Origin of the sequence: Lentzea sp. NPDC058450 (assembly GCF_042721395.1) — a bacterium.
Lineage (GTDB): Bacteria > Actinomycetota > Actinomycetes > Mycobacteriales > Pseudonocardiaceae > Lentzea.
Genome location: NZ_JBHXLO010000042.1, coordinates 1 through 81,677, shown reverse-complemented (window position 1 = coordinate 81,677; position 81,677 = coordinate 1). Strand labels below are relative to the sequence as shown.

The 81,677-nt window shown below is 70.0% G+C and carries 75 protein-coding genes and 2 pseudogenes; 41 read left to right on the top strand and 36 right to left on the bottom strand.

Annotated features, from left to right (window positions below):
• Nucleotides 1–82 precede the first annotated feature (82 nt).
• The gene (locus ACFWNN_RS41010) at nucleotides 83–973 is read left to right on the top strand and encodes a pyridoxal phosphate-dependent decarboxylase family protein (protein ID WP_382445380.1); all 891 of its coding nucleotides are present in this window, start codon (nucleotides 83–85) and stop codon (nucleotides 971–973) included.
• On the opposite strand, the gene ACFWNN_RS41005 is transcribed toward ACFWNN_RS41010, so the two are convergent.
• The gene (locus ACFWNN_RS41005; RefSeq protein WP_382445377.1) at nucleotides 954–1,970 is read right to left on the bottom strand and encodes a LacI family DNA-binding transcriptional regulator; all 1,017 of its coding nucleotides are present in this window, start codon (nucleotides 1,968–1,970) and stop codon (nucleotides 954–956) included. The genes ACFWNN_RS41010 and ACFWNN_RS41005 overlap by 20 nt on opposite strands.
• 51 nt (nucleotides 1,971–2,021) lie before the next feature.
• Between ACFWNN_RS41005 and ACFWNN_RS41000 the strand changes: the two genes are divergently transcribed.
• Nucleotides 2,022–4,844: a BTAD domain-containing putative transcriptional regulator gene (locus ACFWNN_RS41000; RefSeq protein WP_382445376.1), complete on the top strand. Its 2,823-nt coding sequence runs from the start codon at nucleotides 2,022–2,024 to the stop codon at nucleotides 4,842–4,844.
• Here the strand turns inward: ACFWNN_RS41000 and ACFWNN_RS40995 are convergent.
• Together ACFWNN_RS40995 and ACFWNN_RS40990 are read right to left on the bottom strand one after the other, a co-directional pair.
• Complete coding sequence (locus tag ACFWNN_RS40995; protein WP_382445375.1) at nucleotides 4,830–5,303, bottom strand: hypothetical protein; 474 nt, start codon at nucleotides 5,301–5,303, stop codon at nucleotides 4,830–4,832. The genes ACFWNN_RS41000 and ACFWNN_RS40995 overlap by 15 nt on opposite strands.
• A 49-nt stretch (nucleotides 5,304–5,352) precedes the next feature.
• On the bottom strand, nucleotides 5,353–6,813 hold the full coding sequence (locus ACFWNN_RS40990; protein ID WP_382445374.1) for a sigma-70 family RNA polymerase sigma factor: 1,461 nt from the start codon (nucleotides 6,811–6,813) through the stop codon (nucleotides 5,353–5,355).
• A 446-nt stretch (nucleotides 6,814–7,259) separates the two neighbouring features.
• Between ACFWNN_RS40990 and ACFWNN_RS40985 the strand changes: the two genes are divergently transcribed.
• Entirely contained in the window at nucleotides 7,260–7,556 is a 297-nt protein-coding gene (locus tag ACFWNN_RS40985) for a YiaA/YiaB family inner membrane protein (protein WP_382445373.1), read from the top strand.
• On the opposite strand, the gene ACFWNN_RS40980 is transcribed toward ACFWNN_RS40985, so the two are convergent.
• A complete protein-coding gene (locus tag ACFWNN_RS40980) occupies nucleotides 7,553–8,767 on the bottom strand; it encodes a sensor histidine kinase (protein ID WP_382445372.1) in 1,215 nt (404 codons plus the stop codon). The two genes, ACFWNN_RS40985 and ACFWNN_RS40980, sit on opposite strands and share 4 nt — an antisense overlap.
• Nucleotides 8,764–9,465: a response regulator transcription factor gene (locus ACFWNN_RS40975; RefSeq protein WP_382445379.1), complete on the bottom strand. Its 702-nt coding sequence runs from the start codon at nucleotides 9,463–9,465 to the stop codon at nucleotides 8,764–8,766. The genes ACFWNN_RS40980 and ACFWNN_RS40975 overlap by 4 nt, the downstream gene beginning before the upstream one ends.
• A 116-nt stretch (nucleotides 9,466–9,581) precedes the next feature.
• Here ACFWNN_RS40975 and ACFWNN_RS40970 point away from each other — a divergent pair, with 116 nt between their 5' ends.
• Genes ACFWNN_RS40970 through ACFWNN_RS40955 form a run of 4 tightly spaced genes read left to right on the top strand, consistent with a single transcriptional unit; the run spans nucleotide 9,582 to nucleotide 14,247 of the window.
• Nucleotides 9,582–10,772 carry an ABC transporter ATP-binding protein gene (locus ACFWNN_RS40970; protein ID WP_382445371.1) on the top strand — a complete coding sequence of 397 codons (1,191 nt, stop codon included), beginning with the start codon at nucleotides 9,582–9,584 and terminating at the stop codon, nucleotides 10,770–10,772.
• 6 nt (nucleotides 10,773–10,778) lie between these two features.
• Nucleotides 10,779–12,053, top strand: a complete 1,275-nt coding sequence (locus tag ACFWNN_RS40965; RefSeq protein WP_382445370.1) for an ABC transporter substrate-binding protein — start codon at nucleotides 10,779–10,781, stop codon at nucleotides 12,051–12,053.
• On the top strand, nucleotides 12,050–13,345 hold the full coding sequence (locus tag ACFWNN_RS40960) for an ABC transporter permease subunit (protein WP_382445369.1): 1,296 nt from the start codon (nucleotides 12,050–12,052) through the stop codon (nucleotides 13,343–13,345). Before ACFWNN_RS40965 ends, ACFWNN_RS40960 begins: the two co-directional genes overlap by 4 nt.
• Nucleotides 13,342–14,247 carry a carbohydrate ABC transporter permease gene (locus tag ACFWNN_RS40955; RefSeq protein ID WP_382445368.1) on the top strand — a complete coding sequence of 302 codons (906 nt, stop codon included), beginning with the start codon at nucleotides 13,342–13,344 and terminating at the stop codon, nucleotides 14,245–14,247. Before ACFWNN_RS40960 ends, ACFWNN_RS40955 begins: the two co-directional genes overlap by 4 nt.
• Here ACFWNN_RS40955 and ACFWNN_RS40950 read toward each other — a convergent pair.
• Nucleotides 14,237–14,761, bottom strand: coding sequence for a DinB family protein (locus tag ACFWNN_RS40950; RefSeq protein ID WP_382445367.1), 525 nt, complete (start codon nucleotides 14,759–14,761; stop codon nucleotides 14,237–14,239). The genes ACFWNN_RS40955 and ACFWNN_RS40950 overlap by 11 nt on opposite strands.
• A 12-nt stretch (nucleotides 14,762–14,773) precedes the next feature.
• Entirely contained in the window at nucleotides 14,774–15,169 is a 396-nt protein-coding gene (locus ACFWNN_RS40945) for a hypothetical protein (protein WP_382445366.1), read from the bottom strand.
• Nucleotides 15,170–15,398: 229 nt separating this feature from the next.
• Here ACFWNN_RS40945 and ACFWNN_RS40940 point away from each other — a divergent pair, with 229 nt between their 5' ends.
• Both ACFWNN_RS40940 and ACFWNN_RS40935 read left to right on the top strand, forming a co-directional pair.
• Nucleotides 15,399–15,770: a hypothetical protein gene (locus ACFWNN_RS40940; protein ID WP_382445365.1), complete on the top strand. Its 372-nt coding sequence runs from the start codon at nucleotides 15,399–15,401 to the stop codon at nucleotides 15,768–15,770.
• Between the two features lie 5 nt (nucleotides 15,771–15,775).
• Nucleotides 15,776–16,246: a roadblock/LC7 domain-containing protein gene (locus ACFWNN_RS40935; protein WP_382445364.1), complete on the top strand. Its 471-nt coding sequence runs from the start codon at nucleotides 15,776–15,778 to the stop codon at nucleotides 16,244–16,246.
• Nucleotides 16,247–16,294: 48 nt separating this feature from the next.
• On the opposite strand, the gene ACFWNN_RS40930 is transcribed toward ACFWNN_RS40935, so the two are convergent.
• Nucleotides 16,295–17,644: a glutamate decarboxylase gene (locus ACFWNN_RS40930; RefSeq protein WP_382445378.1), complete on the bottom strand. Its 1,350-nt coding sequence runs from the start codon at nucleotides 17,642–17,644 to the stop codon at nucleotides 16,295–16,297.
• A 109-nt stretch (nucleotides 17,645–17,753) separates the two neighbouring features.
• The gene (locus ACFWNN_RS40925) at nucleotides 17,754–18,785 is read right to left on the bottom strand and encodes an NAD(P)-dependent alcohol dehydrogenase (protein ID WP_382445363.1); all 1,032 of its coding nucleotides are present in this window, start codon (nucleotides 18,783–18,785) and stop codon (nucleotides 17,754–17,756) included.
• A gap of 94 nt (nucleotides 18,786–18,879) precedes the next feature.
• On the opposite strand from ACFWNN_RS40925, the gene ACFWNN_RS40920 reads away from it, so the two are divergent.
• The 4 genes from ACFWNN_RS40920 (at nucleotide 18,880) to ACFWNN_RS40905 (ending at nucleotide 23,527) form a co-directional block, all read left to right on the top strand.
• Nucleotides 18,880–19,464 carry a TetR family transcriptional regulator gene (locus tag ACFWNN_RS40920; RefSeq protein ID WP_382445362.1) on the top strand — a complete coding sequence of 195 codons (585 nt, stop codon included), beginning with the start codon at nucleotides 18,880–18,882 and terminating at the stop codon, nucleotides 19,462–19,464.
• A gap of 177 nt (nucleotides 19,465–19,641) precedes the next feature.
• Nucleotides 19,642–21,531 (top strand): DUF1996 domain-containing protein, encoded by a 1,890-nt coding sequence (locus ACFWNN_RS40915; protein ID WP_382445361.1) that lies wholly within the window; start codon nucleotides 19,642–19,644, stop codon nucleotides 21,529–21,531.
• A gap of 74 nt (nucleotides 21,532–21,605) precedes the next feature.
• Complete coding sequence (locus ACFWNN_RS40910; protein WP_382445360.1) at nucleotides 21,606–22,832, top strand: sensor histidine kinase; 1,227 nt, start codon at nucleotides 21,606–21,608, stop codon at nucleotides 22,830–22,832.
• Nucleotides 22,829–23,527 (top strand): response regulator, encoded by a 699-nt coding sequence (locus ACFWNN_RS40905; protein ID WP_382445359.1) that lies wholly within the window; start codon nucleotides 22,829–22,831, stop codon nucleotides 23,525–23,527. The genes ACFWNN_RS40910 and ACFWNN_RS40905 overlap by 4 nt, the downstream gene beginning before the upstream one ends.
• On the opposite strand, the gene ACFWNN_RS40900 is transcribed toward ACFWNN_RS40905, so the two are convergent.
• On the bottom strand, nucleotides 23,464–24,411 hold the full coding sequence (locus ACFWNN_RS40900) for a type II CAAX prenyl endopeptidase Rce1 family protein (protein WP_382445358.1): 948 nt from the start codon (nucleotides 24,409–24,411) through the stop codon (nucleotides 23,464–23,466). The genes ACFWNN_RS40905 and ACFWNN_RS40900 overlap by 64 nt on opposite strands.
• Before the next feature lie 441 nt (nucleotides 24,412–24,852).
• Here ACFWNN_RS40900 and ACFWNN_RS40895 point away from each other — a divergent pair, with 441 nt between their 5' ends.
• Nucleotides 24,853–25,458, top strand: coding sequence for a hypothetical protein (locus tag ACFWNN_RS40895; RefSeq protein WP_382445357.1), 606 nt, complete (start codon nucleotides 24,853–24,855; stop codon nucleotides 25,456–25,458).
• Between the two features lie 53 nt (nucleotides 25,459–25,511).
• Here the strand turns inward: ACFWNN_RS40895 and ACFWNN_RS40890 are convergent, their stop codons facing one another.
• A complete protein-coding gene (locus tag ACFWNN_RS40890) occupies nucleotides 25,512–26,288 on the bottom strand; it encodes an ANTAR domain-containing protein (RefSeq protein ID WP_382445356.1) in 777 nt (258 codons plus the stop codon).
• A 96-nt stretch (nucleotides 26,289–26,384) separates the two neighbouring features.
• Nucleotides 26,385–27,645: pseudogene (locus ACFWNN_RS40885) on the bottom strand (extracellular solute-binding protein).
• Between the two features lie 350 nt (nucleotides 27,646–27,995).
• Here ACFWNN_RS40885 and ACFWNN_RS40880 point away from each other — a divergent pair.
• The 3 genes from ACFWNN_RS40880 (at nucleotide 27,996) to ACFWNN_RS40870 (ending at nucleotide 30,300) form a co-directional block, all read left to right on the top strand.
• Nucleotides 27,996–28,352 carry a hypothetical protein gene (locus ACFWNN_RS40880; protein ID WP_382445355.1) on the top strand — a complete coding sequence of 119 codons (357 nt, stop codon included), beginning with the start codon at nucleotides 27,996–27,998 and terminating at the stop codon, nucleotides 28,350–28,352.
• Nucleotides 28,353–28,437: 85 nt separating this feature from the next.
• Nucleotides 28,438–29,520 (top strand): hypothetical protein, encoded by a 1,083-nt coding sequence (locus ACFWNN_RS40875; RefSeq protein WP_382445354.1) that lies wholly within the window; start codon nucleotides 28,438–28,440, stop codon nucleotides 29,518–29,520.
• 171 nt (nucleotides 29,521–29,691) lie between these two features.
• A complete protein-coding gene (locus ACFWNN_RS40870; protein WP_382445353.1) occupies nucleotides 29,692–30,300 on the top strand; it encodes a hypothetical protein in 609 nt (202 codons plus the stop codon).
• Nucleotides 30,301–30,408: 108 nt separating this feature from the next.
• Here ACFWNN_RS40870 and ACFWNN_RS40865 read toward each other — a convergent pair whose 3' ends face one another.
• Nucleotides 30,409–31,329, bottom strand: coding sequence for a DUF1295 domain-containing protein (locus ACFWNN_RS40865; RefSeq protein ID WP_382445352.1), 921 nt, complete (start codon nucleotides 31,327–31,329; stop codon nucleotides 30,409–30,411).
• A 61-nt stretch (nucleotides 31,330–31,390) separates the two neighbouring features.
• Between ACFWNN_RS40865 and ACFWNN_RS40860 the strand changes: the two genes are divergently transcribed.
• The 3 genes from ACFWNN_RS40860 to ACFWNN_RS40850 are packed head-to-tail and all read left to right on the top strand — an operon-like array spanning nucleotide 31,391 to nucleotide 35,005.
• On the top strand, nucleotides 31,391–31,966 hold the full coding sequence (locus ACFWNN_RS40860; RefSeq protein ID WP_382445351.1) for a QsdR family transcriptional regulator: 576 nt from the start codon (nucleotides 31,391–31,393) through the stop codon (nucleotides 31,964–31,966).
• 22 nt (nucleotides 31,967–31,988) lie between these two features.
• Nucleotides 31,989–32,759, top strand: a complete 771-nt coding sequence (locus ACFWNN_RS40855) for a TetR/AcrR family transcriptional regulator (protein WP_382445350.1) — start codon at nucleotides 31,989–31,991, stop codon at nucleotides 32,757–32,759.
• An 11-nt stretch (nucleotides 32,760–32,770) separates the two neighbouring features.
• On the top strand, nucleotides 32,771–35,005 hold the full coding sequence (locus ACFWNN_RS40850; protein WP_382445349.1) for a molybdopterin-dependent oxidoreductase: 2,235 nt from the start codon (nucleotides 32,771–32,773) through the stop codon (nucleotides 35,003–35,005).
• On the opposite strand, the gene ACFWNN_RS40845 is transcribed toward ACFWNN_RS40850, so the two are convergent.
• Nucleotides 34,992–35,897, bottom strand: coding sequence for a MerR family transcriptional regulator (locus ACFWNN_RS40845; RefSeq protein ID WP_382445348.1), 906 nt, complete (start codon nucleotides 35,895–35,897; stop codon nucleotides 34,992–34,994). The genes ACFWNN_RS40850 and ACFWNN_RS40845 overlap by 14 nt on opposite strands.
• A gap of 46 nt (nucleotides 35,898–35,943) precedes the next feature.
• Nucleotides 35,944–36,318, bottom strand: a complete 375-nt coding sequence (locus ACFWNN_RS40840; protein ID WP_382445347.1) for a MerR family transcriptional regulator — start codon at nucleotides 36,316–36,318, stop codon at nucleotides 35,944–35,946.
• Nucleotides 36,319–36,374: 56 nt separating this feature from the next.
• Here ACFWNN_RS40840 and ACFWNN_RS40835 point away from each other — a divergent pair, with 56 nt between their 5' ends.
• The 3 genes from ACFWNN_RS40835 (at nucleotide 36,375) to ACFWNN_RS40825 (ending at nucleotide 43,483) form a co-directional block, all read left to right on the top strand.
• Complete coding sequence (locus ACFWNN_RS40835) at nucleotides 36,375–37,178, top strand: MBL fold metallo-hydrolase (RefSeq protein WP_382445346.1); 804 nt, start codon at nucleotides 36,375–36,377, stop codon at nucleotides 37,176–37,178.
• Nucleotides 37,179–37,250: 72 nt separating this feature from the next.
• Nucleotides 37,251–38,624 (top strand): esterase/lipase family protein, encoded by a 1,374-nt coding sequence (locus ACFWNN_RS40830; RefSeq protein ID WP_382445345.1) that lies wholly within the window; start codon nucleotides 37,251–37,253, stop codon nucleotides 38,622–38,624.
• Between the two features lie 2 nt (nucleotides 38,625–38,626).
• Nucleotides 38,627–43,483 carry a hypothetical protein gene (locus ACFWNN_RS40825; protein ID WP_382445344.1) on the top strand — a complete coding sequence of 1,619 codons (4,857 nt, stop codon included), beginning with the start codon at nucleotides 38,627–38,629 and terminating at the stop codon, nucleotides 43,481–43,483.
• Between the two features lies 1 nt (nucleotide 43,484).
• On the opposite strand, the gene ACFWNN_RS40820 is transcribed toward ACFWNN_RS40825, so the two are convergent.
• Entirely contained in the window at nucleotides 43,485–45,815 is a 2,331-nt protein-coding gene (locus ACFWNN_RS40820) for an ATP-binding protein (RefSeq protein ID WP_382445343.1), read from the bottom strand.
• Between the two features lie 144 nt (nucleotides 45,816–45,959).
• Here ACFWNN_RS40820 and ACFWNN_RS40815 point away from each other — a divergent pair, with 144 nt between their 5' ends.
• Entirely contained in the window at nucleotides 45,960–47,126 is a 1,167-nt protein-coding gene (locus tag ACFWNN_RS40815; RefSeq protein ID WP_382445342.1) for a glycosyltransferase 87 family protein, read from the top strand.
• On the opposite strand, the gene ACFWNN_RS40810 is transcribed toward ACFWNN_RS40815, so the two are convergent.
• Together ACFWNN_RS40810 and ACFWNN_RS40805 are read right to left on the bottom strand one after the other, a co-directional pair.
• Nucleotides 47,053–47,571, bottom strand: coding sequence for a DUF4232 domain-containing protein (locus ACFWNN_RS40810; RefSeq protein ID WP_382445341.1), 519 nt, complete (start codon nucleotides 47,569–47,571; stop codon nucleotides 47,053–47,055). The two genes, ACFWNN_RS40815 and ACFWNN_RS40810, sit on opposite strands and share 74 nt — an antisense overlap.
• Before the next feature lie 17 nt (nucleotides 47,572–47,588).
• The gene (locus tag ACFWNN_RS40805; RefSeq protein WP_382445340.1) at nucleotides 47,589–48,473 is read right to left on the bottom strand and encodes a trypsin-like serine peptidase; all 885 of its coding nucleotides are present in this window, start codon (nucleotides 48,471–48,473) and stop codon (nucleotides 47,589–47,591) included.
• A gap of 94 nt (nucleotides 48,474–48,567) precedes the next feature.
• Here ACFWNN_RS40805 and ACFWNN_RS40800 point away from each other — a divergent pair, with 94 nt between their 5' ends.
• A complete protein-coding gene (locus ACFWNN_RS40800; protein ID WP_382445339.1) occupies nucleotides 48,568–49,701 on the top strand; it encodes a glycosyltransferase 87 family protein in 1,134 nt (377 codons plus the stop codon).
• Here ACFWNN_RS40800 and ACFWNN_RS40795 read toward each other — a convergent pair.
• Both ACFWNN_RS40795 and ACFWNN_RS40790 read right to left on the bottom strand, forming a co-directional pair.
• Nucleotides 49,667–50,731, bottom strand: a complete 1,065-nt coding sequence (locus ACFWNN_RS40795) for a GTP-binding protein (RefSeq protein WP_382445338.1) — start codon at nucleotides 50,729–50,731, stop codon at nucleotides 49,667–49,669. The two genes, ACFWNN_RS40800 and ACFWNN_RS40795, sit on opposite strands and share 35 nt — an antisense overlap.
• Complete coding sequence (locus tag ACFWNN_RS40790) at nucleotides 50,731–51,738, bottom strand: GTP-binding protein (protein WP_382445337.1); 1,008 nt, start codon at nucleotides 51,736–51,738, stop codon at nucleotides 50,731–50,733. The genes ACFWNN_RS40795 and ACFWNN_RS40790 overlap by 1 nt, the downstream gene beginning before the upstream one ends.
• Nucleotides 51,739–51,810: 72 nt before the next feature.
• Between ACFWNN_RS40790 and ACFWNN_RS40785 the strand changes: the two genes are divergently transcribed.
• From ACFWNN_RS40785 to ACFWNN_RS40775, 3 genes are read left to right on the top strand one after another with little or no spacing between them, the layout of a single operon-like run.
• Nucleotides 51,811–52,428 (top strand): DsbA family protein, encoded by a 618-nt coding sequence (locus ACFWNN_RS40785; protein WP_382445336.1) that lies wholly within the window; start codon nucleotides 51,811–51,813, stop codon nucleotides 52,426–52,428.
• Between the two features lies 1 nt (nucleotide 52,429).
• On the top strand, nucleotides 52,430–52,771 hold the full coding sequence (locus ACFWNN_RS40780; protein WP_382445335.1) for an STAS domain-containing protein: 342 nt from the start codon (nucleotides 52,430–52,432) through the stop codon (nucleotides 52,769–52,771).
• Between the two features lie 16 nt (nucleotides 52,772–52,787).
• A complete protein-coding gene (locus ACFWNN_RS40775) occupies nucleotides 52,788–53,429 on the top strand; it encodes a DUF1345 domain-containing protein (protein ID WP_382445334.1) in 642 nt (213 codons plus the stop codon).
• On the opposite strand, the gene ACFWNN_RS40770 is transcribed toward ACFWNN_RS40775, so the two are convergent.
• Entirely contained in the window at nucleotides 53,423–53,860 is a 438-nt protein-coding gene (locus ACFWNN_RS40770; protein ID WP_382445333.1) for a helix-turn-helix domain-containing protein, read from the bottom strand. The genes ACFWNN_RS40775 and ACFWNN_RS40770 overlap by 7 nt on opposite strands.
• Before the next feature lie 70 nt (nucleotides 53,861–53,930).
• Between ACFWNN_RS40770 and ACFWNN_RS40765 the strand changes: the two genes are divergently transcribed.
• Genes ACFWNN_RS40765 through ACFWNN_RS40755 form a run of 3 tightly spaced genes read left to right on the top strand, consistent with a single transcriptional unit; the run spans nucleotide 53,931 to nucleotide 55,865 of the window.
• Nucleotides 53,931–55,133 (top strand): MFS transporter, encoded by a 1,203-nt coding sequence (locus ACFWNN_RS40765; protein WP_382445332.1) that lies wholly within the window; start codon nucleotides 53,931–53,933, stop codon nucleotides 55,131–55,133.
• The gene (locus ACFWNN_RS40760) at nucleotides 55,117–55,605 is read left to right on the top strand and encodes a hypothetical protein (RefSeq protein ID WP_382445331.1); all 489 of its coding nucleotides are present in this window, start codon (nucleotides 55,117–55,119) and stop codon (nucleotides 55,603–55,605) included. Before ACFWNN_RS40765 ends, ACFWNN_RS40760 begins: the two co-directional genes overlap by 17 nt.
• 5 nt (nucleotides 55,606–55,610) lie before the next feature.
• A complete protein-coding gene (locus ACFWNN_RS40755) occupies nucleotides 55,611–55,865 on the top strand; it encodes a Smr/MutS family protein (RefSeq protein WP_382445330.1) in 255 nt (84 codons plus the stop codon).
• Nucleotides 55,866–55,868: 3 nt separating this feature from the next.
• Here the strand turns inward: ACFWNN_RS40755 and ACFWNN_RS40750 are convergent, their stop codons facing one another.
• The 4 genes from ACFWNN_RS40750 to ACFWNN_RS40735 all read right to left on the bottom strand — a co-directional run bounded on the left by ACFWNN_RS40750 (nucleotide 55,869) and on the right by ACFWNN_RS40735 (nucleotide 60,131).
• Nucleotides 55,869–56,636 (bottom strand): MHYT domain-containing protein, encoded by a 768-nt coding sequence (locus tag ACFWNN_RS40750; protein ID WP_382445329.1) that lies wholly within the window; start codon nucleotides 56,634–56,636, stop codon nucleotides 55,869–55,871.
• 112 nt (nucleotides 56,637–56,748) lie between these two features.
• Nucleotides 56,749–57,762: a B12-binding domain-containing protein gene (locus ACFWNN_RS40745; protein WP_382445328.1), complete on the bottom strand. Its 1,014-nt coding sequence runs from the start codon at nucleotides 57,760–57,762 to the stop codon at nucleotides 56,749–56,751.
• Nucleotides 57,762–59,144 (bottom strand): PP2C family protein-serine/threonine phosphatase, encoded by a 1,383-nt coding sequence (locus ACFWNN_RS40740; RefSeq protein WP_382445327.1) that lies wholly within the window; start codon nucleotides 59,142–59,144, stop codon nucleotides 57,762–57,764. The genes ACFWNN_RS40745 and ACFWNN_RS40740 overlap by 1 nt, the downstream gene beginning before the upstream one ends.
• 144 nt (nucleotides 59,145–59,288) lie before the next feature.
• Nucleotides 59,289–60,131, bottom strand: coding sequence for a PhzF family phenazine biosynthesis protein (locus ACFWNN_RS40735; protein WP_382445326.1), 843 nt, complete (start codon nucleotides 60,129–60,131; stop codon nucleotides 59,289–59,291).
• A 128-nt stretch (nucleotides 60,132–60,259) separates the two neighbouring features.
• Here ACFWNN_RS40735 and ACFWNN_RS40730 point away from each other — a divergent pair, with 128 nt between their 5' ends.
• Nucleotides 60,260–61,480 carry a PHB depolymerase family esterase gene (locus tag ACFWNN_RS40730; RefSeq protein WP_382445325.1) on the top strand — a complete coding sequence of 407 codons (1,221 nt, stop codon included), beginning with the start codon at nucleotides 60,260–60,262 and terminating at the stop codon, nucleotides 61,478–61,480.
• 7 nt (nucleotides 61,481–61,487) lie between these two features.
• Here ACFWNN_RS40730 and ACFWNN_RS40725 read toward each other — a convergent pair whose 3' ends face one another.
• Both ACFWNN_RS40725 and ACFWNN_RS40720 read right to left on the bottom strand, forming a co-directional pair.
• Nucleotides 61,488–62,873, bottom strand: coding sequence for an FAD-dependent oxidoreductase (locus ACFWNN_RS40725; protein ID WP_382445324.1), 1,386 nt, complete (start codon nucleotides 62,871–62,873; stop codon nucleotides 61,488–61,490).
• Between the two features lie 86 nt (nucleotides 62,874–62,959).
• Nucleotides 62,960–63,817: a helix-turn-helix transcriptional regulator gene (locus ACFWNN_RS40720; RefSeq protein WP_382445323.1), complete on the bottom strand. Its 858-nt coding sequence runs from the start codon at nucleotides 63,815–63,817 to the stop codon at nucleotides 62,960–62,962.
• Between the two features lie 86 nt (nucleotides 63,818–63,903).
• Here ACFWNN_RS40720 and ACFWNN_RS40715 point away from each other — a divergent pair, with 86 nt between their 5' ends.
• Nucleotides 63,904–64,668 (top strand): SDR family NAD(P)-dependent oxidoreductase, encoded by a 765-nt coding sequence (locus ACFWNN_RS40715; protein WP_382445322.1) that lies wholly within the window; start codon nucleotides 63,904–63,906, stop codon nucleotides 64,666–64,668.
• On the opposite strand, the gene ACFWNN_RS40710 is transcribed toward ACFWNN_RS40715, so the two are convergent.
• The 4 genes from ACFWNN_RS40710 to ACFWNN_RS40695 form a co-directional block, all read right to left on the bottom strand.
• The gene (locus tag ACFWNN_RS40710; RefSeq protein ID WP_382445321.1) at nucleotides 64,669–65,667 is read right to left on the bottom strand and encodes an ABC transporter substrate-binding protein; all 999 of its coding nucleotides are present in this window, start codon (nucleotides 65,665–65,667) and stop codon (nucleotides 64,669–64,671) included.
• Nucleotides 65,668–65,906: 239 nt separating this feature from the next.
• Nucleotides 65,907–66,653 carry an SDR family oxidoreductase gene (locus ACFWNN_RS40705; RefSeq protein WP_382445320.1) on the bottom strand — a complete coding sequence of 249 codons (747 nt, stop codon included), beginning with the start codon at nucleotides 66,651–66,653 and terminating at the stop codon, nucleotides 65,907–65,909.
• Between the two features lie 21 nt (nucleotides 66,654–66,674).
• The gene (locus ACFWNN_RS40700; protein WP_382445319.1) at nucleotides 66,675–67,394 is read right to left on the bottom strand and encodes an SDR family NAD(P)-dependent oxidoreductase; all 720 of its coding nucleotides are present in this window, start codon (nucleotides 67,392–67,394) and stop codon (nucleotides 66,675–66,677) included.
• A gap of 15 nt (nucleotides 67,395–67,409) precedes the next feature.
• On the bottom strand, nucleotides 67,410–68,246 hold the full coding sequence (locus ACFWNN_RS40695) for an SDR family oxidoreductase (RefSeq protein WP_382445318.1): 837 nt from the start codon (nucleotides 68,244–68,246) through the stop codon (nucleotides 67,410–67,412).
• A 107-nt stretch (nucleotides 68,247–68,353) separates the two neighbouring features.
• Between ACFWNN_RS40695 and ACFWNN_RS40690 the strand changes: the two genes are divergently transcribed.
• Complete coding sequence (locus ACFWNN_RS40690) at nucleotides 68,354–68,920, top strand: TetR family transcriptional regulator (RefSeq protein WP_382445317.1); 567 nt, start codon at nucleotides 68,354–68,356, stop codon at nucleotides 68,918–68,920.
• 4 nt (nucleotides 68,921–68,924) lie between these two features.
• Here the strand turns inward: ACFWNN_RS40690 and ACFWNN_RS40685 are convergent, their stop codons facing one another.
• Genes ACFWNN_RS40685 through ACFWNN_RS40675 form a run of 3 tightly spaced genes read right to left on the bottom strand, consistent with a single transcriptional unit; the run spans nucleotide 68,925 to nucleotide 71,072 of the window.
• Nucleotides 68,925–69,545: a TetR/AcrR family transcriptional regulator gene (locus ACFWNN_RS40685; RefSeq protein WP_382445316.1), complete on the bottom strand. Its 621-nt coding sequence runs from the start codon at nucleotides 69,543–69,545 to the stop codon at nucleotides 68,925–68,927.
• 43 nt (nucleotides 69,546–69,588) lie between these two features.
• Nucleotides 69,589–70,818 (bottom strand): FAD-dependent oxidoreductase, encoded by a 1,230-nt coding sequence (locus tag ACFWNN_RS40680; RefSeq protein ID WP_382445315.1) that lies wholly within the window; start codon nucleotides 70,816–70,818, stop codon nucleotides 69,589–69,591.
• A complete protein-coding gene (locus ACFWNN_RS40675; RefSeq protein WP_382445314.1) occupies nucleotides 70,815–71,072 on the bottom strand; it encodes a hypothetical protein in 258 nt (85 codons plus the stop codon). The genes ACFWNN_RS40680 and ACFWNN_RS40675 overlap by 4 nt, the downstream gene beginning before the upstream one ends.
• 338 nt (nucleotides 71,073–71,410) lie before the next feature.
• Between ACFWNN_RS40675 and ACFWNN_RS40670 the strand changes: the two are divergent.
• A pseudogene (locus ACFWNN_RS40670) lies at nucleotides 71,411–72,544 on the top strand (MFS transporter); the annotation flags it as partial.
• Nucleotides 72,545–72,635: 91 nt separating this feature from the next.
• The gene (locus ACFWNN_RS40665) at nucleotides 72,636–73,916 is read left to right on the top strand and encodes a glycosyltransferase (RefSeq protein ID WP_382445313.1); all 1,281 of its coding nucleotides are present in this window, start codon (nucleotides 72,636–72,638) and stop codon (nucleotides 73,914–73,916) included.
• On the opposite strand, the gene ACFWNN_RS40660 is transcribed toward ACFWNN_RS40665, so the two are convergent.
• The gene (locus tag ACFWNN_RS40660; protein WP_382445312.1) at nucleotides 73,903–74,718 is read right to left on the bottom strand and encodes a LysR family transcriptional regulator; all 816 of its coding nucleotides are present in this window, start codon (nucleotides 74,716–74,718) and stop codon (nucleotides 73,903–73,905) included. The two genes, ACFWNN_RS40665 and ACFWNN_RS40660, sit on opposite strands and share 14 nt — an antisense overlap.
• A gap of 248 nt (nucleotides 74,719–74,966) precedes the next feature.
• Here ACFWNN_RS40660 and ACFWNN_RS40655 point away from each other — a divergent pair, with 248 nt between their 5' ends.
• Nucleotides 74,967–75,704 (top strand): hypothetical protein, encoded by a 738-nt coding sequence (locus ACFWNN_RS40655; protein WP_382445311.1) that lies wholly within the window; start codon nucleotides 74,967–74,969, stop codon nucleotides 75,702–75,704.
• Between the two features lie 239 nt (nucleotides 75,705–75,943).
• Here the strand turns inward: ACFWNN_RS40655 and ACFWNN_RS40650 are convergent, their stop codons facing one another.
• The gene (locus ACFWNN_RS40650; protein ID WP_382445310.1) at nucleotides 75,944–76,849 is read right to left on the bottom strand and encodes a nuclear transport factor 2 family protein; all 906 of its coding nucleotides are present in this window, start codon (nucleotides 76,847–76,849) and stop codon (nucleotides 75,944–75,946) included.
• Between the two features lie 88 nt (nucleotides 76,850–76,937).
• Between ACFWNN_RS40650 and ACFWNN_RS40645 the strand changes: the two genes are divergently transcribed.
• From ACFWNN_RS40645 to ACFWNN_RS40630, 4 genes are all read left to right on the top strand, one after another.
• On the top strand, nucleotides 76,938–77,819 hold the full coding sequence (locus tag ACFWNN_RS40645; protein WP_382445309.1) for an AraC family transcriptional regulator N-terminal domain-containing protein: 882 nt from the start codon (nucleotides 76,938–76,940) through the stop codon (nucleotides 77,817–77,819).
• 161 nt (nucleotides 77,820–77,980) lie between these two features.
• The gene (locus ACFWNN_RS40640; RefSeq protein WP_382445308.1) at nucleotides 77,981–78,493 is read left to right on the top strand and encodes a 2Fe-2S iron-sulfur cluster-binding protein; all 513 of its coding nucleotides are present in this window, start codon (nucleotides 77,981–77,983) and stop codon (nucleotides 78,491–78,493) included.
• On the top strand, nucleotides 78,490–79,485 hold the full coding sequence (locus ACFWNN_RS40635) for an FAD binding domain-containing protein (protein WP_382445307.1): 996 nt from the start codon (nucleotides 78,490–78,492) through the stop codon (nucleotides 79,483–79,485). The genes ACFWNN_RS40640 and ACFWNN_RS40635 overlap by 4 nt, the downstream gene beginning before the upstream one ends.
• Nucleotides 79,482–81,623: a xanthine dehydrogenase family protein molybdopterin-binding subunit gene (locus tag ACFWNN_RS40630; RefSeq protein ID WP_382445306.1), complete on the top strand. Its 2,142-nt coding sequence runs from the start codon at nucleotides 79,482–79,484 to the stop codon at nucleotides 81,621–81,623. The genes ACFWNN_RS40635 and ACFWNN_RS40630 overlap by 4 nt, the downstream gene beginning before the upstream one ends.
• The last annotated feature ends 54 nt before the right edge of the window (nucleotides 81,624–81,677 follow it).

The following is an 81,677-nucleotide window of genomic DNA, read 5'->3' as shown; positions in this document are numbered from 1 at the left end:
GAGCACTACAACACTCAACGCCGCCACAGCGCACTCGGAGGCCACCCACCCATCACCCGATTGCAACCAACCTGATGGCCAAATACACCTAGGCGCCCACGACCCCAACGGCACGATCTACGTCACGGCACACACGCACCACTGCGTTGCGAAAGCCGCTCACATCACGGGTTTCCCGGCCGAACGCATCCGCGTCGTCCCCACCGGCACGGACCTGCGCATGGACGTCGCCCAAGCGCGAACCATGATCACCGAGGACCGCGCGCACGGCCTGCGCCCGTTCCTGATCGTCGGCACGGCGGGCGCCACCAGCACCGGCGTCGTCGATCCACTGGACGACATCGCCACCCTCGCCGAAGAGGAATCCCTGTGGTTCCACGCGGACGGCGCGTACGGCGGCGCCTTCCAGCTCACCGACCGCGGCCGCACGACCCTGAACGGCATCACCAGGGCCGACTCGATCGCCTGGGACCCGCACAAGAGCCTCTTCCTCCCGTACGGCACCGGCGTCCTGCTGGTCCGGAACGAGGCACGGCTGCGCGCCGCCCACGTGGCCGACGGCGACTACCTCCAGGACCTCGACCACGGCACCGGCCTGCCCGACTACGCCGACCTCGGCCCCGAGCTCACCCGCGAGTTCCGCGGCCTGCGCGTCTGGCTCCCGCTGCACCTGCACGGCGTCGCCGCGTTCCGCGAAGCCCTCGACGAGAAGCACGACCTCGCGAACCACCTCCGCGCCGAACTGGCGAAGATCGACGGAATCGAGGTGCTCAGGTCCGACCTCACCGTCGTCGTGTTCCGCAGCGCCGACAGCGAACGGTTGCTCAAGGACATCAACGGTTCCGGCCGGTTCTTCGTGTCGAGCACGCGGCTCGACGGACAGTTCACGCTCAGGATGTGCGTGCTCAGCCACCGCACCCACCGCGAGCACGTGGACGAGGTGATCGACCTCGTCAGGCGCTGGCGCGTGTGATCAGCGTCGTCGGCAGCAGCAGGGACGGCGGGAGGCCGGTCTCTCCCGCCAGCTCGGCGAGCAGCCGCCACGTCATCGTGCGCCCGAGCTCCTCGACGTCCTGCCGGATCGTCGTCAACGGCGGTGTGGCGGTCGCCGCGAACACCGAGTCGTCGAACCCGACCACCGCGACGTCCTCCGGCACACGGCGTCCCTGCGCGTGCAGCACCTGCAACGCGCCGAGCGCCATGATGTCCGCGGCCACGAACACGGCGTCGAGGTCAGGAGCCTTGCGCAGCAACGCTTCCATGGCCCGTGCGCCGCTCTCCGGCGTGAAGTCGCCGTGCGCGACCAGGCCGGTCGGCAGCTTCGCCTCGCTCAGCCCGCGCTTGAACCCGCTCAGCCGGTCCGCCCCGACGGCCATGTCCTTCGGCCCGGCGACGGTCGCGATCCGCTTGCGCCCCAACGAGGCCAGGTGCCGGGCGGCTTCCAGCGCGCCGGTGAAGTTGTCGGCGTCCACGAACGGGACGGTCGTCCCCAGCGGGCGCCCGCCGGACACCACGGGCAACCCGATCTCGGCCAGCATCGGCACCAGCGGGTCCTCGCCGTGCAGGCTCACCAGCAACGCGCCGTCCACGTGCCCGCTGCTCAGGTACGCCACCAGGTCGCCCACGTCGGCGGGCTGCGACATCATCAGCAGCAACTGGATGTGCCGCCCGGCCAGCTCGGCGTGGACTCCGCGCAGCACTCCGGCGAAGAACGGGTCGGACAACACCCGGCCGGTGGGTTCGGAGACGACCAGCGCGATGGCGTTGGCGCGGTTGCCGGCCAGGGCGCGCGCGGCCTGGTTGGGGGAGTAGCCGAGCTCGGCGATCGCGGCGTGCACGGCCTCGCGGGCCTTGGCGCTCACGTACTGCTCGTCGTTGATGACGCGCGAGACGGTCGACTTCGACACCCCGGCGACCCGCGCGACCTCTTCGATCCGGGGGCCGGGACGTCGCTTCGCCGTCTCGGTCATGCGCTCATCTTAGGCTGCCTGGCCGGACCATGATCTGTTCAGGGCCATGTCGTGTTCTCCCTCCTCGCGGCGGGGCCGGCCAAGTCTGCAAGATCGTGTGCACAAATCGCGCACAGCGAGTCCCGGTTCTGGCACCATGCGCACCGAGGAGGGCTAGTGCGGTATCGGCTTCTTGGGCCGCTGCAGATCTGGCGTGGGGGCGTGGAACTGCGGCTGGGCGGGCCCCGGCAAAGGGCACTGCTGGCAGCGTTGGCACTGCATGCCAACGAGACGGTCAGTTTTGAACATCTGAGCGAAGCGGTGTGGGAATCTCCACCCGCAGCTCCTGAGTCGAACATCCGGACGTACGTCGCGGCACTGCGCAAGCTCGTGCTGGACGACCTCGTCACCGTCCCGGGCGGGTACCGGCTCAAGGTGCCGGACGCCGAGGTGGACGTCGAGGTCTTCCAACGCGAGTGCGCGGCCGGCGACGAGGCGTTGAAGCAAGGAGAACACGCACAAGCGGTCACTCATTACGGTGAGGCGCTCGCACTGTGGCGCGGCCCGGCGCTGGACGGGCTCACGGTCGGGCCGCGGCTCGAAGCCGAGCTCACGCTTTTGCAGGAACGCCGGCTCACGGTCGCCGAGCAGCACGCGCGTCTCTCGATCGAACTGGGCCAGGGCGAACGGCTGATCGGCGAGCTGCGCAGGCTCACCACGCAGTTCCCGCTGCGCGAACAGCTGTGGTTGCAGCTCATGCACGCGCTGCACCGCGCGAACCGGCCGGCCGAGGCGCTGCGGACGTTCGAGGACGTCCGGGTGCTGCTCGCCGACCAGCTCGGCACCGATCCCGGCAGCGAGCTGCGCGAACTGCACGCGAAGCTGCTCAGGGGCGACGAGCCGCGACCGGCGCTGAACACGCTGCCCCGTGACGTCGCGGACTTCACCGGCCGCACCGCCGAGATCGAACGGCTGACCAGGGCGGTCACCGGCAAGGCGGCGGTCGTGATCTCCGCGATCGACGGCATGCCGGGCGTGGGAAAGACGACGTTGGCCGTCCACTTGGCACACCGGCTGGAGTACCCGGACGGTCAGCTGTTCGTGGACCTGCACGCGCACACGGCGGGTCGTGCGCCCGTGGAACCGACAGACGCGCTCGACGTGCTGTTGCGCGCGCTCGGCCTGGAAGAGATCCCGGTCGGTCTGGACGAACGCGCCGCCATGTGGCGTGGCGAGCTGTCGCGCAGACGGTTGCTCGTCGTGCTCGACAACGCGGTGAGCGCCGACCAGGTGCGTCCGCTGCTGCCGGGCGTGCCGGGGTCGTTGGTGCTCGTCACGTCCCGTGCGCGCCTCACGGAACTCGAAGGCACGTCAACGCTCACGCTCGACGTGCTGTCCGAAGAAGAAGCGCTGCAACTCTTCGCCACGATCGTGGGCGACGAACGCGGCACCGACGACGCGGCCCGGCAAGTGGTGGAGCTGTGCGGACGCCTGCCGCTCGCGGTGAGGCTGGCCGCCGGACGGCTCCGCAGCCGTCCCACGTGGACGACCGCCCACCTCGCGACGCGGCTGCGCGAGGGACGATTATCCGAGCTGGACGCGGTCTTCGCGTTGTCGTTCGGCCAGCTCCCCGCCGCGCACCAGCGGTTGTTCTGCCTGCTGGGCCTGCATCACGGCACGGACCTCGACGTCCACCAGGCCGCGGCGCTCGGCGACCTGGGCGTGCTGGAGTGCGACGGCATGCTCGAAGATCTCGTCGACGTGCACCTGCTGGAAGCCACCACGGTCGGCCGCTACCGGATGCACGACCTGCTCCGGCAGTACGCGCAGTCCAAGGTGCACACCACGCGGGAGCCGCTGACCAGGCTGCTCGACCACTTCCTGGACACGGCGAACCAGGCGACCAGGCTCATGTCGCCCGCCGCGCGCAAGTACGAGGTCGACATCGGCTACCGGCCTGACGGGCGGCTGGTGCTGCGCGACTACGACCACGCCGTCGACTGGCTGGAGACCGAACGCCAGACGCTCGTCGCCGCCGTCGCACTCTCACTCGACGGTGACTGGCGCACGCACACGTGGCAGCTCGCGCGCGCGTTGACGTTCTTCACCATGGTGCGCGGCCACACGCGTGACTGGGCCACCATCAACGAACTCGCGTTGGAAGCGGCCAAGGACGAACCGGTCGCGCTCGCGATCACCACCAAGAACTACGCGATGGTGTTCTGGCAGACCGCCCAGTACCCGAAGGCGATCCACTACAACGAGCGCGCGATCGAGATGCTCCGCGAGCTCGGCGACCTCCAGGGCGTCGCGGGCACGCTGAACAACCTGTCGCTGGTCTACCGCACGCTCGAACGGCATTCCGAGGCCGCCGAGCTGCTCGAACAGGCCATCACGGTGGCGCGTCAACTCGGCGACCGGCACCTCGAGTCGCAGGCGATGAGCAACGTCAGCAACATCTACAGCGCGCTCGGCCGGTACGACGAGGCGTTGCAGGCGTGCACGTCGGCGCTCGCGCTCATGCGGGAGATGGGCAGCCGCCGCGACGAGGCCGACACCCAAAGCGCGCTGGGCATGATCCTGCACGCGATGGGCAGGCACGCCGAGGCGTTGGACGCGCTCGAATCCGCGCTCACGGCCGTGCGGGCGATCGGTGACGTCACGACGGAAACGGTGGTGCTCAACTACCTCGGCGAGGTGCTGACCGCCGCCGGACGCCCGGACGAGGCCGTGACCCGGCTGCACGAGGCGCTCGAACTCGCCGAACGGATCGACGACCGGCGGGAGGCCGCGAACGCGCACAAGCACCTCGCCCAGGCCGTCGCCGATCCGGCGAAAGCCCAGGAACACCAACGGGAAGCGGATGAGCGGTTCGCCGCGCTAGGCGCCGACTGACCGCGGCCCCGGCCTGCCGCCGGGCAGGACCGCCCCGCGCGGCAACCCGTCCCGCAGCAACGGCAACAGCCGCGGATGCTTGCTCATGAGCACCGCGGCTGTGCCGTTGCGCTGCTGGATCCGGCGGCAGAAGTGCGGCGCGAGCGGCACCCCGAGGTAGGCGTCAGCGCGTGGCCCGTAGACGACGGACGTGCCGAGCCCGCACCACGCCGCCGCGACGGCCTGACCGGCGGCCCAGAGGAACCCCTCGACGTACACCCCGCCGTTGTGCCGCCCTGCCTCGCTGAAGGCGTCGCTGAACGTCACCTGCGGCTGCACCCGCGTCCGGTCGTCGGCGGTCCACCAAGTGCCGGCGTCGAGCACCAGCCCCTCGACGCTCGCGTGCGCCCACTCCGAGTCGTCCACGAGCGTGCGGAACGGGGCCTCCAGCTCCGTCAGCGCCGCCGTGAGCTCGTCCACCCGTCCATGGTGCGACGTGTCCGCCGATCCCGCTGTCCGAAGTGGACTCTCAGGCGGACGCCTGGGCGATCGTGATCGAGACGCTCACCCGCACGCCGCCCGCGACCGCCGTGATGACGCCGTCGCCCGCCTTGTTGCCCGCCTGCAGCCGCGCCCGGAACGTGATCGACTGGCCCTGCGCGAGCGGCTGCCCGCCCTCGCACGAGACGCTGCCCTTGCCCGCCGGGCAGCCGACCATGCCGACCGACATCTTGCCCGGGCCGACCGTCTTGATCTTGTCCGGCATGGTCAGCGTCAACGTTGGCACGGTGGCGTCACCCGGCCCGTTGTTGGTGATGACGATGTTCATCTCGTTCGGAGGACCGTCTGTGGTCATCGAGATGGTGCCGGGCCCCGACCCGGACAGCACGCCCGACTGCACCAGCGGGCCCTGCGTGGTCGTCGTGGGCTCGTCGGGACCGGTGGGGTCCTCGCCGCCCGGATCGGCGGACCCGGCGGAAGTGCCCGTCGGCGCCGCTCCCGAGCTCCGCGACGTGCCGGGCTGGCCGGGCTGACCGGGCTGACCGGTCTGCGCGGCGCCGTCCGACGCGCTCGTGCCGCCGACCACCGGTGCCGCGCCCTGGATCGTGGTGTCGCCGGAGCCCGGCACGCTGTCCGAGCTCACCACGCCGGAGGCCGCGACCACGACGACCGCCGCGGCCGAGGCGGCGACGCCCAGCCACGACGTCAGGCTGATGCCGACGGCCGCACCCTTGCCCGCGGCCGTCGCGGCGGCGATGTACCCGGCCGTTCCGGTGCCGAGCACGATCGGCGCGACCAGGCCGCGCAACGCGCCGTTGACGTCGGACAGCTCGCTGGCGAGCTTGCGGCACTCCGCGCACGTGTCCATGTGCTCGTCGATGGAGATCGCTTCGCGTCCCTTGATGCCACCGCGGGTCCACGAGCCGAGCTTCTTCACCGTCGCCTTGCAGTTCTCCGCCGGCTCCTGGTTGACGTGAGCCTGCAGGAACGCCTTGCGCAGCCCCTCGCGCGCACGGAACGCCATCGCGGACACGCCGTTGGGGGTCAACCCGAGCAACGGCGCGATGTCGCCGGGCGACTGCCCCTCGATCGCCGTGTGCCACAGGACGGTCTGCCACCGCTCCGGCAGCGTCGCGAACGCCGTGGCCGCCAGCGTCTGGTCGAGGTTCTCCAGCGCCACGTCGCGGAACGGCACGCTGGTCGCCTTGGTGGCGCCGGGCACCTCCTCGACGTCACCGGCGAGTTCGAGGCGCTTCTCCTTGCGGGTGCGGTCGTACGCCGCGTGCCGCACCGCGGTGAGCAGGTACGGCCGGAACGACGCCCCCGGGCCACCGCCTCCGCGCAACGCGGCGAGCACCTTGGCGAACGCCTCCGCGACGAGGTCGTCGGCGTCCGAGGACGACGAGGACAGCTGCATCGCCAGGATGTTCGCCGAGCGCACGTGCCGTTCGTAGAGCTTGCCGTACTCCTCGACTCTGCCGTCTCTCACGGCGTCGATCAGGTCGGCATCCGACGGCGGTCGTCCACGCTGCCCGATCAAAGAAAGTCCTCTTAACGTGATGCCCTGTGGTGATACGCGGACCCTATCGAGTTGTCTCAACACGAACAATCCACGCATCCGGCCCCGATGCATTAAAAGGCGTTCGGGGCATGGGCAAATGCGGACGAACACAGGCCGGATGGCCCTAGTGGTTGCGTGCTCAAGCAGGCGTCGCCCAGGCGTGGACTCGCCTGGTCACCATGAATGCGGAACGTCACCTTCGTTCGCAAAACTAATCGAACCACAGGTCATTTTTTGATAACGCCGCAAAAGGAGCAGGTGGCGTTAGGGCAAAAGCATCAGTGGTCGTTCCGTAATGTGAACGGCGTAACCGTGACCACGACATGAGTAGCCGTACTCATGACAGCGGCGCGGAGACCCAGGACTCTCGGATCATGACTGCTCCCGCACCCACGCACACGCCGACGACCGCCGCGTTCTACGTGCAGGCGGTCCTCTCGTTCGGGCTCTCGCTGACCGCCGTCGGCATCGGAGTCGTGTTCCTGCCCGTCGACGGCTGGGTCCGCGCGTTCCTCGGCATCGCCATGCTCTACACCGTGACCTCGGCGTTCACCCTGGCCAAGGTGCTGCGGGACCGGCAGGAGGACACCTACATCACGAGCCGCGTCGACCGCGCCAGACTCGACAAGCTGCTGACCGAGCACGACCCGTACAAGCTGGACGTCGCCTAACGGTGCCCGTGCCACAGCCGCCACGCGCGCGGGCTCTCCGGTTCGTGGTGGCTGTTGGCCTCGCCGAACCGCAACCGCACGCGCGCGCCGCCCAGCCGTCCGCGCTCCAGGTGGATCGTGCCGCCGGTGGCCTCCGCGGCCGCCCGCGCGATGTCGAGGCCGAGACCCGTCGACCCGCCTCCGCTGCTGCCGCGGTGCAACGCCGAGGACGGGTCGGCCAGGCCGGTGCCGCCGTCCTCGACCACCAGCGTCACCCACCCGGCGTGTCGCACGACCGACACGCCGACCGACGCGGCGGGCGGAGTGTGCCGGAAGACGTTTTCCAGCAGCGTGTCCACCACCGCGCCCAGCGCGTCGGGCGAGAGCGGTACCCAGCACGGTTCGCCGACGTCGATCTCGCACACCCTGCCCTGGTCGGCGGCGTGGGCGGACCAGAACGCCATCCTGGTCTCGACGACCGACGCCACGTCGCACTTGCCCGCCACCTCGACCATGGTCGGTTGCAGCGACTGGATGATCCGGTCGACGTCGTGGCCCAGCGTGCTGACGGCGCTGCGGATCCGGTCGGCCACCGCACCTGACCCGACGGCGTCCGCGTCCAGCCGCAGGGCCGCCAGCGGGGTGCGCAGCCGGTGCGAGACGTCCGCGATCATCTCGCGCTCCTTGGCGAGCAGCAGCGAGGTGCGCGACGACGCCTCGTCGATCGACTCGGCCAGCTCCTCCAGCTCACGCGGCCCGCGCAGGCGCACCCGCCGTCCGACCGACGACTTCAGGTCCCGCAACGCGTGCAGCACCGGCGTGAAGGTCCGATGTCCCCACCACACCGCGCCCGCCAGCGCCGCGGCGGCGAGGCCGATCACCAGCAACACCACGAGGAACGGGAACTCGACGGCGGCCGGTACCACCGAAACCACCGCCCCGCCAACGGAAGCCGCCGGCTCGCCACCACCCGCGCCGAGCCGGGTGCCGTCCGCCAGCACCACGGACAACCTGCCCTCGGAACCGGCGGTGGTGCGCGCGATCGTTCCGCGCACGGCGTCGGCGTTGGACGACACGGCCAGCACCCCGGCGACCACGGCCGCGTCGCGCCGATCCGCCTCGGCCGCGGTGTCCGAGGCGTGCGAGTAGGTCAGAAACCCTGCGGTGAGCACGAAAACGACCGCGACCAGCCCGGCGCCGAGCAGCAGCGCACGGGTGATGACAGCCCTCATTCCGGCGCCGCCAGCTTGAAGCCGACGCCCCGGACCGTGTGCAGATAACGCGGGTGCGCCGCCGTCTCGCCGAGCTTGCGCCGCAACCACGACGCGTGCACGTCGATCGTCTTGTCGTCACCTGCGTACGCGGTGCCCCACACGGCCTGGATCAGCTCACGGCGGGAGACGACGCGCGCCGGCCGTTGCGCGAGATAGGCGAGCAGGTCGAACTCCCGCCTGCTCAGCGCGAGCACGGCGTCGCCGAGCGTGGCCGCCCGCTGGGCGAGGTCGATGCGCAGCTCACCGAGTTCCAGGACCACCGACGGCGTGGACGGGCCGTGGGTGCGGCGCAGCAGGGCGTTCATCCGCGCGGCCAGGTGCTCGGCCGAGAACGGCTTGACGATGTAGTCGTCCGCGCCCGCGTTCAACGTGCTGACGACCGACGTCTCAGCGCCCCGTGCCGTCGCCACGATCACCGGCACGTTGCTCACCCCGCGCAGCATCCGCAGCGCCGCCACGCCGTCGAGGTCGGGCAGCCCAAGATCGAGGATCACCAGGTCGAGGTCGGAGGTGCCGGCCTCCCGCAACGCCGCGACCGCCGTGCTGACGGCCAGCACGACGTGCCCGAGGTCGGTCAGCGCGTGCACGAGCGCTGCCTGGACCACCGGGTCGTCCTCGACGACGAGCACCTTCGACATAGCACGCAGGGTAAGCAGCGAACGAGTTGTTTGGGAGGCTTGGCGCGAGCTTATCGAGATCGTGTTTCGTCCTTGAACGTCATTCAGGACGTCCCGGCCTACGGTCTGCGAACACACCGGACCAGGGAGTTGGCGTGGCAGAAGTCGTTCTGACGGGGCTGGGCAAGGCCTACGGTGACGGCACCAGGGCGGTCACCGATCTCAACCTGGAGATCCGCGACGGCGAGTTCCTGGTGCTCGTGGGCCCGTCCGGCTGCGGCAAGACGACGGCGCTGCGGATGATCGCGGGCCTCGAGCAGATCACCGAGGGCACGATCCACATCGGCGAGCAGGTCGTGAACGACGTGCCGTCCCGTGACCGCGACGTGGCGATGGTGTTCCAGTCGTACGCGCTCTACCCGCACCTCAACGTGTACGACAACATCGCGTTCGGCCTCACGCTGCGCAAGCTCCCCAAGGCCGAGATCGACCACCGGGTGCGCGAGGTCGCGGCCGTGCTCGAACTGACCGAGCACCTGGACCGCAAGCCGCGCAACCTCTCCGGCGGGCAACGGCAGCGCGTCGCGATGGGCCGGGCGATCGTGCGCGCGCCCCAGGCGTTCCTGATGGACGAACCTCTGTCCAATCTGGACGCCAAGCTGCGCGTGCAGATGCGCGCCCAGATCGCCCGCATCCAACGCGAGATCGGCGTGACCACGGTCTACGTCACGCACGACCAGACCGAGGCCATGACCCTGGGCGACCGCGTGGCGGTGATGCGCCGCGGGGTGTTGCAACAGGTCGGGCCGCCCCAGGAGCTCTACGACCGGCCGGTCAACCTGTTCGTCGCCGGGTTCATCGGCTCGCCGGGCATGAACCTGTTGTCCGCGCGGCTCAGCGAGGACGCCGACGGCCGGTTCTGGGTCTCGCTCGACTCCGACGCGTTGCTGCTGCCGGAGTCCGTTCCGCGGCAACGCCCTCGGTTGAAGCAGTACGTCGGCCGCGACGTCGTGGTCGGCATCCGCCCGGAGGACATGGAGGACACGGCGCTCGCCGACGCGCGGGAAGGCGAGATCCTGCATTCGGTCGCCGACCTGGTCGAGGCCATGGGCTCCGACGTCCTCGTGCACTTCCCGGTCGACGTCCCGCCGGTCGTCACCGACGACACCCGCGAGCTCGCGCAGGACGCCGGCACCGACGACCTGCCGGGCGGCAGGGGAACCGTGCTGGTCGGCCGGTTCAGCCCGCGCACCCGCATCTACGAAGGACAACCCGTCGCCGCCTGGGTGGACACGTCCCGGCTGCACTTCTTCGACCCGGCCACCGGGTCCTCGATCTGGAAGTAGGCTTCAATGTCGAAGCAGTGGATCGCGTTGGTCGCGCTGGCCGCCGCCGCGTGCTCCGGGGGTGCGACCGGGGCGAGCGAGGACCTCGCAGGCCAGACCGTCGAGGTCTTCGGGCCGTGGACCGGGGACGAGCAGAAGAGCTTCGAGCAGGTGCTCCAGGCGTTCGGCGACAGGACGGGCGCCGAGGTGAAGTACACACCCGCCGGTGACGAGCTGCCGACCTTGGTGCAGACCAGAGTCTCCGGCGGCACACCACCGAACGTCGCGCTCGTCGCCCAGCCCGGTCTGGTCGCCCAGTTCGCGAAGGCCGGGTCGCTCAAGCCGTTGAGCGCGGACGTCGAGAAGGCCGTCATCGAGCACAACGCGTCGGTGTGGAAGCAGCTCGGCAGCGTCGAGGGCAAGCTGTACGGCTTCACCTTCAAGGCCGCCAACAAGTCCGCGTTCTGGTACAGCGAGAAGGCGTTCCGGCAGGTCGGGGCCACGCCACCGGAGACCTGGGACGACCTGATCAAGGTCAGCAAGGCCATCTCCGAAACGGGCCTCGCGCCGGTGTCGATCGGCGGCGCGGACGGCTGGACGCTCACCGACTGGTTCGAGAACGTCTACCTGCGCACCGCGGGACCGGACAACTACGACAAGCTCGCGAAGCACGAGATCCCGTGGACCGACCCGACCGTGAGGAAGGCCCTGGAGGAACTGGCGAAGCTCTGGGGCGACCCGACGCTGATCGCGAGCGGCGCGCTGCAGACCGAGTTCTCGAAGTCCGTGATCAACGTCTTCGGCGAGCCGTCCACGGCGGCGATGGTCTTCGAGGCGGACTTCGTCGCGAGCGTGATCACCATCTACACCAGGGCGAAGGTCGGTGAGGACGCGAAGTTCTTCCCGTTCCCGTCGGTCGCGGGCAGCGAGGACGCCGTGGTCGCCGGCGGTGACATGGCGGTGCAGTTCAAGGACGACAGGGCGACGACCGAGCTGATGAAGTTCCTGGCGTCACCTGAGTCCGGCAAGATCTGGGCTGAGCTCGGCGGGTTCCTCTCGCCCAACAGGAACATCCCGGAGACCTCCTACCCCGACGCCGTGACGCAGGACCTCGCACAGCGGATCGTCGACGCGGGCGACAACGTCCGGTTCGACATGTCCGACCTGGCGCCGGCCGCGTTCGGCGGCACGAAGGGCGCGGGGGAGTGGAAGGACCTGCAGGACTTCCTGGCCGACCCGAAGAACGTCGACGGCATCATGACGCGCCTGGAAGCCAACGCGGCGAAGGCCTACACCAAATGAGGCTCCCCGCGAACGTGGACGCCGCGCCGGGCCGCTCGCCACGGCAGGCGATCCCGTTCCTGCTCCCCGCACTGGTGGTGCTCGCCGCGCTGGTGCTGTACCCGCTGGTGTTCTCGTTGATCCGCAGCTTCTTCGACGCCAGCGGTGACGAGTTCGTCGGCGTCCGCAACTACGTCGACACGTTCACCGACACCCGGACGCTGATGGCGTTCCGCAACAACGTGATCTGGGTGGTCGTCGCCCCGGCGGCGGTCACCGGGCTCGGCCTGATCCTCGCCGTGCTGACCGAACGGATCCGGTGGGCGACGGCGTTCCGGCTGGTGCTGTTCATGCCGATGGCGATCTCGTTGTTCGCGTCGGGCGTCATCTTCCGGCTGGTGTACGCGCAGGAGCCGGAGGAGGGCGTCGTGAACGCGGCGATCGTCGGCGTGCACGACATCTTCAGCCCGGCCTCGCAGTACCCCGGTGCGCGGCCGCGAGACGGTTACGCCGCAACGGATGCCGGGTTCGCGTCGATCCGGCCCGCGCGGGCGGGCGAGACGATCTCGGTGCCGCTCGTCGGGTATCCGCCGCAGGACGTGTCGGAGAAGGCGTTGCCGGCGTCGGTGCCGGCCGCGGGCCCCGGTGAGCTGAGGGGCGTGCTGTGGCTCGACGTGTCGCTGGGCGGCAAGGCGGGCACGGTCGACCCGACCGAACGCGGCCTGCCGGGCGTCGCCGTGGAGGCCGTGCGGGACGGAAAGGTCGTGGGGCGCACGACGAGCGGGGACGACGGCAGGTTCACGTTCCCCGACCTGGGCCCGGAGGAGGTGACGGTGCGGCTGGCGAAGGAGAACTTCTCGCTGCCGTTCCGCGGGCTGACCTGGCTCGGGCCGTCGCTGATCACCCCGGTGATCATCTCGTCCTGGATCTGGATCATGACGGGCTTCGCGATCACGTTCATCGCGGCGGGGCTCTCGGCGATCCCCCGGGACGCGCTGGAGGCCGCGCGGGTCGACGGCGCGACGGAGTGGCAGGTGTTCCGGCGGGTGACGATTCCCTTGCTGTCACCTGTTCTGCTGGTGGTGTTCGTGACGTTGGTGATCAACGTGTTGAAGATCTTCGAGCTGGTGTTCGTCATCGCGCCGGGATCGGTGCAGGGCGAGGCGAACGTGCTGGCGTTGCAGATGTGGCAGGTGTCGTTCGGCACCGGCGGCGACCAGGGGGCGGGCAGCGCGCTCGCGGTGATCCTGTTCCTGCTGGTGGCTCCGGCGATGCTGTTCAACATCCGCCGATTCCGACGGGAGCGGTCGTGACTGCTGTGGCCGACGAGGTCCGCATCGACGTGCCGGTGTCCGGCACGCCCCGGCGCGGTGTGCTGACACGAGTGGTCTCCCGGCTGGGCAACGGGTTCGTGCAGGTCGTGCTGGCGCTGGTGGCGGTGTTCTGGCTGGTGCCGGTGTTCGGCCTGCTGATGGCGTCGCTGCGGGACGAGTCGGCGAACACCGCGAGCGGCTGGTGGACCGTGTTCACCAAGCCGGCCGAGCTGACCCTGGCGAACTACGCCGAGCTGGTGGCGGACCGGGACGTGTGGCAGTCGTTCCTCAACACGTTCTACATCGCCGTGCCCGCAACGGTTCTGGTCGTGGTGATGGCGTCGCTGGCGTCGTACGCGCTGGCGTGGATCGAGTTCCCCGGCCGGGAGGCGGTCACGGTCGTCGTGGTCGGGTTGCTCGTGATGCCGATCCAGGTCGCGCTGATCCCGGTGGCGAAGCTGTTCGGCGCTCTCGGTCTGTTCGGCACGATCGCGGGCGTGGTGCTGTTCCACGTCGCGTTCGGCCTGCCGTTCGCCATCTTCCTGCTGCGCAACTTCTTCGCCGGCATCCCGCGCGACCTGATCGAGGCCGCGCGGATGGACGGCGCGACGGAGTGGGTGATCTTCCAGCGGGTGATCCTGCCGGTGGCCAAGCCGGCGATCGCGTCGCTGACGATCTTCCAGTTCCTCTGGGTGTGGAACGACCTGCTGGTGGCGCTGGTGTTCGCGGACCAGGACTCGGCGCCGATCACCGTGGCGCTGCGGGCGCAGCTCCGCCAGTTCGGCACCAACATCGACATGCTGTCGACCGGCGCGTTCCTGTCGATGGTCGTGCCGCTGGCGGTGTTCCTGGTGTTCCAGAAGTACTTCGTGCAGGGCGTGCTGGCCGGGTCTACGAAGTAGTCGCGGCGATGGCGTCGAGGTCGCGGGTGGCGTAGCGCAGGTGCTCCTGCTCCTCCTCCAGGATGGTGTGGAGGCAGGACAGGGTGGTCTCCGGGTAGGCCGGGGCCCACGGGTTGGCGCGGGGGACGGCCAGGTCGGCCTCGGTGACGGTGGCGAGGAAGTCGCGCACCATCGCCGCCCGGTCGGCCCGTGCCCGCAGCACCTCGTCGTAGGGCGGGGTGCCGGAGACGAAGACGGTCATGTCGTGGCCGTCGGTCTCGTACTCGGAGTTCGGCAGCCCGAGCGGGTGGTACGGCTCCTCCCGGCCGAGGATCGCGCGGCCGAGCCAGGTGTCGGTCGCCATGACCAGGTGCCGGACGGTCTGGGCGAACGACCACTCGCCGTTCACCGAGACGTCCCTGGTGCCCGGCGGCATCGTCTCGACCCGCTCCACGGCCTGGGCCCAGGCGGCCTCGACCGCCTGCCACTCGGCGCGCAGCCCGTCCGGGGTGTCGGGGAAGCCGGGACTCGTCACGGGTGGGTCCTCTCAGTCCGAGATGCTGCCGGACAGTCTCGCCGTGTTCGTGCTGCCCGGCGAGCCGCTGCCACTGGTCTGGGTGAGCAGCCGCCCGGCCGAGACGGCCTTCGCCTGCACGCTGCCGCCGTCGTAGGACATCTCCAGCTTCCACTCGTGCTTGCCGCTCTTCTGCGGGAACTCGAGCGTCCTGGACCACGGGAGCGTCACCGACTTCTCCTCGGTGGCGGTGCCGTCGACGGTCAGCGTCAGCGTGGTGATCGTGGCCGTGCCCGTCACCTCCAGCACGATCTTCGTCATCTCGGCGGCCGTGGTGGGCGCAGGGCTTTCCGGCGGCGGTGCGGGAGTGCTGCCGCACGCGCTGAGCAATCCCGTGACGAGCAACGCGAGGACGAACCGTCGACTCATGCGTTCACCCTGGCAGACCGGTACCGGTCCCGGGCGGACCGGTTAGGACTGTCCGCACTGGACGTTCGTTCGGTCCTGAACGGACCGGTTACTCCGAACAGGCCTGTCATTAGCCCCTTCGTGGCGACGTAGGGTGACGTGATCACACGGGTCGCCTGCGGTTTTTCGGTGGGGCATCGGCGAAATCGCAACCGTGTGTGACAAGGCGCGCACGAGGAGAAGCATTCGGATGAACATCGAAACGGCGCTCAAAGAGGCGATGACCATCACGGGAGCGGTGGGTGTCGCACTCGTGGACTACGACAGCGGCATGTCGCTCGGCTCGATCGGGGGCGGTGACTGGCTGAACCTGGAGGTGGCCGCGGCCGGGAACACCGAGGTCGTCAGGGCGAAGCAGCGGGTGATCTCCGCGCTGAACCTGAACGACGAGATCGAGGACATCCTGATCACGTTGCACCGCCAGTACCACCTGATCCGCCTGCTCTCCGGCGGCAAGCGCGGCAACGCGCTGTTCCTCTACCTCGTTCTGGACCGCGAGCGTGCGAACCTCGCGCTCGCCAGGCACAGCCTGAGGGCCATCGAAACCGACCTCACGGTGTGAACGAGATGTCCACCCAGGCAGCGCAGAACTCCGGCGCGCTGCCCCTGCGCAGGCGCGGTGCGGCGAAACCGGCACCGGCGATCGCGCGACAGGGAGCGGGCCACAACGCCAGGAAGATGACCGAGGCACTGCAGGCGATCCAGGACGACATCGACTCCATCTCGATCAACGGGGTGCTGGTCGCGACCCGCGACGGCCTGGTGCTGTGCGGGATCACGCGCGGCATCGAGGACGACGGCGTGGCCGCGATGGCCGCCGCGGCGGCGGGCCTCGCGAGCCAGTTCACCTCGCAGGCGAGGGTCGGCAGCCCCAAGGCCGTGTTCTTCGAAGGGGAGTCCGGCCAGGTCGGCGTCTTCGGTGTGGACGAGGACACGCTGCTGGTCGTGCTCGGTGAACGGGACACGACGATGGGCATGTTCAACGTCCGCGCGAAGCAGGCACTCGGCCTGCTGCACACGGCACTCGCGACCTCATGAGGCAGTGGGCCGGTCGCTCGGCGGCGACCGGCCTTTCTGGCACGACCGTCAGGACGTGCGGGTGTCCGTGCCGTGGGCGAACGAGGCAGAGCTCTCGTCGTGGCGCGGTCGCTGCTGGGCCTGCAGGACGGGCAGGCTGCGGCTGAGGTCGTCGATCAGCAGATCGGCGAGGTCGTGGGTGAACCCGTTGCGCACGACGACGCGGAGCACGGCAAGGTCCTCGCGGTCGGCCGGGAACGTGTAGGCGGGGACGAGCCAGCCGCGTTCGCGCAGGGCGGCCGAGACGTCGAACACGGAGAACCGGGTTTCGTCGTCGGCGACCGTGAAGGCGAAGACGGGGAGCTGGTCCCCTCGGGTGAGCAGCCGGAACGGGCCGAGCGCGGCGATGCGGCCGGCGAGGCTCGTCGCGACGTCGCGGCTGTAGTTCTGGACGCGGGTGTAGCCGTCGATCCCGAGCCGCAGGAACGAGTAGTACTGGGCCGCGACCTGGGCGCCGGGGCGGGAGAAGTTGAGGGCGAACGTGGGCATGTCGCCGCCGAGGTAGTTGACGTGGAACACGAGGTCCTCCGGCAACGCGGCGGCGTCGCGCCAGAGCACCCAGCCGACGCCGGGGTAGACGAGCCCGTACTTGTGGCCGGAGGTGTTGATCGAGGCGACGCGGGGGAGCTGGAAGTCCCACACCAGCTCCGGGTCGCAGAACGGGGCGATCATCGCGCCGGACGCGCCGTCCACGTGCACCGGGATGTCCCAGCCGTGTTCGGCCTGCACGGCGTCCAGCGCGGCGCAGATCTCCGCGACGGGCTCGTAGCTGCCGTCGAAGGTGGAGCCGAGGACCGCGACCACGCCGATGGTGTTCTCGTCGCAGTGCCCGGCGACCTGGTCCGCGGTGAGGTGGAACCGGTCGCCCTCCATCGGCACCAGCCTGCACTCGACGTCCCAGTAGTTCGCGAACTTCTCCCAGCAGACCTGGACGTTGACGCCCATGACCACGTTCGGCCGGTCGGCGGGGAGGTGCGCCGCGCGTCGCCGGTGCTGCCAGCGGCGTTTCATGGCGAGGCCGGCGAGCATGCACGCCTCGCTGGACCCGGTCGTGGAACAGCCGGTCGGATGGTCGGCGTCGGGCGCGTGCCAGAGCGCGGCGAGCATCCGCACGCACCGTTGTTCCAGCTCGGCGGTGCGCGGGTACTCGTCCTTGTCGATCATGTTCTTGTCGGCGCAGTCGGCCATCAGCCTCGCGGCCTGCGGCTCCATCCACGTCGTGACGAACGTGGCCAGGTTGAGCCTGGAGTTGCCGTCGAGCATCAGTTCGTCGTGCACCACCTGGTAGGCGGTGTCGGCATCGAGCTCGCCGGCGGGCATCCGGTCCCGGGGGATGCCGCCGGGTTCGCGGAGGAACACGGGGTTCGCCTCGACGTGGCCCCGGGCGTTGTGGCGCGGGTCGGACGGGTGGATGAGCGGCACCACCCCATTCTCGCGGTCTCCGGTGATCCCGCCACCCGGCGCGGCCTCAGTCGTCGAGGTCGGACAGGTCCAGCACGAAGCGGTAGCGCACGTCGTTGCGCGCCAACCGGTCCAGCGCGGTGCCGACCTGGCGGGACGGCACGACCTCGACGTCCGCCGTGATGCCGTGCGTGCCGCAGAACTCCAGCATGGCCGCGGTCTGGGCACGCCCGCCGCTGCCCGACGAGCTGAGCTTCTTCCTGCCCAGCAACAGGTCCATCACGTCGACGGTGACCGTGCCGAGGTCGCCGACGTGGCTGAGCGTGCCGTCCACGGCCACGACGCCGAGGTACGGCTTGAGGTCGTGCGGCGCGGCGATGGTGTCGATCAGCACGTCGAACCGGTGGGCCGCGGCGGCGAGCTGCTGCTCGTCCGTCGTCACCAGCAGGCCGCGGGCACCGAGCTTCGCCGCGTCCGCCGCCTTGTCCGGCGTGCGGCTGAGCACCGTCACCTCGGCGCCCAGCGCGACGGCGAACTTGACGGCCAGGTGCCCGAGTCCGCCCAGGCCCGCCACCGCGACCTGCGTGCCGGGGCCGACGTTCAACGCGCGCAACGGTTCCCACACCGTGATGCCCGCGCACAGCAACGGCGCGGCGGCCGCCGGGTCCAGGCTCGCGGGCAGGGGATAGGTGAAGTCCTCGCGCACCACGTACTCGCGTGCGTAGCCGCCGAGGGTCGTCGTGCCGTCGTGACGGTCTTTGCCGCCGTAGGTGAGGGTCGGGAACTCGGCGCAGTAGTTCTCCTGGTCGCCCAAGCACATCACGCACTTGCCGCACGAGTCGACGATGTTGCCCACCGCGACGGGATCACCCGGTGCGAACCGCGTGACGGCGGGCCCGACCTCCGTGACGACGCCGGTGAACTCGTGGCCGGGGACGAGCAGGCCGCCGTCGTGGGCGTTGAGGGCGTGCAGGTCGGTGTGGCAGACGCCGCAGAAGTCCACGCGCACCGCGACGTCGTCCGGTCGCAGGTCGCGGCGTTCGATCGGAGTCGGGCGCAGGCCGTCGTCGGTGGCCTGCCAGCCGGTGGTGGTGCGCATCGCTCTCCCAAACAGAACAGTCGGTTTGTTTTCTCGACGGTACCCCGTTCGGGCGGCAAAGCAAACCGACTGTTCTGTTGCTAGGGTCGCGCGCATGGCCGAGAAGCCCCTGACCGCGCGTGGCGCCGCCACCTGGGACCGCATCATCGAGGCGGCGACCGACGAGTTCGCCCGCCACGGGATCGCCGGTGCGCGAATCGAACGCGTCGTCGAGACGGCCCGCACCAACAAGGCTCAGCTCTACGCGTACTTCGGCAGCAAGGAAGGCCTGTTCGACGAGATCTTCTTCGCGTCGCTGGAACGGATCATGACGGTCGTCCCGATCGACGCGACGGACCTCGCGGACTGGGCCGTCCGGCTCTACGACGAGTACCTGCGCCGCCCCGACCTCATCCGGCTCGCCACCTGGACCCGTCTCGAACGCCGTCCCGCGGGGCACCTCGTCGCCGACGCCGACCGGATGGACGCGACCAAGCTGAGCGCCATCGCCGACGCGCAGGCCGCCGGTCTGGTCCGGGCGGGCGACCCATTCCATTTGATGGCAATGATTATTGCGATGTCGATGGCGTGGTCACCCGTCAGCAACGTCTACGCCGCGACCGCCGGCGAGCCCGGCGAGGTGCATGACCAGCGGCGGGAGTTGTTGCGTGAGAGCGTGCACAGGGTGATCGCTCCCTGAGCGAACCTCCTGTTCAGACGGTGCGGGGGCAGGTTCCAGAATCCCGGTAACAATTTGATTGAGCCGATGCAGCCTCACGTACGTACTCCCGGTCATGCGCCGCTTGAACGAGGAGTCCGTATGACGCACCGCGTGACGGACAGACGGAAGTTTCGCCTGATCGCATCGTTGTCTGCGGTGGCCGTGGTCGCTGCGGGCACCGCGACGTACGCTTTCGCCGCCAAGAACGGCGAGCCTGCGCCGCTCAGCGCGTTCGTCGCCATCGAGAAGGTGGCCAAGAACGTCGTCGAGCCCAAGGTCGGCAAGAACGGCGCCAGCGGCGTGTTCAGAGTCGACTGCGGCACCAACGAAGAAGGCAAGTTCAGCGCCGACAACCCTGTGGCCCAGCCAGGTCTGAAGCACGGTGCCCAGCACGTGCACGACTTCGTGGGCAACCAGGGGATCAGCGCCGAGTCGACCGACGAGAGCCTGCTCGACGCGGAGACGAGCTGCCGCAACGGTGACCAGTCGTCGTACTTCTGGCCGGTCGTGCGCATCAACACCGCCGCCAACCCCCAGAACATCGGCTCGAACCCGGACAAGATCAAGGACATGGGACCGGGCGAGGTCGCCTGTCCCGGTGTCGCGACCAGGCTGCCCGCCGTGTCGCAGCGCCTGCTCGACCAGATCATCCGCAACCTCCAGCAGCTCGCCCAGCAGCTCCGCGAGGCCAACGACCGCGTGGCCAAGGCCCAGAACCCCGCAGACCCGAACTTCGTGAACAACACCGTCCTGGGTCCGTTGCGAGCCAAGCGCGCCGCCACCCTGGAGAACATGGCGAACACCCTGGCCCGCCAGGGCCGCAAGCCGAACCTGAAGTCGCTGGCCGACTGCGACCTGCGCTGGGGCAACCACGGTGGCGGCGGTGGCCACAGTGGACACTCGACGTCGAAGCCGAAGAAGTTCGCCGCCGAAGGCATCCTCCAGCAGGCCGAGCAGAACAACGACCCGAAGGAAAACCTTCAGGACGCCGCGACGCCGACCATCAAGTGCCCGTCCGCGCGGGAAGCCCTTCCCGGCGTGCCGGACCAGGCTCTGGACGAGGTGGACGACAACCTCAACCAGCTCGACAAGCAGATCGCGGAAGCCAACGCGCGCCTGGTGAAGTCCAAGGGGCAGGGCGGCGCGAACTTCATCGACAACGCGATCCTCAACCCGTTGAAGGACAAGCGGGCCGCGACGCTCGACCGGATCGCGATCGCGATCGGCCGCAACGCCGAGAAGCCGAAGGACCTCGGGAAGCTCGCCAAGTGCGGGCTCAACGAGAACGAGGGCAACAACGGCGAGAACAACAACGGCGGCAACGAGAACAACGGCAACGGCAACAACAACGGCGGTAACAACAACAACGGCGGCAACAACAACGGTGGGAACAACAACGGCGGCAACAACGGTGGTGCGACGACCACCGCGCCTCCGGCCAACACCACCACTGCTCCGCCGGCGCCGCCGCTGGCCGCTCCCACCGGCAAGAACCTCGAACTGGTCGGCAACAACGGCAAGATCGTCCGCCCGGCCGAGGTGAAGCTCGAGTACCGCGGCAACGCGACCAGCAAGGTCACCGGCATGCCGCAGTTCCTCAAGATGGTCACCGGTGACGCCAAGCCCACCAGCCGCGGCCCGGCCAACGCCCGCGCGACGTGGACCTGCAGCGGCTTCGAGGACCGCCTGTCGGACAAGTACGTGATCTGCCCCAACGGCAGCAAGGTCATGCGAGTGCACGACTTCGCGGGCTGCTGGGACGGTCAGAACGCGGACAGCGCGAACCACCGCGACCACGTCCGGTTCGCCGACAAGCAGACCGGTGCCTGCCCGCAGGGCTTCAAGGCGATCCCGCAGCTGCGGATCAGCATCCTGTACAACATCGCCCGCGACATTCAGCAGAAGGGCCAATACCAGCTGGACGCGTTCCCGGAGGAGGAGCACAACCCGTTCTCCGACCACAACGACTTCGCCAACGTCAACACCGAGCAGACCATGGCCAAGATCGTGAAGTGCGTGAACGACGGCCGCAGGTGCAAGGAATAGCCTTCGCCTGACCCATCCCACGGGGAGCCTTCCGGGACACCGAGTCCGGGAAGGCTCCCCTTCGCGTTGCTACGGTGCTGACGTCTGACGCGGCGTGGGTGCTGGAGGGGCTGACTGTGAGACTGCTGTCGCTTGAGGGCGTGCGGCTGGCGGCCCTGTGCGGGGTGGTGTCGGTCGGCTTGCTGGTCGCCGCCTCCCTCACGGTGTCCGGCGATCCGGCCGCGGTCGGCTTTCCGCGCCTGGGCGACCTGGTGTGGTGGTGCACGTTCGTGGTGCTCGTCCTCCAGGCGGCCTGCCTGATGTCGGTGCGGCGGTTCCCGTTGGCCGGCCTGACCGCGGTGGGTGGCCTGCCGCTCGTGCTGGTGCTGGCTTTCCCGAACGGGACGGCCAGTCTGTCGGCGCTCGCCGTGGTGGTCGCGATCTACCTCGTGGTCTCCGCGAACGCGTTCCGTCCCGGGTGGCCGGTGCTGGTGCTCGCCGGGATGCTGGTGACGGTCACCCAGTTCGTCAACGAGTTCGGGTTGAGCTCCGCACCGTCGGTGGCGCTCGGGGGTGCCGTGCTGCAAGGACTGGTCGTGGTGGCGCTCGGTGCGTTGCCCGGTACAGCCGTTGCGGCGCAACGGGAAGCGCGGGAGGCCCGTCAGCAGGAACTGCTCGCACGCCAGCGGGTGGCGATGTCCCGGGAGCTGCACGACCTCGCGGCGCACCACATGTCCGGCATCGCCCTCATCGCGGGCACGATCGCACGGCAGATCGACTCCGATCCTGGTGTCGCCAAAGGACTTGCGCTCCAGGTGAGGGAGCAGAGCAGTGGAGTCCTGAACGACCTGCGGCGGCTCGTCGGACTCCTGCGCGAGGACGCTGACGAGACAGTGGAAACGCTGACCGCCGTGCCGGAACTTGTCGCGGCCAGGCGGGCCGCGGGGATGCGGATCGACCTCGTCGTCTCCGCCGAACCCGAGGGCGTAGGGCCGCTCGCTCAACTCGTCGGGTACCGCGTCGTCCAGGAGGCCCTGGCCAACGCCGCGGTGCACGCTCCCGGGGCGTCCTGCGTGGTCGAACTGGGGCCCCGCGACGACGATCTGCTCACCGTCGTCGTGCGCAACTCCTCCGGCCGTGCGCCGGATCCCGGACCCGGCGGCGGCTTCGGACTGCTCGGCATGGCCGAGCGGGCGCGGCTGGTCGGAGCCGAGATCCAGTACGGTGCTACCGCCGACGGTGGCTGGGAGGTGCGGCTGGCCCTCCCCGCGGGCGACACCGTCAGGACCGCGCCGAAACCCGTGCAGGAGGAGTCCGGATGATCCGCGTGCTCATCGCCGACGACCAGCACCTGGTCCGCGCCGGCCTGTCGGTGCTGCTGGGCGCGGAGGCCGACGTCGAGGTGGTGGGCGTCGCCGCGGACGGCACCGAGGCCCTCAGGCTGGCCAGGGAACTGGTGCCCGACGTCGCGTGCCTGGACATCCGGATGCCGGGACGGTCCGGCATCGAGGTGGCCGCCGAGCTCTGCGGCCCGGACGCCGATCCGGCGATCCCGGTGCTCGTGCTGACCACCTTCGACGTCGACGAGTACCTCTTCGGCGCGTTGGAGGCGGGGGTGTCGGGTTTCCTGCTGAAGGACACCGAGCCGGACGCGATCGTGCACGCGGTGCGCCAGGTGGCGGCGGGGCGCGGGACCATCGACCAGACGCTCACCCGGCGGATCATGCGGGAGTTCGTCCAGCGCCGCCGCCTGCACCCGGTGACCGCCGAGCGGGCCGGCGACCTGCTGACGCCTCGCGAACACGAGATCCTGCTCCTGCTCGCCCAGGGGATGTCCAACGACGAGATCTCGAAGACGCTCGTCGTGGAGGTGGCCACGGTGAAGTCGCACCTGGCGCGGATGCTGCCCAAGCTCGGCGTGCGGTCCCGGCTCCAGGCCGTCGTCTGGGCCTATCAGAACCGCGTGGTCGCGGTGCCCGGTCCGGCCGTCGGAGCGACGGCGACCGGTTCCTCGTAGCCGAGCCGGCCCCTGGTCGCGATCAGGATCACGACCGCGGAGGCGATCGCGCCTCCCGCCATCGTCACGATCGCGTGGTTCGCGTCGATCGTAGGGAAGACCTCGGACCAGACGATCGACGCGAAGTTGTTGACGCTCACGTGGGCCAGCATCGCCAGCGGCAGGCTCTCGCCGGTGCGGTTGAACACCCACGTCATGACGATGTTGAAGGCGACGCAGAACACCGTGAAGGCGACCGGGCGCGTCCACCCGGCGTCCGGCCAGCCGCCCCACTCCGTCAGGAACAGCGGGAAGTGCCAGACCGCCCAGACCGGCCCGAGGATCATCGACCCGACCAGCGGACCGAACCTGCGCTGCACGCGCGGCAGGGCGAAGTCGCGCCAGCCGGGCTCCTCCGCGAGGCCGGTCGTGACCATCTGCATGATCAGACCGGGCACGTAGGCGGCGAGCACGACCGCGGACGGCGTGCGCACGTCGCCGTCGGTGGCGACGATGCCGGACACGAGCATCACGGCGGGCACGCCCAGGAGTGAGATCACGTACCACCGCGGGGCGGCGCGCCAGCGCCACATCCGGCGCACCCACTGACGCAGGCCCGCCCGTCCGTCAGCGATCGCGGTGACCAGGAAGGCCGAGCCGATGGGCCCGAGGTAGGCGCCGGGCAGCACGCCCGCGAGCTGACCCGTGCCGAGCACCTGCGGGAACTGGTAGTCCCAGACCCCGAGGCCGTCCTGGGACAGGACGTAGGGCAGCCACGCGAGCCAGCTCAACGCGTTCGCGAGGAGGAAGAAGCTCAGCAGAGGATGGCGCCGCACCACGCCCAGCACGCCGCGCCCGTCGGAGGCAGGCGGCGGCTGAGGTGGGTTCCAGCTCGGGTTCGTCATGCCGCCTGACCGTAGGAATCCCGCGAGCCCGGCACGAGCGGCAAAAGATCGATCCCGGGCGATGCCGTCCAAAGGTGCAGAGCGGGACCGGCTTGCATCCAAAGGAGGCTTTTGTGGACGCTTCAAGCTGATTCCAGATCTGCGGGAATCGTCAGGCAACTTTCTGTGATGGCCTAATCCTTCCGGCTGGACAGCCCGGTGTCGCCCGGCTGGGAGCGGAGGGCACGCCGCGTGTCGTTTGGGACCGTCTGCTCCACCGCAAGAGGTGGTTTCCGTCGACTCGACTGCGGACGCACCTGGCCGCTGGTAGGAAAAAGGGCAGGTCCCCAGCTGGTGCGAACGACGTTCTGGAGTCGGAAATGGACTGTCCATATCGGACAGTCGATTTCGGAGCGGCAAGTGGCAACGAAGACATCAGTGTGAACACGAGGAGGATTCGCAGTGCGTACCAGCCGGATCTCGATCATCACCTGTCTCGCGGCACTTCTGGGCCTCGCGGCGGCGCCCGCGCAGGCCGCGCCCCAGGCGCCGGACGCGGTGGCGCTCCCCGCCGTGGGTGCCGTGGTCACCTTGAAGCTCTCGGCTCCGGGCGTGGAGCTCAAGGTCGGCGCGAAGGCGGTGAAGGTCGACCTGAGCGGAGACGTGGTCCTGCGCGTCGTCGCCGGTGACGTCGACCCGCTGAAGGCCGTCAGACTGCGCGTGCTCGACCTGAACCTCGCCGGAAAGCTGCCCAAGGGCGACGTGACGATCCGCCCGAGCGGGTTCGACGTCGCCGCGGCGAGTGAGCTGAAGCTGAACCTCGGCGTGCCCCCGACCCTGTCGCACAACCTGGCGGTCGGCCTCAAGATCACCATCAACGAGCCGACGATCAGCCCGAAGCCGATCGAGTTGTCCACGAAGGACGTCGCGAAGCTCGCCGGGAAGCTGAAGACCTTCCCGCCGCTGGGAGACCTGCACCAGCTGCAGAACCCGGTCGACCTGGTCGACGACCTGAAGCCGGACGTCACGGCCGGCGTGATCGCGAAGCTCGGCGTCAAGATCGGCTGATCTGGACGCGGCAGACGTGGGTCCGGAGCACTCGACGTGCTCCGGACCCGCGGTCACGACCGCGTGACGGAGGCGAGCAGGTTGGCGGCGACGATGCGGAGCTTGACGTTGTCGCGTTGCGAGTTGTGCACCAGCTTGGCGAAGGCCTCGTCGGCGGTGCAGGCGTGCACGGCCATCAGCACGCCCTCGGCCTGGTCGATCACCGCTCGTGAGCTGAGCGCCCGCTCCAGTTGTTCGACCTGCCGGTGGGAGTGCTGCCAGCGCTGGGCGCCGGTGATCGCCGCGGAGGCGGCGGTGGTGAACAGGCGCAGGAGGCCCTCGTCGAACGGGTCGAAGGCCGTGGCGGTGTAGCTGTAGACGTTCAGCGATCCGATGTGGCAGGCCCCGGCGTCGTCCGTGGCGGCGAGCACCACCGGGACCGACAGGTAGGCGCGGATGCCCCGTTCCTCGGCCGCGGTCTCGAACTCGGGCCACAGCTCGCGGTGCTCGCCGACCGCCGCTCTGACGGCTTTGAGGAGTGTCGCGGACTCCAGGCCCGGTCCGCGTCCGGCGCGGTGCTGCCGCTCGTCGATGCCGGCCATGGTCGAGTCCGTGGTCGCCGCCATGCGGTGCTGGTCGTCGTTCACGACGGAGACGGTCACGGCGTCCGCGTCGGGGATCGCCCTGGCCGCGGTCTCCGCCAGCCGCTGCAGCGCCTCGTCCAGCGGCTCCTGCCCGGTGAACGCCTCGTGCAGGGCGTTGAGCGCGGCGGTGGTGTCGTCGAGGCGCGTGAGAGCGTCCGGGCGATCGCCGTTCGACGACATCGGTGCTGGATCTGCGTGGCCGGCCATGCCGCGGTGCCCCTTCGTCCGGGAGTCGAGGTCTGCGGCGCCGGCTGCTTGACGCGCGTTCCGGGACATCGTACGGGCGCGCCGATCCCGGTCTCGTCATCCGGCGACTTTCTTCGCCTCCTTCACCGCGGTGTTCCAGGCGTCGTCCGCCTTCTTGCCATGCTCGACCGACTGGAGCGCGGGGCCGAACACGTTCTCCTGGATCTGCCCGTCGGCGGGCCCCTTGTGCTGCGCCGCCTTGACCTTCTGCACCTGCGCGGCGAACAGGGCGCCCGCCTTCACGTTGTCGAAGTACGGGTTGACCTGCTCCAGCAGTGCCCGGTTCTCCAGGGCGTCGACCTGGCTGGGAAATGTCCCCTTCGCCTTGAACGCCTTGATCTGCTGTTCCGGCGCGGTCAGCCAGGCGGCGAGCTCGGCGGCCTTCTGCGGGTTCTTGCTCTGCTTCGGCACCGTGAGGTACGAACCGCCCCAGTTGCCGCCGCCGTTCGGGAAGGCGTCGGTGACGGCCCACTTGCCGGCGTTCTCCGGCCCGGCCTGCGTCTCGATGACGCCGAGCATCCACGACGGGCACGTCTTGGTGGCGAACCTGCCGAGCTTGAACCCGGTGTTCCACTCGGTGCTGAACGCGGTCAGCTTGGCCGACTGTCCTCTTGCGACCGCGTTCGTCACGGCCGTCCAGTCGGCCCTGATGTCGGGGTTGGACTCGACGACGAAGTTGTCGGAGGAGTCGAAGTACCCGACGTCGTGCTGGTTGTGCATGGCGTTGAAGATCTGCGCCGCGCTGTCGAACCAGGCAACACCCCGCGCCTTCGCGACGAACCGGTCACCGGCCGCGAAGTAGCCGTCCCACGTGGCGAAGAGCTGCCGGACCTCCTCGGGTTCCGACGGCAGACCGGCCTCGGCGAACAGGTCCCTTGCGATAACACATGGCCAGCGGCCCGATGTCGGTCCCGTACCCGATCAGCTCACCGCTCCTGGTCGTGGCCGCGTCGGCCTTCCACTTCAGCCAGCGGTCCGGCGTCACGTCCTTCGGCCCGATCGCGAGGAGGTCGTGGAACTGACCCGACTTCGCCATGACCTGACTCAGATAGCCCTCCTCGACCGCCTCGACGTCGGCGAGGCCAGACCCCGCACCGAGCTTGGTGAAGAGGTTCTGGTGGTGCGGCGCGCCCTGGCCCGTCCTGCGCGGCGTGATCTTGACGTCCGGATGAGCGGCCTCGTACTCCGCGAACAGCTCCTCGTACCCGAACTCGTTGAACGTGGCGACCGTCAGCTCGGTCCTGCCGTCAGCGGTCCGGTTCGCCGCCCCGCCCGCGCCGCAGGAGGCGACAGCGGCGGACGCGACGACACAGACCACCACTCTGGTCCAACGGTGGGGACGCACGTGAACTCCTCCAGCGGCGGCGAATCTGGGAGCGCTCCCAGGTTTCGGGAGTGTGAATTCGCGTGTCCGCGATGTCAAGTCGCATCGCAGGGCAGGTCATCAACGATCGTGATGGCAGCGACCGTGGGTGGGCTGAGATCCGCGTTTGTCCAGTTCTGGAAGAGGTTCCGGGTTGTGAACATGGTCGGCGCGGGCGTGGGTGAAGGCCCGGTTCGTCCTCGGTTGCGCGAGTGAGCTGCCCCGGTCGTTCTGGGAACGCTCCCAAACGGTTGTCGGTGACTCCTGCGCAACGGACATGCGGTCATGGGGAGTGGAAGCAGATCGTGCCGGGAGGGCTGCGCGTGGGCTACGTGGTCTTCGCGGCCCTGCCCGGTGCGGTGGCGTTCAGCGGCGGCATGACCGGGCTCATGTGGCGGGCGGGGCGCGCCGGCGTGTACTTCGGTCCGCGTGGTGTGCTGATCCGCCACGCCCTCCGCCTGACCGTCGAGGTGGTCACGACGCCGCTCAAGCAGACCGTCAACCCCCACTTCGACTGGATGGTGTACTTCGTGATCGAGGTCGTGTTGTCCGAAGCGGAGCTCGCCGCCGCGGGCGACCTGCTCAACGCGGAGGCGAGTTCGCCCGGCTGGGCAACCTGGCTCGGCAGCAGACCGAGGTGCCGACCGCGCGCAACGCGGTGACCTTCAGGCTCATGGGTGAGAGGCGCTTCGCCGATCTCGGCGCGCTGTCACAATTGCCGATGTGAGTGCTGCGGAGGCTGCGGCCATGAACGAGTTCGTGCTCGTGGAGTACGGAGATCGGAAGAATGGCGGCGGCTTCATCCCGTACGTCGATGAGCGCTGGCCGGCGCCGCCTCCCGCGTTCGTCTCCGCCGCAGAGAATCTGGTGCGCGGCAACGTGCCCCCGCCGCCGGAGAAGACGGTCTACGACGGGCACCACCACCCGATGTGGAGCCTGCGGCTGGTGGATGTGGAAGGCGAGCCGCACTGGTGCTTCGCGGTGCAGGGGTGCGGTGGCGCGTTCGGGCGTTCGGCGACGTGCCAGTTCCTGTTCGTGAGCGCGGACTTCCCGCCCCACCTGCTGTGGAGCCGAGCAAGCGCGTGCGTGCGCCCAGACGGCCTGCTCGCGCACCCGGACGTGGTCGGGATCGCCCACATGCCTCGGCCTCCGGTGTCCGCGCACGCGGTCTTGGTGGGGCTGCGCGGGCTGTTCTCGGGTGACTCCAGAATCGTGTTGCCCGGATCGGCAGTGGACGTCGCCGCGCTGATCGGCGCGCTGCTGGCGGTGCTGCCTTTGGTCGTCGTTGCTCGGCACGTGTGGTCGACGTACCTGGTACGCAGGCCCGTGAGGGACCCGCGCTCGATAGTGACGGGCCGCTGGCCTCAGGAGCTGCCAGGTGCGAACCCGGCGTTGCAGCACTGGATGGAGCGCGCGCCGGACCGTGCGTACCCGCCGGTCCGGCACCCGCAGGCCGACGAAGTCGTGGACTGGCTGGTCGGCCTTGCCGTGAACGGGAATGAGTTGCCGCCGTCCTACGTGACGCAGCCGGACGTGGAGGCGTTGTCCGAGCTGGTCGCGGTCCAGCAGCTGGACTTCGACCGGACGGACGTGCCGCGGCTGCTCGACGCGGGCGACGATCGGCTGACCTTCGGACGAGGCCGTGCTCTGCTGGCCGAGTGGGTCGCGGACTCGCCGGTCCAGGCGATCACCCGGTTGGTGCGTGGGCTGGACGAGGCGCATGAGCACGCGGTGTTCGACACCGTGCTCGACGTGCACCAGCGCGCCGCGCCGGGCGCGAACCTAGCGCTGTTCCCGCCGGCCGCGTCGCGGGTCCAGGATGGGACCTGAAACTCGCCGAGTTGCTGCGCGTGAGGCTGGACCGGCACGAGCAGATGGTGGAGTTCGTGCGCGACCACGTGATCGCGCCTGGTCGGCTGTTGCACGGCCGGTTCGACGAGCACGAAGCGTGGCTTGACCTGCTCGGTGTCTCCGCGCGACCCGGCCTCAGGGATCTACGGCGTGCCGACCGATCGGATCGTCGCGGAGATCCGGGACACCGCAACCCTGAGCCCGGACAGCCTGGCGTTCCTGGCGGCCGCGCCCGTCCCGGTCGCCGAGGTGAGGCTGGTCCTGGACGGCCTGACCGATGTGTCGCCCCAGGTCACGGCCGACTTCGTCACGCTGTGCGCGGACGACCGGCAGGTGTCGGACCTGCTCGGGTACGCGCTGGACCAGACGCCTGTGGCAAGCGGCGCGAACTCGGCCGAGAAGTGGCTTCTCGAGGTGCATGAGCTGGTCGATGCCAAGCTCTGCCGTGGCGTGGTGCGCACGGGGCTCGTCCACTTCCAGCGACGGGGCCAGCGGCTACCGCCGTCGCTGCGGACGCTGGCACTGCGGACCGATGCCGACAGCCTGGACGCAGCCGACATCGACCTGTGGCATGAGGTCTACGTGCAGGCGGCGGCCGCGCTGGCCTATGCGAAGAAACGTGCCGACGCCGACCGTGATGCACCTGCGCACCACGCTGAACAGTCGATGTCGGAGGCCGCGCCGCTGCGGCACGCAGAGCCACTCCCTCACACACCCACGCCCACCACGCCGCAGGTCGCTCTGCACCCTGGTTGTTGACAGCGGCTCACTTGCCGACGGCAGCTGGTTCGGTGAGCAGGCGGGGATCTGCCGTTGGCCGGCAAGAAGTTCCGCATGTCCGCGATCCCCGGACGTCGGCGCCCTGCGTCAGTCGCGAGGAGTCTTGACCGGGCCGGGGAAGAACATGTTCGTGGTGGCCTGGTAGCGGGCGTAGTCGGGGCGTTTGCGCAGGCTGTAGTACTCGGCCGGGCGCGCGCCGGTGTGCTTGGTGAGCGTGACGTACAGCGTCCACGAGGCGAGGAACAGGCCCAGCGCCAGCACGACCCACACCGGGAGCGGGGTGTTCTCGAACAACGGTGCCAGCGACGGGAGCGCCAGCAGGACCAGGGCGTTCCACTGCATCCACTGGAAGAAGTAGTTCGGGTGCCTGCTGAAGCGCCACAGTCCCTCGTTGCAGGTGTCTCGGGTGCCGCGGGCGGCGAAGCGCTGCTTCTGGCGGTCCGCCAACGACTCCAGGGCGTACGAGGCTGCCCACAGGAGCAGGGTCAGGACGGTCCAGGCGGAGAGCGGTTGGTCCGGGTCTGCCGCTGCCACGAAGGCGGGGACGGCCAGCACCGTGGCGTTCGCCAGGCCCTGCAGCCAGATCTCGTACTGGACCGACCAGGTCTCGTTGTGGAAGCCCTGGCGTTCCCAGCGGCGGCGCTGGTACTGGTAGCGGGGGAGTTCCACCTTGGGGGCGCCGGGTTTCCACCAGCCGTGTTTCGCGGTCAGGACCAGGCTCCACAGGCCCATCCGCCCGCCCATGGCCAGGTAGGCGATCGCGATCGCCGTCGCGGTGGCGCCGTCCGTCGTGAGCAGGGTGACCACGCCGATGCCCACCAGGCCCCAGGGCCAGGCCACGTCCACGTACGACACGTGGCGGGTCAGGTAGCCCGGGATGGCCGCCGCGGCGGTGAACAGCACGATCTGGACCAGCAGGTTCCAGGCCGCGGGAGTGGCGGTGGCCGGGGCCAGCAGCAGCGCCAGTCCTATCAGCGCGAACGGCAGCATGCCGCGGACCCGTCGCATGTGTTCTCCTCGGTGTGGTCTGAGACATTCCGACTTAATGTCTCAGTGAGACACTTTACACATGGTGTCTCACGCTGTGGCCGAGGTGGACCTGACCACGGAGCCCGAGGTGGATCCGGTCATCGCGCACGCGGTGCGGCAGTTCCTGCGGGAGAGCCGCATCGACATGGGCGAGCTCGCGGTCGAGGCGGGGATCGGGCGCGCCACGTTGTACCGGCGGTTCGGGGATCGCGACCGGGTGCTGGGCGAGGTGTTGTGGGCCATCACGCACCGGGCCTGGGCTCGGCTGTGGCGGGTCAGTTCGGAGCGCGGGATGGCTCGGGTGATCTCGGTGCTGGACCGGGCGATGCGGGACACGGTCTCGTCGGCGGCGTTGCGGGTGCTGCTCGAACGCGATCCGGAGACCGCGTTGCGGGTGCTGACCTCGCAGCAGGGGGTGGTGCAGCACCGGCTCGTGAGCGGGCTGGCCGAGCTCATCCGGGTCGAGCGGGGTGGCGTGGTTTCGGAGATTCCGGTGGTGAAGCTGGCTTACGCGGTGGTGCGGCTTGCGGAGTCGTTCTGCTACTCCGACGTCATCACCGGGGCGCCGCCGGACATCGACACCGCTACCGAGGTCATCCGCAAGCTTCTCGGCTGAGGTTCTGCGGGCGGTTGACCAGTTGACGAATGTCGTTCACGGCCGGACCTTCGGCAAGTTTCGCCCGAGGTTGATCGGTTTGGGCGTGGTCCTCTGCGATCCGGACAAGGACGACTGGCTGTTCCCCCATCGAGAAGACGGCCAAAGAGCCCTTCGTGCCTCGGCGCTGGCTTCGGACTATGGTGTCTGCCATACTCCTGAATCTGGAGGTGTGATGGGCGCGCCGGGTAAGCGGAGCACCAAGCAGCGGATGTTGGACAGCGCTGTGTTGTTGTTGCGCGAGCGCGGGGCTGCCGGTGTCACGGTCGATGCCGTGCTGGCGCACAGCGGGGCGCCGCGCGGGTCCGTTTACCACCACTTTCCTGGCGGTCGGAACGAGATGGTGCTCGGGGCCGTGCGGCTGGCCGGGGACTACATCAGCGGTGTGGTCGCCGAGTCGGCGGCCGAGGGTGATGTTCGGGTGATGCTGGAGCGGCTCGTTGCCTTTTGGAAGCGGTCGTTGACCAAGACCGACTATCGGGCCGGGTGTCCTGCGGCCGCTATGGCCATGGACAGTCGTGACATCGTTCCCGAGGCCGCTGATGTGGTTCGGGAGATCTTTGTTCGGTGGCAGGACGGGATCGCTGAGGCGTTGGCCGCCAACGGGTTTGCTGTTGTGCGGGCGCAGCGGTTGGCGACTGTTGTCGTGTCCGCTGTGGAGGGCGCGATCATCCTGTGCCGCGCGCAACGTGACCTGGGGCCGCTCGACGACGTGCTCGCCGAGATCGGGCCACTGCTGGAGCGACGAGACTAGGAGCCTCCGACGTGTGGAAAGCCAGCGCCTGCATTCTCTGCGAGTGCAACTGCGGGATCGAGATCCTCGTCGGTGAGGACGGGCGGTCGTTCGACAAGATTCGCGGCGACAAGCTCCACCCCGCGTCCGCCGGGTACACGTGCAACAAGGCGTTGCGGCTCGACCTGCACCAGAACGGGAACACCGGGCGGGTCACGCGGCCGTTGCGGCGGCGGGCCGACGGTGAGTTCGAGGAGATCGACTGGGACACCGCGATCAGTGAGATCGCGGCCCGGCTGGGTGAGGTCCGGGACACGTTCGGCGGGGAGACGATCTTCTACTACGGCGGCGGTGGGCAGGGGAACCACCTCGGCGGCGCGTACTCGCCCGCCACGCTCGCCGCGTTCGGGGCCAGGTACCGCTCGTCGGCGCTCGCGCAGGAGAAGACCGGCGAGTTCTGGGTGAGCGCTCGCATGCTGGGCAACATGACCCGCGCGGACTTCGAGCACTGCGAGGTCGCGTTGTTCGTGGGCAAGAACCCCTATCAGTCGCACGGTTTTCCGCGTGCGCGGTCGGTGCTGAAGGAGATCGGCAAGGACCCCGCTCGGTCGTTGGTCGTGATCGACCCGGTGCGGACGGAGACGGCGGAGCTCGCGGACTTCCACCTGCAGGTCAGGCCCGGCACCGATCTCTACCTGTTGACCGCGCTGGCCGCGGTGCTCGTGCAGGAGGACCTCGTTGCCACAGAATGGCTTGCCGCGCACGCGGACGGGCTCGACGCCGTCACCGGCGTGCTGCGGCAGGTGCCGGTGGGGGAGTACTGCGCTGTCGCGGACGTCGACGAGGCGCTGGTGCGGGCCGTCGCCGCGCGGATCGCCGCGGCGGACTCCGTGGCCGTGTTCGAGGACCTCGGGGTCCAGATGAACCGCGACTCCACGTTGGTGAGCTACGTCGAGAAGCTCGTCTGGCTGCTCACCGGCAACTTCGGCAAGCGCGGCGCCCAGTACGTGCCGTCCAGCCTGGTGCCCATCGGACGCGACCGCGGGCACGCCGGCGACGAGGGGCCGCGCAGCCCTGTCGCGGGGGCGCGGATCATCACCGGGCTGGTGCCGTGCAACGTGATCGCCGAGGAGATCCTCACCGACCACCCGAAGCGCTACCGGGCGATGCTGGTCGAGAGCGCGAACCCCGCGCACTCGCTGGCCGACTCGGCGCGGATGCGGGAGGCGCTCGCCGCGCTGGAGCTGGTCGTCGTCATCGACGTCGCGATGACCGAGACCGCGCGGCTGGCCGACTACGTGTTGCCCGCGCCGACGCAGTTCGAGAAGTTCGAGGCCACGTTCTTCAACTTCGACTTCCCGCGCAACGTCTTCCACCTGCGGCACCCGGTCGTGGCCGCGCCGGAGGGCGTGCTGGGCGAGCCGGAGATCCACGCACGGCTGGTGGAGGCGTCCGGCGCGCTCACCGAGGCCGACTACGCACCTCTGCGCGAGGCCGCCGCGGCCGGACGCGTGCAGTTCGCCCAGGCGTTCCTCGGCGTCCTCGCGGACCCGGCGAAGCGGCGGCTCGCCTCCGTGCTGCTGTACCGCACGCTCGGCCCGACGCTGCCGCACGACGCTTCGGCGGCCGCGGTGCTGTGGATGGCCGCGCACGACTGCGCCCGCAAGAACCCCGCCGGCGTCGAGAAGGCCGGGTACGGCACGGGGCTGGAGGCGGGGGAACGGCTCTTCGAGGCCATCGTCGACGGCGCGCACGGCGTGCACATCACCGACGACGAGTACGACGCGTCGTGGGGGCGGATCGGCGGCGACCGCGTCCACCTCGACGTGCCGGAACTCCTCGCCGCGGTGGCCGCGCTGGGCGAAAGGCCTGTGCCGCAACAGGATCCGGACTGGCCGTTCGTGCTCTCCGCGGGCGAACGCCGGGCCTTCACCGCCAACACGATCATGCGCGACCCGACCTGGCGGCGGCGCGACCAGGAAGGCCGCCTGCGCATCAGCGTCGCCGACGCGACCCGGCTGGGCGTCACGACGGGCGACCGCGTCCGCCTCACCACCCGCCGAGGCAGCGCGGAGGTGTCGGTGGACACCACGGACACCATGCGCACCGGTCACATCTCCCTCCCCAACGGCCTCGGGCTCACGGTGAACGAGCGCACGGGTGTCGCCCCCAACGAGCTCACCGCCGCCGAGGACCGCGACGAGTGGGCGGGCACGCCGTGGCACAAGCACGTGCCGGCGCGGCTCGAACGGCTCACGACAGCTTGACCTCCAACGCCGTGGCCAGCCAGTACAGGTCCACAGTGGAGTCCGGCGCGCCCTGACGGCCCTGCACGCGCCCGACGAGCACGCGATACCGTTCCGCGCGCGCGTCGATCCCGGCGCGCAGCGAGGCCAGCACCGAGGTGAGGTCGGCGTCGCCGAACGCGGTGCTGATCAGCTCCCCGGCGGCCGCGCTGCCGGGCTCGACGCCCTCCTGCCTGGCCTGCGCCACGGTGTTCACGACCTGCCGGGCCCACCAGATGTTCGCCCCGGGCGGTTTCTTCTGCTCGGGGGTGGGCGTGTTGAGCTCCAGGAACGCGCCCAGCCGGGAGCGGAAGTCCGGGTCCTGCAGCAGTTCCGCCAGCTCGATCCAGGCGTCGACCTGGTCCGGCGTGGGATCCTCCGGCAGGTCGATGCGCAGGGCCTGCACCCGTTCGCGCAACGCCGGTTCGACGTCGAGCCGGCCGAACACCTCCGTCTTGAACTCGTCGATGATCTGCACCCGTTCCGCGGCCGACAGCCGTGCCAACCTGTTCATCAGTGCGGTCTCCTCCAGAGTCGATCCACGTTGCGCCACAGTGGACAGAACGGCACGACTCACCTTGAGGGCGCGGATCTGCGCGTCGATCGCGGCCACGTGGGCCGCGGCGACGTCGCCGACCGTGTCCTCGCGGTCGAGCACCCGGCGCACGTCGTCGAGCCCCAGACCCAGCTCGCGCAACGTGCGGATGAGCTCGACCCGCGCCACCCCTGCGGCGTCGAACAGCCGGTAACCGCCCGCCGAGCGGCCCGCCTCCGCGATCACCCCCTCGTTCGACCAGAACCGCAGCGTCCGCGCGGGAAGACCCGTGCGGCGCGCGAGCTCGCCGATGGTGAGCAGGCCGGTGCGTTCGTCCATGGAACGATCCTCAACGTTGCAGCCGCTGGAAGGTCAAGCGGGAACTTCAGGGAGCGAGAGCGCGCTTGAAATCGGGGCAGTCGACCAGTGGTTCGTGCGTGCACGTCGCCGCGTGGTCGAGGCTGGCGCGCATCCGTTGCAGGCGGGCGATGTCCTCGTCGAGCAGCCGGGCCTTCGCGGCCATGCCGGCGCGGGCGGCCGGATCTCCCGGCGAGGCGACCAGGAACCGGCTGATCTCGGCGATGGTGAACCCGGCCCGGCGCGCACAGGTGATCATCGTCAGCCGGGAGAGCACCTCCGGGTCGTAGGTGCGGCGCAACCCGTTGCGGCCGCTGGAGGTGAGCAGGCCCTTCTTCTCGTAGAACCGCAGGGCGGACGGTGCCAGCCCCGACTTCTCCGCGACCTCGGCGATGTCCAGCACGGTGCCGACCCTAGCGGCTTGACTTGAACCGCGCTTCAAGTCGCACGATCACCGCCATGCGACTCCACCACCTGAACTGCGGCTCGATGCGCCCGATCACGCCCACCCGCGCGGGCCTGCCCACCGCGCCCGTCGTGAACCACTGCCTGCTGGCCGAGACGGACGACGGCCTCGTCCTCGTGGAGACCGGACTGGGCCTCGGCGACGTCCGCGACCCGTCCGGCTCGCTCGACGCGGACTGGGTGGCGATGGTCGAACCGGCACTGGCAGCCGGGGAGACCGCCGTCCGCCAGATCGAACGTCTGGGGTACGCGCCCGCGGACGTCCGGCACGTCCTCGTCACGCACCTGGACGTGGACCACTGCGGAGGACTCCCGGACTTCCCCGACGCCGCCGTCCACGTTCTGGAAACCGAACTGGACGCGGCCCTGCGCGAAGCACCGAGCCGTCGCTACCGCCCGGCCCACTGGGCGCACGGTCCACAGTGGACCACGTACGGGCCGGCGAACGACAAGTGGTTCGGGCTCGACGCCATCCAGCCGAAAGGGCTGCCCGAGGCGTTCAAGCTCGTGCCGCTGGCCGGCCACAGCGCGGGCCACACCGGCGTGGCGGTGCACAACGGAGACAGGTGGCTCCTGCACTGCGGGGACGCCTACTACTACCACCGCGAACTCGACGAGAACCCCGAACCGCACCCCGTGCTCGACGTCGTGCAGACCAGGTCCGAGGTCGACCACGGCGAACGAGTCGGTTCGCAGGCGGCGCTCCGGACGCTCGCGCGCGACCACGCGGCCGAGGTCACGCTCTTCAGCGCCCACGACCCGTGGGAGTTCGACAGGCTCTCTAGGCCGATGGGGTGATGCCTTGCCGCTGTCACCCCAACGGGCTCGTCCGGACGTAATGGTCCGGTGGACCGGTCGGATGTAGAGGTCATGACCGTGGAGCCCTCGGTGGTGCGGGACGTCGTCGTGGTCGTGCCCGGGATCATGGGCAGCGCGCTCGTGGACGCCCGGGACCGGCCCGTCTGGTCGGTCGGCCTGGGGTCGCTCGTGCAGGGCATCAGAACGCTGGGGGCGTCGGTCACGTCCCTCACGCTGCCGGACGACATCGGGGACAACGCCGCTCCGGACGGGGTCCGCGCGACCGGGCTGCTCGGCGGGCTGCACGTCATCCCCGGCGTGTGGAGTCCGGTCGCGGGGTACGCGGGACTGATGAACTTCCTGCGCGGCAGGCGGTTCCACCTCGTCGAACCGGGGCAGGGGCGGATTCCCAACCTGCTCGCGTTCGCCTACGACTGGCGGCTGTCCAACCGGTACAACGCGGTGCTGTTGAAGAAGATGGCCGTCGACGCGCTGGAGCGGTGGCGCACGCAGCCCGGCATGAGCGAGGCGAAGCTCGTTCTCGTGTGCCACTCCATGGGCGGGCTCGTCGGCCGGTGGTTCCTCGACCACGAGGGCGGTGCGGAGATCACCCGGAGCCTGATCACCATCGGCACGCCGCACCGGGGTTCGGTCAACGCGCTCGAGAAGCTCGTGAACGGGGTCGGGCCGGGCATCGGCGGGTTCCGGGACGCGCTCACCGAGTTCGTGCGCAGCATGCCCTCCCTGCACCAACTGCTGCCCACCTACGACTGCCTGCAGCTCGACGGAAAGCGCGAGGCGATCCGGGACCTGCCCGGTGTCCGGTCCGCGATGCTCACCGACGCGCGGGACTTCCACGCCTCGCTCGCGCTGCCGAACCGGGCGGAGTACGTGCTGCACAAGGTGGTCGGGACGCGGCAGCCGACGTCGACCACCGCGCGGATCGACGGCGAGCGGGTCGTCGTGTCGGAGCGCATCGACGACCGGGACCAGGGCGGCGACGGGACGGTGCCGCGGCTCGCGGCCGAGCCCGAGGCCGGGCGGGGCGTCGAGGTGCACGAGGTCGCCGAGCAGCACGGCGAGCTGCAGAACACGCGGTCCGCCCTCGACCTGGTCGACGGGATCATCACCAGGGAAGAGCTGATCTGGCAGGACGTGCCGGCCGAGGCGTTCGGGGTGTCGATGGCGGAGATCTGGTCGCCCCGCGAGACCCCCGAACTGCTGGTGCCCGACGTCGGGGGACGCAGGCTGCGCGTGGTCGTGCTCGACGAGCAGGGCGACCAGGTCGGAGCACCCGCGTTCGTCGACTCCGGTGGCAGGGCCGAGCTGGCCGCGCTGCCACCGGGTGGTTACCGGGCGAGGGTGGAGTCCCCGCTGCGGGGCGGCCCGCCGCCCGTCACCCGGCCGTTTCTCGTCTGGGACCCCGACACCTCGGCCGAGGAGTGACCGTGGAACCTTCGTCGCGCGTCGTCGCGGTGGCCAACGGCGACTACCGCACGCTGGCCAGGCTCGACCGGGCGGTGCCCGACGCGGAGAGCCTCGTGACGGTGCTGATCGAACGGCACGGCTTCGAGGGCGTGCTGCTGCCCGACCGGCTGCGCGGCGACCTGCTCAACGACATCGACGAGGCACTCGCGGACGGGTCGTTGCCCGGCGGCGTGCTCATCGTGTTGTGGACCGGACATGGTGTCGTGGAAGCGGATCGGCTGAAGCTGATCGGACCCGCCACCGCGAAGACCGACGGCAGCGTCGCCACCGCCGCCGAACTGGGCGAGTACGCCGCGCGCACCGGGGCGTCCCAGGTCCTCGTCGTGCTGGACACCTGCTACTCGGGCCGCGGGGTGCCCGCCGCGCTGGTCACGGTCGACGCCGTGCTCGCCGGGCGCGCCGACCTGAGCGGTACGTGGTTCGGCGTGGTGGCCTCCGCGCGCGGCGACGAACCGTCCCGCAGCGGCGCGATGGCCCGCGAGCTCGCCCGCCTGCTCACCGAAGGGCCGGCGGACCCGGAACACCGGCTGATCTGGAGCCCCTACCGCCCCATGATCGGGGGCGACCACCTGCTCTCCGCGCTGGTCAAGGAGTGGGGGGAGGACCGCCACACGCCGATTCCGGGCAGCATCGGCGATCCGCGGCCGATGCTGCGCAACCCGTTGCACCGCCCGAAAGCACCGCACGCCGTCGTGGAACACCTGCTGCAGGCCGCCCGGGGCAGCTCCACGGGTGAGGTGTTCTTCACCGGACGCGAGGAGGTGCTGGAGCCGATCGTCGCCTGGACGCGCTCGCGCAGGCCGGGCACGTGGGTGGTGACCGGCCCGGCGGGGTCCGGCAAGTCCGCCGTCGTCGGCCGCATCGCGAGCCTGTCGGTACCGGAGGAACGCGCCCGCCTGGCCGCGGTGTCCCCTCGGCTCGATCCCGGCGAGTCGAGCGTCGACGTGCAGGTGCACGCGCGCGGGCTCAGCACGAAGGGCGCCGTCGAGCTGATGGCCGTCCAGCTCGGACTGCCCGCGGGCGCGAGCCTGTACGACGTCCTCGGGCACGCCGAACGCAGGGACGCCGAAGGCACCCCGCTGGTCGTGCTGATCGACGGACTGGACGAGGCGGGCGACGTCGAGTCGCGCAACATCGCGGTCCAGCTCGCCGAACCGCTGAGCCGCGAGGCACTGGTCCTCGTCGGCAGCCGCGAGGTGCCCGGCAACAGCGGCGAACCCGGCCTGCTCGCGCTGCTCGGCATCGCGGCGGGCGTCACGGACCTGGGCACAGCGGCCAGCGAGACCGTCCGCGACGTGCGCCGTTACGTCGCGACCAGGCTCGGCGGCGTCTCCGCGACCATGGACGCCGACCTGGTGGCCGACGAGGTGGTCGCGATGGCGCAGTCCGCCGACACCGCCGTCGAGGGGCCGTTCCTGCTGGCCCGCCTGATCACGTCGCAGCTGCGGCAGACCCCGGTCGACACCTCCGCCGGCGAGTGGCGCACGCACCTCGCCACCAGCGTCGAGGCGGCGCTGGAGGAGGACCTCAAGCAGACCGTGCTCACCGTCGACGGCCGCGAGCACCCCACCGCCGCCCGCGAGCTGCTGCTGGCGCTCGCCTGCGCGTACGGCGCGGGCATGCCGGCCGAGGACGTGTGGCCCGCGGTCGCCGGCGCGTTGTCGCCGACCGGCACCGTCTACACCCGCGACCACGCCTTCGCCCTGCTGCTCAAGCTGGGCCGGCACGTGGTCGCCGGCGCGGTGGGCGACCAGCCCGTCTACCGGATCGCGCACCAGCGCCTCATCGACCACCTCCGCCCGATGACCGGGTCCGGCCTCACCCGCGGGGTGGCCCCGTCCGTGGCGGGCCCCGTCGGACAGGCGGTCGCCGACCTGTACTCGCGGATCCTGGACCGGGGCGCGGCTCCCCGCGACCACGCGTACCTCTGGCGCTACACCTGGCGGCACCTCGCCGACGCCGGACGGCCGGGCGTCGAGCTGCTGCGGTCGTTCGTCGCCCGCGACCGCGCCGCGTTCCTGCCGGACCTCGTCGAGGCGCTCGACGTGGTCGGGTCGCGGGCGTGGTGGCTGGGGTCCTCGGACGAGGCCGCCGAGCTGCACGCCGAAGCCGTGGAGCTCACCAGGGAGCTCGACGAACCGCTCGAGCTCGCCATGCACCTGTTCGACCTGGCCTTCGCCCTCGACAGCTCGGGCGACGCCGAGGGTGCCGACGCCGCGGCCTCCGAGGCGTTCGACCTGGCCCGCACGGCCGCGGACGACGACCCGGCGAGCCGCCTGGTGCTGGCCGCCACGCTCACCGCCAGGGCGCTGTCCCAGTTGCGGCAGAACAACTTCGAGGCCGCGGCGCGCCTGGCGACCGAGGCCGTCGACCTGATGGCCTCCGCGCCCGACGACGAGGAGGTCCCGATGGCCGCGCTCGGCGGGGCGTGCACCATCGCGTCCATCGCCGCGTTCAGCTGTGGTGACCTGACCAGGGCCGACGAGTTCAGCGCCCTCGCGGTCGAGGCGGCGCAGGACCTCGTGGCCGACGACGCGTGGCACGCGGGACTGGTCGACGCGCTGCTGTCGCGCGTGCAGGTCGAGCTGATCACGTCCGCGCGCCAGGGCACCCCGGTGACCACCGCCGCCGACCAGATCATCGACCTGTACCGGACGACCGGTGCGACCGGCACGATCTCCGACGTCACGATGGCCGACGGTCTCCGGCTGGCGGCCCACATCAAGATCGTGGCGGCGCAGGAGGCCGCCGGTCGCGCCGAGGCCGTCGCGTTGCTGGACGACGCGATCGCGTTGTGCGAGCCGTTCGTGGCGCAGAACGTCATGGCGACGACGGTGCTGGCGATGTGCCTCATCTCCCGGGCCGAGTTCACCCCGGACCCGCAGGAGAAGCTCGGGCGCCTCGACACCGCCGAGCGACGGTTGCGCCGCATGCCCGAGAGCAGCGCCATCGGCGGCGTCTGGCTGGGCACGGCGATCAGCAAGCAGGTGCAGGCGCTGCTCGACGGAAGCGGCGCCGACCTCGAGCACCTGCTCGACCGGCAACGCACCGCCGTCGAGCTGCTGGACACCGACGACCGCCGCCACGTCCGCGAGGAACGCGCGGTCGCGCTGGCCGTGCTGGGCAGCCTGCTCAACCGGACACCCCTGCACCAGGAAGCCGCGCTGGTCGCCGAGAAGCTCATCGAGGAACGCCGGGCGCTCGACACCGGGACGCCGCAGACGGCCTTCGCGCTGGCGATGGCCCTGTCGGACTTCGCCGCCGCCGTGTTCCTGACCAGGCCGCTGGAAGCGCTGGACGCGGCCGAGGAGGGACTGCGGCTGCTGCGGGCGTTCGAGGCCGAGTACCCACCCGCCCAGACCGTGCTGGGGTTCTGCGAGCTCAGCAGGTCCGCCTCGTTGCTCGCGCTGAACCGCATGGACGAGGCGCTGCGGTCGACGGAACAGGCGATCGAACTGCTGGACGTCGACCCCGCCTCACAGGTGCGGCAGGGAGCGCTCGCCCTGGCGTTGTCGAACCACGCGCAGATCCTCGCGCGCCTGGGCCGGGTCCAGCCGGCACTCGCCAGCGCACGACGCGCCGTGCACATGTTCGAGGAGTTCGGCCCGGCGGCCGACGAGCACCACGCGCTGCTCGCACGGATCAGCCTCGCCAGGGCGCTCAACGCCGACGGCAACCAGGCGGAAGCCGAAGACCTGCTGGGCGGCGCCATCGACCGCCTCAAGTCGCAGCTCGACACCAACGAGCACACCATCGCCCACCTCGCCGCCTGTCTCGACGCGGCGGGGCAGGACGCGTGGGACGAGGTGCTCACCGAACTGGACGGCAGGCCGCTGGTCGCCGCCCGCCTGCGGCTGAACCGCACCCGCCCTCCGGAAGAGGTCCGCGACACGGTCCAGGACATCAAGACCGCGCTGGAGGAGGCGGGCGAGGACCGCGACACGATCCGCGTCGCGCACGAGGCGGGACGGGCCCGGCGCGCGACCGACCCGGAACGGTTCGAGCGGCTGTGGACGGACCTGATCGGGGAACTGCCGCCGTGGCTGCTGATCGACCCGATCCTGGACCACCTCCTCATCGCCTGGTGGAACCAGTTCGACCTGACGAGGTCCGAGGCCTACCTGGCCGCCCATCCGGAACTGCTCGACCCCGCGGTGGACGTCCTGCTCGACGAGTTCCGCGGCTCCGACGACTCGAACAGCGAGTACGTCGACGTCCTGATGGCGTTCCGCGCGGACGCCGCCGAACGAGGCGTGGAGGTGGCCTACGCCCCGGCCCGCGCACGGGCCCTGCTCGACAGGTGGTTCGCCGCGGAGAACCCGGAAGGTTTCCTCGCCGAGCACCACGACGAGCTGCTGAGCCAGGACGTCCACGCGGTGCTGGACAGCGCCAGCGGGGACGGCGACCTGGCGGCGATCGAGGCCCTCTGCGTCCTCGTGCTGGCCACCCGGGCCGAGCAGGCCGTGGCGTTCCAGATCAAGCAAGACCCCGCCCACGCCGTCGCGCTGCTGCAGCCCGCCTGGCGGTCGTCCGACGCCGAACGGCTGCAGGCGCTCGCCGTGCTGTGCCTCGTGTCGAACGAGGACAAGGAGACGCTGCCGGAACACGACGAAGGTCTCGCCTACGTCGCCACGGCCATCGCCCAGGTGCTGCTGGGCGACGTGGACGAGGCCGTCTCGATCACCACCGACCTGGCCGCCGGGCTCACCGAACCGGCCACGCGGGAAGCGGCGCTCGGGGCGCTCGCCGACGCCCTCGCGCGGCACACCGACCGCGGGCCCGACTTCCTGCGGCTGTTGCAGTTGCTGGGGGCGTGAGTCAGCGCAAGGCCTTCACCAGTTCCGCGGCCGTCACGCGGACGGCCGGGGTGTCGTAGCGGTCGCATTCGGCCAGGGCGCGCACGCGCAGTTCCCTTGCCTGCGCCGGTTCTCCCGCGGCGTCGGCGAGTTCGGCGAGACGGGCCATGATCTCGACGCGGTGGTCGGACAGGCGCGCCTCGCCCAGTGCGGCCAGGAGTTGGTGGCGTGCTTCGGGGAACCGGCCCGCGTCCATCAGCACCAGGCCCCGGTTGTGCTGCACGCGGGCGGTGCCGGCTGTGTTGGAGTGCTTGCGGAACAACGACTCCGCCTCGTCGAGGAGGTTCAGCGCGGCGGTGACCTCGCCCGCGGCCGCTCGGGTCGTGGCGAGTCTGATCAGCATCATGGACAGGAGTTCGTCGTCGCCGGACGCGGCGCGGTGCTGGGCCACGGCGCGTTGTTGCACCTCGACGGCTTCGCCGAGGTCGCCCGCGGTGTGCAGCATGAGGCCCAGCAACGACAGCGCGAGGTTCTCGCCGATCGGGTAGCGGGCCTGTGCGAAGAGGCCGACGGATCTGCGGCCCAGGTGGACGGCCTGGACCGGGTCGCCGACGCGTCGTCTGATCGCTGAGCCGTAGTACCAGGTCCAGGCCTCGGTGAGGGTGCCCACCGGGATCGCCGCCGACTGTTCGTGCACGGTCAGGGCTTCCTGGGGGCGGCCGCACAGCGCGTAGAGCGCCCAGGAGAGGTAGTTCAGCTGTTCGGCGGCGTCCTCGGGGTGGTGGAGTTGCCGGGCGGCGTGGGCGCCGGCTGCGAAGACCTCGCGCCAGAGTTCGCCCACGCCGTGCATGTCCGAGTACCAGTGCATTGCCTGTGCCAGCGCGAGAACTCGGTCGTGCTCGCCCGCGGTGGCGGCCTCGCGCAGGGCCTCGCGCCAGTTGTCGAGCTCGCGGTCCAGCCACTGCGCGGCGGAGTCCTTGTCGTGCACCGGACCCGCGCGTTCGGCCGGGACGTCGTGGTCGAAGAAGCGCGCCGCCCTCGTGGCCACGTCCAGGAGCCAGTGGCGCAGCCGGGTTCTGGCCTCCTGGACGGTGTTCGGCGTGTCGTCCAGCTCCAGGCGTTCTGAGGCGAAGACGTGCAGGAGGTCGTGGCGGGTGTAGCGGCCCGGTGTCTCGCCGATGCCGAGCAGGCTCGCGTCGGCCAGTTCCTCCAGGGCCTCCTCGGCGTCGTCGACGAGCACGGACGCGAGGGGAACACTGGTGTCCGGACTGGGAATCAGCGCCAGCCTGCGGAACAGCGTCGCGGCGGCGGGACTCAGCTGGTGGTAGGAGAGCTCGAACGCCGCGCGCACCTGGAGGTCGCCCGCGCGCAGCACGGACAGGCGGCGGCCCTCGTCCTCCAGTTGCTCGGCGAGGTGGCTGATCGTCCACTGTGGTCTGCTCGTCAGCCGGTTGCCCGCGATGAGCAACGCGAGCGGCATGCCTCCGCAGAGTTCGGCGACCCGTTCGGCGGCCTGGGGTTCGGCGTCGAGCCGGTCCGGTCCGGTGACGGCGCGCAGCAGTGCCACGGAGTGGTTGAGGGGCAACAACTCCAGCGGGAGGCGGTGCCGCGCGTCCAGGCCGGTCAACGTGCGGCGGCTCGTCAGCAGCACCAGCGTGCCGGGGCTGGAAGCCAGCAGCGGACGCACTTGCGCCTCGTTTGCGGCGTTGTCGAGGACCAGCAGCACGGTCCGGTCGCGCAGCTGGGAGCGGTAGAGCGAGAGCTTGTCGTCCGGGTCGGCGGGGATCTGGCGTTCGTCGACGCCGAACGAGCGCAGCAGGCGGTGGGCCGCCTTGTCCGGCGTGAGCGGTTCGGGGTCGGTGCCGCGCAGGTCCAGGAACACGCAGCCGTCGGCGAACCGGCCGCCGAGACGGTGGCCCGCGTCCACGGCCAGCGCGGTCTTGCCGGAGCCGGGAGCGCCGTGCACCACGGCGATCTGCAGGCGGGACGACGAGGCGGCGTCGGCGGCGAAACCGGTCAGCAGCTTCTTCTCGTCCTCGCGGCCGGTGAGGTCGATCAGCACCGGCGGCAGCGAGCAGGAGACCACCGTGAACGGGGTCTCGGGGCGTTCCTGGGCCGCGACGACCCGGCTCGCGCGGGCCAGGGCGGTGAACTCGGCCGCCTCCTCGTCGAGCAGCCCCAGGCCGTTCACGAGGAGCTGCACCGTGCGGAACTGGGGGCTCAGGGTGCGGCCGCGTTCCATGTCGCTGATCGCGCGGGTGCTCAGCCCGGTGCGTTCGGCCAGTTCTTCCTGGGTCAGCGGAACACGCGATCGGTAAAAGCGGAGAAAGTCCCCGAACGCCGTCGTGCCCACTGCGCGCCCCCCTTGTTCCTGCGCATTGTTCCTACAGTAAGACGCCGGAGCCCGTCCGTCGTTGCTGGCGAGAGCACTTCTTCCGGTGGTTCTGCCGGTTGTTCAACAAGGTGAACCGGTGTTGTCGCGGATAATTTCGAATAGGTGTCAATCGTGTCGTCGACGCGGAAAACCGTTCTGGTTCCGCGCGGATTCTTCCCCGTTCTCGCTGGTGCGGCCTGGTGTGCGGCACTCGCGTGGCTGCTTTTCACCTGGTCGGGTCACTACCCGATCGACCTCGACGTGTACCGGCTCGGCGGCCTCGCGTGGCTCGAAGGCAGATCGCTCTACACCGGGTTCACCGGGCCGCCGCTCGACCCGCAGCTGCCCTTCACGTACCCGCCCGCCGCCGCGGTGCTGTTCAGCGTGCTGAGCTTCGTGCCGAGCGCGCTGCTGTTCCCGTTGATGGTCGTGTCCGGGTTCGCGGCGCTGACGGCGGTGTGCGTCGCGGTGGCGGGGAAGGTGAATCCGCGTCTCAAATGGACGGCGGGGTTGTTGGTGCCGATCGGCGCGCTGGCGTTGGACCCGGTGTGGATGACCTACGGCTACGGGCAGATCAACCTCTACCTGATGGCGTTGGTCGTGATCGACGTCCTGCTGGTGACTGGCCAAAAGGAGAACGGCACGCGGTGGCGCGGGGTGCTGATCGGCGTGGCCGCGGCGATCAAGCTGACGCCCGCGATCTTCGTGCTCTACTTCCTCGTCCGGCGCGACTGGCGGGCGGCGGGGACGTCCGTCGCGACGTTCCTGGGCCTGGCCGCGGTCGGATTCTTAGCAGCCCCAACGGATTCCGTGCAGTACTGGACGCACTCGCTGCTCAACCCGGACCGGATCGGCGACATGTCGCTCGCGACGAACCAGTCCGTGCGCGGTGTGCTGCGGGGGTTGGGTCTCACGTCCGGCTTCGAGAGCCTGCTGTGGGTGGCGCTCGCCGGCGCCGCGGTCGTGACGGCGTTGGCGGTGGCCCGGCGGACCCGCGATGACCTCGTCGCGCTGTTCGTCATCGCGGCCGCCGGGCTGCTGGCGTCACCGGTCTCGTGGCTGCACCACTGGGTGTGGTGCGTGCCCGTGCTGGTGTTCCTGTTGCTGCGGCGCCACTTCTGGCTCGCGGGCGCCGTGTTCCTCGTGTTCGTGACGCGGCTGCACGAGTTCGACACCTACGTGTGGCTGACCGCGATCACGGTGGGAGGACTGGCTTTCAGGCAGGCGACACGTCCGTCACCTCGACCGACGAGCCCTTCAGCGGCTGTCCGTCCGGCCACGACACCGTGACGGTGTGGCCGTTCTCGGCGGGCAGGTCCAGGTTCACGACGGACGGCTGGAAGCTCACCGGCGCCTGCGACGACATCAGGACGCGCGACTCGGCGGCCTTGCCCGGCTGGACGTTCACGGGCGGCGCACCGCCGTTCGGGTTGTCGAGCACGACCTCGATGCCGCTGCCGTCACCTTCGCCGTGACCGCTGCCCTTGGTGAATGTGACGTGCGTCGGCGCGCCCTGCAGCTTGCAGTTCGTGTGCTCGCTCGCGGCGTCGTAGTGGATGACGAACGCCTCCTGGCCCGCGGAGGAGTACGGGTCCTGGGTGACCGAGACGGCGAGGTCGCCGACGTCGCACGGCTGGTCGGACGGGTTGGCCGACGCGGCTCCGGCCAGCAGCGGCAGCGTGGCCGCGGCGAGCAGCGCACCGACACCTGCGGCCGACTTGTACTTGTTGTTCATCGTCTGTCCTTCCCTCGTCAGAGATCGTCGGCGCTGACGTACAGCGCCTCGACGGCCTCGGAGAACGCGGCTCCGCTCAGGTCGGTCGTGACCAGGTCGCCGTTCGTGCTGCCCCGGCTGGTGACCGAGAAGATCGTTCCCCTCCCGGTCGCGGGGTCGAACCCGCGCAGCCACGGGCCACCGCTCGCGCCACCGGCGAGATCGCAGTCCGTCTCCCACGCGCTCAGGACCGAGTTGACCTTCAACGTGGCCGGCCGCGCGCACGACAGCAGCGCCTCACCCTTCGCGAGCTGCGACACCGGATACCCCAAGATCGTCGTGTCCACCGGGCTCGCGACCGTGTCGAACGACACGTCCTGCGACCCCGCCACGTCCTGCACGTGCCTGCCGTCCACGGGGTCGAGTGCGATCACCGCGTCGTCGTCGAGACCGCTGGTCGGCCCGGTGTACGTGTCGGACCACGCGAACGCGCGCGCGGCGAACACCCCGTTCTTCGCGCCGTGGTCGTAACCGGGCACGAACACGACGTTCAGGATCTTGATCGGGTTGTCCCACCGGTCGAGGCCGCCGTTGACGCAGTGCCCGGCCGTCAGCACGACGTCCTTCGTCTCACTGGGCACGACCGTCGCGGTGCACGAGTGGTCCTGGCCGGTGGACGTGGACATGAACAGCCTGCCGACGCCCGGCGCCGCACCCTCGTACGGCTTCGAGATCTGCTCGGCGGGCGGCAGATCGCCGTCTCCGACCGATTTCATCCGTTCCGGTGTCCAGTGGGCGAGAGCGGTCTCACGGTCCTGTTCGGACACTTTCGTCACCACCTGACCGGTCGCGGCCTGGGCCGGTACCGCCACCAGGGCCGCGGCGAGGACCAGTCCGGACGCGCTGAGTGCTTTCCAGGTCATGATCGGAGGACGGGTCGCTGTGCGGGACCGTTGCGCGGACCGGTCCAAACCAGCTTTTAGGATGAGATCCACGTACGACCTCGGGAGGAGCCTGGTGATCGAACAGCGCGTGCTGAGGTTCGCGCCCCTGGTGTTGCTGGTGTCGCTGGCCGTCTACGCCGCGACGGCGAACTGGGGGATGATCGACCTCAAGGTCTACTGGACCCTCGCGCCGAACGTGCTGACCGACCAGCTCTACTCGATCGACATGCCGTTCACGGCGGACTTCCCGCTGCCGTTCACCTATCCGCCGTTCGCGGCCGCGGTGTTCCTGCCGCTGTCCGCACTGCCGTGGGTCGCCGCGCGGGTCGTGTGGCAGGTGCTGTCGCTGGTCTGCCTGTGGTGGCTCGTGCGCACGGCCCTGAAGGTGCTGAGCAACGGCGAGTTCGACGAGACGTGGCGGCGCCGCGCTCTGGTGTGGACGGCGATCACGCTGTGGTTCGAGCCGGTGCGCAAGACCCTCGACTTCGGGCAGATCAACCTCGTGCTGGTCGCCGGGGTGTTCGCGGCGATGCTCGCGGTCCGGCAGAGCGTGGCGGGCCTCGGCGTGGGCGTGGCGGCCGGGTTGAAGCTGACGCCGGCGATCTCCGGGCTGTACTTCCTCGTCACGCGCCGGTGGAAGGCCGCGCTGTGGTCGGTCGGCGGCTTCGCGATCACCGTCGCGCTCGGGTTCCTGGTGTCGGCGAAGAACTCCTGGCAGTACTGGTTCGAGCTGCTCGGCGCCGCCGACCGGGTCGGGCCGGTGGGGTCGGTGATCAACCAGTCGCTGCGCGGCGCGTTGTCCCGCTCGCTCGGGTACGACGTGGAGATGTCGTGGCCGTGGCTGCTCGCGGTGGCGGTGTCGGCGGTGCTGACGGGGTTCGCGCTGCGAGCGGCCGTGCGCGCCGGCGACACGTTGTCGGCCGTGATCACCGTGCAGCTGTTCGGGTTGCTGGTCTCGCCGATCTCGTGGAGCCACCACTGGCTGTGGGTGATCCCGCTGGTGCTGTGGCTGGTCTACGCGCGGCGGAACCTGATCCTCGCGGGCGTGTGGGCGGTGGCCGTCCTGTCGGACGTGATCACGATCCTGATCAACCTGCAGCCGTCGATCTGGGAGATCCCCCGGCCGTGGCCGCTCGCCGCGCTGGGCTGGGTGTACCCGGCGCTCGCCCTGGTCACGCTGGTAGTGAGTGGTCGTGCAGATCGCTGAAGTCCCACTCCGGCAACGGGTCCTCGAACGTCCGCCACACGTCGGGGCCTGAAGCCAGCTCGGCGTCCGTGAGCAATGCGGGGTCCAGGCGCCGGGCGGGTTCGGTCACGTCGAGGTGCACCCCGATGAACACCAGCTCCTGGCGCGCCCACGGGGTGTCGAGCAGCTGACCGGGTTCGATGACGAGGTTCGGCCCGGCCTGCGACCACACGGCCAGCACGTCCGGGCGGGACGCGATGTGGCAGAAACCCTTGCTGCGCAACACACCCTCCCAGTCGCCCAGAGCCTCGACCAGCCGGGCCGGGTGGAACGGCCGGGACGCGCGGTAGGTGACCGAGCGGATGCCGTACTCCTCGGTCTCCGGAGTGTGTCCGCCCGCCAGCTCGACGGCCCAACCCGGTGCCTGCGCGGCCGTGATCGGGTCGTACAGGCCGGTGTCGAGCACGTCCGACAGCTCCACGACCCCTCGCCGCGTGTGCAGCACACGGGCGGACGGGTTCAGGCGGCGCAACAGGGCGTCGAGCCTCGGGAGGTCCTGAGCCAGGTCGGTCTTGTTCACCACCAGCACGTTCGCGAACTCCACCTGGTCCACGAGCAGGTCCGAGACGTCGCCCGCGGCCATCTCGCGCAGGAACCCGGACGCGTCCACGAGCGTGACCATCGTGTCGAGCCGCGCGTGGTCGGAGAGGCTCGTGCCGTCCTCGAACGTCCAGTCGAACGTCGCCGCCACCGGCATCGGCTCGGAGATGCCCGTCGACTCGACGAGGATCGTGTCGAACCGGCCGGAGCGGGCCAGCTCACCGACGCTGTCGAGCAGGTCCTCGCGCAACGTGCAGCAGATGCAGCCGTTGGTCAGCTCCACCAGCCGTTCCGTGGAGCGGTCGATCAGCGCGGCGTCGATGTTGACCTCGCTCATGTCGTTCACGATCACCGCGACCCGGCGGTTCTCGCGGTTCGCGAGCACGTGGTTGAGCAGCGTCGTCTTGCCGGCGCCCAGGAAACCGGACAGCACGGTCACGGGGGTGCGCATCAGAGTTCCAACTCCTCGTGCCAGTCGGTGAACGGGTCGGCGAAGTCGAGCTCGGAGATCAGGCCCAGCTCCTCGTCGGTGACGAGCGCCGCACGCAGGGCCGCGGTGACCTCGGCGGGGTCGGCCCGGGTGATCACGACGACCTCCTGGTCGCGGTCGCCCTCCCACGGCCCGAGGTTGCCCACGCGCAGCCCGCCGCCCGCGGCGTCGAGCCACAGCGCCGCGTCGGGCTGGCTCGCCACCCAGACCCGGCCGCGCACCCGCACCACGCCGTCGAGCAGCACGCCGATGCTGTCGTGCAGCCGCATCGGGTGGAACGGGCGCCGGTCGGTGAAGTGGACGACGGACACCCCGTGCGCCGGGGTCAGCGGCGGCCGCCCGAACAGCAACGAGCCGAAGCCGTCGTCGATCTCACCCCGGCGAGCGCTCGCCGGGAGCACGTCGAGCAGCGCGGCGACGTCCTCGGAGAGGAGCCGGCGCGGCGCGGCAGGGGAGAGGCGGTCGAGCACGGCGGTCAGCACCGGGCCCGCTTCGCCGGTCAGCACCAGCGCGTCCGCGAACTCCGCCTGCCCGACCACGACCTGCGCGACGGTCCGCTCGTCGCCCTCGGCCGCGCGCATGCCCCGGTCGGCGAGCGAGTCGGTGCCGGTCGCGTCGCCGAGCCAGGTGGCGGTGTCGACCACCGTCAGCACGGCCTCGACCTCCACCTCGGTCTCCGCGAGCGCGAAGCAGACCGCCTCGGGTTCGAGCATCGGGTCGAGCTGCACGATCACCCGGCCGTCGAGGCCTTCGAGCAACGGCACGAGGTCGAGCCGCAACGTGCACGAGACGCAGCCGTGCGCGAGCTCCAGCACGGTCAGCGTGCCGTCCTTCCAGCGCCGCACCACCCCGTCGGCCAGGCCGCTGAGATCGTGCCTGACCAGCGACGACTCCGGCGACGCCCGCCAGAGCTCGTCCGCGACGTCGTGGTGGGTGAACCCGGCTACCAATACGACCCGTGCTGCCATGCCCGCAGCCTACATGACAATGATTGTCGTTTCTGAACGGACGTGCGGCCCTGGTCGTGACATGATCGAACGATGCAGGTCGAGTTCTGGGCTGACGTCATCTGTCCGTGGTGCTACATCGGCAAGGCGCGCTTCGAGAAGGCGCTGGCCGCGTTCGAGCACCGTGCCGAGGTCACCGTGGTGCACCGCGCGTTCGAGCTGGACCCCGCCAAGGAGGGCGTGGAGTCCGTGCAGGACATGCTGGCCGCCAAGTTCGGGCCGCGCGCCGCCGAGATGGAGGACTCCGTCGCCCAGCTCGCGCGCGACGAGGGCCTGGAGTACCGGCTGGACCGCGAGGTCGGCAACACGTTCGACGTGCACCGGGTGCTGCACCTGGCGGGGGAGCGGGGCGTGCAGCCGCAGGTCCTCGACGCCGTGCTGCGGGCCAACTTCGGGCAGGCGCGGTCGTTGTTCACGGCCGAGTCGCTGACGGAGATCGTCGTCGAGGCCGGGCTCGAGGGCGCCGACGTGAAGGCCGTGCTGGAGGACCCGGCGCTGCACGCAGAGGCCGTGCGGGCCGACGAGCAGCGGGCGCGCGAACTCGGCGTGTCCGGCGTGCCGTTCGTGGCACTCGACGGGCGGCTTGCCGTCGCCGGTGCTCAGCCGGTAGAGCTGTTCGGGCGGGCACTGACGCAGGCTTGGGAGGCGTGAGATGGACGACGCGCTGTTGACGGTCGAGTCGGAGAAGCTCGCCGACGTCGTGGTGCTGCGGGCCGAGGGCGAGGTCGACTCGTACACCGCGGAACTGTTGCGGGACAAGCTTTCTGAGGCGTACGGCGCGGGCGTTCCCATCGTGCTCGACCTCAGCGGCGTCGAGTTCTTCGCGTCGATCGGGCTGTCCGTGCTCGTGGAGTACCACCAGCGCGGCGAGGAACGCGGCACCGCGCTGCGGCTGGTGTCGCCGCGGGGCAGCGTGCTGCGGGCGTTGAAGGCGACGACGCTGAACGAGACCCTGGACCTCTACGTCGACCTGGACGCGGCGCTCCGTGCCTGACCTGCCGTCCCGGCCGATGCCGGACGGATTCGTGCTCGACCGCACCAAGTTCCTCGTGGCGCTGGCCGCGGGTCTGGTCGCCGGGCTCGCCGTGACGTTCACCGGGCACGGCGAGTTCGGGCTGCTGGTCGGCTGGGACGTGGCCACGCTCGTGTACCTCGTACGCGCGTGGCTGGTCATCTGGCCGATGGACGCCGAGGAGACCGCGCAGCACGCCGTGCGCAACGACCCCACCCGCCGGGTCGCCGAGGTGCTGCTGCTCGTGGCCGCGTTGGCGAGCCTGGTGTCCGTGGGCTTCGTTTTGGCCCGTGCAGCACACACGACCGGTGGTTCCGAACTGCTGCGCGTCGGCCTCGGCGTGTTGTCCGTCGTGTTGTCGTGGATGGTCGTGCACACGATCTTCACGCTGAGGTATGCGCGCCTCTACTACTACGGCGCGGACGGCGGCATCGACTTCAATCAGCCCGAACCGCCGGACTACGGCGACTTCGCGTACGTGGCGTTCAGCATCGGCATGACGTTCCAGGTGTCCGACACGAGCCTGTCCGGCCGCGAGATGCGCCGCACGGCGTTGAAGCACTCCCTGCTGTCGTACCTGTTCGGCACGGGCGTGCTGGCCACCACGATCAACCTGGTCGCGAGCATCAGCAGTCAGTGAGCCGGGTGCTCGGCCATCAGCAGCACCGCGTCGAGCACCCGCCACCAGTCGTGCTCACCCGCCTCCCGCCCCAGCGCCTGGCTGATCAGCACGCACGCGCTGACCAGCCGTGCCGCGACGTCCGGCTCCTCCTGCCCGGACTTCTCGGCCAGCGCGGCCACGGTGGTCCGGAACCGCCGGCTCCGGCTCAGCTTCACCACACCCAGGGGCACGTCCGCGGCCGTCGCGCCTGACGTGAACCCGATCGACAACTCCGTGCCGAGCGCCGTGGCCAGCCGGTCCAGCGCGCTGGTCGTCGGGTTGCCCCGGCCGTTCTCCAGGTTCGCGATGTAGGGCACGGACAGCCCGGCGTCGGCCGCGACCGAGGCGACGGTCCGGCCGGAAGCCTGGCGCAGGGCGCGCAACCGCGGCCCGATGGGCTCGTTCGGCACTCTCTCGCTCCTATCTTGACAGAACACTTCGCGCGGCGTTCTTATTCTGACAAGACTACCTGGGGGTGTCGTGGAAGCACTTCGCGTACGGGACTTCCGGCTGCTCTGGGCCGGGCGGACGATCAGCGCGCTGGGCTCGTGGCTGCTGGTGATCGCCATCCCGGCCCACGTCTACGCGTTGACCGGCTCGCTGCTCGCGACGGGCCTCACGCTCGCCTTCGAGTACCTGCCGCCGTTGCTGCTGGGCCCGGTCGCGGGCGTCCTGACCGACCGCTGGGACCGCAGGCGGGTCATGATCGCCGCGGACCTGTTCCGCGCCGCAGCCGTCACCCTGATGCTGACCGCGACGACCGACCACCGCCTCATCTACGCGGCCCTGGTCGCCGAGAGCGCGGGCGCCGTCCTGTTCCGCCCGGCAGCCCAGGCTCACGTCCCGGCCGTCGTCGGCACCGGCACCGGACTCAGCAGCGCCAACTCCCTGAACGCCTTCACCGACGGCACCGTCCGCCTGGTCGCCCCACCGCTCGGCGCCGCGATCCTGACCCTGACGAGCTTCCCGACGCTGATCTGGATCGACGTGGCGAGCTATCTGCTGTCCGCCCTGGCGATCGCGGCGACGACCCGCCGCCCGAGCCCGGCCCGTCCGTCCACACCGGACCTCGCCGGTGGCTGGAAGGTGTTGCGGGGGTTGCCCGTCGCTTGCGCGCTCCTGCCGTTGACGGCCGTTTTCCTGGCGGCCAACGCGTCGTTGAGCGCGCTTCTCGTGCCGTTGGGGATCCAGCGACTCGGTGGCACCCACCAGATCGGTCTCGTCCTATCGGCGTTGGGCGTCGGCTTTCTCCTGGGCGCGGTGGCGATCCGGGGGCTGCTCGACCGCGTCCGGCCCCGTTTCCTCTTGGCCGCAACGCAACTGGCGACCGCGGTGTCGTTGTACGTCCTCTTCGCCTCGACAACGCTCTTCGTGGCGTTGCCGGCAGCGGTGGCCATCGGCACGTTCGGCTCCATGACCCTGGTGACGCCCCAAACGGTGCTTCAGCGGACGGTGCCGAACGAGGCACTCGGCAGGATCAGCGCGGTGTTCCTGTCGGCGGAGGCGCTGGCCACGTTGCTGGGCGCGGTGGCTGGACCCGTGCTGGCGCAGGCGTTTTCGCTCTCGACCGCCGCGCTCGTCGCTTGCCTGGTGATCGCGGCCGGTGCGCTGGCGGGGCTGGCGCCGTGGGACCGGTCCCGCGAGCCCGGGTCTACCGTCCTCGTCCGTGGCAGACCTGGGTGAGCAGCTCGAACGGTACGACGCGAACAACCGCCGCCGCGCACTCCGAGGCGTGCTGGCGATCCTGGTCGGCACGCCGGTGCTGGCGTTCGGCGCGTTCTCGTTGCTGATCGTCGATCCAGGCCGGGCGGGCGCCTCCATGTTCATCGTCGGCATCATGCTCGGTGGCGGCCTCGGCGCCGTCATCATGGGCACGATCCTCGCCGTGCAGTCCATCACGCGCCACGGCGAGCACTTCGTCCTGCACGAACACGGCCTCGTCCACGCGTGGGCCGACCGCACCACCGTCGTACCGTGGACGGACGTCGCCGACGTGACCGACATCGGCAGGGGCACCTTGCTCGCCAAGGCTTTCGGCGGCGACGTCGGTTGTCAGATCAAGCTGACCGACGGCCGCAGGGTGACGATCAACTCCTACACCGACGGCGCGCCCCTGCTGATCCACCGCGTCCTCGAGGCCACTGCGGCAGACTGACCGGTGTGACCGACAAGCTGACCGTGGACCTGCACCCGATCTTCCGCAGCGACCAGGACATCGCCCAGGCGGTCCGCACGGCGTTGTTCCGCGCGGCCGGGCAGAAGGTGCCGGTGGTCGAGATCATCACGGGCAAGGGTTCCGGCACGCTGCGGACCCGCGTCCTCGCGATGCTCAAGCAGCCGCACGTGAAGAAGCTCTACAAGCGGGTCGAGGTCGCCCCGGGCAACGACGGCATGGTGCTGGTGCACCTGCGCTAGCGCTCAGCCCTGGCTGGTGCGGCGCATCACGCGGTCGAGCAGCTCGGCCTCCTCGCGGTCCTCGTCCGCGGAGGTGAGGGCCAGCAGGAAGATGATGAGCACGCTGACACCGGCGCCGCCGATGATCAGCGAGGTGATGAGCTCTTCGGAGTTGCCGACGACGACGGACGCGCTGTGGTCGTGCGCCATGTTCATCGCGTACATGCCGGTGTAGTGCATGCCGGTGACGGCCACGCCCATGACCAGGGCGGCGCCCACGACGGCCACGAAGCCGCTCACCTTGCGGGTGAACCAGAGGGCCACGGTCGAGGCGACGACGGCGATGACCACGGAGAGCGCCACGAGCCCCACGTTGTAGGAGACGTCAGCGTTGATCACGATCGCGGCCATGCCGGTGTAGTGCATCGCGGCCACACCGAGGCCGGTGACGAGGCCGCCGGCGGCCAGCGGCCAGAAGCGGGTGTCACCGTCGACGCCGTAGCGGCGCACCAGGAACAGGCCCGCGGCCACCACGACGATGGCGACGACCATGCTCAGCAACGTGATCGGGATGTCGTAGGAGACGTTCGCACCCATCCACGTGCCGAGCATCGCGGTGAAGTGCATGCCCCAGATGCCGAGACCGCCGATCGACACGGCGGCGACGCCGATCCACCAGTTGCGGGTCGTGCGCGTTGCGTGACGGGCACGTTCCGTGGACAGCAGTCCGAGGATGGAACCGAGTACGGCGACCGCGTAGGCCGCCAACGGCGTGTATGTGCCCATCTCCATGGGCGAGATGAAAACATTTCCGATCTATGTGGCACAAGTCCGTTGGCAGTAAAGGATTCCACTAACACGAAGGGCGATCGGGCGGACACTCGGCGCGTCCGTCCACACAGGACTACTGTGCGTCTGCGCCAACTCGCGAACGGAGCATTCGCTGTGCTCGCGGGAAGTCGCGAAGCTGTACGCCCAGAAGGTCCAATGTGGGCTCCAGGACGCGGTTCGGCACGCCTCGGGCGTCGAGCACGTCACCGGTCCAGGAGAGGAACGCACCGAACAGGGAGTCATCGTCCACGTACAGCGCGGTACCAAGGAACTCCACGATGTGCGCGAGGTCCTGTGCGGTGTGCTGACGCTGTTCGTCGCTGTAGGACCGCATCGCGGGCACCCGTTCCTCCAGTCCGCGGTAGACCGACCGCACGAGGTCGCGGGCGCCGCGGGTGACGAACGTGTACTCCTGGTCGGCGAGGTGGGGGAGGTCGTCCACCGGCTGGTGCGGCCGGCCCGGCGGCGGCAGCTCCTGGGACAGCAACATGTCCGCGGCCGAACGAGCGTCGGCCGCCCACGCGTTCGCGCCGAACCGCCGGGCGTGCGCGCCGTCGGGTCCGAACGCCGCGCCGCCGACCATCACCGGCACACCCGCCGCCTGGCACGCCGTCATCGTGGCGTGCGCGGTGGGCAGGCGCGTCGCGATCGAGCTCGACAGCGCGACCACGTCCGGTCCGGTGCGGTGCAGGTACGTGATGAGGTGCGAGGCAGGCACCTGCGCGCCGAGGTAGTCGACGGCGAAACCGCGCAGCGTCAGCACTTCCGCCAGCAGGCGCGCGGGCAGCGCGTGCCACTCGCCGTCCACGCACGCCACCGTGACGCGGCCGTGCACCGGCTCGAGGCGGGGGCGGTTGATCGACAACGCGGTGACCGCGCGGTCGTTGATCGCGGTGATGGCGTGTTCCTGCGCGACGCTGATCCGGTTCGCTGCCCACTCGCTGCCGACCCGGTGCTGCACGCCACCGATCACGTCGAGCAGCACGACCTCGTGGCCGTGGTCTTCGGCGGCGGCCAGCACGACGTCGGTCGCGCGGTGCTCGTCACCGTCGAGAACCGCCTCCCACAGCAGATCGACGGACTCCACTAGGACCTCCTGCGCGGCGCGGTGATCGCCAGGACCGCCATGTCGTCGTGCTCACCGCCGCCGACCCACTGCGCGGCGAGCATGTGCACGTGTTCGACCAGAGCCTCGGCCGGCATCCCGCCGCACGCGGTGAGGGCGCGGCGCAGGCGGTCCTCGCCGAACTCCTCGTCGCCCAGCGGGCCGCCGTGCGCCTCGGTGATGCCGTCGGTGTAGAGCAGGCACGAGTCGCCGGGCGCGAGCACGACCTCGTCCGTCGCCGTCACGATCTGCGGCAGAATGCCCACGAGCGTGCCCCTGGTCGCGGCCGCCTCCACCGTGCCGTCGGACCGCACGATCAACGGCGGCAGGTGCCCGCCCGACGTCAGCCGCACGTGCAAACCGGCCTCCACAGGACTCACGGTGCCCACGACCGTGGTGATGAAACGGGACTCGTCGGTCGTCAGCAGCGCCTGGTTCAGGGCGGCGAGCAACCTGTCGTGATCCGTCTCGACCTGGAGCAGCGCGTGCACGGCCGTGCGGACCTTGCCGGTCTGCGCGGCCGCGTCGAGGCCCTTGCCGCAGACGTCGCCGAGCACCACGAACAGCCGGTCGTCCGGCAGCTCGTGCACGTCGTAGAAGTCGCCGCCGACGCGTTCGGTGTCCGCGGCGGCCCGGTAGCGCCCGGCCAGGTCGACGTGCGCGTAGCGGCGCAGCACCGGCGGCAGCAGGTCGCGGGTCAGCCGTTCGGTGATCACGGCCTGCTGGGTGAACAGGCTCGCCGCCGAGATCGCCACGCCCGCCCTGGACGCGAAGAGCCGCGCGAACGCCTCCTCGTCGTCGCTGAACGCCTTGTCCCGCCGGATGAGGATCAACGCGCCGGCCGGCACGCCGTGACCGGGCAGCGGCGTCACGACGATCGACATCCCGTCGCGCGCGAGCCACTCCGGCGCCGCGGCCGGGTCGATCCACCGCGACGGCACCGGCGGGAAGCCGCGCAACGCCTCGCTGAGCCCGACGACCTCCTCGACGTCGACCTCCTGCAGCTCGTACGTCGGCGCCTCACCGCGACGGCAGCGCGTGACGGGGTGGCCGGAGCTCGACTGCGGCGCGATGACCAGGGCCTCGCCCGCGAGGTGCGCGGCGGCCATCTCGGCCACGACGGTCATGCAGCGTTCGGGGTTGAGCGAGGTCATCAGGGCGCTGGACATCCTGGTCAGCAGCGCGGCCCGGTCGCGTTCCAGCAGCAGGTCGGTCTGGTCGAGCAGCCACCAGGTGACCGAGCCGTCCTCGTTGTCGACCCGATGAGCGGCGTAGCTGCGTTCCGCGACGTGCACGGACTCGCCGTGCCGCCACTCGGACGGCAAGACCTCGTTCTGGAGCAAGGACGTGGCTGCGTCGTTCATGCTGTGCACGGCACCTGCGGTGTCGACCACGAGCGCGGGGCACGGAGAACGCAGCCAGTCGGAGACCGTGACCACGACCCGAGTGTTTCATCCGAACCCGATCAAGAACAACGTTTGAACCTGCTCAGGAGTGGGTAGCAGTCCTCAACGGACTGGTTGCAGGGCCACCTTTCCGGTGATCCCGACCACAGTGTCGCCGCCCACCCAGACCTGCCCGTCGACCAGCGACAGGTGGACCCGCCCGCGCCGTCCGAGCACCGTGCCCTGGGCCGCGACGTACTGCCGCTGGGCGATTTCCGCGGGGATCAGCCACTGCGCGATCGAGGCGTTGAGGCTGCCCGTCACCGGGTCCTCCCCGAACGTGCCGTCCTCGTCGACGAACGCCCGCACCTCGAACGCCGCGTCCCCGCCGTCCTCGTGCGGGCCGACGACGCCGATGTCGGTGAATTCACCGAACCGGGTGTAGTCAGGCTTGAGCGCCAGCACGGCCTCGGCGGAGTGCAGCAGCACCGCGACCCAGCCCGGCCCGTTGTCGGCCCAGCGCGCCTCCACGATCTCGTCCGGCGTGATCGCGAGCGCGTCGGCGAGTCCTTGGAGGTTCTCCACGGGGTCGTTGCGCAGGAGCGGCGGCGCGGCGAACGCCAGCCGTTCGCCGTCGCGGCGCACCTCGACGAGCCCGGCCCCGCACTCCTGCACCAGGCGGCCCGGGTCGCGCGGGGTGTTCCCGGCGTCGAGCCACGCGCGGGCCGACCCGAGCGTCGGATGGCCCGCGAACGGCAGCTCGCGGCTGATCGTGAAGATCCGCACCCGGTAGTCGGCGGCGGGGTCCCGCGGTGGCAGCAGGAACGTCGTCTCGGCGAGGTTCGTCCAGTTCGCGAACGCCGCCATCTCCTCCGTGGACAGGCCCTCCGCGTCGTGCACGACCGCGAGCGCGTTGCCCTTGGTGAACTCGTCGGTGAACACGTCGACCTGGCTGAATCTCCGCATGCGTCGAAGCTAGTCAATGGTGGCGGTCCACGCCTGATCTTCCTGCGAGGTGGGGACCGGACACGTGGTGCGGTCCAGTTACCGGCTCTTAATCTGCAGGTCCTGCCTGCAATGACGGAGGCGAACACATGCGATTGAGGAACGCGCTCGCGGTCCTGGCCGGGGCGATCGGCCTGACCGCGGCAACCCTGTCGATCTCGCTCGCGGCGGTCCCGCCACCCCAGGCCGGGACGCTCACCAAGTACGACATCACCGGCACCTACGTCAGCGGGATCTCGTCCGGCGGATACATGGCGAACCAGCTGCACGTCGCCTACTCCAGCGTCTTCCAGGGCGCCGGGATCTTCTCCGCCGGCGCCTACGACTGCGCGCAGAACAACGTGAACACCGCGCTGCTCGCGTGCATGGACACGTTCCAAGCCCGCAAGACGCCGGCCCAGCTCGAACAGCTGACCCGTGACCGGGCGGCGACGGGCACGGTCGACCCGCCGCAGAACCTGTCCGGCGACCCGGTGTGGCTCTTCCACGGCACCGCGGACGACACCGTCGACGCCGCCGTGAACAACGACCTGGCCACCTACTACCGCGACTTCGGTTCCCGCGTCGTCTACAACAACACGACCGCGGCCGGGCACGCGTGGATCAGCCCCATCGGCCCGAACGCCTGTGGCACAACGGCTTCGCCGTACGTCAACAAGTGCTCGGCCGACGTCGTGCGCGAGATGCTGGGCCAGCTCTTCGGCTCGGTGAACCCCGCCGCGTCGACGTTGACCGGCAAGCTCGTGCAGTTCGACCAGAACACCCACGCGCCCGGCGGTTCCGCGTCGTCGATCACCATGGGGCGTGAGGGGTTCGCGTACGTGCCCAAGGCGTGCGAGACCGGTCCGTGCAAGCTGATGGTCACCCTGCACGGATGTCAGCAGACGTACGGCCAGATCGGCAACGCGTTGATGGACAAGGCTTATCTCAACGAGTACGCCGACACCAACGGCATGATCGTGCTCTACCCGCAGGCGACCACGTCCACCGCGAACCCGCGCGGGTGCTGGGACTGGTGGGGCTACCAGTCGTCCAGCTACGCGCTCAAGTCCGGGCCGCAGATGACGGCCGTGATGAACATGGTCAAGGCGTTGAGCAACGGTGGCCCACCGCCGACGACCACCACGACTACGACCCCGCCTTCGGGGTGCGTCACGGCCAGCAACTACGCCCACACCGTTGCCGGGCGGGCCTACGTGACGCTGGGCCAGACCTACGCGCTCGGCTCCAACCAGGCCTTGGGGCTCTGGAACATCTACACCAACAGCACGCTCCGGCAGACCGCGCCGAACCACTGGGTGAAGTGCTGACGTTCGTTCAGCCGCGCCGGGCCCGCCTGTTCACGCGCAACGAGCGCAGCAGCGTGCCCGGCGTCGCCAGGATCGAAGGGTGGTCCAGCAGGAAGATCACGCTCTCGAACCGGCGGTTGATCTCGGAGTCCCGCACCGAGGCCGCCACGACCTGCTTGCTGGCCCAGCTCTTCACCTTGTACCCGGACGGTCGCGGGCCCCGCACGTGCGGCAGGCTGAGGTCCGCGCCAGTGGCGACGTCCCAAGGTGCGTCCACGACGACCTTCTGCAGCGCGAAGAACTCGCGGGCGGGCACGTTGAGGTCGGGTTGCGCTCGCAGGAACTCCGACAACGCGGACGCCTGGAGCGCGGCGCTCGTCATGCCCTGCGCGTAGATCGGGTTCATCGACGCCACCGAGTCGCCGAGGGCCACCAGCCGGGCCGGGACGCGCTCGAGGTCGTGGAAGTGGCGGCGCCGGGCGTCCGCGAGGTGGTAGGTGGCGAGGCTGACGATCTCGTCGGTGACGATGGCACCGAAGTCGTCGGGCATGGTCGACTTGCAGAGCTGCACCAGGTCCTCGGCGGTGCGGCCGGGCTTGTCGCCGACGTAGCCGGACAGCAGGACCATCCAGCGGTCGTCCTCGATCGAGCAGAACGCCCCGGCCGCGACGCCGTCGGTGGTGGCGCCGGGGGAGTAGGTCGACAGGCCGACCTCGATGCTCGGCTGGCCGGGCGTGCGGCGCGCGATGGCGGTGGCGTAGTTGAGATCGATCTCGACGCGGGTCAGTGCGGGCTTCTCCCACCCGGCCTGGTCGAGCCAGTCACCGAGACGGCTCGCCCGGCCCATCGCGTCGACCACGAAGTCGGCCGCCAGCACCGATTTCGTTGCCTCGCTCTCGTACCGGACCCCGGTGACGGCCTCGCCGGTGAACTCCAGACCGGTGGCGCGTGCGGTGAGCGCGCGGACGTTCGGCAGCGCCAGCGTCCGCCTGCGGATCAACGCCTCCAGGAACGGCCTGCTGCCGCACAGCATCACGGCGTCCGCACGGCCGGGCACCTTGAGCACACCGTCGGCGAACGTGTGGCGGTGCGACGCCGGGGCGAGTCGTCCGCCCGCCCCGACACCTTCCTGCGCGAATCCGGGGAAGAACCGCTCGAGCTGCCTGAGCCCCGCCGGCAGCAGCACGTGCGCCTGCGCGCCCTGCGGCACACCGGGCCGCGGCTCCGTGCTCGTGCCGGGATCGTCGCGTTCGAGGACGACGACCTCGTCGGCGTGGTCGGCGAGCACGCGCGCCGCGAGCAGTCCCGCCACGCTCCCGCCGAGCACGACGGCCGTCTTCAGCAGAACCGGTCCTGCGACGGGTGTGCGCTTGTCGCTGAGACGCGCGAAAACAGCGGCGGGCGACGAGGCCATGAGCGTCCTCTCGGGACTGCTGGAGCAGGAGACGAAACGATCTTGACACGGCCTCTGGTGACCGGCCCCGTCTCATGAACCCGCGATCACCGAAGTGTGCCCGGACGCCTCTCGGTGGCGTCGAAACCCTGTGTTCCCACCACGCTCAGCAACGCGAGCGCCTCGGCGTCACGCGACCCGGCTGGTGCGCTGTAGAGCACCAGGTGCTGGTCGCTGTCGGTCAGCGCGAGCGAGTCGCAGTCGACCGTGATCTCCCCGACGAGCGGGTGCCGGAACGTCTTGGTGAGCATGGTCTCGCCCCGCACGTCGTGCTGTTCCCACAGCCGGGCGAAGTCCTCGCTGGCCTTCAGCTCCTCGACCAGACCGGACACCTCGGGGTCGTGCGGGTAGCGCGCGAGCGTGGCTCGCAGCTCCATCACGACGTGATGACGGAACTCTGTGACGTCCGAGACCCCGTACAACGACGCCGGACCGAGGAACGCCCGCCGCGCGAGATTGCGTTGCCGGGGCGGCAGTTCGCGGAAGTCCTCCATCAACGCGGCCGCGAGGTCGTTGCACGCCAACACCTCGAAGATGGCGGACGTGACGAACCCGGCGGTCTGCGGCAGCCGTTCCAACAGGGCGATGATGCTCGGCCGGACGTCCCGCCGGTGGTGCGCGGTGCGGCTGGGCGCCGTGCCCGCGAGCACGTGCAGGTGCTCGGACTCGGCGTCGGTGAGCCTGAGGGCGTTCGCGATCCCGGCCAGCACCTCCGCCGACGGCCGCGGCGCCCGGCCTTGCTCAAGGCGGACGTAGTACTCCGTGGAGATGTGCGCCAGGACGGCCACCTCCTCGCGCCGCAACCCTTTCGTGCGCCGCCGAGGCCCCGCCGTCAGCCCCACGTCCTGCGGCAGGAGTCGTTCACGACGGCTGCGCAGAAACGCTCCGAGCTGCTGCTTGTCCATACCCCGAGTATGCGTGCCCCAGCGTCGCTCAGCCTGGTACAGCCTGTGCCTGCCTCAGGTTCTCGGCTGGGCCGACGCTGGTCCACATGAACACTTCTGGACTTCTCCACGGCAAGGTCGTGCTGGTCACCGGCGCGAGCAGGGGCATCGGCGAGGCGGCCGCGCGGCTCTTCGCCCAGGAAGGCGCCTCCGTAGTACTGGCCGCCCGCAGCACCGACGCGTTGGCCCAGGTAGTCACTGAGATCAGGGCCGAAGGCGGTGTCGCGGACGCGATCACGATGGACCTGGCCAACCGCTCCAGCGTGCGCGCGGCCGTCGCCGAGGTGGAGGCGCTGCATGGACGTCTCGACGGCGCCTTCAACAACGGTGCCGTCGTCCAGCAGCCCGGCCCGCTCGACACCACCACCGACGACGAGATCGACGAGCAGTTCGCCGTCAACTTCCGCGGCCACTGGACCGCCATGACCGCCGAAGCCGCCCTCATGCGCCGCTCGGGAGGAGGCGCGATCGTCAACACCTCCAGCATCGGCAGCCGCCGAGCCAACCCGGTCCTCCCGGCCTACGGCGCCATGAAACGGGCCCTGAACAGTCTCACCGAATCCGCCGCCGTCACGTGGGGCGGCTCGGGAATCCGGGTCAACGGCATCACCCCGGGCGGCACCGCGACGGCGATGATCGACCAGTGGGAGGCCGCCACCCCCGGCGTGGTTGCGATGATCACCTCGTCGAGCCCGGCCGGTCGGATGGCGGAACCGCGCGAGGTCGCGGAGGTGGCGGCGTGGCTGCTGAGCGACCGCGCGTCGATGGTCAACGGCGCGATCGTGCCGGTGGACGGCGGCGCGGGCGCGTAGTCACTTGTTGTCGTTGCGCACCAGCATCGGCGCCACGTCGAGATCGGCCTGCAGCAACCCGTACGTCTGCATGAGGGTGGCCACCCGCTGCAGCCGCTTGGCGTCGAGCGAGGTCGGGAACTCGCCGAGGTGCACCAGCCGTGCGGTGTCCCGGTCCACGCCCGCGTAGTCCGGCAGCAGGGCTTGCACGGTGGCGCGGTCCGAGGCGTCGCGCTGGCCCTTGGCCATGGCGCGTTGGAACGCCGCCACCGTGTTCGGGTACTGCCGCGCGAAGTCGCCGGTCGTGCCGTAGCCCGCGATCGGGATGCCGTCGGTGGGGCCCGAGGCGGCGTCGAGGATGGCGAGCTGGCCGGAGTTGCGCTGGGCCTTGGAGATGAACGGCTCGCTCATGAAGCCGGCGTCGACGGAGTTGCGTTCGATCGCCGCCTCCATGTCGGGCATCGGCATGGCGAGGAGCGTGACTCGCTTCGGGTCGATGTTGTGCGCCTCCAGGACGGCTTTCGTGGTCAGTTCGGAAATGTTGTTGAGCGTGTTGATCGCGATCCTCTTGCCGATCAGGTCCTGCATCGTCTTGATGGTGCCGTTGCCCTTGACGAGGATCAGGAACATTCCCGGTTTCGCCTGGTAGCCGTCGTTGATCAGCTTGATGCCGCCGACGGCTTTCGCGTCCCCTTTGGACTCCGTGCCGATGAACGAGACCCAGTTGCCGAAGGTGATGTCGAGACCGCCCTGGATCAGGCTGGGAATGGCGGCGGCACCGCCCTGGACGGTGACGGTCTCGACTTCCAGACCCTCTTTCTCGAAGTAGCCGTTCTTGATCGCGATGTGCAGCGGCGCGACGTCGACGACCGGCAGCACCCCCACCTTGACCCGGGCCTTCTCGACCTGGGGTGGCGCCTCGACGGGAGGTGGTTGCTCTCCAGACAGGGCGCACCCGGCGGCCGCCGCCAGCACGCACGCGGCGGCCAGGAGACGGGTGATTCGGTGCCTGCGAATCATGTCAATTCTCCAAGTGACGTGGAAAATATGCCCGATCCAGGGCGTGTTTCAGCCCCGGAGTTCGGAGATTAATCCGACGTTTTCGTGAGCATCTTTGCACGTCAGTCAAGGAGAGAATTGTTGTCCGGAAACAATGACTTGCATTTCCGGTCAGTGGAAGATCTCTTGTCGGCCTGGAAAGCCCTGTGATAGCCGGAATCAGTGTCGTTTTGGGCAAAGACGAAATTGCTCGGGGAACGTCACTGCGGCAGGCCGCCGGTGATGTCGATGGTGGTCCCGCTGACCCACTCGGCGAGGTCGCCCGCGAGGTACTCGGCCGCGTCGGCGACGTCGGCGGGCGTGCCGAGGCGGTCGCCGATCCGGCCCTGGGCCTGCACGCCGCGGAACGGGGAGTCCGCGGGGATGGAGTCGAGGAACACCCCGGCGTCGTCGATCGGACCCGGCGCGATGCTGTTGACCGCGACGCCGCGCCCGGCCGTCTCCCTGGCGAGGACCTTGGCGAAGTGGATGCCGGCGACCTTGGTGGCGGTGTAGAGACCGGCCCCGGGATAGGGACCTGCGACGGCGGTGGAGGAGATGTAGATGATGCGCCCGCCGTCGTTCACGTGGCGGGCACCTCGTTGCATGGTCAGCAGCGCGCCCTTGGCGTTGACGTCGATCATCCGGTCGATCTGGTCGTCGGCGAGGTCGACGATCGGCACGCCGAGCAGCTCCAGACCGGCGTTGGCGACGACGATGTCGACAGAACCGAAGCGATCCAGCGTCTCGGCGAAGAGACGGTCCACATCGGACGCCCGGGAGACGTCCGCGCGCACGGCGATCGCGCGCTCGCCCGCCTCCCGCACGGCCGCGTCGGCGTTGGCGGAGTTGGCCGAGTAGTTGATGACGACGTTGGCGCCGAGGTCGGCGTAGCGCAACGCGATGGCCTTGCCGATGCCCCGGGCGGACCCGGTGACGACGGCGGTCTTGCCGGTGAGGTCGGTCATGACTCTTCTCTTCTCACGAATTCAGGCGGGAAAGCGGTACTCGACGCGGTCGCGGTCGGTGAACAGCCGCCAGTAGGTGTCCGCGAGCTCGTCGGGGTCGATGACGTGCAGCCCGGTGGTGCCACCGGTGATCTCGGCGAGCTGCTCGGGCGTCATCGCGGTGTACGACTCGCTGCCCTTGATCAACGCGGCCAGCGTGGCGACACCCGCGTACACACCGGCCTCCGCGACCTCGCCGTGCAGCGAGTGCACGTAGTTGCGAATGCCGGCCATAGCGGGCCCGATGCCGCTGATGAACGGCTGCGGATCCGCCGCTGTGAACCCACCGGTGACGACGAACCCTCCGCTGCCGCGCTCGACCATCTCCGGGATGACCGCGTGCGCGATCTCCACGGGCGTCAGCAGAAATAGGTTCGCGAGCGGCGCCAAGGCGGCGCTGTCGAGCTGGGCGGCCGGGATGAACGACGTCCCGCCGGGCAACGGCTGGTACGACACGAAGTCGATGCGACCGAACCGCGCCCGAATCGCCTCGACGACCGCACGTCCGTTCGCGGGATCCGCCAGATCGGCCGGAAACGCCGCAGCCTCGACACCTTCCGCAGCCAGCTCGTCGACCAGGGCGGCCAGCTTGTCGGCGCGCCGGGCCACCAGCGCGACCCGGTAACCCTCCTTGGCGAAGCGGCGAGCCAGCGCGGTACCAAGGCCACGCCCTGCACCGAAAATCGCGATCACTTGTGACATAAGAGTTTTCTCCGATCAGAAGTCGGTCGCCGCAGCGGCGTCCTTGGTGGCGTCGATCTCGGCGAGGCGACTCGTGAGCGCGGCGCGGATGGCGTCGTGCGCGTCAGAACCCAGCACAAGCCGTCGCGGCGCAGGTGAGACGTCGGCCGAGGCGATGATCGCGGCGGCGACCTTGACGGGATCACCGGGAGCGCCGGCCGTGACGCTGTCGGTGGACGCGAGGAACTGGTGCAACTGCCCGACAACGGTGTCCGCGTACTCAGGCATCGGCTCGGCAACGCTCAGATTCGCACCGAACGACGTGCGCACCACCCCGGGCTCGACCATCGTGATGCCGACGCCGAACGGAGCCACCTCGGGGATCACCGACTCCAGGAAGCCCTCAACACCCCACTTGGACGCGTGGTACATGCTCGCGCCAGGCGTGGTGATGTGCGCGCCCATGGTCGAGGTCTGGATGAACCGCCCACCACCGCGCGCCCGGAAGTGGGGGAGCACCGCGCGCAACAACTGGATCGGCGCGGTCAGGTTCAACGCGATCTGCTCGTCGATGACCGCGTCGCTCAACTCCTCCGCCCCGCCGACCGACCCGCGCCCGGCGTTGGAGAACACCACGTCCACGTCCCCGACCTCGCGGAACACCCGCTCGACCACCTCGCGCACCGCGCCGGTGTCGGTCACGTCCAACGACGCAATCCACAGCCGCTCGCCGTAGGTCTCCACGAGATCGGCCAACGCCTCAGGCCGCCGCGCCGTGGCCGCGACCCGATGCCCGGAGGCCAGCAACTGCTCGGTCACGAGCCGCCCGATACCAGCGGAAGCACCGGTCACGAACCAGGTCTTCGAACTCATCTCAGCAACCGCCCTCAAATAATTCAACTAGTTGGTTGGATCTGTCGACGACAGTAGAACCGCGTCTCGCTAGATGTCAACCATCCAGTTGGTTTAGACTCGGGGGCATGGCCTACGACTCCGCCGCCACGCGCGCCAGACTCCTCGACGCAGGCTTCGAGGAGTTCGTCAAAGTAGGCCTGGCCGGCGCCAGGGTCGACCGCATCGCCGCCGCGGCCTCGGCCAACAAGCAGGCGATCTACGCCTACTTCGGCTCGAAGGAAGCCCTGTTCGACGCCGTGATGGCCGACCGTCTGCGCGTCCTGGCCGACGAGGCGCCGCTCACCGCCGACGACCTCCCGGGCTACGCGGGCGCCCTCTTCGACGCGCTGGTCGCCGACCCCGGCCTGCAACGACTCAGCCAGTGGCGCATGCTTGAGTTCCCCGAGCCCTCAGAGGCCGAGATCGAGGCGCACGTCTCGAAGGCGACCGAGATCGCCGAGCGCACCGGGGTCTCCCTGACCACCGCCACCGACGTCATGATGATCGCGCTGGCCGCCGCGCTCGCTTGGAACACGACGGCGGTGCGCATCCGCAACCCGCTGGGCGAAGACCCCGCACAACGGCAGGCCGACCACCGCAAGTCGGTCGTGACGGCGGTGGCCGCGCTGACCGAGGCCCTGCTCGGCCGCTGACGTCTCAGCGCACCAGCTGTCGGACCAGGCTCTCGGCCAGCCAGCTCTCGTACTCGTCGTCGGACCACCCCAGCCGCGCCGCCCGGAAGTACAGCTCCAGCGCACTCAGCATCCAGGCCCGCTCGACGGCGTTCTCCCTGCTGAGCCCCTCGCGCAACGCCCCGGCCTCGTCGATGGCCGCGACGATCGGCCCGAGCGACTCCCGCGAGTCCTGCTCACCCCGCTCCCGCAACTCCACGACCGACGGGTCACTCGAGGCGTTGATCGCCGCCGTGAACACGTCCCGGCCACTCGAGTAGAGCCGCCGCAGGAACGTCGCGTACAGCCCGAACTTGGCCACCGGCTCCGGCTCGGCCTGGATCTGCCGCCACCAGGCCTCTCGATCGGCCCGCGCGGTCAACTCCCCGAGCATCGCGCCGATGATCGCCGCCTTCGTCCCGAACGTCGCGTAGACGGTCGGCTTGGCGACCTTGGCGTGCTGGGCGATCATCGCCACCGTCGTCGCGGCGAACCCTTCGGTGGCGAAGAGTTCGCGTGCGGCGGCGACGATGCGGGTGCGGGTTTCGGCGGCACGTTCCTCGCGCAAGGGCGACTGGTACGACCGCCGTGGCGCTGAGTCGTTCACCAGCCAGAAGTTACCTGACGTGCGGAACGCCGACCGCGCTCCGTCAGTGCAACGCGTTGGTGATCGGTGCCGCGATCGCCAGGCCCGCCCGCGCCACCAGGCCGAGCAACGGGTTGGTCAGCCGCTTCTGCCACACGATCGGCACCATCGACACGCGCACGGCCTCGGCCGCGTAGGTGGCGAGGCCGCGTTCGTACTCGTGCACGGCGAGCGGGATCGTCGTGAGTCCCTTCGCCGCGTCCGCGAGGTGGGTGGCCAGCAGTTCGGCGTCGCGGATCGCGGTCGCCGCGGCCCGGCCTCCGGTGGGCGGCATGGCGTGCACGGCGTCGCCGAGCGCGGTGACGGTGCCCGATGCCCACGGCGTGAGGTGCGACTCCGGATCCGCGGCGTGATAGCGGAACGTTCCGACGGTGCTCAGGTCGGCTCCGGCCACCACAGTCCGCATCACCGGTGCCCACGTGCGCAGCAGGTCGAGAGCGGTCTGCACAGCGGCCTCCACGCCGATCTCGCGGGCGTTGGGCAGCCGGTCCACCGGCACGTTCACGCCCCAGTAGACGGCCGACGGTTCGTCGAACGCGCCGGCGGAGAGCTTCGGGTCCGCGGCGGACCCGCTTTCGTTGTCGAACAACGTGATGAACGCGCCCGTGCCGTCCGGGCCGACGGCCAGCACCGATCCCGTTTCCAGCGCTTCCGGCAGCAGGGCGCGCAGTTCCGGCGTGAGCGGCGTGCGCCCCGCGATGCCGCCGATGCCGACCGGCGTCGAGGTCGGCCTGCCCGCGAGTGCCTCCGCCACCCGCGACGTCGACCCGTCCGCGCCGACGAGCAGGTCACCGTGATCGGTGGAGCCGTCCGCGAAGTGCGCGGTCACCGTGCCGTCGTCATGCGTCTCGTGGCGCACATACGTGCTGTCCCAACGGATCGCGTCGCCCAGGCCGTACGTCAGCAGCACCCGCAACGGCACTCGGCCGACGAGCAGCATCTCCTCCTCCAGCGGGAACTGGATGTTGCCGAGGATGCGCAGCTTGTGGTCCGAGAACGAGATGCCGCGCTGCGCGGACCGGCTCGGCGAACTGGCGAGCAGCGCCTGGTAGGGCTCGGCCGGGAGGTGTTTGCGCAGGATGCCCGACGCGATGTCGTCGATGTGCAGCCGGTAGCCGCCGGTCGCCTCCGCGCGGGGGTCGCGGTCGTGCACCGAGACGTCGATCCCGTTGTGGCGCAACGCCTGGGCGAGCGTGAGGCCGCCGATACCGGCCCCGATCACGATGACCTTCATGACAGCTGTCCCTTCGCCTTGAGTGCGAGAAGGTGGTTGATCTCGCCGGGCACCTGGTTGAGGTGGTCGGCGTAGCACCGGACGCCCCGCTCCTGGAGCCGCCCGAAGATCTGGTCGAACTCGTCCTCGCTGAACAGGAAGAACTCGTCGGCGAAGCTGCGCGCCGGGGCCAGCCCGAGGATCTCGGTGATGAAGTCCGCGGTGGCGTGCCGGTCGTCGGTCAGGACGATCGTGTGGTTGAGCTGGACTGCCATGGGTGCCCTCCCGGGCCGTGTTCGATTCCGACGACTCCAGATTAATCAATAGAGCACGGTATATCGAATATTGGCGAAGTGAGGACCATCACCAGGTCGTGAGGAAGCGCTCTCGCGGTCGCGGGGCCAAACGGGTACCAGATCGTGACTGCGGGGGAGTGAAGACCGACAGGCCCTTGCGGCCGCCACGAGGTCCGGCCGAGCCTGGGCGCGTCTCCGGGCGCTCCTCTTGCAGCAGAGCCCCGGCGCCCGGAGACGCCCGAACCCGCTGGGGTCACGCGTGCTCCGCTGACGAGCACCTCTCGAAACTCCCGAATGATGATCAGGACAGCCGTCACATGAAGTTCGTGTTGGGATTGATCGTTTCTCGAACCGGCCTGACGGTCGGACAGCTCGTGCCGATCCAGCTGTTGCTGATGCTGCGCATCGATCAGCTGACCGACTCGCCGGCCGCGGCTCTCGGCGTGGTCACCGGTGTCGGCGCCGCGGTCGCGCTCGTGCTCAACCCCGTCGTCGGCCGCATCACCGACAGGACGAACACCCGGTTCGGCAAGCGCAGGACGTGGTTGCTGTTCGGTGCTCTCTCCGCCTCGCTGGCACTCGTCGCCCTGGGGTCGGCGACCGAGGTGTGGCAGGTCGTGCTGTTGTGGAGCCTGGTCCAGGGGCTGGGCAACTTCCAGGCGGTCGCCACGGACGCGCTGTTCGCCGATCAGGTGGACCAGGCGAAGCACGGACGGGTGTCGGGGATCGGCAGCCTTCCGATGCTGCTCGGTCCGCTCATCGGGCTCCCGCTGGTGGGACTGCTGCCCGCCGGGTCGGCCGACCAGTGGTACCTCATCGCGGGGATCGTTGCGGTGGCAGGGCTTCTGGCCGTGTTCCTGGTGCGTGACACCGCCGCCGGAGGACCGCGGCCGATGAGGATCGTGGACACCTTCTGGGTCAGCCCGCGTGAGCACCCCGCGTTCGCGTGGGCCTGGGTGCTCCGGTTCCTCACCATCTGCAGTCTCGCGACGATCACGCTCAGCGGCGTGTTCCTCGCGGAGAAGTTCGACTTCACGCCCGAACGGTCGACGGAGGTGATCACCCAGATCGTGCTGATGTCGACCGTCATCCAGGTCGTGGTCGGCATCGCCGCCGGCTACCTGACGGACCGGATCCGGCGGCAGAAGCCCGTGCTCGCGCTCTCCGGGGTCATGTGCGCGTTCGGGTCCATGTTCGTCGCTCTGGCCCCCGCCTACGACTGGGTGCTCGTCGGCGTCGCCGTGCAGTCGGTCGGGATCGGGGTGTTCCTGGCGATCGACTTCGCCCTGTGCGTGCGGCTCCTGCCCGATCCCGCGACCGCGGGCAAGGACCTCGCCATCCTCGGGCTGGCAGTCACGCTGCCGCAGTCATTGGTGCCCCTCACCGCGCCGCTCTTCCTGGCGTTGGGCGGCTTCACGCTCTTCTACGGCGTCTACGCCGCGCTGGCCCTGCTCGGGTTGCTGTCGTTGCGCGCCATTCCGGAAGTCGGCGAGGCCGTGCGCGCACCGTCCACTTCGGATTCGACTTCGGCGGGGTGCCGTCGTGAAGCGACTCGACCTGCTGTTCGCGACCATGCCCGTTCCCGGGCACGTGGTTCCGCTGCTGCCCATCGCCCGCGCGCTGACCGCCCGGGGACACGGGGTGCGGTGGTGCACTGGCCGCCAGTTCGCCGACCGGATCACCGCGACCGGCGCCGAGTTCGTCGCGATGAACCCGTCCATCGACCATCAGGGACGCAACGTCGACGAGTTGTTCCCCGAGCGCAGGAAGCTCAAAGGCGTCGCGAAGCTGCGCTACGACATGACCGCGGTGTTCCTGGATCCCGTTCCGTCGCAGGTGGACGACCTCCGCCGGATCCTCGGCGGCCGCGGGGCCGACCTGGTGCTGCACGACACCGCGTACGTCGGAGCGGTGGTGGTGGAGCACCTCGGCGGACCGCGCGCGGTCAGCGTCGGCGTCTCGCCGATGATGCTGCCGGCGCCCGACGTGCCCCCGTTCGGTCCCGGTCTGAAGTACCGCCGGGACCTCGTGGGCAGGGTGCGCGACCGGCTGGTGCGCGGGCTGCTGGACAACGTCGTGTTCAAGCCAGTGCTGGATCACCGCGACCGCGTGCTCGCCGGGCTCGGACTGCCGCCGGAGGCACGCGCGCTCGCGACCGTGTCGCCGCACCTGCACCTGCAGAACGGGGTGGCGGGCCTGGAGCATCCCCGCGCGCACATGCCGGAACAGGTCAAGTTCGTCGGCGCCCTGGTCGACTCGGCACCGTCGGCCGGCCTGCCACCGTGGTGGGACCGGCTGATGAGCGCACGGCGGCCGATCGTGCACGTCACGCAGGGAACCATCGCCGACACGGACCTCGAGCAGCTCGTGCTGCCCACGATCCGGGCGTTCGCCGGCACCGAGGTCTCCGTGGTGGCGAGCGTCGGTGGGCACGACCTCGGACCGTTGCCCGGCAACGCCTTCGTGGCACCGTTCCTGCCCTACGACAGGCTGCTGCCGATCACTTCGGCGATGGTGACCAACGGCGGCTTCGGCGGTGTGCAGCTGGCACTGGCCCAGGGCGTGCCCCTCGTCGTCGCCGGTGCCACGGAGGACAAGCCCGAAGTCGCGTCCCGGGTGGAGCGCTCCGGTGCCGGGATCAACCTCCGCACGGCGACCCCGTCCGGCAGGGCCGTCGCGGCCGCCGTGCGGAAGGTGCTTGGTGACAGCTCCTACCGCACGTGCGCGGAGGACCTCGCCGCGGAGTACCGGCTGCTCAGTCCGGGAGAGCTCGGCGCTGATCACGTCGAGCGCCTGGCCGGTTCGGGAGCTACGCGACCCTGATGGTCCAGCTGCCGTTGCGCGCCATGGTGAGGAAGCCCTCCAACCCGGGGTGAACCCGGCCGGGCTGCCACGCCAGGGCCAGCATGGTGACGGGGAAGTCGGCCACCGGTACCGCGACCACCGCGTGGCCGAGCCGGTCGCGCACGCTTTCGCCGACCACGACGACGAGCCGGCCCATCGCCACCCGGTCGACGATCGCGTCGAGGGATTCGGTCGGGAGTTCGCTCACGTAGGCGTCGAGCGCGGTGAGCTCACTGGTGAACACCCTGTTCCGCCCGGCCAGCGGATGGGCGACCGGGAGGAGTGCGACCGCGTGTTCGGGGCTGATGTCGAGCGAATCCATGTCATTGATACCGGCATTGCGGCACATCAACGCGATATCGGCTTCGCCGTCTTTCACGGTTTTCGCCTCGTCGTAGGTGAAAACCACCTCTGTGGGTGACGAATCCGGCCTGGTGCCGTAGGACCTGAACAGTTCGGCGAGCACGCCAGGGCCGGAGCCGGGGCGCACGGCGACGACGAGTGGCTGGCGGCGTTCGGCTTCCCGCGCCCCGGCGACCGCGCGGTCGAGCGCGGCGAGGACCTCGCGGGAGCGTTCGACGAACACCGCTCCCGCCGGGGTCAGCGTGACCTGGCGGGTGGTGCGCTCGAACAGCTTGACGCCGATCCGCCGTTCCAGCCTGGCGATCGTCCGAGACAGCGCGGGCTGAGCGATGCCGAGACGCTCGGCGGCCCGGCCGAAGTGGAGCTCCTCGGCCACCGCGAGGAAGTGGACGAGCTCCCGTGTCTCCAACGGTTCCATGCCTTGAGGGTAATGAGGACGGACGCGCCGCGCTGCGGAGCCGCCGTGAGTTTCGCCTCTTCGCGTACCTGCCGAACGCTGGTGAGCACACGGATGTGGCACCACCCTCACCGCCGATACGGTGACCGGACCTGGCGGCGGTGCGAAACAACGGTGAGCACTGTTCGACGCGCAGGATCTGTTGAATGGGGTTGTCGGTGATCCTGTTGAATTCGCTGCGTTCGTTGTTGGCGGTTGCCGCAGTTGTCGTGATGGTGCCTGTGGCGCCGGCTGCGGCGTCTTCTGCCCAGTGCTCCCCTTCGGTGTGCCGGGAGATCGCGAGCGGGCTGGGCGAGGCGGTCGGCATCGGCCAGTTCGAGGGAACCGCCTTCGTGACCTACCAGACCGGCCGGCTCCGTGCCGTTGACCTCGCGACGGGCGCTCAGCGACCGCTGGCGTCCGGCCTGGGCAATCTCCGGGGCGTGGCCGCGGACTCGACCGGTGTGTACGTGGCCGACTACAACGGCCGGGTGCAGCACGTCGACCCGCGGACCGGAGCGGCGCGGGTGCTGGCGTCCGGCCTGGGCAACCTCCAGGGACTCACTCGCCACGGCGGCCTGACCTACGTGGTCGGCGGCGAAACGCTGTGGCAGATCGGGACGACGGTCCGGCCGATCGCGCTGGGGAGGTGGATGGCGATGGACGTGACGATCAGGGACGGCCGGGCGTTCGTCGCGCACCTCGGCGGGTCGATCGCCGAGGTCGACCTCGGCACCGGCCACAGCAGGGCGGTCGTGTCGAACCAGTACGAACCGACGAGCGTCGGCGTTCTCGACGACGGCACCCTCTACTTCCTGGCGGCCGCCTTCGACTTCCACCGCGTCAGCACCGCGGGCCGGGTGGAGGAGGTCCTGAACTTCGCCGCGAACGACTTCGACCTCGAGGGCGACGGAACGGCCCTGGTGCTGCGCGGAACGCGGTTGTTCCAGCTGACCGGGTTGTCCTAGCGCGGTGACACCGTACTCATGCCTCTGAGGCATGGATCGATGCCGAGACGATCATTGTCGCCGGGTCCCCGTCCTGGCCACCCTGGGCGCCATGAAACCTGTTGCCCGTCACCGCCGACATGGTCTGGAGAGGTCCCGACGCACTGAGCCGGCCGAGCCCGAAGCCCCTGCCTCCGGGCCGCCCGGCTGGATCCGGAAGGCCCGCACGAGAACGACGTGCGGGCCTTCCGCGCTGCGGCTCAGAACTCGCCGTTGTCGTTGGCGGGGTTCGTGGAGACCGGCTGCAGGACGTCCCAGTGCTCGACGATCTTGCCGCCGCGCACCCGGAAGACGTCCATGACGTTCACCCCTGGGCCTTGGGGATCCAGTTGGAAGTGGCTGTGCACCACGGCGTAGTCCCCTTGGACGACGATCCTGGCGACTGTGCCGGAGAGCGCGGGGTTGATCGTGTAGAGCTCCCGGAAGAAGTCCTTGAGCGCGGTCAGGCCGTTGGCCACGCCGGGGTTGTGCTGGACGTAGCCCGGGGCGACGTTGCGGTCGAACGCGGTCACGTCACGGGCGACGGTCGCCGCCGCGAACTGGGCCGTCACCACCCTCCGCGTGGTGCTCGCGGAGGCACGCGGGTCGGGGCCCGGCAGCTGAGGCCGCGTGACGGTGCCGAACATGTCGTTGCCGTTGACCGAGTTCTCCGGGACTTCCTGGGAGACGCCCCAGTGCTCGGCGATCCTGCCGCGGTCGAACCGATAGACGTCGAACACCGCTCTGCCGCGCGTGCCCGGTGTCAGCACTAGGTGGCTGTGCACGGCGACGAGGTCCTTCTCGGCGATGAGTCGCTTGATGGTCGTGCGTGACCGGGGATGGGCGGCTTTCAGGCCCGCGACCCACGTGCGCAGCGCCGCCCGTCCGGTGGCCCTGGCCGGGTCGTGCTCGACGTAGTCGAAGCGCACCAGGCGGTCGATCGTGGCGAGGTCGCCGCGGTTGAAGGCGCCCTCGACGAACCGCACGGCGGCGTCCTCGTTCGACCCGCGTGGTGCGGAACCGGTCGGCGCCGCCGTCGCGGGAACGCCGGCGACGAGGATGCCCGTGGCGGCCACGAGCGTCGCCGACCGGAGGATTTTCCTAGTAGAAAGGGAAAAAGCGTTCATGATCTGAGGCTAGGAGCGTGGTCGCGGAGGCTGCCAGTCCGTTCCTCCGCCGTCCTTGCCCGTTCCTCCGAACCACCTCGAGGTGCTGATGTCCGACGACCTGCGCGCGCTGATCGAGCGGTCCTGCCTGCCGGAGGGGTTCACCCCCACCCCGGTCGAGGGGCTGGAGTTGTTCCGCATGGCCGAGAGCGGCGAAGTCCAGCCGGAACCGCTGCTCGACAGGCCGGTGCTGTGCGTCGTCGTGGCCGGGAGCAAGGTCGCGACGATGGGCCGGCGGACGATCAGGTTCGAGCCGCACACCTGCACGGTCACGTCGATCGACCTCCCGGTCACCGGGGTGCGCGTCGACGCCACCGAGGCGGAGCCGTTCCTCGGGATGCGGCTGCTGCTCGACCCGTTGGTGGTGCGCGAGTTGCTGCTGGACCTACCGGTGCCGGAGAACGGTGAGCGGGCGGACTGGGCCGTGCTGTCGAGTGCGCTGCGTCGCGACGTCGCCGATCCGCTGCGGCGGCTTCTGGCCACAATGGACGATCCGCAGGACGTGGCTGTGCTGGCGCCGTCGATCGTGCGGGAGATCGCGTACCGCCTCCTGCGCGGACCGCAGCGCCCGCTGCTGACGCAGATCGCGGACCCCGCCGGCAGACTCGCGCGCGTCGGCGACGCGATCGCGCGGATCCGGGAGCGCTACGCCGAGCCGTTGCGCGTCGAGGACCTCGCGAAGGTCGCCCTCATGAGCGTGTCCTCGTTCCACGAGCACTTCAAGGCCGTCACCGCGGTGAGCCCGCTGCAGTACCAGAAGCAGTTGCGGTTGCGGGAAGCGCGCAGGCTGATCCTGGAGGGGACGGCGGACGCCACCACGGCGGGACACCGGGTCGGGTACCGCAGCGCCTCCCAGTTCACCCGCGAGTACAAGCGGATGTTCGGGGCCCCGCCGATGCGCGACACTCGGCGGCTCGGACACGTGTCCTGAGCTCGCAAGGGTTGTGGTCCGTCCGATGTGGATCTCGGTGTCGTGCTGGTGAGCTCACGGATGCGACCCGTCCGACCACGACAGAGCATGGGCGGACGGGACCCGTGAACAGGATGTAGAGGTGGCCGGTGGCGGATTCGCCCGAGCATTTCTCGACAGACATGAAGCTCTGCGTCAACGGCGTTGTCCGCTCGCTCACGCTGGACAACCGCACGACGCTGCTCGACGCGTTGCGCGAGACGTTGCACATGACCGGTACGAAGAAGGGATGCGATCACGGACAGTGCGGTGCCTGCACGGTGCTGATCGACGGCAGGCGGGCAAACAGCTGCCTGCAGCTCGCGGTCGCCGTGGGGGACCGCGAGATCACCACGATCGAGGGCCTCGCCACGGAGGAGGGGCTGCACCCGCTCCAGCGGGCGTTCCTCGACTTCGACGGTTTCCAGTGCGGCTACTGCACTCCGGGACAGATCTGTTCGGCGGTGGGTGCGATCGACGAGGCGAACCGGGGCTGGCCGAGTCACGTCACGGCGGACGTCGCCGCGGGTGTCGGGTCGGCGAGTGAGCTGGACGGTGCCGAGATCCGCGAGCGGATGAGCGGAAACCTGTGCCGGTGCGGGGCGTACCACGGCATCGCCGCCGCGGTCGAACGTGTGGCGAAGGGCGAGTCATGAGGCCGTTCAGGTACGTGAAGGCGACGGACCTCGGTGAGGCCGTCGCGGTGCTCGTCCGGGAGCCGGGCTCGATGGTCCTGGCGGGCGGTACGAACGTCGTCGACCTGATGAAGCTGGGTGTGCTCAAGCCCGGCACGCTCGTCGACATCACCGGACTGGGCCTCGACCGCGTCGAGCACCGCCCGGACGGCAGCACGCTCGTCGGCGCCACGGTGCGCAACAGCGAGCTCGCCGGCGACGAGGTGACCAGGGCGCGGTTCCCGGTGCTGAGCGAGGCGATCCTCGCCGGTGCGTCCGGTCAGGTGCGCGGTGCCGCGACCACCGCCGGGAACCTCCTGCAGCGCACCAGGTGCGTCTACTTCCAGGACGTCAGCAAGCCGTGCAACAAGCGGGAGCCGGGCACCGGGTGCGCCGCCATCGGCGGCCTGCACCGCGACCTGGCGGTGGTCGGCACCTCACCGGCGTGCGTCGCGAGCCATCCGTCGGACATGGCGGTGGCGATGGCGGCGCTGGACGCGAAGGTCCACGTGCGCCTCGCCTACGGCGCGGAAGCGGAGTTCGCGCTGGAGGACTTCTACCGCAAGCCGGGTTTCACCCCGGACCGGGAGAACGTGCTCCAGGTCGGTGATCTCGTCACCGGGGTCACGATCCCGGCGTTGCCGGACGGCACGATCTCGCGTTACCGCAAGGTGCGCGACCGCGCTTCCTACGCGTTCGCCGTGGTGTCCGTCGCGGCGGTGCTCAGGCTGACCGCCGACGGCGTGGTGGACCACGTCCGCATCGCGCTCGGTGGCATCGGCTCGCAGCCGTGGCGAGCGTTCCGGACGGAGGAACTGCTGCTGGGTGAACGGCTCGACCGCGACCTGGTGCGCGGCGCGAGTGCCGAGGTCTTCCGGGACGCCCAGCCGTTGCCGCAGAACGACTTCAAGATCGGCCTGGCCGTCAGCCTGATCACGACGACGTTGCTCGGGATGGCGGAGGAGCTCGCATGAAGCAGATCGAACCGGTGCTCATCGGCACCGACCACGAACGGATCGAGGGCGTCGACAAGGTGACCGGCGCGGCGAGGTACAGCGCCGAGATCCCGCTCGACGACATCCACCACGTCTGGCCGGTGCAGGCGACGATCCCCAAGGGGCGCGTCCTCTCCGTGAACTCGGCCGCCGCCCTCGCGGTGCCCGGTGTGGTGGCCGTGTTCGACCACACCAACGCGCCCAGGACCAATCCCGACGTGGGAGACCCCGCGCTGCTGGTCGAGGTGAACGTCACCCTCAACGTCCTGCAGGACGACGAGGTGATCCACCGGGGCCAGGTCGTCGCCGCGGTCGTCGCGACCACGCTGGAGGCCGCCAGGGAGGCCGCCGCCGCGGTCGTCGTCGAGTACGAGAAGCACGAGCACAAGGTCGTCATGGACGTCGACGACCCCGACTTCGTCTTTCAGGAGATCCTGCACGGCGGGGTGCCGAACCGCACGGAACGGGGTGACGCGGCGGCAGCGCTGGCCGCCGCGCCCGTGCAGGTCGACGTCACCTACTCCACCCCGGCCGAACACGCCAACCCGATCGAACCGCACGCGACCACGGCCGTGTGGAACGGCGACGACGATCTGACGCTGTACGAGGCGACCCAGAGCCCGTCGTCCTTCGCGCGGATCATCGGCCCGCTGTTCGGCATCCCGGTGGAGTCGGTGCACGTGATCGCGGACCACGTGGGGGGAGGGTTCGGGTCGAAGGGTTTCCCCTTGGTGCACACCGTGTTGCCCGCGCTGGTGGCCAGGGCGATCGGCAAGCCCGTCAAGATCTCCCTGACCAGGCAGCAGATGTTCTCCCTGGTTTCACATCGCGTGCGGACGGTGCAGCGGCTCCGGATCGGTGCGGACCGCGATGGCCGGCTTCTCGCGATCGACCACGACGTGCGGCAGTACCGCCCCAGGCTGGTGCACGCCGGCCTGCCCGCGGGGGCGGTGAGCAAGACCGCCTACGCCGTGCCGAATCTGAGCGTGCGTCACCACCTCCTCAGCCTGGACGTGCCGCTGGCGGGATGGGTGCGTGCGCCGGGGGAGGCGCCCGGCATGTACGCGCTGGAGTCCGCGATGGACGAACTCGCGCACGAGCTGGGCATGGATCCGGTCGAGCTGAGGATCCTCAACGAGCCGGAGGTCGACCCGGACAACGGCCGGCCGTACAGCAGTCGTGGTCTGGTGGCGTGCATGCGGGAGGGCGCCGACCGCATCGGCTGGCACGACCGCGATCCCGCACCGGGACGGCGGCGGGAAGGGCGTTGGCTCGTCGGCCTCGGCATGGCCGCCGGGTGCTACCCGACGGTCATCCTGCCGTCCCAGGCCTCGGCCGCGGCGGAACCGGACGGCAGGTACCGCGTCCGGATCGCCGCGGTGGACATCGGCACCGGCGCCCGCACGGCGTTGACGATGATCGCCGCGGACGCGCTCGGTGTCACCGCGGACCGGGTGCTCGTCGAACTCGGTCGCAGCGACTACCCCGTCGCGCCGCTCGCGGGCGGCTCCCTCGGGACCGCGTCGTGGGGCTGGGCGGTGGTCAAGGCGTGTCAGCAACTGCGGGCGGAACTCGACCGCGGGGCGCCTCGCGAGGGGCTGGAGGTCACCGCGGACACCACCGAGGAGTTCCTGGCGCTCAAGCCTTTGACGCGGGAGGTGTTCGGCGCGCACTTCGCCCGGGTCCGCGTCGACGTGGACTCGGGGGAGACGCGCCTCGACCGGATGGTCAGCGTGTTCGGCGGAGGGCGGATCATCAACGTCCGCGGTGCCCGTTCGCAGCTGCTCGGCGGCATGATCATGGGAGTGTCCATGGCGTTGCACGAACAGCTGGAGATGGACGGGCGTTTCGGCGACTTCGCCAACCACGACCTCGCCTCGTACCACTTCGCCGCGCACGCCGACATCCACGACCTCGAGGCGCACTGGCTCGACGAACGGGACGAGGAGCTCAACCCGTTCGGCGCCAAGGGTCTCGGTGAGATCGGCATCGTCGGCGTGGCGGCGGCGATCGGCAACGCCGTCCACCACGCCACCGGTGTCCGGGTGCGTGACCTGCCGATCACGATCGAGAAGGTCCAGCCGCACCTGACCGGGCACGCCGCGAATCCGGCGTGACGGGCCCGCGCCGTCGTCGCCTCCTGTTCGGGGGTACCCGGTGGGGGCGGCGGC

Bases quoted from the DNA above. Each gene is read 5' to 3' on its own strand.
- ACFWNN_RS40925 (WP_382445363.1), bottom strand. From the start codon at position 18,785: ATGCGCACCACCACCGGCTGGCAGGCCACCGACGACGGCCTGCGCCCG.
- ACFWNN_RS40650 (WP_382445310.1), bottom strand. From the start codon at position 76,849: ATGAACGCTTTTTCCCTTTCTACTAGGAAAATCCTCCGGTCGGCGACG.
- ACFWNN_RS40635 (WP_382445307.1), top strand. From the start codon at position 78,490: ATGAGGCCGTTCAGGTACGTGAAGGCGACGGACCTCGGTGAGGCCGTC.
- ACFWNN_RS40890 (WP_382445356.1), bottom strand. From the start codon at position 26,288: ATGGCCGGCCACGCAGATCCAGCACCGATGTCGTCGAACGGCGATCGC.
- ACFWNN_RS40715 (WP_382445322.1), top strand. From the start codon at position 63,904: ATGAACACTTCTGGACTTCTCCACGGCAAGGTCGTGCTGGTCACCGGC.
- ACFWNN_RS40940 (WP_382445365.1), top strand. From the start codon at position 15,399: ATGAACATCGAAACGGCGCTCAAAGAGGCGATGACCATCACGGGAGCG.
- ACFWNN_RS40965 (WP_382445370.1), top strand. From the start codon at position 10,779: ATGTCGAAGCAGTGGATCGCGTTGGTCGCGCTGGCCGCCGCCGCGTGC.
- ACFWNN_RS40740 (WP_382445327.1), bottom strand. From the start codon at position 59,144: ATGAACGACGCAGCCACGTCCTTGCTCCAGAACGAGGTCTTGCCGTCC.
- ACFWNN_RS40750 (WP_382445329.1), bottom strand. From the start codon at position 56,636: ATGGAGATGGGCACATACACGCCGTTGGCGGCCTACGCGGTCGCCGTA.
- ACFWNN_RS40695 (WP_382445318.1), bottom strand. From the start codon at position 68,246: ATGAGTTCGAAGACCTGGTTCGTGACCGGTGCTTCCGCTGGTATCGGG.
- ACFWNN_RS40900 (WP_382445358.1), bottom strand. From the start codon at position 24,411: ATGACGAACCCGAGCTGGAACCCACCTCAGCCGCCGCCTGCCTCCGAC.
- ACFWNN_RS40790 (WP_382445337.1), bottom strand. From the start codon at position 51,738: ATGGCAGCACGGGTCGTATTGGTAGCCGGGTTCACCCACCACGACGTC.
- ACFWNN_RS40905 (WP_382445359.1), top strand. From the start codon at position 22,829: ATGATCCGCGTGCTCATCGCCGACGACCAGCACCTGGTCCGCGCCGGC.
- ACFWNN_RS40735 (WP_382445326.1), bottom strand. From the start codon at position 60,131: ATGCGGAGATTCAGCCAGGTCGACGTGTTCACCGACGAGTTCACCAAG.
- ACFWNN_RS40675 (WP_382445314.1), bottom strand. From the start codon at position 71,072: ATGGCAGTCCAGCTCAACCACACGATCGTCCTGACCGACGACCGGCAC.
- ACFWNN_RS40980 (WP_382445372.1), bottom strand. From the start codon at position 8,767: ATGAGGGCTGTCATCACCCGTGCGCTGCTGCTCGGCGCCGGGCTGGTC.
- ACFWNN_RS40795 (WP_382445338.1), bottom strand. From the start codon at position 50,731: ATGCGCACCCCCGTGACCGTGCTGTCCGGTTTCCTGGGCGCCGGCAAG.
- ACFWNN_RS40690 (WP_382445317.1), top strand. From the start codon at position 68,354: ATGGCCTACGACTCCGCCGCCACGCGCGCCAGACTCCTCGACGCAGGC.
- ACFWNN_RS40785 (WP_382445336.1), top strand. From the start codon at position 51,811: ATGCAGGTCGAGTTCTGGGCTGACGTCATCTGTCCGTGGTGCTACATC.
- ACFWNN_RS40640 (WP_382445308.1), top strand. From the start codon at position 77,981: ATGAAGCTCTGCGTCAACGGCGTTGTCCGCTCGCTCACGCTGGACAAC.
- ACFWNN_RS40730 (WP_382445325.1), top strand. From the start codon at position 60,260: ATGCGATTGAGGAACGCGCTCGCGGTCCTGGCCGGGGCGATCGGCCTG.
- ACFWNN_RS40835 (WP_382445346.1), top strand. From the start codon at position 36,375: ATGCGACTCCACCACCTGAACTGCGGCTCGATGCGCCCGATCACGCCC.
- ACFWNN_RS40725 (WP_382445324.1), bottom strand. From the start codon at position 62,873: ATGGCCTCGTCGCCCGCCGCTGTTTTCGCGCGTCTCAGCGACAAGCGC.
- ACFWNN_RS40945 (WP_382445366.1), bottom strand. From the start codon at position 15,169: ATGAGTCGACGGTTCGTCCTCGCGTTGCTCGTCACGGGATTGCTCAGC.
- ACFWNN_RS40935 (WP_382445364.1), top strand. From the start codon at position 15,776: ATGTCCACCCAGGCAGCGCAGAACTCCGGCGCGCTGCCCCTGCGCAGG.
- ACFWNN_RS40700 (WP_382445319.1), bottom strand. From the start codon at position 67,394: ATGTCACAAGTGATCGCGATTTTCGGTGCAGGGCGTGGCCTTGGTACC.
- ACFWNN_RS40830 (WP_382445345.1), top strand. From the start codon at position 37,251: ATGACCGTGGAGCCCTCGGTGGTGCGGGACGTCGTCGTGGTCGTGCCC.
- ACFWNN_RS40920 (WP_382445362.1), top strand. From the start codon at position 18,880: ATGGCCGAGAAGCCCCTGACCGCGCGTGGCGCCGCCACCTGGGACCGC.
- ACFWNN_RS41005 (WP_382445377.1), bottom strand. From the start codon at position 1,970: ATGACCGAGACGGCGAAGCGACGTCCCGGCCCCCGGATCGAAGAGGTC.
- ACFWNN_RS40845 (WP_382445348.1), bottom strand. From the start codon at position 35,897: ATGGACGAACGCACCGGCCTGCTCACCATCGGCGAGCTCGCGCGCCGC.
- ACFWNN_RS40860 (WP_382445351.1), top strand. From the start codon at position 31,391: ATGGTGTCTCACGCTGTGGCCGAGGTGGACCTGACCACGGAGCCCGAG.
- ACFWNN_RS40630 (WP_382445306.1), top strand. From the start codon at position 79,482: ATGAAGCAGATCGAACCGGTGCTCATCGGCACCGACCACGAACGGATC.
- ACFWNN_RS40710 (WP_382445321.1), bottom strand. From the start codon at position 65,667: ATGATTCGCAGGCACCGAATCACCCGTCTCCTGGCCGCCGCGTGCGTG.
- ACFWNN_RS40660 (WP_382445312.1), bottom strand. From the start codon at position 74,718: ATGGAACCGTTGGAGACACGGGAGCTCGTCCACTTCCTCGCGGTGGCC.
- ACFWNN_RS40875 (WP_382445354.1), top strand. From the start codon at position 28,438: ATGAACGAGTTCGTGCTCGTGGAGTACGGAGATCGGAAGAATGGCGGC.
- ACFWNN_RS40780 (WP_382445335.1), top strand. From the start codon at position 52,430: ATGGACGACGCGCTGTTGACGGTCGAGTCGGAGAAGCTCGCCGACGTC.
- ACFWNN_RS40645 (WP_382445309.1), top strand. From the start codon at position 76,938: ATGTCCGACGACCTGCGCGCGCTGATCGAGCGGTCCTGCCTGCCGGAG.
- ACFWNN_RS40865 (WP_382445352.1), bottom strand. From the start codon at position 31,329: ATGCGACGGGTCCGCGGCATGCTGCCGTTCGCGCTGATAGGACTGGCG.
- ACFWNN_RS40680 (WP_382445315.1), bottom strand. From the start codon at position 70,818: ATGAAGGTCATCGTGATCGGGGCCGGTATCGGCGGCCTCACGCTCGCC.
- ACFWNN_RS40960 (WP_382445369.1), top strand. From the start codon at position 12,050: ATGAGGCTCCCCGCGAACGTGGACGCCGCGCCGGGCCGCTCGCCACGG.
- ACFWNN_RS40985 (WP_382445373.1), top strand. From the start codon at position 7,260: ATGACTGCTCCCGCACCCACGCACACGCCGACGACCGCCGCGTTCTAC.
- ACFWNN_RS40775 (WP_382445334.1), top strand. From the start codon at position 52,788: ATGCCGGACGGATTCGTGCTCGACCGCACCAAGTTCCTCGTGGCGCTG.
- ACFWNN_RS40720 (WP_382445323.1), bottom strand. From the start codon at position 63,817: ATGGACAAGCAGCAGCTCGGAGCGTTTCTGCGCAGCCGTCGTGAACGA.
- ACFWNN_RS40805 (WP_382445340.1), bottom strand. From the start codon at position 48,473: ATGACCTGGAAAGCACTCAGCGCGTCCGGACTGGTCCTCGCCGCGGCC.
- ACFWNN_RS40810 (WP_382445341.1), bottom strand. From the start codon at position 47,571: ATGAACAACAAGTACAAGTCGGCCGCAGGTGTCGGTGCGCTGCTCGCC.
- ACFWNN_RS40705 (WP_382445320.1), bottom strand. From the start codon at position 66,653: ATGACCGACCTCACCGGCAAGACCGCCGTCGTCACCGGGTCCGCCCGG.